Below are 81,733 nucleotides of genomic sequence, written 5' to 3'. Positions count from 1 at the left end.
AATCCTCTGTAGGCCACGCCACCAGCGGCCTGCGAGCGACAGGGATCTTTTAGGATCTGTTAGGAACTAATTAGGTTAATTATTAGGATCTAGCTTGTTGAAAAGTTGATAAGTGAAAACCAGCGCCCAACACAGGTACTGGTTTTTGTTTGGGTGGCTATTCTGCCCAATGGGCTTTGAGTTGTCTGTTAGCTTCATCTAACGCAGCTGAAGCTGAGGGCATGATGCGGTTATCGAAAACCCAGGGCGCATCTTTCCAGTTGCCTTGCTGCCGAATATAGCCCAGTCTTATCGCTTGCATGAATGTCATCGGCTTTGGGCTAATAGGATTCACCACCAGCCCCTTGGCGCGATTGACACGCACTTTCAGGTAAGCCAGCACACGCTCAGCCTGCGCTTCTTTTTGCCCTGACAAGTCCCAGATACTGCGTCTCAAATGCTTAATGGCTTCTTCACTGGTCACGCGTAATCCCTCGTAGAGTTCAGTACACTGATGCTTGGCAAATCGCACTGAAATTCAGTGTCATCGGCACGGTCTATCCAAGTTATACACGCTCCAGATCGCCATACCGCCAGAACGGGGTCGCTCATGCAGTTTTCAACACTCTCATCCGAGTCATCAAAGTCGTCGAACGTCGCTTCGCTATAGATGACAACATGGAGGAATTGCGGGTTTCTTTCCAATACAGCAAAAGCGTCGATCAGCGCGGATTTGTCAAATTTCAGCGTTACGTTCAAACAGCGAATATTATCTTGGAGTTTAAGTTCAGTCAGCATTGGTTACCCTTTCATGCCCTGAGGCTCTCTCATGGCGATCCTCAGCAGTTTTACGATGTTTTGTGCGAAATGATGCGATGAGTACCACATCGCATCGTAGAAAGCGTTACAGCGCTATTTCATTGCAGGCTCTTTTCGACCCAACGATATTCTTTGGATTGGAAATTATCCTGCAAGCAGATCGTGCATTTTCCGTTGCGGCACTCTGCGTAAACACTCCAGTGGAATGCGGGTGTATCACAGCTGCCGGAAACTGATTTAACAAAGCCACCGAGCTCATGCTTTTTTGCAATGGTAAGTTTGGACGTGGCGATAGCTGAGCGGAGCTCAAACGCATCAAACTCCACGGTAATTGACCCAGCTGGGAGCGTCACTTCGTTACAGACGGAGTACAGTTCGCGAGGTACGGTAAAGCAGGTATTAGCCAGCGCATATTGCTCAGCTGTTAGGTTTCGTGGCGACTCCACTGCACAGAGCAGCGTATCCCATGTAATGCCGATGTTTGCATCATGAGTTCGATCCACCAGCTGAAGCGCCTTGTGTGCCTCATATTCAGAAATGGGTTCCATCTCATTGTCAGACAAAACTTGGTGGATGTCTTCAGTATCCCACAGCTTGGAAAGCACAACATCGTATTGATTTTTTGTGGACAGGTGCGCGATTAACTCTTTGACTGTGCAGTACATAAGAAACCTCTTTTATTGATATTGTTTGTTTTGTTTACCTCTTTATTGAAGCATGACCTCAACCGCTGACGAAGAATAGATAGCAGAATAATTAATTTATTAGTTGCCATATTGGCAACCAATAGTTTAGATGCTACAATGTTGACAAATAGGAAACATGAGAGATGCAATGCACGTAATATCAAGAGAACCTTTTGACCAGGCATCCAAGCGATTTCCAAACAGTGCTCAGGCGCTATCTGACATATATCGAACACTCAAGCGCGACAGTTATCAAACGCCTGATGAGCTTAAAAAGGTTTTCCCCAGCCTTGATCGGATGAAGTATAGAGAGAAATGGTGGGTCATCGACATCAGTGGCAATTCATTAAGAATGATGTTTTTTGCCGACTTTGACCGGGGGAAAATATTCGTGAAACATATAACAACCCACGCTGAATACGATAGGTTGACTGATCACTACCGGAGAACAAAAGCATGATGTTTCAAGATGCAGTAAACGCAGCACAAAACCTGATAAGCATTGTGCCGTTATTGGGAAACAGCCATTCTCGCGAAGACTATGAAAAAGCCGTTCAACTGGTTGAGCACCTTGTCGAAAATGACCCAGACAACCCGCTTATCGACTTGATTTGCGCGAAGATTGATGCGTATGAAAAAACAGCGCCCGAATTTGCTGAATTTAACGAGCGCTTAGCAAAAAGCAATGGCGGTGTAGCAGCATTGAGAACGCTGATGGATCAATACCACCTTAATACGACAGACTTTCAAGATGAGCTCGGTTCGCGCTCATACGTTAGCCGCATCCTCAACGGTGAACGAGGATTAACACTGGAGCACATTAAAAAACTGTCTGCGCGTTTTAATATCCCTGCCTCCATTTTCATAGACTAAACGGTTACAATCGAGTTCCTACACTAACAAAAAACCCGCTTTTTATGCGGGTTTCTTTTTTGATTCAGTGGACAATCTTACCGAATTAGCTGCCGGTTGTGCAGAACAGTACAGGTCGCACCAAGACCCGCATGCAGCACGAAAGCTATCAACACAAATCCCCCTGAAGCTGGGATATGAAACGAGTCTAGGAAAGCCGTTGTCACCGTCAACATCAAACCAAAAAGGCCTATGTATTTAACCGCCAACGAGAGACACACAACCACTGGACTTCGCAGCCCTGGCAATTTGTGTGTTTCGTGATACTGGTACTTTGCATACAATCCACACAGCACCAGCAAGGACAATGTCATCAACGTTAAAGTGCCGATCAGTAGTGCCAGCATGACAACCCCCTTAACCCCAACTTGTCAGCCAATATGGCAAACGCTTTTCCACAGCTTTCGCGCTTCACCACTCACGTCGAATGAGTAGCTCTCACCCAACTCGTTATCATCGAACTTGCACACCAGGCCATACGGCGTAATGAGCATGTGCGCACCCGATACGCTGATCCCAAACAACCGGATGCTGATATGTACGGGAACAGACATCACCCCTTTACCCCTCTGGCGATATCGCTCTAACGCCGAACTGAACATGCCGCGATTAATCAGCACCTCCAGCAAGTGTTCGTTAACCCAACTACCCTGGCCGCCAAAGACGGTTGAATTCGGATTTACGCTGATAATGTTTCGTGGCTTCATCTATCCCCCCAGCGCTCTTTTCAGCGCCTCACTTTGGATGGCGTTCCCCCCCGGTATCGGGAAGTTCCAGTATCACTCAGCAGATATCGCTGACGAAAAAACCGCCCGAAGGCGGCTTTGACATTGGCTGTTAGAGGTCAATTTCCAGTAGAACAGTTTTGACCATCGTGCCGGACTCTTTGAAAGCTTTGTCTTCCAGTTCAGTGAATGAGCCCCCGAGCAGTTTCACACGCTCACGGAAGGCCTTGGTCAAGGCATCTTCACGGAACAGCACGCCCGCAGACAAAATGCCCCGCAGGCGACCACCTTGCGTATACACCCCACCTGAAAGCAGCAGATCCAACGCTCGGTTTGTATGCTTAATGTCGGCCTTATTTTTGAAAGGCGGGTTCATGATGATGACATCGAATTTCTCGTCCATTTCATGGCTGAGAAAATCAGCATTGACCAGTTCAAGGCTTGTGCCCGTAAATTCAGGGTTTACCAGCGACGTAATTTCAGGGTCGCTGTTCAGTTGCTGAACGCGCTTTTCATCCAGCTCAACAGCCACGATATTGAGGTTTTTTGCCGCTTTAGCCACAGCTTTGACAATACGCCCATCACCGCAGGACGGCTCCAGCACTCGATCCCCGTCCTGAATATTGGCACTGGTAACCATCGTATTGATGATTTTTTCCGGCGTTGGAAAAAAGTTGAAGTCGTCTTTTGGCACCACAACCGATCCAGACAGGATAATGTCGTCGATACGCCCTTCCGCACTGCCATCAAAAATATGGGCTTTCTCTTTGCGGTTCCACTTCCCACCAGCGGCTTCAAGCACCTTGTTGGTGTTGGTGTACAGGCGACGATCCAGCTGGCCTTCCAGGAAGAGTTTGTTGCCCTCCACACGCGCTTCAGACAGAACTGCGAGGACGTCATTTGATACTTGCATTTCTTACCCCAATTTATTGATATTGAATTAGCCACCAGCCCCACGCTGACGGCTTAAATTGCTTTACCCGATCACTACGACGGATTGATAGCTTTCAGCAGCCAGTACGTCGTCTTCATCGTTGTCCTGCCAGAACATGGCTGGTAGACGATCAACTTCAAGATGGCTTGGCATCCATCCCAGAGTGCGTGCAACCCAGAAACTTCGGGTATGCCCAGCATTATCGACAACGGATACCCGTTCGCCTTCATAGCCCACCAGCTGAGGACTCAGGTTCCCAGTGCATTGCAAACCGGTGCGCTTCGCGTACTGATGGCCTTTTTCCATCATTGCCATACACTCGGTGTAATGCTCGAAAGAGCCTGCTTTGCTCTTCGGTTCGACAACCCCCATCCACTGAGCCACGGCTTTTGCACGCTTCGCCAGCAGGGCTATCCCGACCTTGAAAACACCACGGTCTTGAGTGAAAACGTATTGCTGTTTTAGCTTGTCGATTTTCAGCTGGTTCATAACGGGTTTCCTCGTTGCGATAATGTTCGGCCTGCGATCAGACCGAACGATTAGGTGTCAGACTACGTACTGTACGTTTAACTCTTGATGAAGCTGCTTTAGGACTGTTTCCCCACTCAATTCCAGCGATTCCATTTTTCCACCGATATAGGCAGCGCCAGTCACTTCAGTGTGGAAAAACGCGCCACGATAAATGATGCTATTCATGACAATGGAGATAACCCCCACGCTGCGAAGCTCATACAACAGCTCTTCTGCCGTCCATTCCATCGCATTGATCCAACCACGCAAATCCTCCAATGCCCCTTCATCTGGCGTAGGAGCCGCAAGCAGTTCATCCAGCTGCTGCACAAACTCATGGTCTGGCTTAAACGCTCTAAGAAAGCTACCAATCGCTTCTTTTCCACTTAGTCGATTAAAACCGAATGAGACACTGCGATTAGATGAATGGAAAAACTCCAACCCTTCTTTGGGCAAGGATCCAATGGGCGCATCTGCACTAAACGTGACGATAAAACTTTGGATAAATTCTTGCTTATCTGACATGTGAATCCTCTTTTCTTATTGGTATCGTTGTTTTGTTTACTTAACCAGTAAAACATGACCTAAGCCGCTGACGAATAATAGAAAAGAGATTATTTTGAGAAACAATATCGAGTAGTGAAAATGTTATTTCCGGAAGGACTCCACAGCTATTTTCCCGTGGTAATGATGAAGCGCGCGAACGCTTTCCTTGTGGTCGTCATCACCCGCCTTGCCCGATTGGCTGTATCGCTTAGTTGTCTGGTATCGCTCAACCAAAGCCATATACTCCGGATCATTTGCCCGGTCATAACGGACAGCAAAGCGACGGCTGACCCCAAACTTGTTTCTACGGTTGGCACCCATGAATCTTCCTTTTAAACCCGAGTTGGTTCGATAGGAAGATCATCCCACAGGTTCAGCGCTGACAAAGAGGTTCAAAATAAAATACATTCCCCCTGTTTTTACTGGTTGAACAGCCTCCCAATTATCAAATCACTACCTTTGCTCGTGTAATGTATCCCGTCATGGGTTCGTACCTGCACATCGTTCACGGTAAGGTTAAACTGACGCCCAATAGCGACCTCGGGGTCGAAAAAAGCGATCTGTGTTTCATCCACCGCCTGACGGATTGCTTGTCTGGTATTTACCAAGGCGGCTTCGGTGGCAGGATTCTTCATTGCAGGTGGCAATATCCAGATAATCGATGCACCGGGGTTGCTCTGCTGGATTTGCTGGATAAACTGTGTTGCCTTCTGCTGGTAGTTCGTGACTTGGTTTGCACCGATGCCGTCATTAGCCCCCAGAGAGATAACCACGGTCTCATAGTCCTGAAAACTCATTGTCTGAACATAATCGTTCCACTTTACCGAACTGCGGTCGGTAAGCCCTGTGCTCTCCTTATAAAGGCCGTCTACTGGGATGTGCTTCTTTGCGCTCGTCGCGAGGGTATAGGTTAAGCTATCACCGATAAACAGTGGCTTAGCCAATGATATTGCAGGCAGGAACAGGGTAAGAAATAAGGCAGTTTTCATAACTATTTCCAGGTCGATACACTGCCGATGATTTTAAAAAAGATACTTTTTTAATCCACGTTAAAGGCCGACGCTTTGCGGACAAAAAAGCCCACACCATCTGGTGCAGGCTTGGAGTCGAACTTTTTAGCACGCCTCATCAGGCCATTGCGGTTTCGGCCAGAGACAAAGCTTGTTCTTGAGTTTTAGCGATCCCCAACCACAAGATCCTTGCTGAAGGAAAGTCGAAGCGCAGGATGTTCAAAGCGCGCTGTTCATCCTCAGCAAACACGGGCTTGTATGCCGCGACACAGCGCTCATACTCAGCACCTTTTCGTAGCTGAGGAATTGCATAAACGATGAAGCAACGGTCTTCTGGCTCACCATATTCCGGTCCTGCTATTGATACAGCGTAATCGAACGCAAATTTTTTCACGTCATAGAAACTACCACTTTCTTCATGTGACATCGTGTATTCAATTTTTGTCCCAGCATTAGCACGTTTTTTCATGTGCTCAGTTTGCTGAGCATTGTTCCAGCGGTGCAATTGCATACGGCTGGCTTCTTTGCCCTTCAGGACAGCCTTGGCGTTTGGCTTGTAGCCTTGCGCGATCAACGCGTCAATCCACTCGCGGACAGTCACTACTGAACCGTTGAAACGGATTGCTGAAGCTAAATGGTTTTCAGCACGTTTTTCGTTTGCATTGACTAATGGGGTCATCGTAACTTCCTCGGTTTATTCATTTTGTTGACCCAATCATTCAAGCATGAGATTGACCGCTGACGAAGTGATTACACGCTGATTTTTATCATAAAAAATGCCCATCGAGGGTGATGGGCATTAAGGGGTATCGTGGGTTTGGGAAGCCCACTTCATTGATCAGACGCTAAGCATGTGTGGCAGCGTCGAACTCGGGTGAAAACACTGGGTTAACGCGAATGACTGTAGCCATTTCGACTTTCAGATTTACCTCCACATATTCCCCGTGCTTTAGAAACTGAACTTTCTGGTCGATACGACGCATTCCAATGCCGTTAGATTGAGCCTGAACCCACCAATCAAAGTCGGGCGGGATTGTCAGAGTTAATCCGTGCCATTGGGTCATAAACACGTTACCCATTGGCTTATACGTTTTCTGAGGCTTGCACCAGAATGGAAACATCAGCTGAACTAATGCACCATTGCGTGGGTCTACAAACTCCAGGAAAACACCAAAAGGTGACTCTCCTAAGACCTTTTTAAAATCCATCCACGCAGCGTGACAGAAGGTATTATCTCTCAATACTTTAACCATTTTCACGTCGTTCATTTCATTCAGCCTTGTTGGTTTCTATGTAATTAGTAAACCATGACCTCAGCCGCTGACGAATAGCGTAAACTATATTATTTTGAATTATTTCTTTTGTGATTGGTTTTGCTTCAGGCAAAAAAATGCCCACCGAAGTGAGCGATTAAAACGGGGCAACTTAACCTTTCCCGTTGATGATCCGAATCAACCTTTCATTCTGCTCCTGTGCCAGTGCTTCCGCCATTTCCTGAACGGCCATCATACGTTTGGTTGGCATGGGCTCGCTGAACAACGACGCAGTAGCAATAGCTTCAAGATACTCAGACTTCAGCTGATTTGCCTCTGCATCAGCGATGGGGAAAGTAGGTAACGGTACGCGTTTCGCGATGGAGGTTGCGACAGATTTCTGCGTTTTCATCGCTGAATTAGTCACAACAAATAACAGGAAATATCCCGCTAAGATACCCAGGCCAATTTTAGCGATCTTTGCTTTGACTCCTTTCGCGGTCAACATGGCTATCGCTGAACAGGTAATGCCCAGGCAAATGAAAAAGAGCGCCCCACCAGAGGTAGAAGCCACTGCGGTGAATAAAGTGATCATATTTCCTCGCTTAAGTGTTGTGGTAGACCAGGATATTGTCCCCCGTAGACAACCGGTAATGAAATTTCTAATCCTCATTTTAAAAATCAAGCCCCCTCTAACTTGACAAGACCGCTAGCGAGGATATTGTTTTGATTAAAATTAATAACAAGGTGGTTAATATGGACAGTCGTCTTCGCGACCTAATCAATGATTATTTAAAACGCGTTTCTGAAGCCATTGAGTTAATGAAGCTCTCAGGGTTCGAATTGCCAATATCTAATAACGCGTGGGCAGGAAACAGCATTCCACAAAGCGGGGAGTTGCATAGTGGCATCAGGTATTTCAAACATGGTTACGGATGCGCCGTGCATTTACGAACGGGCACTATCGATTTTGATTTTGGAGAACACGGGGAATTCAATGGTTTCGATTTTTGGCGCTTATCCGGCTTTGCAAAGGACAATTTAAGCCAATATGGATTTCAAACACCTGATGAATTAAAGCAATGTTTCGACGCTGAAATAACGAAAAGCAATCTGCTTTATTCTGGTTACATTCTTTATTATCTAAATGAACAGCAATAGGCCGGAAACCGGCCTATAAAAACACATATCGCCTACTTATCCGTGAAAGAAAATAGGCATGTTTAATACTCCGTGAAAGAAAATAGGCATGTTTAATACGCCGCTGATAAAGTCCTTTTCAGCTTTCAAATCACGGTAAAACGGTGAGTGAGCCTCTGCCAGTGCCAACAACGCACCACGCTCCGGACCAAATTCATTCACCTGCTGGGTGATCTCCGCAAAAATTTTACGGACGGTTTCCAGGTGACTGGCTGGTAAGCCGTCTTCCTCCAGTAACTGAAGGAATTCCGTGAACATCACATTGCGCGGGATCGGGTTATATTCTTGAGACACATTCACCTCCTAAATGCCCTCAGGGGCGGTTGATAATGCTATTCATACACTGTATTAATTACGCGTTGTCCAGCGTGTCACGCCTTCAGGCAATGGCACTTCCACCTCGGAGAAGTAACCGGTCTGGTATTTTCTCGCTTCTGAGTTACGCGAAAAGATGTAATGCAACGCCAGTTCTTTGTTGGCAAAAGTCATCCTGGTAAAGGTTTTCACTGGTGCAATAATGCCCTCCAGACATTGATTTTCGTTGTACCCAACAGGGCAGATATCGAACCAATGAGCATGGTTGAATGGTGCTTTTGTCTTCGCAATCTTCGCTTTATTCGGATCGTCATAACGCTGAGGCAACGTCACTTCAATCACATCGACAGGGGCATCCTGGTGGAGGTGAGGACTACCAAGCAGTGTATCGATCATAGGCCTGCCGCTTTCATCGCGTAGGCTCTCTGCAAGCCACAGCGTGCTCTTAGAACGATGTGGATGTGACACGTATTCCTGTGCGTAGCGCCAGCGGACATCAAAGCTGTGTATTTCGGATACAGAGTTGCTATTCAGTGAATAGTCCAGCCCGCTGTATTCGAGATCCTTGTTCGTGCTGAACATGTTCACGTCGGGCATTTCCTTAGAGGAAAACATCCACATGTCAGCAGCCTTTGTGCTCAGTTCTTTGATGCGCCCTTCAGGGTGTTTGTAGAACGATGCATACATCTCCGCCAGACCGCTCTTGGCGCTCTCACTTTCCAGCAACTGATAGATGCAGTGTACCGATCGGCTTATAGAGCCCACGTACACAAAGTTCCATTCACTGCCTTCAATGCGGATGCCGATCGGGATCATCAAAGCTGGAACCTGGACTTGCCCACCCGTCTCATGAACGTAGTTCATCTCGTAGTAAGCTTCTTTCCAAAGATGAGACATTTCCGCCAGACGTCTTTGGTTGGCTGGGTTTAAACGATGTAGATCACCGGCTCTGCTTTCCACAAAGCTAAACGCTTCCTGTTTTTCTTCATAACTGCCAAAAGCAGCATTCAGATTCTTCCACGCCTCCGCCTCCGGCCATTCAAAAATTGTTGTTTCCGCCACATTCGAGGCGTTCAGTTTCACCCAGCTGCGTGAGCCTTCTTTGATTCCCGTTTTCGTCAGGTTGAAGTTAATGCGCTGCACCCAGATATGCGGCTCTATCCGATCATCACGCTCACCATCCGTTGGCGCAACGTACAACGATAATTTACCATTCGTGTTCACAATGAGGCGCAAAGGTGCGGCCTTAATTATGCGCGCAAAATCGACTATCTGAGGCAGCATATTCATGCCCCGGCAGGCGATCATGTCCATCACGCCCAGCAGGTTTTCCCACTGCGCTTTGTCGGCCATCGCCTCTGCCAAAGGTGCTCCACGGTTCGCTGCACGCCATGCCATGACTGTTTTGTCGATAACGGTATCTTGGTCGGCTTCATTCCCCACACGCCCTACCACCAGCGCTGCTTTCAGCAGGTCGCGAGACTTCTGCTCTGACTGACGCTCTTCTCGTAGGTACTTAGCCAACGATTTGAACAGCGCAATGTAGTAGGTGTGGTCCGAGCGCACAGCCCGAGAATAGATGTAGTGCTCCAGATGCTCAGCGGTGACCGCGTCCAGGCACAGGTAAGGCAAACGTGCGTCGTCTTCCTTCCACTGTTTGTTGTACTTTTCGATACAGACGTTGACGTTATAGTCACGCGTCACACTTCCTCTCTTGTTGCTATAACTGGTCTTGCTGACTGACGCTTTGACATTCAACAGGCCGTCTTTGATAAAGGCTACAGCTACGTTGCGGTCGTCTTTAAAGTCCACGGTAAAACTAAAGGAACCATAGGAACGATCGTCATTTTCTTTGGCTGCACCTGGCGCAGTCTCTGGGTTCGCCAGTGAATGCCATTGGCACATCACACGAGAGCCGCTACGTAGGTGACTGTTTGCCCATTCGATGAAACCAGCCAAGGATGGATACTTTTTATTTTCTGGGTTACTCAGCATGCCTGTACCGTCAGCATCATGAATGAAGCGGCAATGTTGCTCTTGGAATTTCATCGACACAAAATTCAGACCCAGACTCCGGTCGTAGAAATCACCAAATAGTTGTTCCCGATGGTCAAGCCCACAACACATAATCAGGAAACGTTTGTAGTGCAGTGCCATGCGCTCATGCGCCTTCAGCCGATCAGAATAAGCGACGTTTTGGAATTTAATTTGTTCCCCATCCATCCCCCGGAACAAGCGCTCTTGCTCATCCCGAGACGGGAACAGCATGTTCGCACCCAGGTGAGACTCCACAGGGGACACGATGCGATACAGGTTTTCGCCGTCGCGAACCATCAAGAATACCTTGGCATTCTCGCTGTTATTAATAAGGTTTTCCATACGGTCTTTGTAGTCGATATAGCGGCGAGTCGTTGCCATGACCAGTACGCAGCGCGGCGAAGGGAAAATTTGATCCACCAGCGCATGGGTATTGCACAGCGCTTGATAGAACTTGTCCAGGTCACCAAAGTCGAACCAGTCACTTAAGTCGTGGTAGATGGCCAACTCTTCATCGACCATCAATTTCTGCTGAACAAAGGTCAGAGGCTCATTGCTGGGAGCGGACTGCCCTTTACGGATCACCTTCACGTTGACGTCTTTGCCAATATAGAGATCTAAAGACTTGATACCGTCCATCAGTTTGTCAACCTGAGAACGCGCATCTTCTGTTGCAGCCAGCTGCGCCGCTGCCATTTCGGCAAAATAAGGCACCACAGCCTGAACTGCCGCTGTAATTTCGATATTACGCTCTTGGATCCACTCGGATTGGATTGTCGCTATTTGATGGTTTTGCTCGGCCGCATCACGCATGTTCTTGATATCGGCTTCAGTCACGCCCGCTGCAATAGCATTACCCACCGAGCCTGTAGCCAGGCGAATAGCGTTATTACTGATAGCAGGCATGGTGCTCGCACTTACACCTTTCTTTGCGGCTTTTTGCTCAATACGTTCTGTCACAATAGCTTTCATCGCCTCAGGGTTAGCGAGAGACTTCGACAGAGATTGAGTTAGATCGGTAACACGCTGCTGGCACAATGCGACTTCAGCATCACGGATCTGACGCGCATCATCAGCGAATACAAAAAGCTCAACAAAGTCATTAAACAAGAATCGGTGCTCTTTGACAGTTCGCTTAACACTGTGAGAAACGCCGTCTTTGTCTACTGTGACAAAGGTTGCGTATTGCTCGTAGTGCTTCGGATGTGCGCGGAGGATGACGGTATGAAGCTGATTTTCAACCCAACGTAGGGATTCGATGAGAAGTACCTCATCCATCAGGATAGCTTCTTCTGGGATATCCTGCATTGCGCGCCAATATTGCCCGCTTTGAAGTGAGTTGAAACGCTGGATACGTTCGACGTGTTCTTCACGAACTACAATGCCTGTCATGGCTCTGCCCTCAATTGTGATTCATTTTCTATTACTATCTTTACACGTAGTGAACAGCTGACGAATAGGTCACAGGCGCACAGAAAGACATATTTGAATAGGGATAGAGGGATCTGACCAGCGCATGTTTGCAGGGCGAAACCACCTTCATTCACCTGCATGTTTGCAGGAGGAAACTCCGCCCCATCGTTACGCGTCTGCGGAAAACAGCATACTTGCAAGGGGTAAAATCAGCTCCTACGCTGCATGTTTGCAGGGGAATAGCATATTTGCAGGGGATAAACTCAGCCCCTCCGCTGCATGTTTGCAGGGGAATAGCATATTTGCAGGGGGTAAACTCAGCCCCCTCCGCTGCATGTTTGCAGGGGAATAGCATATTTGTAGGGGAATAACACTGCCGTTCCGCTGCATCTTTGCACGGGAATAGCATATTTGCAGGGGAATAACACTGCCGTTCCGCTGCATATTTGCAGGGGAATAGCATATTTGCAGGGGAAATTCCCTGCCGTTCCGCTGCATGTTTGCAGGGGAATGCATATTTGCAGGGGGAAACTCCAGCCCCTCCCCTACATGTTTGCAGGGGAAAAGCATATTTGCAGGGGAAATTCACTGCCGTTCCGCTGCATGTTTGCAGGGGAATGCATATTTGCAGGGGGGAAACTCCAGCCCCTCCCCTACATATTTGCAGGGGAAAAGCATATTTGCAGGGGGGAAACTCCAGCCCCTCCCCTACATGTTTGCAGGGGAAATTCACTGCCGTTCCGCTGCATGTTTGCAGGGGAATGCATATTTGCAAGGGGATAAACTCAGCCTACTACTGCATGTTTGCAGGGAAAAGCATATTTGCAGGGGGGATATAACTGCCGTTCCGCTGCATGTTTGCAGGGGAACAGCATATTTGCAAGGGGATATAACTGCCCCTCCGCTGCATGTTTGCAGGGGAACAGCATATTTGCAAGGGGATATAACTGCCCCTTCGCTGCATGTTTGCAAGGGAATAGCATCTTTGCAAGGGGATATAACTGCCCTTCCACGACATGTTTGCAAGGGAACAGCATGTTTGCAGGAGGAAATCACGGTTCCTCAATAACATGTTTGCAGGGGGACGCATACGCCCTGGAATATACTTAATCCAGGTCGGTATTTTTCAACAAATCTGGGTCACGCGAATTGATTGAGAAAAAAACTTGTCGCTTTCCTTTCGACACCCTATAGCCTTCAGTGTACTTGAGGTATTTGACGTCTTCTAATAACTTCATTGCCCTTCTAACCATTTCAAGTTGCTTATAAGGGTCTGAGCGCATATTTAAACGCTTCATCAACCTTTCAAATGAGACTATCTGCACCCTATTCTCACTGTTTGGCAACCCTTCAAGAAAAGCATAGATAGCCTTTGCCACTTCATTTCTTTTGATCGCAGGGAATACCTTCAGCTTCAGAACGCGCTTGTAGTCCATTTTGTACAAGTCACTTAATTTTGGATTGAATTCCAAAATAACTTCGTTTGCAGCTGTATCCACCCTGGAGAAATTCAACAAGTGAGTTGTAGCACTAATCAAATCATCGCCAGTATCTTTGTACACAGATATTGAAGTGGATGTAATTTTTCGAAGTGATTTAGCGACCCTTTCTTTCAGGATTTTGTTAATTTGCCTTGTGTTGTAATCACACATCTTTGCAAAATCACTGAAGGGAAGCACAACTTTATTGTCTACCATTGGATATTCACTGAGTGACTGAATTATTGAAAGCCAGATACGAAAGTCTGTATCCATATCTAATTTAGGCCCAGATATGGTGACTCTGTCATAACCTTCGCTATTAACAATCTCAAGGTTTCTCAGCTCTTCCGAAGCATCCATCACCCTGCTACCAACATTTTTCTTTTCCCTGCTACTAACGGGACTAAAAACACTAAGCCTAAGCAGTGAGATAGGTTGAATCGATCGCGTATCTGTTGATGATATGTAATCAATTTCGCCCGTCGTCTTGTTTTTTACTTCCACAGACAGGCCTAAATCATTAATATCCTTAGCCATAGTTATTCCTAAAATATTATTATTTGTTAACAGGCATTTTGAGCCTTTGCATATTTGCAGGGGGATGTATAACATGTTTGCAGGAGGAAATCAGCATATTTGCAAGGGAAAAATGCATGTTTGTAAGCTGATCTTGCATGTTTGCAAGGGGAAATAACATGTTTGCAAGGGAATTTAACTCTGCAACTGGTTGAAAATAAAATAAAATATCAACCTTAGATCACTTAGTTGTTTTTAGTTATTTAAGATCACAATAGATCCAATTATTAGATCACTCCTGTTAATAACGGGGATAACTTCCTTACCACCCTTCAATTTACTTTAAAAACTCTAAATGTATTTCCATTGGGAAAAATAATTTCAAATCCTACTTTTTCACTCCGCATCTCTATTAAAAACCGATGCCTTTCCGTCCCTAGAAATCAGTGGATTATTCAGTAATAACTCCTTTCCTTCATTCTTGCATAAATCAAAAACCACCTTTAATTGATTGATTTTAAAGATTAACTATAAGGATTTGGTTTCCTTTATTTGTCCACAGCCGGAAGTAACATATACATGTTTGCAGGGGAATGATTTGCATGTTTGCAAGGGAAAATATGCATGTTTGCAGGATGATCTTACATACTTGCAAGGAGAACTTACATATTTGCAGGAGGAAACAGCATGTTTGCGGGGGAAAAATGTTCTATAATACTTTGATAGTATTAATCAATCTCGCCCTTAGATCCCTTAGGTCTTTTTAGATCAGTTATTAGATCAAAAGATCCAATTATTAGATCATCCCTGTGAATAATGGGTATAACTATTTGAAAAGCGGACATCTGGAATGCAATCCGCTTAAAGTTTAAGTAGCCACACGGGATCGAATTTATTTAAAAAGCAATATTTTTTGCCAGACCAAAAACAAAATCATTAGTGAATGTAAAATCACGCCACACCAGGCAACCATCCGCATCACGAATTTCTACCTGAGTTGATGTCTTACTATAACGAATGATCTCAATAGTCTTTCCAGACAAACCACCAGCTCTGATCAATGCTTCTGTAACCTTCAGACCTTCTTGTTGACGAAGGTCATATGCATTGTCATCCGATTCAGTGGAACCCTGTTCAGCACGGGCAATTTGAGCCTCAGCAGAGCGAAACAGGTCAGCCAATTCTTTCCCTTTATTTCGCTCTACACCTGCAAAAACTTCTTCTAAATACGTCATATTTTACCCTTGTGACCAATTTGAAATGATCGTGCTTGTGAAACCAACGATCTCTTTTGAGATCACTTCTTCGGCTTGGAATACTTCGATGCAAATTTCTTTAGAGCCAGAAGCGAGTTCTACCCGACACAATGGAAACGTACCCATAATGTCCCGCTTAAGCTTCGCCAAAAGCTCGCTAAGTGATTTTCCAGGGATCTTTGGAGCTAAGTGAGCAGGAACTGAAACTTGCAGGCAAATCGCCTCAGGGGCGTTACAAGCGCTATCACACATCAAACTCATCGTGCCATAACCGACCAGTGAACGATGATAGAACACCGCTTCACGGGTAGCAGACTCGTGATTGGAGATCAGCGCATAACCATTTTTTTCCAATTCTAGATAGTCGCTATTAGCAATACGCTGAGAGTAGTCCTCACCCCAGGATGCATTATTACGGCCTTCAAAACGGGCATGGTGATAGTGAGACTTTAAAAAAGCATAATGCTCTTCACGGGAAGGCATGGGAATGTGTGAGTAATTCATCAGTGTTTATTCCTTTGCGTATCAGACTTTCAGTATCAAGCCTCCCATGCAGCTGACAAAGGGGTAAACACAACGGAAATCGAAAAACAAATTTAGTTTGTGGAAATGGGTGGGTAATCCCACCCACTGAAATTACTGGCCGACGTTGGTTAACACTTCACGAATGCGATCAATGGTGGTTTGGGCTTTATCATCCCCCACTCCCGCCCCCCTCTTGTGAATTTCGGCCGCAATATGACACACTTGGTCAATGACCATTTCAGGAACTGCCTTCACCACACTTTCCGGACGTGCTAATACGAGATTCATTTCGCAAACAGTGACACCAGCACGACGTGCCATAGCTTCACGTTCACCTGCCGCTACACGCAGATCGTCAATCGATTGCAGCATCGCTTCATTATCTGGCTTACACCCCAGTTCATCGGCAATCTCTTTAATGCATTGCGGAAGCACATCGTCTGAGAAGTGCTGAAGCCGGAACTGGATCAGCGCCAGCTGTTCATCCGGTGTTAAGCTCACGCCTGCCCCCCAGAATGAAAGGCGATTTTTCATGTCCACGAGTCGGGCATGGTTGGTCAGAATATTGGCGTTGCGGGTACCATCAACATCAGGCCCAGCATTCGTTTTTTCAGGTGTCGGATTCATGAAAACCTCATTTTCGGAATGGGTGAATTTCTCAACTACAGTTGCACTTCAACATGAGTTGCTGAAATGTCATGTCGGACATTTTCACTACTTTCTCAGGCACTTCAGCACCGAGACTCTTCAAGTGTGCTCTCAGTTCGTCCCGCTCCTTCATCGTTTCAATCAAGAGCCGAGACACCTGTGCTGACCACTCTGGCCGCATGTGGACTGGCGACTCCGGATAATTGTTCCAGTGCGCCATCATGGTTAAAGCCACGCGCAATGTGTCGCGTTCGAAAACCGAGAGTGACTTAACGCAGATCCCCGGAGGGAATTTTTCCGCCTTAATTAATTTAAGATAGTTAATTTGAGGCCGATTGTTTGCCAGGCTCATGATGCCTCCGTAAAAAAGCAGGTTTTGTGATAATAACGTCCACATCCATGCAACGATTGTCCTGACACATTTGCGCCTGACTTTTGTCGTAGAGCATCAACGCGACACGCTCGCCGGGCAGAGGCAGATCTTTTTCTGCCGGGATCTCACCCACTACATCAATACGGACGGTACTTTTGTTACTGTACAGGCTTAACCCGTCACGTTTTTCAATATCGACTCGGTATTCAGCGATGACAGAATCGGTTTTCTCCTGGCTGGGCATCAATTCGAACCCAGCGATCAGAGCGCCCCCTAACACCATAATCAACGCACCATCTAACAACACATCGGTCATATTCGTTTTCATCATTCATATCCTGTATGAATAGTAAACTTCAATACTGACTCAACTTGTACTGCCGACGAAATTAAGCGTTTCACGCTGCCTCCTGAACGAAGCGCTCCATTGTTCTCACCACGAGACGGAAGTGTTTGCTTAGCGCAACAGGGTCCCGCCCAGCCATTTTGGTGATGGGATCGGAGTCATGCTTCAGCATCAAGCCATCATCCAGTCGCCACAGCATCCGCAGATACTCCAGTTTCAGTTGATTGACGATCACTTCTCTCAGATGCTGAGAGAGCCCCTGGCAGCTTGTAATTGCATTACGACGAGTATGTTGATGGTAACGACGAAAAGCGCGCTCAGTGGACGTGCCGGACTTACTCAGCTTCAACGAGCACCAAGCACTGGTATGTCCGATCACGAAAACCGAAAGTGTGTTTTTGGCCCTATTTTTCTCTTGCTGCATGGATAGTTCATCCTCGCGCGTCAAAGATGCACGGATCCATTGACCGGTTGAGGTCTGATTCGCCAAGTGCCACTGCATGGTGAATGCCAGATTAGCCCACCAGCGTAGACGGATGATACTGGCGTTCACTTTGTTGGCGATCAGAAACTGATAGCGTTCCGTCGTTAGTACACGCAGGTCTTTACGAGACGCAATCCCATCCATTGTCTGATGGCCGTTTAAGCCCAGGCTGCGATAAGTTTGGCCGCGCTGCATCATGCGGTTGTACAGTGCTGACTTTCCTTTGCACAGGGAAACTGCACCGAAGCGCAGATAAAATTGAGCAGCACTGCCGGAGGTGTATTGCCCAGCCAATACCGCTTCACGCAGTCGAGGATATTCCTCCCAAATGATGAACTCAGCAGCATCCGCGTCGATGGTCACTTCACTGTCCTCGCTGAAGCTAACCACGCGACGTTTTCCGTTCGGCGTATTGATAATGCGGCTGGCACGCTCATCGTCGGCACCGTTAAAATAGGCCATTTCAGCGATGGGATCAGCCAGGCCATCCATACCGGAATCATTACCAAACTGCCCGACCTTGACCCACAATGCTTTGGGCATAGGGGTCTTTGGGGTGACAGGCATTTCAGGCTCATCTTCCAGTAAGTCGAGCTCACCTTTTGCCCAGACGCGGCGATAGATTTCCAGAGCATGAAACGGTTTTTCGTTAAAATGGTGGAATGACCACATGAAGTCTATATGGATTAACGCAACCTCACTGACAATGCGAAATTGAGGTGACGCCATGCGGCGGTTGTGGGCGGTGTTTTCCAGTTCGCCCGATCGAAGTTTATCGGCTACATCCTCAGCACGCAGCTGCTCAACGTAGTCCATACTGCAACAAACATGCAGCAGGCGCTCCAGGAAGCGCGGTGAATAGACATCAGGCTGAACCTTGATGAAGCCTCCAGCATACAAGGTGCGACCCACAGGATGCCTATCTTCCCACGCATTGCGACGCTTGGACAAAAATCTCTGAATACGGTTGAGCCCAGCCATGTAACCGTGGCGATCGTCATCAGAACGCAGAAGGTTTTCCATTGATTTATCGAGACCGACCGCCTGGCAAGCCCAACATCCAAACCGGCTCCCACAGGCTTCACTGGATTTTTTCTCAGAACCCGACCAAACACATTCCCCTGTTGCGGCCTTGTAGAGCTCAGCGGTGTCGTTGTTGCTGTCCAGGTAGCTCGGCAGCAGATACTTAGAAGCGCTTCCGGCGCTTAGCAGAAACTCCCACACGTCGCCCTGTAACCAATGCCTGATGGGGTACAATTCGCCGCCTTCTTTTGTGATCTTAACCTGACTCGCATTCCCGCCTTTTAAGGCGATGTTTTTGGCTCGGATAACGCCCTCTGCATCGCGGCTTCCCAGCAGCAAACAGACGCGTTTACCCACGGATTTTGGCAGGCTTTTCACGTATGCCGTTTTGGCGCGTTTGGCCGCAAAAATCTTCAAGTCGTTGGAGCACTGACGCACTGAGCTGTTGGTGAACGTGGGCAAGCCACGCCCCGTCAGTATCCGCCCCGTCCAGCTGGAGGTGAGCCCCGGTTTTGCGAGAACAATAGACAGCGGCAGGTTTTCTTGATCGATGAACTTTTCAAGCGCAGCCAGTTTCTGATCGGCGAGCCAGCGTATCTCAGGGGTTTCAATGCCAGTATCGGTATGCAAAAGGTAATGGTGTTGGCTAATAGGAATTCCCGCGCGAACAGCGCGCACCAACGCCATGAGGAATAAGTGCAGGACAATTTCGGAGTCTTTACCGCTACTCCAGGCGAGGGAGATCGTCCAATTATCAGCAAGGGCTTGGTAGATAGAAGCTGTGCCATTATGGATGAGATCAGCCATGCTGACTCCACGACTGGCATCACGATAGTTCAGGTCGGCATCTTCCTTCAGTGTTTGCCATACGGCCTGCCACTTATCCGCTTTTAAGACTGATATGGAAGGTAGTTCCGGATTTTTAAAGTTGAAGGAATGCTGCATAAATCACCTGTTATTTGTTTTGTTTACAGGATATTTTCTCATGAGGCAGACAGCTGACGAAGTAATGAGCGCTAAAAACAATTCTTTAGCTAGATAATTAAATTTATAATATTCTGTGATAAATTAGACTAAAACCTAAAAGGTTATCTCATGTGGCAAATTGAACTGGAAAGTATAATTAAGAAATTGGATTCAGATTACGAAATTGCGAAGGAGGAAACATTATGCTGTTCAGGGGCAGCTTATTGTGCTTTTGAAGCAAATACAGAAACCTTCAAATATGCAATTGGTTTTATAGAAAGATTTTTTTCGAATAGCAAATTCTTCACCTACATCCTAACATCCTATGAAAATCAAGAAATAATTAATCAGTATATTTCTAATGATGAAAGTAAAGACATTTCATTCGTAATTAAAGGGGCTGACATTTATAATAATTGTAACTGCCTACGCAGCCACCGAAATATTATTAGCCTTAGCTTTATCAATGAGCATAAAGAAAAAACAAAATGGAAATGCCATCATGGCGGCTCTTATGCATCTTGGTTGAGTGGTGCGCACGAAAGAATTGATGTAGCAACATATAACTTGCAACAAATAAAGTTAATTAAAAACAAACTTGAGTTATTTGATTTTATAGAAAAACGATATTACTATCCGAATGAAACATCAAGTGTTAATGATAATAAAATAACACAACATAAAGACAATTATAAGTATTACCATATTTTAGATAGTATTATAAAACAATTCAATAGGGATAAACCGAACGATCTAACAGAAAGAAATGTCGATATCGAATCAATTTCTCAGGAATACAATGCCAATGGAGTGAAGCTAAAACTGGTTGACGCACAGTTTGCCCGGTATAGCTTGTTATCTATTAATGAGTTTACTAACATAGAAAACGACGGTCCGTTTGGTGCTGTGTTTGACAGTCGAATAAATAAGAAATTGCAAATTAATACTTCTCCAAAGTTATTAAATATATTTAAAGAGTTGATCTCCTGTAACTATTTAAAAAATCTAGCATTAAAGCCAATGGGTATCATTGACGTAGGTTTCGGATTGGAATCTATAGAACGAGGCGCCCCTCTTGGTGCATCAATAAAAATGCTACCTTCATTATCTTGTTTTTATGGTGTGATATATAATGATAAATTAATAGTTTCACACAACAAAGAAAAGCAAGAAATAACATTTGAAGAATTAAGGGATGATTACAATCTATTGGATGACGGCTGCGTTGTTACTCAAGTTATTCACATTAAATATTTTATAGTCAAGAATGTGGAGAATACTTCATTGAGCATCTAGATCATGAGTATATTTTATATGATTCATCTGAATATACATTAAAAGAGGAAAAACCTGAACAAAAAGGCAGTGTAGATAAAATAAAAACATTTAAAATTGACAACTCGAAAATTCCTTTTTTCTATAAGCATAAAGGTAATTACTTGCTACTCATAATTCTTGAGCTATATTTTATGAATAAAGAATTATTGCGAGAGTATTTTGAAGAAGTAAATAAGAACAAATAGATAAGTTTAAAAAAAGCCAGAATACCCTGGCTTTGGTAACATTCAATATTCTTCAAACTGTGGTCCGGTGTAGTTGTCAAATCGCGACCACTGGCCGTTGAAGGCCAAACGAACCGAGCCGATAGGCCCGTTACGCTGCTTACCCAGGATAATTTCGGCTACCCCTTTGTGCTCGCTATTCTCGTTGTAGACCTCGTCACGGTAGATGAACATGATGAGGTCCGCATCTTGCTCTATCGAACCCGACTCGCGCAGATCCGAGTTTACGGGTCGTTTATCTGCTCGTTGCTCCAGTGAGCGGTTAAGCTGCGATAAGGCCACCACGGGTACCTGTAGTTCCTTCGCAAGCGCCTTCAAAGAGCGGGATATTTCTGCTATTTCCTGTGTTCGGTTGTCTTTCAACGCCGGAACCCGCATCAACTGAAGGTAGTCCACCATGATCAGGCTCAAACCACCGTTTTCACGAAACACTCGCCGTGCCCGCGATCGCAATTCAGTCGGAGTTAGGCCGCTGCTGTCGTCGATATAGACGTTTCGTTTTTCCAGCAAAATGCCCATCGTGCTTGAAATACGAGCCCAATCTTCGTCATCCAGTTGGCCCGTCCTGATTTTGGTCTGGTCAACGCGGGACATGGAAGCCAGCATACGCATCATGATTTGTTCACCTGGCATCTCCAGGCTGAAAATCATCACAGGCTTGTCCTGTGTCATCGCTGCGTTCTCACAGATGTTCATCGCAAAGGTGGTTTTACCCATTGAAGGGCGCGCTGCGACGATGATCAGGTCGGACTTTTGGAGTCCGGCTGTCTTTTTGTTCAGATCGGTGTAACCCGTATCGACGCCTGTCACCCCGTCATGCGGTGTTTGGTACAGCTGCTCGATGCGCGTTACAGTTTTCTCCAGAATGGCATCAATGCCCATCGGCCCGCTGTCTTTATTAGTTCGAGCCTCTGCAATCTGGAACACACGGCTTTCGGCCAGGTCCAGTAATTCAGCACTATTCCGACCCTGGGGATCGTAACCCGCATCCGCAATATCATTGGCCGCAGTGATCATTTCCCTCACTACGGCACGCTCACGCACGATGTCGGCGTAGGCTGTGATGTTAGCGGCGCTTGGGGTATTTTTCGACAGTTCGGCCAGATAGGCAAAGCCACCGACCAAGTCAAGCTGGTTGTGTTGCTCCAGTGCTTCAGCAAGTGTGATCAGGTCAATCGGTCGGCTTGATTCCACCAGCCGTTGCATCATGGTAAAAATACTTTTGTGGGCACGGGTAAAGAAATCCCCTTCCACAACACGTTCGCTCACCAAATCCCAGCGTTCATTGTCCAGCATCAGACCGCCAAGAACGGATTGCTCCGCTTCAAGTGAATGGGGAGGCATTCGAAGACCAGCCAGACGCATATCTTGTTCAGTGGCGATCGTGGACGAACGTTGATTTTTCTCTTTCATCACCGGCCTCACAGCGTGTTTCGTTGCGCGATTTGGCGTTCACATTCAGCCGCCAAGGACGGGTAATGCTGTGCAATTGCAGAATACAGTTGCTGGCTCATGCAAGAGGCTTCACGTTCCTGCCCAGAGCTACGATACGCATTTTCTTTATCGTGATCGTAGTTGCTGAGCAGCTGTCGAACGTAATTCACTTTTATGCGAGCCAGAAACGCGTCGGTGTTTTTGCCTTTTCGGCGAATGGAATGGCCTTTCCCCAGCGCGCGCGGCTTACAGCCTCGGCTTTCATAGTGGGAGATAGCTAACGTTTCCAAGGAAGCGTCATCAATGACGCGGATGGTGATTTTAGGCAGGATAGGCAGTGCGTGATCCATAAAACCTCCGAGCTGCCGTGACGTTATTTTTTTATTGAACGGCACGGGCGGTGTAGTGAAGTGAGATAAAAAAGGCCGGAGAACCGGCCTAATCTTGCGAAGACAGCGCGTTGGTTTATGCCTCAGCGTCGCCCTCGCCTTCACCGTCATGAGCCTCAGTGGCTTCTTCATTGCCTTCGTTTTCAGCCTCAGCAGCTTCTTTCGCCGCCTGTTCGGCTTCCTCTTCCAGCTTGGCCGCTTCTACATCGCTCAGCGCTGCCATCAGCTGGCGGGCAACTTCAGGGGACAGACGCAGCACCACTTCTTCCGGCACGGTCTCAGCGATTTCAATCTGGTTTTCGTGCTCAGCCGTTGGTGCGGGAGGGATCTGCGAGCGCAGCTGATCCAACGTCGGCAACAGGCTTTCGAAGGTTTTGCGCACGACTTTTGGTTTCACCTTGGCTTTCTTCGGCGAAGACACATAGCGCGCGGTGACGCGGTTTTTACCTGCTTGCTCGGCTTTAGCCAGAGAAGCCATCAGGATGTCGAAAGCGTCACGGTCGGTGCCTTGGCAATCAGTGATCACGTCAATCGCAACATCACCGGACACTTTATCGTCTCGTACCAATTTTTTAATGCGCTCTTCGGCTTTAGCCAGGATCAGGCTGCGACGAACGGTTACGCCGGACAGACCCAGACGACGAGCGATAGAGTCGATTTCGTGGCCCCAATCAACCAGACGGCGGAAACCTTCAGCGCGCTCAATCATCTTCAGGTGCTTGGTGTTGGCGCTTTCGATCATGTTGAAGACTTCTTCGTCCTTACCGCCTTCGAACTCTTCAATGATCAGCTTTTCAAATACTGCACCTTCAGCGATAGCGGCCATCAGGCCGGTGAAGCGGTGGTGACCGTCGATGATTTTCAGGCGAGTCACACCGTTCACAACAACCACTTTAACGCGGATAGCCGGGACGCTGCTCGGGTGGTTCAGGTAGGCGTTCTTGAACATCTCTGCGCGCTCTACATCAACCTCACGCAGGTTCAGGCCTTCTTCAACGTACAACCATGAGACGCTGACCGCGTACACGTTGTTTCGACCAACGTTCAGCTCTTCAAACAGCGCGCTGTTTGCAGCTGTTTTGCGCTCTTTGGATACGAAGTCGCTCAGACCACGCAGCGTGGATGGGGCCTTGTCCATCTGACGCATGATAGCGCCCAGATTGCCCATCAGCTCGTTGTCACGGGAAGCTTGGAAGATTTGTTGTACGTTGATAGTCATGATAGTTACTCCGCAAATTGTTATTGGTTGTTTACGTGTTTGTGCTTACTTCTGAATCCAGTTAAACACGGCGTGTACCGGTGACGAATAGCAAATGCGGAAAAAAATAGTCTTTTTTCGATTGTTTTTTTATCGATGGGAAATGGGCGTAAAAAAAGCCAGTATTGCTGGCCTTTGGTTGGAGAGTTCCGTTACTGTGAGTTGGCTTTCGCTTCCGTCATGATTTTGTTCATTGCAGCGGCAAGCTGCTCGCTTTCACCTTCGGTGTAATCCGGCCAAGGAACGAAAGGACGATTTGTTTTGTTCAGCAAAGAGAAACCTGTAGGGCACCGCCATTGCATTGGAGTCGTTTGACCTTCAGTGAAGTTAACCAACATCAGTTCTTGCTCGCAAGTGACATCTTTCACACCACCGATCTCAATCAGGCGGGTGCTCATTATCCCAAAATGTTCATCTGCAAACTTCAAGTGGTCATAGGCCGCAAATGTGCTGTAAAGGCCGACCCACAGAAGGATCTGGATATTAAGGATAGTGCCTATCTGTCCGAGAGTTTTTTCTTTCATGGCTTTGCGTAATAAAAGCGCGGCACCAAACAGCAAGTACAGGCCACCAGCCAGGAAAAGCCATACAGGTAAATTGGAGCCTGATTGGTCCACCTGTTCAGAGCCTGCATCCATCAATGATTTGATGAATGGAGCAAGGAGCAAGAAGAAAGCCGGAACATAGAATAGCCAAGTCAATTTTACTTGTCCGATAGCTGCTATACGTTTTTCCTTGTCAAGGCTCGCTTCTTCTAGCACAACTTTCATTGTTTTTGCGAAGGAAAATATCGCTGCGATCATAAATAGGACCGTCATTATTAAATACATTTACTCTCCAAAACTCAGGAATACATACTTTGAAGCAATGGTACAATGTTAATAATTAAAATAGTAATTAATTCAGTCGCAAATTGAGGGGCATTTTCAGGTAACGGTAAATGAACTGCCACCCTTCCCCGTGTGGTGTACGGTAATCCAGGCGCGGTAGATGCTGCTTTGCATCGTGTTGATTATAGTTTTTCGATGCAGTATTGAATTGGAAAAAATGCGCGAGCTCATGCGCTACCAGCGCCCGAAGATGGTCTAGTCGGTTAATGGAATAAAATGAGCCAATTTCCTTATCCTTGCAAACATGCGCGTACTCGTGAAAGTAGCATGCAAACATGCGCAGGCCGTATATTTCGACCAAATCCGTCTCGAAGATGAGTAACCAGTACTGAAAGGTTAGGTGCTAATATAGTACCTAACCTTTATTTTCAATGTGTTATGTGAATATTCGCGTGCTGATGGTAATTCAAGGGGCACCAATGGCACATGTACATTTCATGTATATTTCATGTAATTCTCGTGGTTATTATATTTGGCAAAAGTCATATGTAGGAAAGCTAATTCGATTTGACTTGAGAACTAGAGATCTACAAATCGCTCATAAACGTTCAAAAATTCTACTTAGTACTTTTCATCGATTAAAAAAAGAATGCACTGATTTTGATGAGATCAGAGCACATTTAATTAATGAACGAGATATGTTCATCGAAGAAGGGATTCATTTAGAGGCAAACTACATTTATTGGATTAATAGCGGGAATTTACCTAGTAGACAGCAGAATGATAGCCGCTTTCAAGCTAAAGGGCATAAAATTAGCCAAGTTGCTGATGAGTGGTACAACGAAATGAAATCTGAATGGAGGCCATTAACATTTAAAGGTAACAAGGCTGCGATTGATTATTTAATTAGCCTATATGGTGATAAAGATATTCAATCATTTAACAAACCAAAGGTAGCTAGTTTTAAAAAGGCTTTAAAGAATAAGTATAAGTCTGAATTCTCTAGCCAATCCATGTTTAAGAAAGTATCAGCTCTTTTTAGCTTTGCCGCTGATAAAAGGGATTATATTACTAAAAATCCTTTTAGTAATATGGGATATAAGAAGATTAAAAAAATTAACCCTAGAATCTCAGTATCCACTGAATCACACAAAAAAGTACTTGAACTTATAGAGCACAAATCTCATCTGTGGTGGCTTATACAGGTACTATATTACACAGGTATGAGAGTGACCGAATGTATACAGCTAACAGAGCAGGATTATGTATACATTGCGGATAAAGGACAAAAGATAGCTTGTATAAGTGTTAATGATAGGGATGGTAAGAGGATTAAAAATTCAAGTAGTATAAGAACTATACCAATTCATAAAAATTTACTTCAAAGCGGAATTATGGATGAGAAGCCTGTATTTCCATGGGCTGTTCATAATCCAGTATCTAATGCTGTAGCAAACCTATTTAAAAAAATAGATGTGTAGTGGTCAACTAAAATTGGCCACGGTTTTAGAGTTTTTCCGGTATTGGTTTTCTGATTCGTTTGGTGGTAATCCACCGTTATATTCATGCGGCCTGACTTCGCTGTAATACCCGACGATATAATCCGTTATTGCATGGGCTGCTTCACTGAAGCTGATGTAGCCGGTCACCGGCACCCACTCATTTTTCAGACTTCTGAAGAAGCGCTCCATCGGGCTGTTATCCCAGCAGTTACCACGCCTACTCATACTTTGTTTTATCCGGTATCGCCACAGTAACTGTCGGAACTGCCTGCTTGTATAGTGGCTACCCTGATCACTGTGGAACATGAGCCCGGATGGCTTATTTCGTATTTCCCATGCCATTTTCAGCGCTTTGGTTGTCAGTTTGCTGTCCGGAGAAAATGACATTGCCCAGCCCACGGGTTTCCTTGCGAACAGGTCGAGTACAACGGCCAGGTATGCCCAGCGTTTACCGGTCCAGATATACGTTACGTCGCCGCACCATACCTGATTGGGCTCTGTCACTGCGAACTGTCGCTCAAGGTGGTTCGGGATAGCAATGTGTTCATGACCGCCACGTTTATACCGGTGAACAGGCTGCTGACAGCTCACCAGCCCCATCTCCTTCATTAGCCGTCCGGCAAGCCATCGTCCCATCCGGAAGCCCCTGTGTGTTGCCATTACAGCGATACTTCTTGCACCTGCTGAGCCATGACTGAGGCCGTGCAGCTCCTGAACCTGACTACGTAATACGGCTCTCCTGCCGTCCGGATTGTCAGGCCGGTTTTCCCGGTATCTATAGCTGCTGCGGTGAACTCCGAACACGCAGCAAAGAGTGGCCACAGGATAATGCGCTCTGAGTTTCCCGATCACCGAGACCTGTTCAGGGAGTCTGACATCAAGAGCGCGGTAGCCTTTTTTAATATTTCGTTTTCCATTTCAATACGTTGAATTTTTTTCTTCAGCTCACGTATCTCAATTTGTTCCGGCGTGATAGGGGATGCTTTCGGTGTTTTGCCTGCCCGTTCGTCCCGTAATTGCTTTACCCACCGCGTCAAGGTGGAAAGCCCGATATTCATGGCTTTCGCGGCATCTGCAACTGTATAGTTCTGATCCACAACCAGCTGGGCTGATTCACGTCTGAATTCTGCACTGAAATTTCGTTTTTTCATTAAGGCACCTGTGTTGTTCTGAGGTGAGCATATCACCTCTGTTCAGGTGGCCAAATTTATTAAACCACTACATAGGTAAATACCATCCATTTTTATAGGAGGCTTACCAAATGCTATATAGTGGCATGCAGCAGTAGCTAAATATACATCTCGAGTAAAATGTGTGCCGTCTGAATCTTCGTATAACTCTTCAGGTGTAGCAATCTGATTGTGCTGAAGAATTTTACGAATATTAGAGACTGTTTTATTTTGCGGATCTGGATACGTTGCGGTCAGGAAATTAGACAATACTACCTTACTAGGGAGGGACACCCAGATACTGTGATTACCAATATCACGGTGAGCCACATCTATATCATGAAGATTCGCAAGACGACTAACAAGAGCTTGAATTAAGTTAATTCTATTTTCTTCAGTAAGTTTTAAACTATTCTTTCTAATAAATGTATCAAGACGCTCTTTTTTGTTTGGCCACTCATACAATTCAACAAAGTCAGAAGATAACTCACTAGGTAAATATTCTAATCGCAAATATGTATCCCTAAGATCTTCATCCTGACTTGCTATATAACCGAGTACATCACTTTCTCTGTGGGCAATTAGCGACCTCTGTTCAGGTGTTCTGGCATGCTCAATGATACAAGGAGAAGTAAAGTCCCAGCGCCGCATTAGTGCTTTATAATTATGATTATCAGAACGTTGACTCAGGTACTCTGCATAAAGTCCATCACGATGCCGGAATTGAGGTTTACCTTGAAGAACATAATTATTGATAGAAAAGTCTTTGGCTTTAAAATCAGCACTATTATTAGAGAAAATCCTATCCCACTGTTTCAGGTTCTTATTAGGCGCATCTTCCTTACGCTTAATCATCCACGACTTATCTTTGAAGTATTGTTTATAAATCTTATCATCACCAATTTTTGAAAATTCTTCTAACGAGAAAACGTACTCTTGTTCGTCAGGAGGAAGATCATCTTTGGTTGCGGTTCCACATAGAACCACACAAAAATCAACCCAAGGTATAAACTTATTGCCCAACCTTTCTTTTAATTTGGTTGAGAGTATCTTTGCAGATCTACGAGACTGATTAACTCCATGTTTTCGATGTTCTTCATTACCATTAGGAAACTGAACTACCCATTGACCGTCCTTCGAAAAAACTCTTCCTGACCACTTTTTAAACTCAACATTTATTATTCTATCGTGAGTGATAATAATTAAGTCACCTTCAAATTCTCCACTTTGTCTACCTCGCATTTCCAAGGATGAATAACCTTTCCAGTTTTGAGGTAGACTAGCTTCAAGTTTTTCATTAGCTTCTCGTTCATAACTGTTAATTCCTAAAGGGTCCAAGCATTTTATTTTCATTATTTTTATTCCTAACTAACCTAAAACATATTGGTTATTGACGTACATAAATCCTGATTTATGATTTTAATTTCTTTGTAAATATGTTATTTCTATTTTCGACCTACGCGTTCTGACTTTCTACAGCCATTGCATTCTCTTTACAAATAATATCAAATAACTATATTGCTGTTTTAATGCTCGGTTGTGACCGATTTCCATCATTTCATCAGGTTTTTATCTTTAAAGTTGTTCCAACGCACATTGCTTTCATTTTATCTAAACATTGACTGGGCACTGGTTTGTCCCATAGTTCAGCGTGTTCAGTATTTTTTAGCTCATTTTAATGTCAGATGAGTAAAAAGTAAGAACTACAAAAATGGGATTGCAATACCACCTGTTCAAAATTTCCCTAAATTTCATCTAGTTGATTGAGTACTTCCCTGTTAACATGGAGTTTCCCATCAATATGATCAGCCAACTAATTTACTTATATTGGATTCATTTTACTGAATAAGCGCTACTTTAGCATTTTGTTTTCCTAGTTATAGGACCATTATCCCGGCTTTTGACTGCTGGCAAAGAAAAGCCCGGACATTGCCGGGCTCAGTTCGCACTCGCTGATCTTACTTCTTGAACAAACGTGAGATTAACTTAATCCCGAATTTATCCAGGCCGTCAAGTTGCTTATTGATGACTTGTGACAGCGTATGGATTGACAACAGACTCATGCCAATGAACACACAGATGAACAGCAATGTGATGCATCCCGCCCCACCAGCAACGAGGTATCCCCAAAACGTTGTTGGGGCATCAATGATGGTCAGACAACCGGGCTCAGGTTGCCATTGCCAAGAAAACCCTCGGAGCGCATAAGGGAAAGCATCAAGCCCGTTCATAACGGTGGTGATCAGCCATCCCGTCCCGAAGAGCAATGCCACTCCAGAAGAGAACAGCAAGAACATAAAGGTAATGCCCGCCCCTCTGGGCAATTCGCGGCTTTGTTTAAAAGTCATTACGGCCTCTCGATTTTGACAGCAACACTCTGCTATTGGTTTATGGCTTAGCCTTTGTGTTGACTGCTTCGGAGAATTGCAGCCCAGCTCTTCTCAGCCAGAAGGCCACCGCCTTTTCAACGGCATCTTTGGCTGCGGCCATATCAGGGAAATGTCCCAGATCGCCTTTGAGGCCTGGCAGGCTGCAACGGGTAGCATAAGCCTCCTGCCCACGCGTATGCGTCGCATCGTAGTAAGCTGAACCGATCTTAAATTGACCCAAATAAAGTTGCTCGCCTTGGTTCCAACGGCTTTCGCTCGGTTTCCAGTTAAGAGTTGTCATTGCGGTGTCTCGATCGTGAAAAAGGTGCTTTCATTATGCGAGCAGTAAGGCGGGTGACGAAAAAAAAGCCCTGCATTCCGGGCTTGATCAGTTTGGATGAATACCCATTGCGAGTTGCAGATCGGCGAGTGTTATCATTAGCATCATAGGGTCAAGTGGTGAAGGGACGAAACCAATGTGTTCATAGAAGCGTTTAGCATCATCAGTTAGAGCGTGGACCACTATTCCTCGTATGCCCACCAGCCCAGAGGCCTGAATAACACGATGACAGGCATCTTTGACCAATCCCCTTCCAACTCCAAGCCCTTTAGCTCTTGTATCCACTGCCAGTCTACCGAGAAGGATGACTGGTATGTCAGAAGGCATATTGCGGCGGAATCGGCCAACAGCTTGATTGGTGCTCACAATCCCGGAAGACAAGGCATAATACCCCATCACTTGGTTATCAGAAGTGGTTACAAATGTTCGTGAAGCTCCTGAGTTTTGATTACTCATGGCCCGATTTTTTAGCCAGAGATCTAAAGCCTCTTCACCAGATGAAAAGCCTTCCAGCAAATGGCCTGTTTTGAGGGGTTCGGGTGCTGTCAGCTTCAATGTCATTTCTCCCAAGGGGATTTAGACATCAATGTTTTTCGTAATGCCTCATTGTTCCTTGGTGCGGCATCAAGCTGATTAATAAACTCCTGGTATACCTCGGGGCTGACGTTAATAACCCGCAGGTCCGCCAGTGTCTCTTCAGCAGCTCGTCGAGCGGCTTCCAGAACGAACTCAGTTCGATTTTTGCCTACCGCATTTGCGGCGCGGTCGATCAGGATTTTGTCTTCCGGTTTAATTCTCAGGTTCAGAGATGAGCGTGTTACCGCTACATCATTTTGAGTTGCCATATATGCCTCCCAATTAATTGCTTATTCTGCTAAGTATATAAGAGTGTAATGTCGTTGTCATTACAATTATAAATAGGCTACTGCACAAGAAACCTAGCAAAAACTAACAATTTACAGCGCTAGGTATCTAAGAGAGATGGAAGAGTTAATCTAAGTGTTTGTTAAAGATATGATTGAATAGATTTTTAACTAGATTGCACCTTAACTTGATTATATCGCTAAAGTCCTCCGTTTTTCTAAGAGGTATGGTGACATGATCAAAAATGTCACTAAAAAGCGATGCGTTAGGGGTCAGCTCCTCCCCTCCATTTCGATAGAACTCACTGTTGGGTGATATTTCATGGACATATTGCTGCGCTAATTCATTACCTATAGATGCACAATCGAGCTCATATCTTATCCAGCTAACAATATCACCTTCGCTTAAGCTATTAATTAAGAAGAAATAAAAGAAGTATAAAACAGTTCCGTCATGTAAGTGACTTGCTTCATTTAATACCAGAGGGTAGTTGGATAGGTCGGCAGACAGTTCCTTAGCTTTTACCAGTTCTTTTATGTGCCTCAGAGCCCCTTGATGTCCTTCATCTTGTGATTTTATGAACAATTGCATGGAATCTTCATAGCTATAATCACATCCATTTCCATTTTTATACATTAGTGCCAAATTGAATGTAGCTGAAGTATGTCCATATTTAGATGCAATCTTAAAATTATTAAAGGCCATTTTAAAATCAGCTATTTTTAGATATTCAACACCTTGTTCATATATTTTATTTGCTGATTCGTTATCGCTTTTAATGCAACTTGAAGACACAGAGTATTCAGTATTGGTTTTAGGGTAACAGTACACCTGTGCTTCAGGTTCACTATGTGTAGTTTGTTTGGTATGCCAAAATTTTTCCTTCAGCAAATCCCCTTCCCCTTGCTCGAAAGTATCTTCACTAATTAAATAACCAAAGGTTTGGTTGGCGTTAATCAGAAAATTTGTACTGTTTTTATTATATAATTTATATGTGTACTCATACTGAACTGAATATCCTTCCCACGAAAACACACCATTAATACGATTGCTGGAAAAGAATCGCATCAAAGATTGCCCAACAAATTCAAATCTATCTTGTAAGTTAGCTTGTAGAGTGAACATTATATAGGCGTCATTTTCATCAAAGCCAATAAAGACTTGCACTTCATCCTTTGTTGTTTCACCTAAGTATTTGTAGTTCACTACGCGACCTTTGAAAAGGCGGTCACCACCACGATCGACCTCAAAGAGGTTTTCTATTTCATGGTTTACATACAAAACATCGCCATTCTTAATTATAAAGAGGATATCCACTTCGGCATCGTTTAATCGCGCTCCGTTACTCAAAATTTTCTTATCTACCAGAGGTTTACGGTTTGGTCTGGAAAATATCTTATTGAAGAATCCCATTTTAAATTCCCTATTACTAGTGAGATGTTATAAACCTAATTAAACCTGTTAAATCATGCGCTTAAATACTCTTTTTTAATGGGGTAACTATATTGTTATTCCTCTAATCTATCGCAGGCCTTGTTACTTCCAAGCGAACATGACTTCTTAAATAGTTTGTTAGCTTTTGATTTATCCTTTTCAACTCCGTTACCTGTTAAATACAGCAAGCCGAGAAAGTAATTTGCATCTGCATTTCCTTGCGCTGCTGATTTCTCAAACCAGTATTTTGATTTTTTATAATCTTCTTTGACATACCCATTTGAGTCACCATACATAAATCCCAATTGCAATTGAGCATAGGCATTCCCTTGCTTGGCCGATAATTCAAACCATTTAAAAGCTTCCTCATAATTATGGCTGTTATAATAGTGTGAGCCAAGGCCATATTGAGCTTGGTCATTTCCTTGTTCAGCCTCCCTTTTAAGTATTTTTAATGGTTTATCATCCATTATTCCAACTGTACTTTTACCATTTTCAGTTTGATTATTTAACCTTGCCAGTACATCAGCAGCCTCTTTAACTCCTCTGCTCGAGGCTGACTGAAGGTATTTAATACCTAAGACTTCATTTTGCTTCACCCCCTCACCGACCATGTACATAGAGCCCAAAACTACGTCAGCTTGGCCAGAACCGTTCTCAGACGCTCTCTTTAGCCAATACAAAGCTTTTGAGTAGTCTCGTTTCCCGTCATAGCCCATATAGTAAAAAAATCCAGCCTGAGCTTGAGCTTCAGGGTTATTTTGTTCTGCTGATTTCATATACCATTTAATCGCCTCTTCGGGGTTTCTTTCGACTAGCCGCCCCTCTAGGTATACATTGCCTAAAGCTTGTTGAGAAAGAGCATCGCCATTGTTTGCCAGGGTTGTTAGTTTAGATATCAAGGATTGCTCACTTTTGACAGGCAAATTATTAGCAGTAGCACTGAGGCTTAATATCAATGTTAGCGATATAAAAAAAATCCGTTTCATATGTAAACCCTTTAATTGCTTATAAATACTTGGTGATTTTTGATAATTATACGTATCAACCTAAGATTGGCTGATCAAGCTGAAAAGTCTAAGAAATAGTATTTTTAATACCTTTAATTAAAGACAATAAAATAACGTATTTTTTCAGTATACATAAGGGGAATTTTGATATCCTCACGTACAGGTCATCAGCTGTTAATGATTAAAAAAAGCCCGACATAATGGGGTCACTTCATAAGCAGGACTTTCTGGGGGAAGTAGGAAAAAGAAGGAGAGGTGTTATTTTTGTACTTTGACCGCTTCAGCCTTCATGGCTGCATCAATTTGTTCTCGCAGCTTAGTGGCGTGATGATCATCCTCTTCATCGGTTATGGTTTGGGCTGTGAACATAGCCTCACTTCCATAGCGAAGCGGTTTTCTAACCGCAACATGATGCGCCACCAGCCAATTCATGCGCCGGGCATCGTCTGCTAACGTGTAACAGCTACTTACAGGCTGAGCAAGCAATGCGGTGCGGTAGGCGTTCCAGCCTTTGCACTCAGCAATAGCTTCGATAACCTCTCTATCTTGGCTGGTAGTGTCGAGATCTGAATAATCGACAGCATCTGGCACTGCTGGCGCTGGTGGAACGGCGACATTGCATAGAGCAGCACGTAGACCGACCTTGATTTCTTCTAGTTCGTCGTTGCCGATACTGCCATCAGTCAGGGCGTGATGAAAGTCGAGCGCCATCCGTTCTGTTACTTGAACTGCCTGAGCCTCTCGGCTCGCCCGCCCTTTCCACCCTTCCCACATGGCCGCAGCCATCATAAACCAGACGTTGCCACAGCTGTCTTTTTTGTTGTCGAAGAACCAATTCACAAAGTCCATCGACATGGCGTTATCTTTGGCAAACTGCTCACGTTCGGTCATGCTATCGTTTCCTCTGACTGCCCGGCCAAAGCCAGGTGCTGTTGCAGTGCAGCCCGAACGATGTCAAACATGCTATTCAGGCGGATAAAGACTGGGTTCGGCACCGTCGGCCACGGCAGGTACCACGGTTCAGTGCTGAAGTATGGCACCTCACTGATCACTGAAGAATAGGCACAGACTGTGCTTTTGATATCGTCAGATCCGTCGATTTCCTCCCAGCACACACGGGCTTGGTCTTTGGATAACTCCCCTTCCCGGCGCAGGCGCAGCACTTCACTGAACATGAAACGCATATTCGCCTCATTGTCATTGTCGATTTCGCTGCTCACGTTACCGGCCATGCAATTGACCAGGTAATCATTGCCGCAGTCACAGAAAAACTGCTCAACGGAGCGGTCGCTCATTGCGAACCAGGAGCCTGTCCACGCCTTGCCCTCACACGTTATCGTGATTCGGCCACGCCCAGGCCCGTAGTTTTCAGTCACCACGCGGATCGGGTCAAAGTCCCGAAGCTCGCTGATCTCAAGGCTCATCACCTTGGTTTCAGTTACTTTCATCGTCATTACCTTTTGTATAAGTTGACTTTCATCAGCGCGCGGGTGGCTTAAGCCAACATCTACTGATCGGTTAGTTTTACCAGCAAATTCCACATCACAACTTCTTCATCAGTGGCCGGACAGCACCCACCGCCAGACTTCCATTGTTTGACCCAAATACCCGAACGGTCTTCAATGAAAAAATCCAGATCCTGGAGAATTGGATTTTCCGCTGGCTTCTCTTTTGCAATTGGCATGATTAACAACCCCAATAATTTTCAGAAAGATAGAACACGGTACTTTAACGCTTGAATTTTTGAGTCTAACACCGGGTTCACCTTCCGGGAATTACTGACATTGCTTTTAACTCTGCTTGATTTCAGTAGGCAGATCCGCCTCAGGTGAAGCACACATCGCCGCAGCATACTGACGGGTAGCGACATCAATGTCGTCTTCAGTCTTTTTCGCTGACTTCGGCCCGTTGTCTGGGTGGCGAAGGTGTTCACGGTAGATCGCAGGCCACTGCACTGCGAGCATCGCCCGCAGCTGTTCGTCGGTCGGTTTTTTCGGTACCAGCATAAACCCGACAGGAATATGCAGCGCTGGTGGAGCGGCAAACACCGGCACCGGGTTTGTAATGCGATCGGCACGGTCAACCGGATAAATGAAGCCTTTGCCGTTTTCGGCATAACCCAATGGAGGCGCTTCCTTCAGTTCGGCCAGCTCTTCCAAAGCATCAGCATTATCCCGCAGCCGTTTCGTTTGCTCGGAATAGCCCATGTCTTCCCAGCGCAACGCCTCCAGACGAAATGCCGCAGCGCGCGTTTTTAACTGCTCTACTGTCATTGCCATTACGATTTCCTGTTTTGCTACGTCAATTAGAGGGTATGTGGCTTTTCAAACAGCTCACGGAACTGGTATGAACCATCGGTATGAATAGCCCGCATACGTTGGTACAGCGATTCGTTAGGGATGGAGTGCCGGCGCTCCACATACTGCGATCGGAAGAACTATACCGGTATTGATACTCCGCCACCGGCATAGGCGCTGTTGCCCTGTATAGTTCCGCCTCCACAGAGGCCTTTTCACGGCGCGCAGTGTCCAGGTCTGTCTGAAGCTGAATAACCCAGCGCGCGAGCTCACCGGTTTCATTCCGGAGGCGGCTCAGGTCTTGAATCTGGTATTTGTCAATTTTGCCCATTAGCAGGGAATCCCTTTTCAGTGAAGAAAGCCAGCCCTTCGGAGTACATCTGCTTCAGTTCAGCAGAACCCGGCTCAGCAGCGCACTCCGGCGACCATTTCGCCATGTCGGCCAGACCGACAACCAGCTTTTTAACGATCACACGCTGAATGTATTCCCGTCGCTCTTCCAACAACCAGGCAGAAGCTTCAGTCATGTAGAAATGCAGGGTCTTGGCGAAGCCCACTCGCTCTGTCGTTTCAGCCCGGCCAGCCAGATAGTCGCAGCGTGCGATCGCAATGCTCAGACCATCTTCAGTGAGTGCATAAGCACTATCCCCCTCGGAGTGGGTTACACCGGACTTCATCACGCAGTAAGCATCTTTATCGCGCAACACCCAAAATTTTCCATTCTCGTGAACGATGTCTTTTTCCTGCATGGGGTATTACTCCTGCTTTACAGCCGAATCGAAGTCAGTTGCCCGGAACGAACGGCAGGTATTGAAGATTGCCCAGCAATTGGGACAGTTAACTTTTGCGCCACGAGGTGCGGGTTTGGTTTCCATCGCCGTGTCGCTCAGGCCACCATCAAGGCCGCACAGAGTCGTATAGCCGCCACCCGTGCCCAAATCCCCCACGGGCAAGTGAACATGCTCTTCCCCGCCGTCTTCCAGCAAAGTCACAACAACCAGGCGGCTCATCGGGCATCTTCCACGACTTTGAAGTCGATCACCCAAACCATCGGATTGGCCTCCCAGCAGTCAACGCCGTGGATAACCGACCACTTACGGGCGAACACATCGGCCAGGCAGTCACCGCTGCGGGTATCCCTGATAGAACAGCCTTCCCTCAGCGCATCGGCATCACTGATGTCGCGAAGGGGCTCAATACGAACCGCCGTAATCTCCAGCGTAATTCGCGACTCAAACTGCGTCATTTGCTGCGCCGGAAACCAGCGTTTAACTTTATTGGCTGAGCCATCTTCAAGGTCTGCACGATAGACCAGTCGCACACCGCAATCGCCATAGGTTTCACGGACCCACAACCGATCGCCTACATGCCCGAAACGACAGAAAAACGTCGGCCCAAACTTGGGGGGCAAAACCTTATCCACCAGCGCGCGCTGGCGTTTGGTCAGGGATTCCGGGAAGGTATCGAGGCAGATTTCTTTGATCAGTTGGCGGGTTTGCACCTTCTGGCCGCTGTGGATTGCCCGTACCTGTTCGTCGGTGAAATTGATAGGAAACAGTTTCATGCCCTTTCCCCCTGCAAACATGCTGCTTTGGTTTCGGTATCATCCGTATGCTCATTAGGTACGAGCAAGCTGAATACCGCATGTGGACGAAGGCCAGTCTCGAAAAAGCTCAGTCGGCCGCGAATAGACACTGGCTTCAGCGTCTTGGCATCCGCCAGCGTGAAGCCTTTCGGCCCGAAGAACCACGGAGATTCGCTCTCTTCGACACAGCCTGTGATTGTGGCTACGCCGACAATCGCGCCGTAAGATAAATACTTTCTTTCAGGCAGCATCAGGGAATCGCCATATTTGGCGCGCAGGATCTCCCGCGCCTTTTCCATGTCGGCTTTGGATGCCAGTTGCGCACTGGCGTGAATGAGCACCGGTCCGCGCTGGTGGGTGTTCCAGCTGCGGTTTTCGATGTCCTTGTGGCCGTGAGTGATAAGCCATGCCCACGGCTGTCGGATAGATAATGCTTTCATGCTTTGGCATCCTTCGCTTCGGAGCGCTTAGCTGCACTCAAAATGGCTTCCACCACGGATTGTGCGATAACGGAGCTACCCAGACCGCCGACATATTTCACGATCTGTTCACGGAACGCCACAGCACCCGGAGCGCTGATCGTTTGGCTTATTTCAGCGCGCTGCGCCGCATCAATCACTTCATTAGCCCAATCGCGGTCGAACCCTGGCATTGCAGGCAAACGTGACACAACATCAGACGGCAGCGCGTCGATGTAATCGCGCATTGCAATGACAACTTCCAGCAGTTCGTTTTTCATGTCAGATCCTTATCGCGCTGATGGCGCATAAATTATTTATGGATTGTGTGGCGGTGTTGCTTGCCGTGAAACCAGTATTACCCCACCCGTTCAGCTGACGAAGTTATTGAAGGCGCCTATTTTATTGCTTACCGATCTGATTTTTGGCATGAGGCATGAGTGATGTATAGAATGGATATTTTGTGTTGGAAGGTTTGGCACTCACAACCTTCCATACACTTTAATTTGATAGTTGTCATTCGCTACAGTTGCGTTAATGAATTATAGTGAACGTCGTAACGGAATCTGTTATTACTCAGCTCAATTCATTTTTGCTAGAGGGGCTTATGGAATTAAATAAAAATGGCTATCCAACTGGCTTGCTAGTGCGGGCGGTTTGGGACTGTTGTGATGATCTTTATGAAAAACTTGGCCGCGCTCCTAGCCGTCAGGAATTTAACAATGAAATACGAAAACGTGAGCCCCATCGAACTGGTATTAGCACTCATTCTCGGCAATGGGGAGAATGGATTCGTTTTCATAACTTTTCAACTTATGTAGCAGACATTCCGGGGATTATTCCTGAAGAAATGCTTCATCCTCAATATCTTCGTGTTTGGTATGCTGTCACTCAGCTTAGTTCTGCTTCAGCAGTGGATATTGTCAAATGGATTCTTAATAGCAATGCTCCGTTAAAGGAATCTGAAGTTCGTATTCAATTAGATGCATTAACAGTTAACAGCAAGGCCAGATATAGATATCTTGGTAGCCGCAAAAATGCACGTTCTGATCAGGGCAGCCCATATGACTTATTATTCCGTACAGGAAAATTGAGAAATACAAGATATGAGCTATATGTTCAGGAGCTTCATGGAGTTTGGGATATTAGTGATGATGGCAAAACGCCAAAGCGCATTATTTCCCCTAGGCAATGTGATCGCTTAGTTGTGGAAGCTAGGGATGAATTATTTGCTGATTTATCTGAAGAAGAAGTTGATTCCCGATTAAAAGCTTTACGTGAAGTTGTTATTCGACAAGGCCAGCCAGCGTTCAGAAGAAAGCTGATTGAAGCTTATGAGGGTAAGTGCGCTGTGACAGGGTGTTCTATCCAAGTGTTATTAGAGGCTGCTCATATAATTCCCTATGAAGGCCTCTGGCACACCCAAGTCCAGCATGGATTGTTACTTAAAACAGACATTCATACTCTTTTTGACCGAGGCTTGCTTTGGATTGATTCCAAAATGTTAATTAGGTTATCTGATTTGTTAGCTGGAACAGAATATGCAGAACTTGATGGGCAAAAACTAAGATTACCAAGTGATAAACGACATTGGCCATTAGAAATTCACTTGGAAGAACATCGTCAATATTGTAATGAAGAATTAAATGAAAATTAATATCTTTTTTATTCCTTATTTACTGGAACTCCAATCAACCCCCGATGTTCTGTTATGAGGAAAGCAGAGCTATCGTACTATCTTTGGCAGCCTTATCGTGCCAAGTATGGCATATTCAAGAGGGGGAAACCTCTGAAAGGAGATATAACCAATGTTTCGTGTTGATGTAGAAAATAAGTCATTAATCAAACTAAAACCAACAAGCTTTTCGGAGCTTGGGCTAAAGGAACGCTTTGATATTCAGGAGTGGATCGAAAAAAGTCCAACTATTTTAGGCCAGGAACTCCTTGTTATTGGAAAAGAGGTCACCCTTACTTCCAACAAGCGTCTTGATTTGCTTTGCGTGAATAAATCGGCAGCACTTGTTATTGTAGAACTAAAAAGGGATGATTCAGGCTCGTCCGTTGAATGGCAGGCAATAAAATATGCATCGTATTGCTCAAGCCTTTTACCCAGTGAGATTTTTAAGCAATACGCGTCGTATTTAGGTAAATCAGAATTTGATGCAACAAAAGAAATTGAGCAATTTATCGATGCTGATATCACGTCACTTAACACTAAACAGCATATTATCTTGGCCTCAAAGGAGTTCAATTCGGAAGTCATCTCAGCAGTATTATGGTTGCGAGAATATGGTGTAGACATTCAATGCACTCGCTTGGCTCCATATGTTGATTCCAATGGGGAGCTATTTATTAAGCCTGAAACGATTATTCCGTTACCGGAGGCTAAAGATTATATTGAACGAAAAGAAGTTAAGCAAAGAGTCATTGCTTCAAGTCAAGATGATTGGACTGGTAGTTGGTTCGTGAATGTAGGTGAATGCGAATATAGAACTTGGGATGATAATAGAAAATTTGGATTCATTGGCGCAGGTCAAGGGAAAGTGTATTCATCTGCGCTTAAGCGACTTGCAGTTGGTGACAAAATTTATGCTTACATGAAGGGATGTGGTTATGTCGGTTTTGGAGAAGTAACCAAATCAGCAGTTATGATTCGCGATTTCATTACTGATTCAAATGTTCCTCTTCTCTCTGCCGGATTAAAAGCGCAATACCCAGACGAAAACGCTGACAATGAAGAGCTTTCAGAATGGGTTGTTGGTGTTCGCTGGATCAAACAACTTCCGAAAGAGCAGGCGAAAACGTTTTCAGGCGTCTTCGCGAACCAAAATGTCGTTTGTAAATTACGGCATGAGCAGACATTAAAATTTGTACAATCCCAACTTGGTCAGTAAGAACTGCTAAGTTGGGACTATAACTGCCTACTTTCACCTTTCAGTTCGCTGATCATCTGCTCAGCCAATACCGCCGCAGAGCGCGCCTGGTTAATCAGCGCCGTGCTCATGCTGTCGTCCACTAGCTGATTAGCGCGCTGGTACATGCGAGCAACAAAGCGCTCCAACCCAGCGATTTCAGCCCCAGCCAGCAAAGGTGCAACGCCTTCAGTCAGCTGGTTAAGCGCTTCGTGCATACCGTCCACAAAGCCTTCGCAGTAGTCGCCGCTTTTACCTGTGCGATCGCTCACGCAGTCCATATCATCGCCATCCAACATCCGGCGCATCGTTGCCTTCAGGTTGTTCATTGGCCGTTCCCTACATGTTCCGCCAGCACAAGGAGGCGACGACCGACGGCCTTGACAACTTCCTGGCTAGTTTCACGCGTCATTTCCTGCGCAATGTTACCGGCATGGTTTGCCGCTGCGATGGTGGCATCCTTCTTGATTTTCCGCAGGCCGCGTTCAATCGCCGGGTAGTCCGTGTTGTGGAGAGCGTCGTTTGCGATCATAGCCGCAGTACCGGCCGCGCCTTTGTCCGTCACGTCGATGTGCTCAAGAATGGCCGCATGAGCATCTTTCAGCATTTTACCTTCAGCCATCAGCTGTTCCACTTCAGACGTCGGGATGTAACCTTTCGTCGGGCTGTTTTCCAGTGCAGGCATCAGTGCATAGCCACAAACCTGAGTGATGTGACGGCCCACGCTGTCTTCCGGCCCCACTTCGCGCAGGTCGGTCTGACTGGCGCGTTGCACGACGATACCCCAAACAACCTGGTCTGTTTCTTCAGGCCAGCCGTCACAGGCCTCTCCCCGGTAGTAGTCGATATGCTCTTCAGCGGCTTTTCGGGCTTTGTCGGCGCTGTCGTGCTCATCGTAACCGCCGTCGGTACTGTAGGAGAAAAACTCCAAACCGTCGGTCACGCGCTTGAGCTCTTCCACCAGATGGATGTTCTCAGCGCGCATCTGCTCGCCTTCAGTCAATTTGCGCGCCAGATAATTCACCAGCGGCTCGTTGACCTTCATGTCGCGAGGAATGCATTTGCCGTCCAGCAGACCTTGGATCTCAATTGGTGTCATCTTTCTTCTCCTGATATACCAGTTTGCCAGTCAAAATGGCGTCGCGGATGGTGTTGAACTCCTTCGCCCAATACTGCGAATCGACGAAAATTTCCAACTTGTTGTAGTCGTGCTTTTTGCGTTGAATGAAGGCCTGCGCGGCTTCGCGCGTGAAGTGTGCGTTGACGTATTCCCACTCCCAGACGTAGCCGGTTACGGTATGCTCTGGTAACTCGCCGAGCACATCCCATTGCTGATCGACGCGAATAGCCAGAAAATCAGCTTGGTATTCGGCCTGGCATTTTTGGTTGAGCTCGTTTCGCTCGTCCGTATCCAGGTCATCCCAGTATTCTTGGGGGCTAAACCAGCGAGCATCATCTACGGCCACCAGCCGGTCTTCGATGTAGTCCATATCCAGCCCCGTGATCAGGCGTTTCTTTTGAACGACGAACAACGGGTCTGCGGTACAGTGCTCATCAACGCCTTTGCCGACGCAGTGATATTTCAGGCGGGAGACAAAATCAGCCCAGGTTTCCGCGTTTAATGGCGCACCGGTCGCGAGCGAGGGTTTCTGTTCAGTAGTCATTGTTTCGTTTTTCCATCCAAAGGGCGCTTATATTCCACAACCAGTATCGCCCCGCCCTCTCAGCCAACGAAGCTATTGCAGGTACAAAAAAAGGGGCTTTCGCCCCTGTCATTTGCAACATGACCAGAAATGTTTGGCGTGCTCTCCTGGCAATGTATATTGCTTCAGCGGCGAGACGAACTCAGTCAGCAGCGGATCCCTCATCCAGACGTTGAACAGCGTCGTTAACGTGAGCACTTCATTTTTAAAGCACTCACCTTCAGCCAGATCGCGCGCGCGGATGCGGGCTTCAGGCGACAGTGTTTGCCCCGCAATCTTCTCCAGAAAATTCACCAGTTCTAAAGGGATCCGGCCTAGCGATGATGGTGCAGGTGGCTCATTTAACAGGTGAGTGATGATTTTGAGCCAATCATCATTGTTAACGACCACCAGGGGGATATTGCCAGGACGGAAATACTCAACCGATACAGCCCCGCCGTCATAGGCCTTAACCGTTGCACAATCGGATAAGACAGCCCTGTTTTTGCCTATCACATAATACCCCTGGTGATCGCTGTGCGTGCAGGTGTGAATTATCCGCAGCCCCGCTTCCAGTATCTGTTCGCTGGTGGTTTTAGCTGGTGAGTGGCTCATTACTGCATATCCTTTTTTTCCTGCCGACGGTATAGCGCTGTAACGATGAACACAATCAGCGCGGCCATAATGAGTGGGTTTTTAAACGGTGGTTCAAAGGGACCGAAACCGATCACGATCGGCCCGCCAAGGGCACACGCCCACAGCGATAACCAATAGATGGTTTCAGGGAAGTTCTCTCGGACAGAAGGCCTGGAAAAAATGAGAACATGAGAAACCAGCGCAATCGCGACTCCCATCCACAGTGAGTTGATATCCAACGCTCCCAGAATTCCCGCGACGCCTGCACCAAACAGTGCGTATGCCAAAGCGGCATACTGAACCAGCATGGCAAGTTCCCGACGGTCGGCTTTTTGCTCTTCCGTTAATTTCATCTTTTTCTCCAGGGTTAATGAATGAGGGAAAACTTATCGCTAACCTGCGCCATGTAGCGGATCATCTCAATCCCTACCCACTCGCCGACGTAGGTGCTGACACCGTTACCGATCTGCTTATACGCGGAGGTATCGCATACCGGGAATTCAAACCAGTCTGGAACCCCTTGCAAACGTGCATATTCACGCACTGAATACGGACGCGCTCCCAGAGGGAAACGTTTATCAACGACTAATCGTGTCGATTTATCCTTTGCATAGTGAGCTACACACGTCGGCGCGATATCGTCTTTGGCCGGGTCGCTAATGATGGGTAAATCGCGATATCCGCCCTGTAGGCGTGTTTCTACCGACTTAGGGATACGAACATCCGGGTTATCCTCTAAAATCGCGCTGAGGGGGATTGGGCGCGTATTTTCCGGCGGGCGGATATCGAACGGGCGTCGTGTGCCAATGATGATCAGGCGGTGCCGACGCTGCGGTACCCACAGCTCAGATTTCACGGGGCAGAATACCTGAATGAAATAGCCCGCCAGCTTGGTCATGGCTTCCATAACGACCGGGAAAGCCTGCATGCCCGGCACGTTTTCAATGACATAGAACTCAGGCCGGGCGACAGCCAGGTGGCGCAGTGCGTGAAGGAATAGCTCATCACCCGTTCGCGTGCCGTGGATGTCGCCGATCGTCGAATACTTCGTACAGGGATAGGTAAACGACATGCCGTGGCAGCTATCCTGCTCCAGCACCATTTCCTGTGTGATATCGCAGTGTTTGATATGGTCGCCCAGGTTGTGGCGATAGGTCTTAACGGCATCTTCGTCCAGTTCGAAAGACTGGGCGATCTGAATACCGGCATTCTTCAGGCCGATATCCATCAGCCCGGCACCGCAAAAATAACTGTTCATCAGAACTGGTGACATTCGACTTTCCTCAGAGATGGTCGATGATTTCTATGGCTATGCTCAGCCATATTGCACAGAGAGAAAGTGACAACATCACGCGGTAACGTTTAGGAATGTCATTCTCGCTGTTGAATTGAAAAAGGGCCCAACCGAATATCACACTCATCAGCCCAAGAAGAAAATAACCCAGGGTAGCGTGCCCTTCTGGTGTTTTACCGATAGCCGATAAAATCTGGTTTAAATGGCCCATTAATGACAAATCGCCTTAAGGTCTAAGCAAAGTTAATCCAAAGAATTGTGGCAATTGCACCCAGCCCAGCAATTCCGCCCGCCACCATCAGACCCAATGATGGGCGAGGGATACAGCACGCTACGACGAAAAAGAGGATGAAAAAGGCCAACATAACAATGGCAAAGGGTGAAATGCCACTCGCTCCTGATACAAAGTCGTGTACAGTCATTATCGATACTCTTAGTGATTGGTTTGACGTTCAGCGGCATACAGGCGAGCCAGAATGCCATCCAGCGCGCCATCCAGCGCTTTGTAAAACGAATCTGTGCCAGCCATTTCGTCACGCATATCCAGCAGCGCTTCCAGCTCGGCATCGTCGATCGGCTGCACGGCATTGCTGGTGGCCGACACTACTTCGCCCGGATCAACAGGAACCCCGGCTTTAAACAGTACGTCGATAGCGTCCTGTCGGTACATCACCGGACGGCCGGAAGGCGGCGTCCAGTTGATAGGCTCCAGCATCACTTTCATTTCGACTTTTGCATCCACCAGCGCTTGTGTCAGCTCGGCGAGCAAGACAACGTCAGCCCCGCTTGGTGGTTGAAGCCCTAAGGCTGGAGGGATTGCGACGGTTTGATAGCTCACGGCATTCACCTTCTTACTTGGCTTCGCCAGGAGCCGAAAACAGTTCAGGCTCGCGCATCTCGATCATGACACACATCCGGGTATAACCAGAGATAGCATCGCCTTCTGGCTTTCCGTCAATCAGCGCCTTGATACAATCGGGGCGATAACCCGACCAGGACACCGCTTCGCCTGCATCAGGCTCCACCAGCACAACCGGCGCAGACTTGAAGCCCATATTGCGGAACAGCTCGCGATGAATTTCGATGCTGCCTTCTACGAACTCAACACCGTTTGCGGCCAGGCGCTCTTTGGTCATACGGCAAGGCTGGCAATTTGGGAGGCTGAAGATAATGACTTTCATGGTGACCCCTGTTATCGGTTAGTTTGTTTACCTGCAACCAGTATCCCCTCCCCCCAACGGCTGACGAAGCATTTGACATAAAAAAAGCACCTCGAAAGATGCTTTTATTTTGGTATTTTAAAACGCCAGGCCCGCATGATGTTTGGTGGAAAAATGGGGGGCGCTGCAACCGTGCTTTTACTGATAATTGGAAAGTGGTTGACCGATCATCCCAGTGACCTTCAACAGTTCTCCAGCGGTGACTGTGCGCAGCATTTCGGAGCGCCCGAACTTAACGTAATCCTCACGGGACATGGTTTTGTAATCCGGATGTGGCCTGTCGTTACAAAGCTGCCAATTCTGGTCAGCGCTATCGCGGCGAAGCACGAAGACATCGACCGACATGTGCAGGCCAGCGCCAAACATTGCCGTAGCAACAATTTTTGCCTGCGAACCATCATTGCGCTGAATAAGCTGTTCCGCTTTGGTGACCAGTTCTTGTTCTTTCATTTTTCGTTCCTCAGCTGGTGGTTGTCATAAACAGGGGGAACCCCCCTGCCCTATTGGTTATGGACGGTCTTCCAGTGCCAGGATCTGTTTATCAATCGCCTGAAGCTGTGCAGCGAAACGCTTTTCGATTTCGTTACGCAGTGCCTGATAGGCAAGTAGCTTGGTCGAATACAGCGGCAAGCCACCGTAGAATTCAGTTGGGTTACCGGCCGCGCCGTGTGAGTTAGGTTTTGACCAGGCCGGATAAATAGCAATGGTTTCACCTTTGAACGAACCGATCTTGGCAGCGTCGTAGGTAAAGCCAGTAGTTTTACCTGAAGCCGGGATAGCAATATCAGGCTGAACCTGATCAGTAACACGCAGAGCAGCAAGAAGAGTTTTCATGATGATTCCCTTATGTTGTTTGTTTTGTTTACCTGCAATCAGTATCATCCCACTCCACCCGCTGACGAATAGCTAAAACAAAAAAAGCACCAAAAAAGGTGCTTTCTATGCATAGTGGGATTTGCCTTACAACGACAGTTCGTTAATCCTGCCCTCCGGCCGTTTACCCAAGGTCGTCATCTCGCCGAATTCAAAGAGGCCGCAAATCTCTTCCCCGATCGGAGCCACCAGCACGCGCCAGCGACCTGTACCATTCTCACCCCAAAGCTTAACACCAGCAGCGTCCAGCTCTTCTTCTGTGGCGAAGAACTTTGCTCCTTCCAGTTTATCGACAGCGATCAGTAACTGGCTATCTACCGTAAAGCATATCCCGTGCTGGTTCATGAAGAACAAACGACGTTGTGCATCACGGGTAGAGATAATAGTTTCCCCGTTTGGTAGCGGGGTGGCTGAAGTGGTTTTCACACTAATCAACCGCCCTGCTTTCTCCAGTCCACCGATCAGGATACCTACGGCATTGGTCAAATCGCTGTAAGGCGGTAAACCCACCAGCTTTTGGAAAGCCATACGTTCATCGTGTGTTTTCAGCTCCGTAGTGCGAGTATGAATTTTACCATCGTCGTGATCGGCTGCGCCCTGCTCTGCCAGAATTTTTTGCAGCATCAGGTTGCCTGCTGTCCCAGGGTCATTCCACAGTTTCTCGCCCTTCAGTAGGTTTTCGGCAAACAGGCTGCTTGTGGAAAAAGGTGCGGGCACTTTGCCTACAAACTGAAATACCACAGTGATGACACTTTCATACTTTTCCATTACACACCTATTCATTCGTTTTGTTTACCGAATGATACCACTATCTGATCACACGGCGAAACGGCGGAAGCGAGTCGAGAATGTTCTGGCCGTACCGTGTGTTCTTGATGCGAGAGTCCAGTATCGTCACTGCACCTGTATCGGTCTCGGTTCGGATGAGTCGCCCCACAGCCTGGATAAGTTTGATACACGCCTGAGGAACGGTTATTTCTTCAAAGGTGTTACGCCCCGCCTTCTCCATCCACTCAGTCATCGTCTGACTAACCGGATCGCTCGGTACGCTAAATGGCAGCTTGGCAATAATCACGTTATCGCAGTAATCCCCAGGCAGGTCCACGCCTTCACTGAAAGAGGCCATGCCGAAGATAATGCTTGGCTCGCCACGATCAATACGCAGCTTATGACGGGAAACGATTTCCGTTTTCGGCATCGTGGTCTGCATGAGGATGTGCTCTTTGATGTCCTCCGGCATACCCTCACACACCTCTGTCATTTGCTTGCGGGATGAAAACAGCACCAGACATCCTTTACGCCGTAACATCAGCTTAGGCATCAACTCGATCAGCTCATCGGTATGCGCCTCGGCATTCTTTGGGGTACTGCGCATCCTGGGTACGAACAGAACACCGTTGTTCTCGTAGTCGAACGGGCTTCTCGCCAGCAACGTTGGCGTGTCCATTTTCAAACCCGCTTCATTCAGGTAGGCATTGAAGTTGCCCATTGTCCGCAAAGTCGCTGAAGTAATGATCACCCCATAGGCTTCGTTCCACAGCTCTCTATCCAATTGCTCACCAGCATGCACTGGGCTGCTATGAATAATGACCTCGGATTTATTGTCACGCTTGATGTTTACCCAGCGCGCTACCGGTACTGCAAACTCACCTTTCTTCGCCGGGGCAGCAAAACGACTCATCGCTTCAAGCAAGTTTTCTACACGGTTCTTTAAATCACCGATAGCCATTTTGTGGCGGGCATTATCCTCAGCGACAATTTTATCGCCTGCCTCATCAATGATGATTATCATTTTCTCAACCAAACTCTGCATTTGGTTTGCCAGGTACAGCCCGTTTTTAAACAGTGCGCGCACATCATTGGGTACGTCACCTTCAGGGAACCGATAGACGTCAATGTTACCGTGGTCGTTCCGGAAGTTGAGTGAAGATAAAAGAGTTCCGCGAACTGTCATCATCTCGGCAGCCGTGTCCGATGCCAGCGCCACCAGCTTGTAAACGTGGTCATTCATCTTCTCACCGTAAGGGGTCTGCATGTCCATCACCATGTCACTGACGTCACCCAACCAGCGCGCCGTGTTATCCAACGAGGCATTTGCGGCAAAGTGCTCAATGGCCTTACTTGTAAGGTGATGGCCTTCGTCGAAAACGTAGATGGTTTCTTTCGGCGGTGGCAGGATGACACCACCACCCAAAGACAGATCGCTCAAAACGATATCGTGGTTAGCTATCACCACATCGACTTCTTCCAGTCGGCTACGCGCGGCAAAGAAGGGGCAGTTTTTGTAATGCGGGCATTTAATCTTAGGGCACTGGCTGGCGACCGCATTAACTTTGTTCCAGGATTTGTCGGCAAGCTCCAGCGGATATGTATCACGCTCACCATTCCAGTCACCACTTGCGAATTCGTTACCCAGACTCGTCATGTCGTCGCGAACGTAACCATACGCATTATGCTCGGCATCGACGTGCGCATCGTAGCGCAGTCGGCAGAAGTAACGGCCACGACCTTTCGCCATAGCGTATGAAAATTTAAGACCGCCCTGGCTTTGGATTTCCGGCAGGTCTTTAACGACAACTTGCTCCTGAAGCGCCACGGTTGCTGTAGACAGAACGAGAGTCTTTCCCTTTTCCATCGCCAACGGGATCAGCGGCAGGCAGTACCCCAGCGTTTTACCGGTGCCGGTACCGGCTTCAACTACACCGACAATAGGCTTGTCGTTATCTTCGGGAATGTTGGTAATGATGGATGAGCAAAAGCGGATCATGTCTTGTTGACCAGCACGCGGCTTCAGTCCCTTGGATTCCAGGAAGTTGCTGTATGCTTTTGCCGTTTGTTCTTCGGCGGTCAATTTGGTTTTGCTGCTCATCGTTCTATCCCATAGATTTATTATTTACTGATTTAATTTTATCGCACCACCAGCGCTGACAAAGTGACATCCAAAATTAAACCGCCACAAAGGCGGTTTAGTTCACTTACTCCACAAACCAGAGCGAGGCAAGATAGGCGCACCCGGCAATCTTTTGTTCGTGCTTCGGGTCGAAGCTTTTCAGGATAACCACGATATGCGCCAGCGCCCATTTCAGTTCGACACCTTCCTTGGCTGCTGGTGGGCATTCAAGCCCGTGGTAAAACCAACGCTCAATGAATACAATCCAGGGGTTCTTTCCCTGTTTGAATTCGTCAGGGATGAGATCCCATTTTGGCAGAAACTTTTCAATGTCCGGAGGCCCAAATGCCAGAATGACCTGTGTGATGTTCTCGTTCGGCGTCCACGTCTTCATGATTTTCCTTTCCAGCGTCAGGATTTGGTTTTCAGTGATTCGGCAATTTTGGTGAGCACCGCACGCAGCTGAGTTTCATCGGCGATGATAGCCGGGATGGCGTTCAGGCATTCCTGGGGCAGGTAGATATTACCGAAGAATACCAGCTGATCTTGAGTTGGTTGGAAGCTGCAAATCCACTCCCAATCGTTATTGGTTTCCCAAATACACAGCAACTCGGTACCGTCGTTGTTTTCGGTCGTCAGTTCCAAACCGCGACGCTCGGCAAAGCTATGGGTTGTCTTTGAGATCTGCATTTTTAATCCACGAGTAAGGGCGGTATTGAGTTCTATTATCCAGCAGTTCTACAGTTGACGAAGGGGGATGGAGGTGTTTTTTGTTTTGGCGAACAAGGGGGTGGTTTTTATTGGTTTTTCTTCTGCTTTAGTTGATATTCTATCGTAACACGCTGTTTATTAAGCGATTTTAAACTTTGGTTTTTTTGGCGAAAAAAATGGTTTTTGCTACAGGAAATGAGGGGAGGGGAGGGCTGTAAAGAAAAAGCCACCGGGGTAGGTGGCTTAGAAAAGAACTTACTCACTGTCTTCCTGAAGACTTTTTGTTAGCTTCAGACGTATCAGACGCTCTATGTCTTCGACGACTTTTTGATTGAGCCTGTTAAACTCAAAGCGGACTTTCCGGCCGTTACCACTGTAACTGATTCGTGCATACTGATCCTTGTTCTCGAATGCGACAATATCAGATGTTTTCCATGCAGCGGCGGGCTTCGCTTTATCAGCCATGATTTCCAACATAGTGGCTACTTCTTCCAGGATATCTTTCTGCGTCTCCTGAATATTCTCAACAGGCTTGTCCTTACGGTTGTCTTGGACTTCCTGGCACAGCTCACCAATGTCGATCATTTCCTTCTTCGCCGAACCCTGCACCTTCGCTAAACGGCTATAGAAAGTATTCGGGATACCTTCGCAATCTGGGAACAGAGCGATCAGGCGAGGGTCGATTTGGGCAGCTTGAATCCGCTTACGGACAGACTCGGTACTAATGCCGATATGCTGCGCAAGTTCCTCATTGGTCGTGAAACCATTCTCTTCCATCAGTTTCAAATACTGCATACCAACTTCGCGATACGAGAATTTGCGAGAGCTTTGTGCGGCGCTGATGATAGAGAAGATATCTTCGTTTGAGATATCGTTTGGTAATACCCACAGCGGTAAATCAGCTGATAGCTTTTCACAGCAGTAGCGGCGTCGGCTACCTTCAATGAGTTGATAGATTCCATCTACGCGGACAGCGATACCTTCGGTATCCACCCCTCTTTCCCTGATCTGCTCAAGGATGTCACGCATGGAGTTCTCGTCGAGCGCTTCCTGGTTGCGTGGGTTGAGGGCGTGAACCACTGTTTGCTCAGATACTTTACTGCCAGGAACGACAACATGCTCGGCATCGACTTTACGGCCATCTTTTAAGGTGAATGTTCTCTTAGGTGCGCCTGCACCCCGCAGTGGTGGTAATCCGCTTTTTTGCTCAAAGCCGGTTCGCTTGCCTGCACCCAGATACATATCCTTGCTTGTGCCTCTTTCTACGTCGGTCATTTTTATTTCTCACTTTTCGCCGAAAAACTTTTGATTTCATTAATAAATTGCTGATACACAGAAGTGACTGACATTTCTGCCATGTCAAATTGTTTTGCAGGGCACAGGTCTTCTGACTTCTTGATATCCAAGACGGTGCGGCCTCGTTCGGCCGCAGCAACAAACGCTTCAGAGTGTTTGATGTTCGTAGTCATAAACTTGTCCTGCACAGTTCGCACCAGCTTATTCAGAGTGCGAACTTCGTGCTGGCTTTTATCATCGACATTAACAGCCAGCACCTTCATCCATTTGATGTTTTCACCCCTGGATGGAAGTTGTTGCAGACGAGCGCCGATCGTCAACATGTAGTTCGTCGTGGATGCAAAGTCATATTCACGCGGAGTGATAGGAACGAGAAGGGCGTCGGCGGCTTCGTTCGTAGACCAGATAATTGGTGAGTCCTGCGGTGGGGTGTCGATGAAGATTAGGTCGTAATGCTGTTTCAGCACAGGGATAACAACATCTCTAAAGCGCGTTAAAAGCGTATTGCGCTCTTCCTTGTTCAACCGCCAATAGGTATCAGTAAAACGGTCATCAGTAGGGAAGGCCGTGATGACGTCCATATTTGGCAGGTGAGTGCTAAACGGAATGTTGGCAATGATGTCCGCTTCTGAGTAACCGGCGTTGATGTACTGTGAGAAATCACCCTCAGGCTCGTATTCGGCTAACAGCACATCAGTGATAGTCAGATAGATATCATCTTCGCTGGTGGAGCGGATCAGGTTGTTACCGATAGACCCTTGGGGGTCAAGGTCAATGATGCAGCAACGCGCGTTCAGATTTAAATCCAAAGCTGACGCCAAGGCGATCGTCGCGGTCGTGGTACTTTTGCCTGTACCACCTTTGTGGTTTTCAACGACGATAACCCGAGACTCATACATGTCGGAGTAACGGGGCGCGCCCAACTCATTCATGATGGCCTGCACGTCAAATCGTGTGTAAAGGTGGTTTTTGTTTTGGAAGATAGGCTCACCAATAATTTTCTGATCTTGTAACTCGGTCAGAATTTTAGTGAACGTATTACGTGACTTGCCGAAGAAATCAGCGAGCATCGTTTTGTTCAGGCAATGGTTATAAATGAGTCTATCTAAGCCATCTACCTGCTCATCAGTGACCTTGATGGTATTGGCTTCGGTGATGGATTCTTTCAGAGAAATTTGCTCGGCTTTCATTCGCTGGCCGATGACCAGGATTTGATCAAGAATTGACATAAATAGCCCTCTAATTGTTTTTCATTATTATTAATGCAAATTGAGCGCAAGACAAGGTAAAAGTGCATTGTAATGCATAATTATTAAATATTCGCATCGTGAATGTCAGGGTGGGGGTTGGCGAACAAGGGGGTTGTTTTCACATTTAAAAGATAGGTCACCCCCTCCAATGCACTGGCATTACTGTGTTTGAGAGGGAATGTACGTTTGACGAATTATTGAGTCTGTAACGCAGCGACTTCCGCTCTTGTGGCAAGGCGCTGACTACCAAACAACCCCTTGATCAGAACAGGTTTCTCTTTTTTCCATCCCTTGATGGAGTTCAAGCCAAACGGCTTCGGCTTGTTGTGATTCCAGCTTGCGATAACACTGGTCTCATTGACCTCGACGATCAGGACAGGGTGTACAGACACGGTGGGAATATTCGTGCTCCCCAGTTTGTGGCGAGTGATAGACCATACGGTATCGCCCACCTTCAGTTTGCTAATGACCATAGCAGAGTTCCCGGCCCTTCTTTCCCGGTGAAGGTCTCATCGCACTCTTCAACGATGTCGATAGCCAGTTCACGGATCCAATCGGCACATTCGATTTCACCACCACCAGCAACGTTGAAGTCGATACGTTCCTGCGCGGTGTCATCATTCACGATGAGTGGGACGCGGGTTTCGTTGAAGCTGCTGAAGATGAACATCGCGACCAGAGTTGGGTTCAGAGACATGGTGTATCCTCGTTTGTGTTATCAGTTGTTGGACTTCCAGTATCCACCAGCACCAACCGGTGACGAAGGCAAAAGGATGAAAAAAACATATTTATTACCGCTGCATCACTTGAGGGTTACCGCAGTTCCGATATACAGCATGCCGCCGTTCAGGAGTGGTGTTGCTTTAACACCGTACACGGCATTCGCCTCGCCATTTGACGCCTCGGATGCAGCCGCACTTAATTCCTCCAATGCGACGCGAGCTTGCCTTGACGGTATCACTCCCCGCCTATTGGCTTCAAAATTAGCGATGACTTGAACCATCCCATGAATTTTTTGTATGGCATAAATATCAGGAATGAGATCGGTTGTAAGTATCAGCATTGTTCTACCTCACGCGACTTGATTCACTCGCTACGCAGCGGGTGGAACTTCTTTAACGACCAAGATCTCAACTTCAGCGCCCTGTTCCTTTTGCGTTAACTCGACACAGCGCAACGCCGCAGATTTTGCAGAGCACCACGAGTGCGCATACCAGTCACGCTCTCCAGTTCGGCAGGCAACAGCATGGGTAGCTTTCCACGTCAGTTCCGCTTCTTGCACTTTGCCATTTGGCAGTGTGCAGTAAAATTTGCGCAGCCCCTTTTTCATTTGTCACCGTCCTGTTGGGCAATACCCAGAGCTGCGATCTCTTTGCGAATATGGTCAAAGCCAGCCCCAGTATTCACATCATAATCACTGACTACCGCATTCAGCACCTGTACCTGTTCGGCTGGAGTAAGGGCGCGTTCCAGGGAAAGGTCAGAAGCAACATCCGCGACGTTTTCGAGCGTCAGTGTATCGATGGCAATCATCTGGCCTTCTTTGAAATTGCTCATCAGATAATTGATCAGGTACTCACGAGTGCCGAAATTCATACAAATTCCTCAGATTGGGAAATTAGCCCCCGTAACCGGAGGCGATACAATTACGCTCGACGGCAATATGCCTGTCTGAGTTTAAAGGCTTCTTCAGCAAGATTGAATGCCACGTTAGCCGCTTCGCTATCCCTCGGCCCCGATGGACGGTTATTGTCCCAAAGGGTAGATGCCACACCCGTAAGCGCGCTTGCCAAGAGTGAATCGAAAACAGCTTGTACCTCGTCAGAGGTGATGATTATCTCATATCCCATTATTGCCTCGTTATTGGTATAGGGAAGGGGGAGTGACCGCCGGAGCGGTCAGTCGTCAGTCAATTAAGCTGCGAGGAACGTGATCTCATACGAACTCAGTTTATCGTCACGTTCCATGCCTTCAGTCAGCGCGATGATTTCTTGCCAGAGGGCTTTGGTCTTCTCACCGCCACCTTCAACCATGCCATCGACCTTCAGGTAGCGTTCTGGGTGGGTGACGGTCAATCTGCGCTTCACGGGATCCCAGCCACTGTAATGACTGATTTGAATATCGATATCCGCCAGCTTTTCCGGCGCGGTACGTTTGAGGTTAAGCACAGCATCGAAGGTAAAGACAATACGGTCGTTATTGTCTTCGGTGTCGTACCAGACCGTGTAACGAGGCTTCTGACGCACACCGCGACCGGAGCGACCCCAATTGGTCGTGTGCTGACGGATGGATAGCAGGGTACGTTTATGGGAAGTGATACCTGCGTAACGTAACAACTCAGCTAAAGTATGCATCGGTTTTCCTCGTGTTATTTGTTTTGTTTACTCATTAAATTCTCACACGACCCGAACTGCTGACGAAGTGAATCACGATAAAAAATACGCGCCCTTTCATCCCATTCCCCAGGAAAACCAGAGCCAAACTCTTGGCCGCAAAATTGGCAAGCAGACATACCCCGCTCGACGCGCGTTCGGGCAGGGTATCGAGTTTTGAAATGGCTAATCAGTGTAGGGATTTCACCAATAGGCCGTTATCGCGGGCATGTATTAGCAAAGCATTGTGCCGTGACTGTACATCTGCCAAGTCACTTACGCTGCCGTTAGTGATCAGCCAACCATTGGTGCCTGGGGTGCTGTATTGCACCATGCGCTTGCCACCCGCCTGAGTGTAACGGTGTGCGCGCACCTCTATACCCTGAGGAAACATACCTACCCCCTAACTTCGCTCAATGAGGAATTGCATAGCATCATCGTTGCTACGCAGAACAACGTCTTTGTGCTCCACCCACTTGAAAGCACCGTTACTGCATTGGACAGGATCCCTGACAATCAGCGAACCATCAGCGCCAATGACATACTCATACCCAGCTTCTGCAATTGCTAAGCGATAATTGGAAGCCACCAGCATTAACAGTGTGTCGAATACTCCAGAGGCCAAGGCTTTTTTAGCGGCTTGAATGCGTGCCGATGTTCCGGCGTTTGGTTCCAACTGCTGAATACGCGTTGCATCTTCCAGGAGCATTACGATCAGGCCCTTCAGTTCGTCAATCATGGAGGTAACTCTCAATGCAGGGTGCCCCGAAGAGCACCGAGGGTTTTATTCAGGCTTGAAGTCCGAAGGGACGACAACGCGGAAAAAATCGAAGTCCTGCACGGTGGCCTTACGCATGTCATCCGATGGGGTGATCAGCTGCGGCTCCATAGACAGGCACGCACCTAACTGCGGCTTGCTTGCCAGAACGCCTAAGATGTTCGGTTGCTCAGGAAAGGTATAACCAAATGTGTGGCCGTTCTTGACCCAGTATGTACCGTTGATTGCGCTCATCGCTTTTGTCCTTACGCTGGTGGATCAGTGGGTCAGATAATGGTTGATGGCACGCTCAACGAACGAGACCGGCAGACCACTGCCATGCGCCAGGCGCTGAGTGTTAGAACGAACCAGCTCACGCTCATAACCAAAGCTGCTGCTGTAGTGGTACCACAACGTGCGACCTTTCTTGAACAGGTCGGACTCGTTTGCTATGCGCATGAACTGAGCCGGAGTCTGGCTCGGGCGTTTTGGTTTTTGGTTGATAGCGTTCATAGTAATGACCTCGATAACTGTTATTCGTTTTGTTTACTGCCTCTAAAAACAGTATCACCCACGGGTAACCGCTGACGAAGCAAATCGAAGGAAAAAAAGATATTTTTTTGAGAGGGGAGGGCAAAACAGAATGGGGGAGATCCCCCCATAGTTTAGATGGCGTATTACCGTTCGGTAATGCTGGTGGCATTTTGCATTCCGGAAAGTTTCACCCAGGCCATAACTTGTTCTTTGTCCAACTGGCCGCTCAGGGTGATGTAAGCCGGAGCGGCAACCAGGAGCGAATTACCGATAGAGAAATGGACGTTCACATCAACGCGGGACGCCCAAGGTATAGCAAACCAGAACACGGCATCGAATGGGGAGTGGATATTGATGCCATGTATCAGCTTCACTTCCCAGCGAACACCATATTCACCTCTGATGCCACGATAGAGGTGACCACGATCGCAGGCCCAGTCATCACCATCTACGTCACGCCAGATAAGCAGTTTATCATCTACAGCCTTAACGCTAGCCCCATAACGGGATAACAGATTCAGGATGGCCGCTGGTTCCTTAGCGAGGATGCTTTCAAGAACCACTCGCGAATCACCACGAACCTGTGTCACCGTCACAGTATCGTTTTCACCGAACCAAACTTGATGACCACTTTCTGCCAGGTGAGCAATCAGATTTAACATTGTAACTCCATGTGTTAATTATTTTTGTGTTAATAGTTAACCATGACCTTTACCGCTGACGAAGTTAAAAGGACGACAAATTTGGAAGGTGTTAAAACGGGGATTAATTGCAAAGAGATTGGCAAACCACATCATGCTTAGGTCTGCCGATATGAATGGCGCAGCAGATCTCAGTTTTTGCAGTCGAGCTTTTTGACGAGCCAGCGCTGAACCGGGAGGGTCTCTAACTCCATTTCAATGGAACATCTCTGGTCTGCAATGATGGCTTCATAGGTTAACGTGTCTTTAGAAACCGTACCCTGGGAAATGAAAATCTTTGCATTTGCTAAATAATCAAATGCAACCTTGCGAGCGATGTGCTCGTTCTCTTCGTTCAGATGCAGTTTTGGCAACTCACCCTCAGCCGTAGTAGCTTGAGCCAATGTAGGTAACGCAAGGGTCAGCGACAATAAAATAAGCAATCTTTTCATTGGATATTAACCTGTTGGGATTATAATCTGCCGAAGCATATCATTTCTGATATACCTCGGTTCTGTTTTTTTGGGTTATCCGCCAGGGTAAAGCAACTCGAAACGTTGAAGGAAAGCAACGCGGGCTTCCTCCGCCGGGAGAAGTCGTAACCCCATCAAATCCGCTGGTGGATATTTAGCGGGATCCGGAAACGCCTGGGCACCATGTCGGCCGAACATACTCATTTCAGTTGCGAGCATACGCAAATCAGCCACTTTCACCTCCGGCGACTCCACCAGCGGCAAACCATACTTTGCTCGAATAGCGCGATCGACACGACCTTCGATTTCACGGTAGTCCGGCAAGCGCGCTTTAAGAGGGCTGCTCACATCACCGCAGTATGCTTCACTGGCATCATGCATCAAGGCTTCGAACGCAAGATGCGGTTCAACCAAATGGCTGACCAGCACGCAATGCTGAGCCACGCTGTAATGCTGATCCAGGTGACCGGTAAAACGACAGATATTGGACAGAGCCGTCGCGATATCCTCAATATTAATCGCATCAGGGTTGATATCTTGGAACGAAAAACGTTTCCCGCTGTGGGTCAGTATCCAATCCGGGGCGGAGCCTTGTTTTACTTGTACGTGCATAGCTGCCAACAACTGCGCCACCAGCGACCGCTCCAACACAGTCAAATTACCAGACGTATCTGCCTGAAGGAATTCAAGCTGCTGTTTAGTGTACTTCGGCAAAGTCATCTTCTCTCCGATTTCATAAACGCTTTAACGCGCAGATTTTAAAGCCAACTTGTAACGGGTCTTTACTGCTTACTGACTGATTTTGCTCTTCTGAATTTGTTGCCAGGCCTCAATCTCTCTTTGAGAATCAGCATCCATGTCACCGGCCTGCAATGTGATTTGTTCCTCCAGAATGGAATCGAGATAGAGGTGATAGCGAGCACGCCGCTGTATACGCATAACAAAGAGAGCAAATACCAATACCCCACTACCGATCAGCGAGAAGGAAATGGCTGGGAGTGATGTCATCGGCATAGAGGAACTGCCGTCGTTAATCCACATAGACAGCTTTACCACCAGCACCGCAATGACCAATAGAACTACTGGGCGCATGATTGGGCGAATGGTACTGAAGCGGTCATCCCGGATGGAAAGGAGAACACCTTGAGAGGGGTCGTAGAGTGCCATCGTAAATACTCCGGTTGTTAATCTTAAAACAAAGCTAGCACGGTGCATTTGGCTGACGAATAGCGAGCGGCCACAGTAGAACGTCTTTTTTGGGTAAGTGAGAGCGCTTGATTACGTATGAGAGATACCAGAAAAAAACGCCACTGTTGCTGGTGGCGCTTAATCATATCGTGTATGAATTATCGAACGGAACAGACGGAAGCGATTAGATATCCAGCTCAACGTCAGTTCGGGGACGACAACAACAAGGCAACACTTCGCCTGGATTCACAAAGGCCAGGGGCTTAGTCACATACTCCACCGTACCGGCCAGTAAAGACACTCGGCACGAACCGCAGTAACCTTCCCGGCACTGATACTCAACCACAATGCCTACTGACTCCAGTCGTTCGAGGATGGTACTCACGTCGCTGGTGGCTTCAATCCGCTTTTTGCTATGTACTGCATGGATACACCCAGACATAATTCCACCCTATGTAGTGATACTGAACCAAGGGATCTTAAAATGTGCTAAAAACGCCTCAGCGGCTCCCAGAGGCGTTTCTTTGTTTCCAGTGCAATCGTATGTGGATTTAAATCAAAAAGTCGCCCTGAGACGTTTTCATGGCGAATGAGAAGGGATCCCGATCCTTCTCCGATCTACTTTACGACGCCGTGGAGCGACTCACGGCGTCGATAAAACGTTTTTCCCCAACACCAAACAAGAACGAGTCCAGCGCTTTACGGCCCGCTAACTCAGCCCCTTCCAATGCCGTTGCCAGGAAGTCGATCGGGCACACCATGCGGCCAGACAGCTTATGGGTGACCACCAGGTGATGGTCATTCATGGAGCGGGTAACCAGAAACTCTACTTGTTCACCATGTACCGATCGGCTGAAGCTCGCTTCCACTGAAACATGCGCATAACCATTTGCCGTTTTTACCTTGCCTGCCAACTCCATACGCTTCTCCTGTGTCGTTTTCTTGTCTGTGGTCAATCCTACCACCAAGCACCCTCCGACAAAGCGGGATTAACACAACTTGCCAGCGATTCTCTCGGCCAACCCCTCACAGGAGAACAACAAGTTATTTTCCTGTTCACGGTTCCCAAAATGAAAAAACCGCCCAAGTGAAGGCGGTTTCAAATCCAGCATATTGCTCGCGTTATTCCTCGGTCAGAGGCTTCAACGAGAAACGCCCAATCCGGGTATAGCGACCCAGATAGAACCCGACGAACGAGCTCAACACCACACACATGGTTCCAGTAAACCCAATTGGTTCATGCAGTACATGCTGCTGAATGTTCATGATCGCCCACATGCAACCGGCGTAACACAGAAAACCAGGAACGGATACCAAACGTTGCTCTCCGTTTGTCAATGGCCTTAGCCACCCATACACCGCGCAACCAAATAAAGCGAAACAGATAAACAGGCTCGGAAACGCTCCATCAGCCAGGGCATTCATCCCCGCCACAACCAGAAACAGTAACGATACGTTAAACCAGTACAGAGATCCCGGTGCCGGTATTTTAGTGCCAAACAATCCAGACTCACTCGGTGCCTTTGCCGCTTCGATGCTCATGCTTACCCCTCGTTGATTGTTAGTTCGTGATCGGCCAATCCAATCACTTGAGCCCTCGACATCCCCCACGGATAACGAGAGCAAAACTCAGAACTTTAAAACCCTGCCCAGCCTCATCACCAAATCGCGATAAAGCCACTTTCTTCGCCCCCGACAGAGTGACCCACCTTGTGACACAACATCACCAGATGAATATTAAGACCCATACGCTCCGTGACGAAATTGCTTAACGAAGCCAATGATGAGTATCCAATTTCGTCACTGAATGCCTTGCCCGCGAAATCACAAAGTAACTTCACCAAACCTATCTCATCCACCAGCGCCAGGCTCAACGTCAACGCAACTACCTCTGTGCGCTCTCCCACCCCAGATGCTCGTTGCGCCGATCGCTCTGTGGCAATTCCGCCGCATCCGACAAGCTCGGCTCCACACTTTTCAACAGCGTGAACTATGGGGACCCCCAAAACTCTCCCTCAGGGCTTCCTTCTCAAATAACCGGGTGGAAAGCTGAACCCTCTTTCACACCCGAGAAACGACTCAAAGAGTACGGGAGCCAAAAAAATCAGGCAAAGGTTATCGGCCTCGTTTTGCGCCCGTTTTGGGACGGACTCAAAACCAAATCCGTTAACACCCCCAGTGGAATAAACCGTAAAAAACCCCAAAACCCCCGGAGGAAACTCACTCCAAAAATCCAAAATGCATTCACACCCCTCAACAACCCCCGGAGGAAAATCATTCGAGGCATCCTGCTCATCTAAACCTCATACTGAACCCGCCATCCGCGACCCGCGAAGTGCTCTAACTCAACACCCTAAACAATCCCACCCATATCATTGCCCGCAATCCCTGAGAAAAAACAAAGCGCCATTTCCGTACCTCATTCTCACTTTGTTTACCCGAATTACATTCACATCGAGAACAAAACAAAAACAAAATCGCTCCTTCTTGTTTCGTTTACCTTCCCACCTTTCCCGATCGCAAATAGTCACCGCAAAAAAAACAAACCCGGCCATCCCGAATTCATTCTTGATACCCCAGCGCCCGTTGAAAGCCCGAGAGTCGCCTAAAGGCTCACTAACTGATCGCCTGAAGGCTCACTTTACAGAGGGAGACGTGTTTAAAATTAGGCGTAAAAAACCGGGACGGTGCCCGGCTTCAGATGTGCTATGGCGATGCGTTAAGTTAGCTCATAGAGGCAAGCTCATGGATTGGCGCGCTCATATTGAGAGACCAGCGGGAGACCTTGTTCTCAGCATCAACTTGATAGCTGACCAGGAACATGTAAATCCCGAAGCACAAGCGTGAAGGCTCAGTGAAGCCCAGCATGCATTTCGATTCCCTCGCCCCGAACAATGCCATCACCTTCAAGAGAACGTCCTGATCCCATTCATCAGCATGATGGATATACACCAGAGTGTTGCGTTGCAGACCCTTCGCAAATACTTCAAGTGCAGCCAGATCACTATTGGTATCAGCCAACACCTTAACGGCCGCGATCTTTTTGTGATTCGCCATTGTCATTACCGTTTCGACAGTACCGTCCAAAACTTCATGGGTCGCCTTTAGTCCCCAAAGTAACTCTTCGTGTTTTGTACCCAGGTTGCGGGTGAAATTTGCGCACACTTCACTGATTGCAATTGTTGCGTGTCTGTTAACGTTTTCGTGAGACATTCTCAACATTCCTCTTGAGTTGATTTTAACCATACCGGTCGTTTTGTTTACGCAGCTATAACCCCACGCTAAAGCTGCTTCCTACTCTCTGTTATCCGCCGGGATAACAGCTGGCGAATTGCCCGGTTCTTTTTCATCTCAGAACGGATCAAACTCAGCTGCGGTTCGTAAGTAACAATGAGCGTCAATTCACGGGGTGTAGCATCCGTGAAAACTTTCGCTGGATAGCTTTCCCCTTTGTTCACTTTCAAATACTTCGGAACCACCCTTGCAATTTCCCCTCCCGCCTTTCGCAATGGAGTCATCCTCGCCCAGCGGATCCGAACGGATGGACCCTGCTTAACAACGTTGAATGAGTAATGCGCTTTTTCACCACCGGCCGTTGCCAGCTTCCAAAAATCTTCTCTCAGCGTCGTTGCTTCGGCAGTCAAAACATCAGCCGATCTGTCCAAGGCTTTGACGCTTTCCTCCAGATGCTTGATGTAGCTTTCCACATCCATAGAGTTACCCTCACTTTAAAAATTCAAAAAGACCAAAAAAACGGAACCCCTATTATTACCCCACATGAGATCTCTTCCGGCTAAAGCAAAAACACCCTAAATAGGTTCAAAAACTCAGCCCCCCCAAAAAAAGCGGTAATATTATTACGCCGCCTTAGTGATCTCATGGACTGTTTCTCTTCTTTTGCACTCTCATGGCGAAAAGAAAGGCATCAGAGTTGTTGGGTGAACACATGAAAATACCTTTTTGAGCAAGACTGCGATTTTGGGGGGCAAAGAGGCTAAATCACTGCCTTTTAACTAACCCCGTATATAATATGGCAGCAGAGTGATCTTGTGGCATTTCCCTTGATTAACACTCTTATGGCGAAAAGAAAGGCATAAGAGTTCAATAGTCGTTACGTAATCCAGTCACCAGGCACACTAAGCACTAAAACAGCACATCAACTCAAGGTTTTTCGTCCCCGAAACGAGGCGCTTTTCCGGCTTGCGATCGAAATCGTCCCATCAAAATCTATCCTGGTAACAGCCGAAACATCGTGGAAAAGAGATGAAGATTAGCAGGTGTTGCCACTCAAAATAATTTGGTTCAATCGGTGAGTTTCTGACCTGTATTTGGGTTAGTTAATTTCGTCAGCGGTTATCCCCATGATAAAACGAGAGGGGTAATCCGTACCAAAAACAAGAATTATTTTTAAGTCGATAGCCCTGATTTACGGCCATATCTAGCCGTAAATCAGGGATAAAAAAGGCCATGAATGAAGGCTAAATCTGGCCTTAAAAATTGGCTAAATATAGCCGTAAATCATGTCCTTTTTCGTCCTCGTTTTGTCGATGAAAAAGGATGTTTTGTGATTTTCGAATGGCTATGATGTGCTCCGATTGTCTCGGGGCGAACGAATTTTTCGGGGTGATATCTCGACTGTCTCACTTTGTTAGCAGCATGAAGTGGCAAGGATGGGGGGGACGGAAGGGTATCACAAGCTGTAATTGTGTTAATAAAAGGTTAACAAATGAGTAAGAAAAACGCGATCGTATGTGGTGTGGACATTGGTTATAGCAACGTCAAAATTGCGACTGGCGATGCTTTTGCTTCTGTACCAGACGTCTCAATCTTCCCAGCGTATGCCACCACGGAAGAAGAAGAGGATGTAAATCTGGTGAAGCGCAATCGTGACCACGAAGTCACCGTCTACCCGAACGGAAACATGTGGCGAGCATTTACTGATCGTCCAGATGGGCGTGAACTACATGACAGTTATCACACCACGGAAATGTACTTGGCGCTGTACTTTGGCTCGTTGGCAAAAATTGCCGAGAAGGTCGGTAGCACCATTGACCTGTTGGTAACTGGTTTGCCTGTAAGGCTCGCCAGTGATGATAACGAGCGCTCCAAGTTGGTCGCCAGGTTGACAGGTACATTCACGATTAATCCGTCCACAAAAGTGACGGTCAAGCAAGTGATGGTAATCCCGCAAGGTGTTGGTGTTATCAACGATGTCGCGAACCGCGAAGGCTTTATCAGTGAAGATGAACTGTCAGAATCTAATATTCTGGTCATCGACCCTGGTTTTTTCTCGATGGACTATGTGGCCTTCAGTAATGGTAGCCGCGTGATGGGCTCCAGCGGCTCTTCACTGAAAGCCACCAGCACGATCATTGAAGGAATTGTTCGCACTCTCAATGAAGAAAACCCGCATGAGCGGCGTGATGATCTTCCTGAAATGGTCGAAATTGCGTTACGCAAAGATGCGGCTTCGTTCTTCAATGGTGCCCGCCACATTGAAGTAAAACCGCTGCTAAGCAAAGTTATTCCGCAAATCGCTGGTGGCGTAGTAAAAGAATTGCGCAAAAATGTCCGTGCGTTAGGGGCTATTCACATCATTGTGACCGCTGGTGGTGGAGCTCCTTATTATGAGCAGGCCGTGCGCGAAGCGTTCCAGAATGCCCGTATTGTAACGAGCCCAAATCCGGTCGCAAGCAACGCAATTGGCTTCTGGAACTACGGCGTTGACACCGTCATCTACGGTGACGAATAACGGATAAGGATACGTAATGCAGTTACGGGTGACGATTAATGACATTCTTTGTCCCGAGCTCGCTGCGTACCTTGAGTCCTGTCCACCAGGCAAAAGAAGTAGCGCACTGGTTGCCCTGGCGAACAGGGCTTATCTTGAAGGGTTAGGGCGTGAGGCAACGCCCAACATCTACAAGAAAGGAAAGGTAAGCGAGAAGCCGCGCTCACAAAAATTGGCAAAAGGAGGAAAAACAGGGCAGAATATTTCGTCGCCGGTGGGGACCGGTCTACAATCGTCTTATTCTGAAAACCAACCTGAGTTAGCAAAGCAGCAAGTAGCTCAGCCGTTGGCATCAAAAGCAGTAGAAGCAGTATCCGTTATACCAGGAAGCAATATTGAGTCTTCGGAGCCGCGTGGGGCGGTGTTGATGAAGAGCGAGGCAGGAAGCGAAAATACATTGTCGGTATCAGTAGATACTCAATCTACTGAGAGGGATACCGATGTTAACGCTGAAAAATCGATCCATACAGAGACCGCGTTGCCGCGTAAGCGGTTCCGCTTAGGCTAAGCCACTCTGTTGGGTTAGGGGTAAACAAAATGGGTAAATTACTGTTAAGCGCCAGTGTGGCAGCAGTAATCCTCTCATCTCAAATACTCCCGGCACAAGCTGGGGTGGTTGATTTGAAAGGAACGGCATGGGAAAAACATGCCAAGAATGAATGCGGTCTGGACCCGCATCTCTTATACGCCGTTGCTTTGTGGGAAAGCAAACAGCGTGCCGGTGGCGGCGGTTATGTCGCCCCAAGCCCTTGGGCACTGAATAATGCAGTTTACGGTGCCTACTATCCAAAAAACTACGAAGATGCGAAGCGCGCGCTTAAGCGCTACATAGCCGCATCTAAAGTAACCGATATCGGTATCGCCCAGGTCAACTATCGCTGGAACGGGAAGTATGTCAGCAAGCCAGAGGATCTTCTGGATGTAGACACTAACATTCGGGTTGGCGCGAAAGTGTTATGTAACGCTATCAAAAACTCCCCAGATGACATCGTTTTAGCAATAGGTAGTTATCACACTCCGAACCCGGAACTGCGTGACAAAGCGCGTTGGTACGGTACGAATGTGCTCAGAATCTGGAAGAGGCTGATTGAAAATGGTTAATGAAAACATATCGCTATTGAGCTGCGCTGCTTCACTGGAAACACGCGCGCAATCTTTTTTCCGCAGTCCGTTTGTTCTGTCTGAAGATGATCGCTTAGTGTTAAAAGACAAAGACCTTCTAGCGCAGCTGACAAAATCTGTTAAATCATACAACGTACCTGTTTTTATAGTTGACTACATGCCTGGACGCAAACTTACAGAAGTGGATAACTTCGTCCGGCATGACTCCTATATTCTTCGGCTTGCACTTCTCGTGTACAGCATCAGGGTGAAAATTCTCAACGGCACGCTGGCCGAGTCATTTTACTGGTTGGGCTCCGATGAAGCGTTGAATTTCATTGAGCGGCTTGACGATAGTCAAACCATTGACGCCATCATCAAGGGCGAACTGTATATCAAACCGGTTCGTTCGCTGCGGGAGCTCGCTTCTGGGGAGTGGAGCTCTGTTTTTGGCAGTGATAACCCGCACATGACTTTGCCAGCTTATTTGCAATTACGTTTTGAACATTGGAGCACAGATCTATGAAAGCCGCACTCGTAAAAGATGAAGACATTTTTGCTTTGGCACAGCGGATGGTCAAACTGGGCTTCCGTCGTCGTATCATTACCACGTCGCTTAATGCAAGTGACCGACTCATTGACCATTTGAAAAAACAGTTCGGTCAGGAAGAAGTGGCAATCGGACGCTTGAAACTGTCGGAAACCTTCTTGGCTTCGCAGCCAAAAAAGATGGAGGCAACCAACTTTATGAGCATCTATCTACGTCGCGCGAAGGACCCTAGCAATCAGGATGACATCAGTGAAGTGGTCGATTCGTTTGAAGTGTATCGCGAGTTAAATATGCGATTCAGACCGACTATTGCGGCGGATGTTATGCTTCATCCGAACGAAGCCTGGACACTGGCGCGTGACTTCCGTTCTGATGAGATCCGAATGGTGAAATGCGTACATTGTAAAATGTCCTTTATCACTCCCTTTGATGGTGATCGTTCGAATAAAAAGCATAAGTGCCCGTTCTGCGAAGATAAGGCTCATTAATGCAAACGCGAACTTTGATTGGAATATTCACAGCGTTAGCTTTGCAGGGATGCACTTTTCATACGTTGCCTGGCAGCCAGTTGGTTGCTCCCGGTTATATGCGCGTGAATCTGTGCCAAAAGCTGGACTCGCCCGAGCTTTGCAAGTCGAAGTTTGGCGAGTTCAAGAAACGGCTGATCGTGAAAGACATTTCCTCCACGGCGGGGTATATCATTCCAGATTCTGTTGGTTGGGGATGGGTGGTAAACAAAGTGAATGCACCTTTTGTTTTCTACGACCCGGAACTGAAGACAGAAATCCCCCCTCTGGAAGGGGAATTTATTCCGGGAAATTTCGAACCAGCCCTTAAAGTACCTTGCACGAAAGATGCGACATGCAGCCACCAGCAAGTGCTAACCGCTTGGAAAGATTCAATTTAAATCAAATTCACAGTGTTAGATCCCTTATTTAAACAATAGGGGATTTTTTTTAGCCAGATTTCTTCGTCAGCTGTCATGGCGGGGTTACTATGCTCTCAACACGAAAAACTACTTACCTGCAACTCTACGAATAAGGTACCGAACATGAAAAAGATTCTGACCGCTTCTTTGATTACTCTGGCAATGGCAATGACGGGCTGTGCTTCTAAACCTGTTCCGATGCCGGTGGATACCAATCCGTCGGAGGCTTTACAGTTTGCCCGTGCAATGGAGATGCGCCAAATTACAGATGCAGGTGATAATTATGTCATCTATAACAAGCTGGTTGACGGCGGGCGTATTCTCCCACTTGAGAATCCAGTAAGAGCAGGAGAGGTTGCCAAAACTCAACGGTCAGGTGCCGGTACGGCAGATGTTGTTGGTGGGTTGGCTATTAAAGATCCATTCATTGCTTTAACAGGTTTTTTAACCGCGAAAAGACCTCAGCCTTATACTGATGGGGTTGTTTTATTCGGTTCCTGGGCAGGGGGAGACCGGGAAGTAGATCAGTCTCAAATGTTTGAAGCCTTTAAAACCTTCGCCCCTAAAATGGCAGGTTTTAATGAATATGAACTATGCGGGCAGGACAAGAGCTGGAGTTGGTTCTCGTTAAGTAAAGCTAAAGAAACCGGGCACCTACCAAAACCGCCTGTTTTAGTCAGCCCTGAAGAGTATCGCTCTGGGTACGCATCGGCCTGTTTCTTCTATCTTGCGGCGAAAAAAGAAAACATGCCATTGATGAAGGAACTATCTGTGGCCCTTGGTGCAAAACGAGCTCTGTTTGTGCCAGCCTCCCAAGAGCATGCTCCGTACTGATGAATCCCCTAATGATTTTTATCAAAATCATTAAGTTAAGGTAGATACACATCTTGTCATATGATCAAATGGTTTCGCCAAAAATCAATAATCAGACAACAAAATGTGCGAACTCGATATTTTACACGACTCTCTTTACCAATTCTGCCCCGAATTACACTTAAAACGACTCAACAGCTTAACGTTGGCTTGCCACGCCTTACTTGACTGTAAAACTCTCACTCTTACCGAACTTGGCCGTAACCTGCCAACCAAAGCGAGAACAAAACATAACATCAAACGAATCGACCGATTGTTAGGTAATCGTCACCTCCACAAAGAGCGACTCGCTGTATACCGTTGGCATGCTAGCTTTATCTGTTCGGGCAATACGATGCCCATTGTACTTGTTGACTGGTCTGATATCCGTGAGCAAAAACGGCTTATGGTATTGCGAGCTTCAGTCGCACTACACGGTCGTTCTGTTACTCTTTATGAGAAAGCGTTCCCGCTTTCAGAGCAATGTTCAAAGAAAGCTCATGACCAATTTCTAGCCGACCTTGCGAGCATTCTACCGAGTAACACCACACCGCTCATTGTCAGTGATGCTGGCTTTAAAGTGCCATGGTATAAATCCGTTGAGAAGCTGGGTTGGTACTGGTTAAGTCGAGTAAGAGGAAAAGTACAATATGCAGACCTAGGAGCGGAAAACTGGAAACCTATCAGCAACTTACATGATATGTCATCTAGTCACTCAAAGACTTTAGGCTATAAGAGGCTGACTAAAAGCAATCCAATCTCATGCCAAATTCTATTGTATAAATCTCGCTCTAAAGGCCGAAAAAATCAGCGCTCGACACGGACTCATTGTCACCACCCGTCACCTAAAATCTACTCAGCGTCGGCAAAGGAGCCATGGATTCTAGCAACTAACTTACCTGTTGAAATTCGAACACCCAAACAACTTGTTAATATCTATTCGAAGCGAATGCAGATTGAAGAAACCTTCCGAGACTTGAAAAGTCCTGCCTACGGACTAGGCCTACGCCATAGCCGAACGAGCAGCTCAGAGCGTTTTGATATCATGCTGCTAATCGCCCTGATGCTTCAACTAACATGTTGGCTTGCGGGCGTTCATGCTCAGAAACAAGGTTGGGACAAGCACTTCCAGGCTAACACAGTCAGAAATCGAAACGTACTCTCAACAGTTCGCTTAGGCATGGAAGTTTTGCGGCATTCTGGCTACACAATAACAAGGGAAGACTCACTCGTGGCTGCAACCCTGCTTACTCAAAATCTATTCACACATGGTTACGTTTTGGGGAAATTATGAGGGGATCTCTCAGTGCTCCGTATGTGTTTTACAACGGTAAGGTTCTTGAATTCAAAAACTAATATTACAGACGAAAGTAGAAACCCCGCCAAAACTGAGCGGGGTTTTTTATGATTAACGCACTTGTATTGAAGCGCCTGCTTTATCCTTCAGGTCATTTATATCAACGCTATCAACGCCATCCTTGAAACGGTCGAGGCTGTTTTTACGTTTACCGTCAACGTTGAGAATGCTGCCTGAACCGGTAATGCTGTCGAGATTGACTGATTCGGGCGTTGGCAGTAAATCGGCTGAGTAAAGTGAACCAATCCATTCCGACAGATCGACTTTTTGGAAGTCAATTCGACCAAACTCTTCCAACGTTAAGCCACGGCAATCCGGATTCTTGTTATCACCCCAACCAATGCCCAACTGGGCGCGCCCTTGTTCTTGGAAAATTCGCCCAATCTGTGAGTTGAACGTGCAGTAACTTGACCGTTTTTCAATGCACTGCCCTAACACTTTGGATTGGCACCAGCTATCGATGAAGGTCGCAAGTTTGGTTTCTTTTTTCACAGCAAGCTTAAATTCATCTGCTGTACAAGCCCAGATGATGTTTACCAAGATGTTTGCAACCTGATATGCCATGTAGGCATAACCGACAACGGAAATAGCGGAAGTAAGGGTGGAAGACAGCTCTACAGAACTGGCTAATGCGCCGTCGGACCCGACCGCAGCAACCGATTCTGACCCAGCAGCTGTGCCCCCGGCCTGGAATAACGCATTTGTTACGCTCGAACCAAAGGTGTCCAAAGTCCATTGAGCAACTTGTTTAGTTAAAGTGCCCACCGCCTGATCCATCATTTCTCCGATACCGAGATCTGCAATTTTATCTGCAACCGCTGACCCTGCATTACCAGTTAAGCTATCCAGTGCAGACATTGCAGGTTTAGTGATTGCATCAATAGCACTGTTAGCCAATTCAGAACCCATGTCGAACATGCCTTTACCTTGCTCGAACATGCCCGCTTTAACGGCCAGCGCATCTGAAACTTTCAGGGTGTAGTAGGTTAGCTGAAGATACTCAATCCAGCTGACATCAACAGGCTGGTTGCAGCAATCGACCCAGCCACCCAGTGCTGATTTACAAGTAGCAGCTTCACCTTTGAATAAGGTGCAAGTGCGATTGACGTTGATAGTTTCATCACCGCAGGTCATTTCGTTAACCGCGTAAGTCGCCGCTTGAAGCATTGCGACTGCCGTTTGGAAGTCTCCACTAGGTTCCGATTCTGGCGTTAAACAGGTACCGTTGATGCACTGCACCGCTCCAGCACACTGGTAAGTCTCGGTTTGTGTAGTGCTTGGCACTGTAACATCTTGACCGCAGTCCCAGGTCTCAGAAGCTTGCCAACAACCGCTTTGCCCACCAGCTGCGCCTGTGATGCAGGAAGACTTAATAAATTTGCAGGCATTGTTATTATCAAAGTCTTTGCATGAGTTATTCACTCCGGCATCAGTACCACAGTTAGATACAACGGTTGCACTACGGCAGAATGGGGAAAGCCCGCCGATCGGTGGTGTTTTAAGATCCTTTTCGCACACAGTAACCCCATTGATATAAGCGCAGCCATTCGCGTCAGGTGTGACTGTTTCATTGCAGGTGACCGAATAGTTTTGGCAATAACCCTGATTGACTGCATCCAGAAAAGTATTGAACCCTTCTTGGTTGTCGGCAATCCATTCATCTTTGCTAACGGCCTTAGATGGGTCGTAGCGAACTTCCAATTTCGCATAGCCTTCACCATTGCCATAAACTGAAACGCGTGTTTTGAAAATCAGTTCATCGCCGTCTTGTACTTCCTGGAAGTTCTGAGTCACGTCAGCCTGTGGATCAACACGCCAACTGGTATCCAACTCGCAAGGCCCTTCGGTTTCTGGTGGGAATAACTCACCTTTGCTGTAGTTCCAAGGTCGGTATTTCCCATCAGTACCTGCATCCTTCATTCCTGCAACAGGGCCCGCAAATACTTTTTTCTCACCAAGGTAGATCTGCATATAATCATCCCAGGTTGCGTAAGTCAGTTTTGCACTGGAAATGGCTTGCGGGTTGTAAACGCGAACACCTGTATATTCTTCATATATTTTACAACGACCATCCCAGTAGTTATCGCCGACTCTACCCACCCAAAGAGTTACGCAGGCTTCACCGCAACCTTCAATGTTGGCAGAACCGGAGCTATGGCTCAGGAAGCCTGCCACGTAAGGGTGGGTTAAACGATAGGTGCCACTGACGCTGGTGGTGCGAGTGCACTCTTTATAATCAGGAATGTGTTGCTTAACACCGTCCGTATTCAGTTCGGAGGTCATTGAGCAGTCATCCAGATCCTGCATGTATTTATCCTGGTTCGCCAAGAAATCTTTGTGTTTGTCAAAGATAGAATCCGTGGCTTTCAGTTTTGCAGTCGTTTTCGTTGAGCCTGAAACGGCGCGATAGGCTTCGCCTCGCAATGACGATTCAGAGGCAAGTGCAGAACCAGTATCAAAGCCTAACTTTTGGGTTTCACCATCATTACCATACACGGATTTCAGCTGATCCAGGGAGGTGGATGACGCCTCGCCAGGATACACGTTATTTAAGTTAACGGCCTCACCATCCCCATACTGAACAGTGCCGTTACTATTTGCAGAAAGACCGGGTAGAGACTTATAGAATTCAACCGCTGACTGAGCATTTGCTGCCGAGTTTGCCGAGTAAGCGTAGGGGGCATACATCGCTACAACCAAGTGGCTCATCGTGAACAACGTGCAGACCGTTTTTGAAAACCAATTTTTCCTAAAAAGGGTTATCATTCGTAATCACCTTGTAGATTGCAGGCATTGATGGCTAGGCGTATCACAGAAAATTTCGTCACCTGAAAGAACTGTGAGAGAATCAATGCATAGAGACGCCATTGAGCAAGCATAAATCAATGACGTATACGGGCAACAAAGAAGGGCAGCAAAACGAGGTGCTTTTCTTTTACTGATATTTGGGAGTAAAACATGAGTACATTTGGCGCACACGGCGTAGCCTATCTACCCCCCATTGTGGTTCACAGAGTTCCAATAAGCACGAAAAAGTCACCACCCAAACCACCGGGGATCCAAAGAGACATTGCGCTTTGCATGTTTTGGCTGGTACTCAGCGTTCCCGCTGCTTATATGCTCTATATCGGTTGAGTTTTTTAGGCCAAAAAAAAGCCTCCGACTGGAGGCTTTTGTATGTTAAGGGTTATTTCTTCTCGTTATCAGACATCAGCGCCTCGACAGATTCTTTTACGACATGAGCATCAGTACGATGCATGTTGCTCTTCGTGGATTCTACCTTGCCAATAATCGCCATTGCTAGCTGCTGATCGCCGCCTTCAAGCCTACCGTTCACATATTCACCGCCGGTTGCGAGGGTGACAGCGTGGAAGGCCTGAATACGAGCGTGTTCCATTTGCTCTGGCGTATTGTCTTTGTCTTTGACGGTACCGTACAAGTGTGAGATGGCATTTTTAGCGTATTCGCCTCTTTCACCTCCAACACCAGTTACTTGAGAAGCCATTTCCTGTCCCTGACCGTAACCTTCCTGATAAGAGAACCCCCCCGGCTTAATGCCGTTTGAAACCTTGTCTAAGGCGCTTTGAACCTTAGGCATCGCATCCCCCGTCATTCCATAATTTGATTTGTTCACCAGTTCATATCGTGCAGCATTGCCTCTCATAGTGTTGAGTTCTTGGGTTGAACGGGATTCATGATTCTCAACCTGTCCTTTATTATCGAAATGCTGATCAATAACGTGCCCCTGGGCTGTGCCTGGTGCTGATTGGGCATAATTACCAGCTATGCCTGCTGCTGCCTGACCCTGGGTAGAACTTGAACCATTATTAACACCACCAGCAATACTATCGATATGCGCTTCGGCTTGCTCTGCGTTAGCTGCGATCCCTTGGTTTGCCCTGGCAGCATCAGCGCTGACCTCTGGTTGTTGCGAACCTCCACTAACGAAACCTGACAGTTTAGCTACTTCGCCAGCTTGACCTATTGAAGCCGCTGCGCTGAACTGAGCGAATGTATGCGCATCTTCCTGTGTCATCCCTAGTGAAGAGAGGCGTGCTGTATCTTCGTTGATCCGCTGAGATAAGTCTTCGCGACCAGCCAATACCTGAGTTAGTGCGGCTTGAGCTTCGTTGCTACCTCCAATGGATTGCGCAATCTGTGCTGAGTTCATGTTTTGGCCCAGAGAGCTACTCATCGAATACTGTTGTGCTTCAGAATAGGATTTTTGAGCCGACTCCTGTTTTTTATAAGCTTCACCGTATTGTTGGGTTGCCGCAGTGCTTTGTCCTGCTGCCTGCATGCTGCTGTAATAAGCCATTGAAGACTGTGACCTGATTTGACTGAGTTGCGAGCTTAGCGCGTCACTGTTTGAAGCGTTATCACTGCTTGAGTAGCTCGCGTCCGCCGTGTGAGTTTTACCTTTTGAAGCTGACTCATTACGCTGTAAGGATGCCGACCCAGAAACTGAGGCACCAGACCCTCCAATTTTCAAACCAGCAGATGCCTCAGCGCTACCTTGAACAGAGCCCATATTCAAAGCTGTCAATGCTTCAGCTTCGGAAGTCCCGTTACGCGAAGCGACATCTTGAACAAACGAACGCTGGGAAGAGGTTAGAGAACCCAAAGCAGCTTGCATGGCATCCTGGCTTTGTTGAGACTGGGTTCCATTTCGCATGTTGGAAGCAACCTCTTGGAACATTTTCCCTTCTGATGCAGAGCGTTCAACCGAGGCTGACTCGACGTTCTGTTTAGCGCTGGCGAGGTTAGTAGAAGCAGATTGCTTCATATCAAATTTAGGCAATGCGGAAGATGCACCACCCATGACAGACCCACTGGAGCGATCGAAGTTCACATCAGCGCTTCGGTTGTTCATGGCTGGCGCGTTCGATACATCAGGAGCCATCTGCTTGGTATCAGCTGCGTGAGGCGCAGCGGCGGAGTTTGCCAGTGAGTTAAAGGCGACCGAACTACCCCATACGATAAAGCCACCCAATGCAGGGATCATCGCATATAAATTCCCAGCAAGGCCGATGCTTTTTTGAGTTTCAAATAGCATCAGATATAGCTTATCGAATGAAATCGGATCTATACCATTGAAAATGGCAGACAAGTTAGTTTGAGTGTGAACAAGCACGTACATGTTTACAACTGCTGCCAGTGGCATCCAAGTCTGAGTCCAGATAATGACCAGAAAATATTTCATAACCAAGCGAACACCCATAATGCCCAGACCGAATAAAAAGGCCATGAATGGCGTAAGAGCATAGATTAGCCCTTGGAAAATTGGCATAAACGCCGCCATCCAAGACAGGAAAGACGCGCCGGAGGATGCCCACTGGAAGGCTTGTTGGGTTTGCGTTTGAGTTCGGGTGATAGCAGCGGCACCTCGGAAGGAGGCTTCATATCCATACTTAGGCACATCACGAAGGTAGGGGTACATGATCATCGTCATTTGGAAATCACGCATCGTTGTACCGCTTAGGTTGTAAAAATTCATGATCTCCTGAACTTTTCTGCTCGTATTACAGACGTCACCATCGCCCTGACAAGTCCGGCCCAAAGCGGCATAAGAACGCTGGTAGGCTTTACGGAACATGTCAGAAGAGGATGCATGTTGCATGATCAATTTATCAAAAGCATCTGCACAAGAATATTGTGAAGATACACCTTTCATATCTTCCATTCCTGGAGCCCAGCCCACCATATTGCCATCATAAAGCACGACGTGCTGGAAGCGGTCATCAGATCTCAGCCCTTGCACGCCTTGAGTGCCTCTATAAAGAGTTGAGTAGGTTTTCGCCCCCCGAATAACATCTTTAGTCACGCAGGTTTTCATATAACTTTCCACGCTTCTGGCGAAATCTACACGCGGTTTTTCGTTGGCTAAAAACCAGCGCATTGGGTTTTTTAATGTGTCATAAAGAGACGTCATTGCCACCAATGGATCCAATGCACCATACTCAGTCATTGAAGGAGTGGAGAATGCTTGCTCCATTTTTTCTGTAATTGAATACCCGACAGTGGATATGATGGAGGCCGATGCTGCAAGGCCTGCCGGAACGTTATCAACTGCACGGAAACGTCCGCTAGTAACATCTTCGATGTTGACACGAGCCGAAACCTGGAAGAACACCATATACATGACAATACAGACGGCCATGTTTTGGAAGGAGACGGTTTTACCTGCTGAAATAGCCGATGAAATAACAATCCCGATCACCCCTAACAATGCAGCAATGCGAAATAGATCTGAGAACATCCCACTATTCATTAGCATTGCAACTGCGTTGAAAACATTATGCATAAATTCAATGTCACCAACGGTATATACGTTCCACTGAGTCATTTACTCATATCCTCTTAGAGTGCGCCGTCTACCGACCCTTCACCTTGATATTCAGTTAAAGGCAGGGATTGCATGTAGGACTGGAAGGTTTCCTGGATCTTCTCTTCACCGCCGTATCTGGCCGCTAATGTGCTATAGGAAATTGCCAAATTACGTCGCGCATCTTCTATCAACTTATACATCTCTTCGTAGTAAGCTGAAGCAGAATCATCGTTAGACTGCGCCATACGGGCCCCTGTTGCTGCGGCCGTTAGTAGATCACTGAGGTATTGATTCGCAGCCGAGTAGGATAGGACAGGTGAGATGGCTCGAATATACGAATGACTGGCGTTCAGGTCATGCCTTGCCAAAATGATAGCTTTATTACCAGCGCCACCAACGTTGTAATACCCAGCCTGTTCATGCCGCTCTCTAGATACTTCACCACCCGATTTTGCCGAAACCAGATACCCATCATCAATGAAGAATTTATTAATGGTGTTAGCAACGCCATTCAAGCCAATTTGCTGTTGCACTGGGTTTTCGCACGTTTCGGTTTGGTTTACGCAACTCCACATATGGAAGGCGGGGTCACCATGAATAATAGAATCCAACACGGAGCTAGTTGCCAGAGGGCCAAGTCGAACAACGCTTTTTTTAATGGATCCGTCTTTGTCTGTACTGATATCTTTTCCAACAATAATCGTACCAGTGAGAGACATAACCAATTCTTTCTGTTGTTGCTCAGAGCCTTCGAATTGAGATGAGAACTGTCCATTTTGCAGCAAGCACCACATGAGGTTGCCATAGTCGCCACAAGGCTTACGTTTCCCTGTATCACCTTTGACTTTCTCTGGGGCTTCACCACCACCTGAGTTACCCCACATTGCCTTGAACTGGTCAACAACACCATCAGACGAGAGTTGGGATGACACGGACATTTTGGCATTTTCACCAAATGCGGAAGCTGTATCTACCAGTAATCCTTTTGCTAATTGGCAGGAGTTAACGGTCAGATCGTTCATTTGCTGAACAACAGCCTGCATTTTTGAAATGGCATTATCCAGAACTGCATCCATTGCGTTAAGTGCCAGCTGAAAAGCCAGACCAGCCGCGTTAGCGGCGATGTTACGTAGCATCTGAACAAACTGCTCGGCATTGATAAATGAGAAAGACCCACCAAAAAGGTCGATCCCTCCACAGCCGCCCGACGCGGCAGGAAGATCGATTGTGACTGGCGTAAGAGTTCTTAGTTTATTTCGGAGAACAAAGCCCCCACCAGTGTACCCATCACGAGTAATGCTGTGATAATCTCCCGCGCCAGTTACATTGGACATTGAACCGAACATACTATCGAGCTGGGTACTGATATCCGCAGCATTGGAAGAAGACGTGAACACACCCGACAGAGCAATCGATATTGCTAAGATAGTGCGTTTGAGCCCTTTAGATTTTTGATGTTGTAAAACCATTTTTTGTTACTCCCGCTACTGTTATTTCGCCTTTGTAGATGCTGCGTAACCAGATTTCTTCTGAATGTATTTGATAAAGTCGTCCGAGTTCTCCAGGTACTCTTCCGGCATATCTTTCAGGATGCTCGAATCGATATACCCATTGTCGTTATATGGAAGCGTGCTTTTGTACTGCTCGTTGGTGATGAGCCCCGAGTCATGTGCAATCATGATTGTGCGGGATATCAACTGATCGGCACTGAGAGGCCCGAATGAAAGAATCCGCGTTGCCTCTGGAGGAATAGCCAGTGCGAGCGCAGGAGTGTTGGTGATCTGCAATTTTGCTGCTTGACCAGTATCTGCACGCCAGTTCTCCATGATGTTTCCAGGCATTGGTTTACCATCAATCGAAATTGGAATAACTTTCATACCGGTCATGTAAGTGAACGTATTCATGATCGCCGCTTGTTTCACACAGATTGAGCAATCTTCGCCACGGAAGAAAAAGAAAACCCCAGCGCGTGTGGCAATGTCTTTTATAACAAGCCGTGAGTTTTTTTCAGCCTCCGCAGACTGGTCCATAGCGCCGAAGGTAGACGTAGAGCGACGACTGCTTTCATCAATCAATGGATCTGTAGATGTCACTAAGCGCGCCATATCAGTAAACCGGCTCGCCTTGTCCAACATAATGCGCTGCGCAAGGTAATAGGCCCGGACGTTTTCCTGGGTTGGCTCGTCAATTGCGCGGTCACGTAATTTCTGTACGTTTTCACGGTACCAGGCCACGGTAAAGGCTTCAGGCCCCTCTTCAGGAGTAACCGCAACGGAAGGTTCAGGGACAGGCATTTGCTTGTCCTGCTCTTCGGTTTTGTCCGCTTTAGCAACAGTAGTCTCAGGTTCGATTTCTTTCGGCGGTTCAGGAGGCATTTTTTTCCAGAACCAGCCTTCTTCTTTTCCATCCAGAAACGAGGTACCTCCAGCGGTAACCTGCCCGTTGGAAGCCTTTGGTTTATTATCTTTGCCACCCTCTGCTACCGCATGAGCAGAGAGCACCCCAAATACCAGGGTAGCGATGACTGTTTTATTGAAACTTTGGAATTTCATCTTCATTACCTTTGGTAAGAATTGCCGCTATCCTGTCAGTCCAAAAAAAGGAGTTTTTCCCCTTAAAAACCCTGGCTTTTTCAAGCTGTTGGCACAGTTGATAGTGTCTATATCTTTGTTGCCCGATCTTCTTAATGATGCTTTCGGGTTTTATACCAATTTCCTTACAGGCCTCATCGAGGGTCATGCGTCCGCCGTACTTACGTTCAAGTTCACGCTGCAAGCTGAGACGGTTAGAGTCAGTGCAGAGTATGGCTGGCAGCTTAAAAACAGGCATGAGCATCGAACGGCTGTGAGCACATACGAGAAGTTTCATCAAATCCCTCATCTGATGAATCAATGAGCGGTCATTTTGTCATACACAGGCAAGGAAAACGGCAAAAAAGGCCAGCAAAATGAGGCCAAAAACCGGTGTTCTCAAAGGGTTGAAGGAATCGCATGTGCTTGCGTTTTGTTTACCATCCTTCCGTTGTCTGTGAATGCAGCTCCGGTTATGGCTGGTAAAAAAAAGCAAAAAAAAACCCTGTCCGAAGACAGGGTTTTGGGTGGTTACCCTAGGCTGGAATTACGATTTGCTCTTGTTGCGAGTAAACGCGATCGGCATCGAGACAATCAAAAGAACTTTGATGACAAAGTCCTCTGTCACCTTGATGCCAAAGTGACTACCGAAAACAATCACCATGACAGCAATTGCAACAGTAAAAACAAGAGAGAAGAAGCGAAGGGTATTAAGTTTCATTTTAGGGCTCACTGAGGGAAGTTAAGCACAACGAGGATGTTGTGCGGAGGGGAAGTTAAATCGAAGTTATAGAGAGTGACGCAGTTTCATAATTTTACCGTAGACATCCTGAAGGATGAGCACGATGAAATAAGCGGCCAATGCAACACAACCGGCAGCAATGACAGACATGACAACAATAACAACTACCATAGTCATGACATCAAAGCTGAAAAATACCGTTGCAGCTACAATGATTACCGCAGGAATCAGCGGCAGGAATTTAAATATGTTTTTCATACATCACCAGTGAAAGAGAGTTTGTGGACAGCAAAAAAGCAATTAGTGAAACAGGTGTGCTTTTAAACCGATGGTGTAACGAGAGTAGATACCACCAAAGAGAGAATCTTTGAAAACATCCGGTTCTTCATTATCAGACAAAACAGCCTCAGCCATCTCCACGATACTCACCAACATCTGCGCGCAGAATGAGTTTTTCTTAAACAAATCCCGGTACAAACTGGTATGAATCACCCCATTCAAGTCCATCGCCAAGTTAATCAATAATGCTTGATTAACAGACAGCGAAGGGCAGTCAGGGTCATTGAACGATTCCGTACCAACACCAATTCGGTTCATTGCAAGCAATGTCCGAACCTCGCCTTCCAAATCAGCAAAGCGATGATTGATGTCAATATAGGTTTCTTCATTAATCACCACACCGAGATCATCGCGTAAATCAGAACCGCGCGAGTAATCTTCTTCATCAACGGGCACAATTTCCAAAAGGATGTTGCGAACAGCGATAGGGAAAGTTGTGGTGTAGCTATTGTCAGAGGTAACGTAACGCATGAGAAATACTCCTGTAGATAAAAATGAAGGGTAAGGATTACCAAACACATTGTTCTTTCATGAACTCGGGCTCATGTGCCACGAAACGAACAGCCTCAGCCATCGTTGAGTCGAAGAACCTGGAACACAAACTCCGGCCAAGCATGACTATCTCTTTTTTGAGAAGGTCAAGGCTAGGGTCGGAGAAACGGCCACATGCACAACAATACGCAAAACGAGTCGCCAGCTTTAATACCTGGGATTCGTTCTGATTAATACCAAACGCAGTATTGGCAATGCCAAGTCCACGATCGTTAAGCAATTTCACAGTTAACATATCGGAATGAATTAACGCCAAGTCAGCTTGCTCCTGAACATCAGAAGTGGGCCAAAGGCGCATCTTTTCAGATACGAATCCGTAAATGCTCAATTCGACAGAATGAGACATACGTACCTCTTTAATAGATTTATGAATTTAGAAAATTAAAAGATACCGGGCTTGCAACGAGCCAATGCGGCCAGAATGCGTTCGCGAGCAGGGGAGGGGCTAACAGTTGCCTGAATGCCTTCCATCCAATCCTCAACCGGTATGCGGGTGAATTTGTCGTCTGTATTGCGGATACGAAATGCAATCACTGCCCAACGTGATAAAGCATATTTAATACAAGCTTCATCACCCGGAACGACAACGCCACGCAGTTTCGCGGAAGCGTTATTGTATTCAATCAATGCACAAGCACTCATACAGTTCACCAAAACGAAAGGCCCGCTACGGGGCCTTTGCTTTTCAGAAGTTAATATTATCGTTTACTGTGACAGGAATAGGATCCTGATGTGCAGCAATATCGATGAAGTTAAAACGTTTAATGTTGGTGGCGCGAAGCACTTTGCCAGTAGAGAGCACAAAGGTCTCAACATCAGCATGGCGACTATCAGGCCAGGACTGAGAAATTGAGGTTTCGCGGATTAAATATGACCGTTTATTTGATGTGAAAGACACATAAGGTATCAGCATTGCTTAACCCTCTGAGCCCATCAGACCGTAGCCGTATGTCGTTAACGTATGCACTAAACACAGTGCATCAACGGTCATGTACGGCCACCAATTACCTGTCTCATCACGGAAGAAGTGTATTTCTAGTGAATCCGGGGCCATTGGGTGGTACGTATTGATCACGAAAGACTCTTCAAAAACGGGTAGGTTTTCAAACAAACTAACACTACGCTTTGGTGAATTGCCATGCACGTAACCAATGAGGTCATCAATCATTTCAACGGTAAAGCCGCTTTGTGGTTCAACGACAGAAGTATCAAAATTAATATATTTAGCCATGATGAATATCTCCAAGAGAAAGTAAAACGCTGACAAATGCCAGCGTTATTCTTTAAGCGGTTATGCACACTTCCGAGCAGCTTCGTTCGGGTAGTAGTGATAGAACGCCTTCTTGTATTTTTCGAAACCGCGACGCTGTGATTCAACGAAGTCCATATTTGATGGC

The 81,733-nt window shown here is 47.0% G+C and carries 111 protein-coding genes (1 of these 111 only partly in view); 17 read left to right on the top strand and 94 right to left on the bottom strand.

Translation table 11 applies throughout. The features are described 5' to 3' along the window. Positions 1-157: 157 nt before the first annotated feature. From M1E86_RS21625 to M1E86_RS21615, 3 genes are all read right to left on the bottom strand, one after another. Complete coding sequence (locus tag M1E86_RS21625; protein ID WP_162762192.1) at positions 158-436, bottom strand: hypothetical protein; 279 nt, start codon at positions 434-436, stop codon at positions 158-160. A 23-nt stretch (positions 437-459) separates the two neighbouring features. Next, the gene (locus M1E86_RS21620; RefSeq protein ID WP_042847040.1) at positions 460-777 is read right to left on the bottom strand and encodes a hypothetical protein; all 318 of its coding nucleotides are present in this window, start codon (positions 775-777) and stop codon (positions 460-462) included. A 119-nt stretch (positions 778-896) separates the two neighbouring features. Next, the gene (locus tag M1E86_RS21615) at positions 897-1,463 is read right to left on the bottom strand and encodes a hypothetical protein (RefSeq protein WP_042847041.1); all 567 of its coding nucleotides are present in this window, start codon (positions 1,461-1,463) and stop codon (positions 897-899) included. A 169-nt stretch (positions 1,464-1,632) separates the two neighbouring features. Between M1E86_RS21615 and M1E86_RS21610 the strand changes: the two genes are divergently transcribed. Then, positions 1,633-1,944 (top strand): type II toxin-antitoxin system HigB family toxin, encoded by a 312-nt coding sequence (locus M1E86_RS21610; protein ID WP_042847414.1) that lies wholly within the window; start codon positions 1,633-1,635, stop codon positions 1,942-1,944. Then, positions 1,941-2,357, top strand: coding sequence for a helix-turn-helix domain-containing protein (locus M1E86_RS21605; RefSeq protein WP_042847042.1), 417 nt, complete (start codon positions 1,941-1,943; stop codon positions 2,355-2,357). The genes M1E86_RS21610 and M1E86_RS21605 overlap by 4 nt, the downstream gene beginning before the upstream one ends. Positions 2,358-2,434: 77 nt before the next feature. On the opposite strand, the gene M1E86_RS21600 is transcribed toward M1E86_RS21605, so the two are convergent. The 10 genes from M1E86_RS21600 to M1E86_RS21555 form a co-directional block, all read right to left on the bottom strand. Next, entirely contained in the window at positions 2,435-2,743 is a 309-nt protein-coding gene (locus M1E86_RS21600) for a hypothetical protein (protein WP_166268285.1), read from the bottom strand. A 24-nt stretch (positions 2,744-2,767) separates the two neighbouring features. After that, a complete protein-coding gene (locus tag M1E86_RS21595) occupies positions 2,768-3,103 on the bottom strand; it encodes a hypothetical protein (RefSeq protein ID WP_166268283.1) in 336 nt (111 codons plus the stop codon). Positions 3,104-3,233: 130 nt separating this feature from the next. Beyond that, complete coding sequence (locus tag M1E86_RS21590) at positions 3,234-4,034, bottom strand: methyltransferase (RefSeq protein ID WP_042847045.1); 801 nt, start codon at positions 4,032-4,034, stop codon at positions 3,234-3,236. A 63-nt stretch (positions 4,035-4,097) separates the two neighbouring features. Beyond that, positions 4,098-4,544, bottom strand: a complete 447-nt coding sequence (locus tag M1E86_RS21585; protein WP_052219361.1) for a hypothetical protein — start codon at positions 4,542-4,544, stop codon at positions 4,098-4,100. A 57-nt stretch (positions 4,545-4,601) separates the two neighbouring features. Continuing rightward, positions 4,602-5,090: a hypothetical protein gene (locus M1E86_RS21580; RefSeq protein ID WP_042847046.1), complete on the bottom strand. Its 489-nt coding sequence runs from the start codon at positions 5,088-5,090 to the stop codon at positions 4,602-4,604. Between the two features lie 123 nt (positions 5,091-5,213). Then, positions 5,214-5,432 carry a hypothetical protein gene (locus tag M1E86_RS21575; RefSeq protein ID WP_042847047.1) on the bottom strand — a complete coding sequence of 73 codons (219 nt, stop codon included), beginning with the start codon at positions 5,430-5,432 and terminating at the stop codon, positions 5,214-5,216. A gap of 98 nt (positions 5,433-5,530) precedes the next feature. After that, positions 5,531-6,100, bottom strand: coding sequence for a GDSL-type esterase/lipase family protein (locus M1E86_RS21570; RefSeq protein WP_072035184.1), 570 nt, complete (start codon positions 6,098-6,100; stop codon positions 5,531-5,533). A 139-nt stretch (positions 6,101-6,239) separates the two neighbouring features. Beyond that, complete coding sequence (locus M1E86_RS21565; protein WP_042847048.1) at positions 6,240-6,800, bottom strand: hypothetical protein; 561 nt, start codon at positions 6,798-6,800, stop codon at positions 6,240-6,242. Between the two features lie 166 nt (positions 6,801-6,966). Further along, positions 6,967-7,362, bottom strand: coding sequence for a hypothetical protein (locus tag M1E86_RS21560; protein WP_349479451.1), 396 nt, complete (start codon positions 7,360-7,362; stop codon positions 6,967-6,969). A gap of 184 nt (positions 7,363-7,546) precedes the next feature. Continuing rightward, positions 7,547-8,047, bottom strand: coding sequence for a hypothetical protein (locus M1E86_RS21555; protein ID WP_166268279.1), 501 nt, complete (start codon positions 8,045-8,047; stop codon positions 7,547-7,549). An 83-nt stretch (positions 8,048-8,130) separates the two neighbouring features. Between M1E86_RS21555 and M1E86_RS21550 the strand changes: the two genes are divergently transcribed. Continuing rightward, on the top strand, positions 8,131-8,535 hold the full coding sequence (locus M1E86_RS21550; protein WP_042847052.1) for a DUF6896 domain-containing protein: 405 nt from the start codon (positions 8,131-8,133) through the stop codon (positions 8,533-8,535). A 36-nt stretch (positions 8,536-8,571) separates the two neighbouring features. Here the strand turns inward: M1E86_RS21550 and M1E86_RS21545 are convergent, their stop codons facing one another. From M1E86_RS21545 to M1E86_RS21505, 9 genes are all read right to left on the bottom strand, one after another. Further along, positions 8,572-8,868, bottom strand: a complete 297-nt coding sequence (locus M1E86_RS21545) for a hypothetical protein (protein WP_042847053.1) — start codon at positions 8,866-8,868, stop codon at positions 8,572-8,574. 54 nt (positions 8,869-8,922) lie between these two features. After that, the gene (locus tag M1E86_RS21540) at positions 8,923-12,318 is read right to left on the bottom strand and encodes a hypothetical protein (protein WP_426099577.1); all 3,396 of its coding nucleotides are present in this window, start codon (positions 12,316-12,318) and stop codon (positions 8,923-8,925) included. Between the two features lie 1,127 nt (positions 12,319-13,445). After that, a complete protein-coding gene (locus M1E86_RS21535) occupies positions 13,446-14,357 on the bottom strand; it encodes a RepB family plasmid replication initiator protein (RefSeq protein ID WP_042847057.1) in 912 nt (303 codons plus the stop codon). A gap of 875 nt (positions 14,358-15,232) precedes the next feature. Beyond that, positions 15,233-15,571, bottom strand: coding sequence for a hypothetical protein (locus M1E86_RS21530; protein WP_191901268.1), 339 nt, complete (start codon positions 15,569-15,571; stop codon positions 15,233-15,235). Between the two features lie 3 nt (positions 15,572-15,574). Then, complete coding sequence (locus M1E86_RS21525) at positions 15,575-16,096, bottom strand: hypothetical protein (protein WP_191901267.1); 522 nt, start codon at positions 16,094-16,096, stop codon at positions 15,575-15,577. 132 nt (positions 16,097-16,228) lie between these two features. Beyond that, positions 16,229-16,744 (bottom strand): hypothetical protein, encoded by a 516-nt coding sequence (locus M1E86_RS21520; RefSeq protein WP_191901266.1) that lies wholly within the window; start codon positions 16,742-16,744, stop codon positions 16,229-16,231. A 31-nt stretch (positions 16,745-16,775) separates the two neighbouring features. Next, entirely contained in the window at positions 16,776-17,117 is a 342-nt protein-coding gene (locus M1E86_RS21515) for a hypothetical protein (protein ID WP_042847060.1), read from the bottom strand. Then, a complete protein-coding gene (locus M1E86_RS21510; protein ID WP_166268273.1) occupies positions 17,086-17,469 on the bottom strand; it encodes a hypothetical protein in 384 nt (127 codons plus the stop codon). Before M1E86_RS21510 ends, M1E86_RS21515 begins: the two co-directional genes overlap by 32 nt. 67 nt (positions 17,470-17,536) lie before the next feature. Then, complete coding sequence (locus M1E86_RS21505; protein WP_166268271.1) at positions 17,537-19,936, bottom strand: phosphoadenosine phosphosulfate reductase family protein; 2,400 nt, start codon at positions 19,934-19,936, stop codon at positions 17,537-17,539. A gap of 150 nt (positions 19,937-20,086) precedes the next feature. Here M1E86_RS21505 and M1E86_RS21500 point away from each other — a divergent pair, with 150 nt between their 5' ends. Next, positions 20,087-21,253 carry a hypothetical protein gene (locus M1E86_RS21500; RefSeq protein WP_166268269.1) on the top strand — a complete coding sequence of 389 codons (1,167 nt, stop codon included), beginning with the start codon at positions 20,087-20,089 and terminating at the stop codon, positions 21,251-21,253. Positions 21,254-21,522: 269 nt separating this feature from the next. Here the strand turns inward: M1E86_RS21500 and dnaB are convergent, their stop codons facing one another. The 4 genes from dnaB to M1E86_RS21480 form a co-directional block, all read right to left on the bottom strand. Continuing rightward, a complete protein-coding gene (gene dnaB / locus M1E86_RS21495; protein ID WP_042847063.1) occupies positions 21,523-22,932 on the bottom strand; it encodes a replicative DNA helicase in 1,410 nt (469 codons plus the stop codon). 8 nt (positions 22,933-22,940) lie between these two features. Then, positions 22,941-23,303 (bottom strand): hypothetical protein, encoded by a 363-nt coding sequence (locus M1E86_RS21490; protein ID WP_042847064.1) that lies wholly within the window; start codon positions 23,301-23,303, stop codon positions 22,941-22,943. Positions 23,304-23,418: 115 nt separating this feature from the next. Further along, positions 23,419-24,561 carry a ParB/RepB/Spo0J family partition protein gene (locus tag M1E86_RS21485; protein WP_042847065.1) on the bottom strand — a complete coding sequence of 381 codons (1,143 nt, stop codon included), beginning with the start codon at positions 24,559-24,561 and terminating at the stop codon, positions 23,419-23,421. 191 nt (positions 24,562-24,752) lie between these two features. Next, on the bottom strand, positions 24,753-25,418 hold the full coding sequence (locus tag M1E86_RS21480) for a hypothetical protein (RefSeq protein WP_239979450.1): 666 nt from the start codon (positions 25,416-25,418) through the stop codon (positions 24,753-24,755). A 491-nt stretch (positions 25,419-25,909) separates the two neighbouring features. On the opposite strand from M1E86_RS21480, the gene M1E86_RS21475 reads away from it, so the two are divergent. Then, complete coding sequence (locus M1E86_RS21475) at positions 25,910-26,911, top strand: tyrosine-type recombinase/integrase (RefSeq protein ID WP_196053769.1); 1,002 nt, start codon at positions 25,910-25,912, stop codon at positions 26,909-26,911. A gap of 3 nt (positions 26,912-26,914) precedes the next feature. Here M1E86_RS21475 and M1E86_RS21470 read toward each other — a convergent pair. The 17 genes from M1E86_RS21470 to M1E86_RS21390 form a co-directional block, all read right to left on the bottom strand. Beyond that, positions 26,915-28,083 (bottom strand): IS3 family transposase gene (locus tag M1E86_RS21470; protein ID WP_094963266.1). Its coding sequence is split into 2 segments (ribosomal slippage): positions 26,915-27,834 and positions 27,834-28,083, totalling 1,170 coding nucleotides; the frame shifts between segments, so codons are not numbered across the junction. Positions 28,084-28,125: 42 nt separating this feature from the next. Further along, complete coding sequence (locus M1E86_RS21465) at positions 28,126-29,454, bottom strand: NERD domain-containing protein kinase family protein (RefSeq protein WP_204162592.1); 1,329 nt, start codon at positions 29,452-29,454, stop codon at positions 28,126-28,128. 605 nt (positions 29,455-30,059) lie between these two features. Continuing rightward, the gene (locus tag M1E86_RS21460) at positions 30,060-30,449 is read right to left on the bottom strand and encodes a hypothetical protein (RefSeq protein WP_042847106.1); all 390 of its coding nucleotides are present in this window, start codon (positions 30,447-30,449) and stop codon (positions 30,060-30,062) included. Positions 30,450-30,489: 40 nt separating this feature from the next. Continuing rightward, a complete protein-coding gene (locus tag M1E86_RS21455; RefSeq protein WP_042847108.1) occupies positions 30,490-30,771 on the bottom strand; it encodes a hypothetical protein in 282 nt (93 codons plus the stop codon). A gap of 87 nt (positions 30,772-30,858) precedes the next feature. Beyond that, positions 30,859-31,371: a GNAT family N-acetyltransferase gene (locus M1E86_RS21450; protein WP_042847109.1), complete on the bottom strand. Its 513-nt coding sequence runs from the start codon at positions 31,369-31,371 to the stop codon at positions 30,859-30,861. Further along, entirely contained in the window at positions 31,368-31,655 is a 288-nt protein-coding gene (locus M1E86_RS21445) for a DUF1778 domain-containing protein (protein ID WP_042847112.1), read from the bottom strand. Before M1E86_RS21445 ends, M1E86_RS21450 begins: the two co-directional genes overlap by 4 nt. A 145-nt stretch (positions 31,656-31,800) precedes the next feature. Beyond that, the gene (locus M1E86_RS21440; RefSeq protein WP_042847114.1) at positions 31,801-33,087 is read right to left on the bottom strand and encodes a sel1 repeat family protein; all 1,287 of its coding nucleotides are present in this window, start codon (positions 33,085-33,087) and stop codon (positions 31,801-31,803) included. Between the two features lie 95 nt (positions 33,088-33,182). Next, positions 33,183-34,097: a tetratricopeptide repeat protein gene (locus M1E86_RS21435; RefSeq protein ID WP_042847118.1), complete on the bottom strand. Its 915-nt coding sequence runs from the start codon at positions 34,095-34,097 to the stop codon at positions 33,183-33,185. 279 nt (positions 34,098-34,376) lie between these two features. Continuing rightward, positions 34,377-35,009 (bottom strand): hypothetical protein, encoded by a 633-nt coding sequence (locus tag M1E86_RS21430; protein WP_052219367.1) that lies wholly within the window; start codon positions 35,007-35,009, stop codon positions 34,377-34,379. Beyond that, the gene (locus M1E86_RS21425; protein WP_052219368.1) at positions 35,006-35,566 is read right to left on the bottom strand and encodes a hypothetical protein; all 561 of its coding nucleotides are present in this window, start codon (positions 35,564-35,566) and stop codon (positions 35,006-35,008) included. Before M1E86_RS21425 ends, M1E86_RS21430 begins: the two co-directional genes overlap by 4 nt. Positions 35,567-35,625: 59 nt before the next feature. Next, positions 35,626-35,802, bottom strand: coding sequence for a hypothetical protein (locus M1E86_RS21420; RefSeq protein WP_162762197.1), 177 nt, complete (start codon positions 35,800-35,802; stop codon positions 35,626-35,628). A gap of 106 nt (positions 35,803-35,908) precedes the next feature. Next, on the bottom strand, positions 35,909-36,397 hold the full coding sequence (locus tag M1E86_RS21415) for a hypothetical protein (RefSeq protein ID WP_166268109.1): 489 nt from the start codon (positions 36,395-36,397) through the stop codon (positions 35,909-35,911). A 335-nt stretch (positions 36,398-36,732) separates the two neighbouring features. Then, the gene (locus tag M1E86_RS21410) at positions 36,733-37,164 is read right to left on the bottom strand and encodes a hypothetical protein (protein ID WP_042847127.1); all 432 of its coding nucleotides are present in this window, start codon (positions 37,162-37,164) and stop codon (positions 36,733-36,735) included. A gap of 6 nt (positions 37,165-37,170) precedes the next feature. Beyond that, on the bottom strand, positions 37,171-37,425 hold the full coding sequence (locus M1E86_RS21405) for a hypothetical protein (protein WP_042847130.1): 255 nt from the start codon (positions 37,423-37,425) through the stop codon (positions 37,171-37,173). Then, on the bottom strand, positions 37,422-37,979 hold the full coding sequence (locus M1E86_RS21400; protein ID WP_042847132.1) for a hypothetical protein: 558 nt from the start codon (positions 37,977-37,979) through the stop codon (positions 37,422-37,424). The genes M1E86_RS21405 and M1E86_RS21400 overlap by 4 nt, the downstream gene beginning before the upstream one ends. Next, on the bottom strand, positions 37,976-38,440 hold the full coding sequence (locus tag M1E86_RS21395; protein WP_052219369.1) for an ASCH domain-containing protein: 465 nt from the start codon (positions 38,438-38,440) through the stop codon (positions 37,976-37,978). Before M1E86_RS21395 ends, M1E86_RS21400 begins: the two co-directional genes overlap by 4 nt. Beyond that, positions 38,437-38,739 carry a hypothetical protein gene (locus M1E86_RS21390; protein WP_042847133.1) on the bottom strand — a complete coding sequence of 101 codons (303 nt, stop codon included), beginning with the start codon at positions 38,737-38,739 and terminating at the stop codon, positions 38,437-38,439. The genes M1E86_RS21395 and M1E86_RS21390 overlap by 4 nt, the downstream gene beginning before the upstream one ends. A 326-nt stretch (positions 38,740-39,065) precedes the next feature. Here M1E86_RS21390 and M1E86_RS21385 point away from each other — a divergent pair, with 326 nt between their 5' ends. Both M1E86_RS21385 and M1E86_RS21380 read left to right on the top strand, forming a co-directional pair. Further along, on the top strand, positions 39,066-40,115 hold the full coding sequence (locus M1E86_RS21385) for an HNH endonuclease (RefSeq protein WP_052219370.1): 1,050 nt from the start codon (positions 39,066-39,068) through the stop codon (positions 40,113-40,115). 151 nt (positions 40,116-40,266) lie between these two features. Beyond that, entirely contained in the window at positions 40,267-41,352 is a 1,086-nt protein-coding gene (locus M1E86_RS21380) for a hypothetical protein (RefSeq protein WP_042847135.1), read from the top strand. A gap of 17 nt (positions 41,353-41,369) precedes the next feature. Here M1E86_RS21380 and M1E86_RS21375 read toward each other — a convergent pair whose 3' ends face one another. The 39 genes from M1E86_RS21375 to mobI all read right to left on the bottom strand — a co-directional run bounded on the left by M1E86_RS21375 (position 41,370) and on the right by mobI (position 62,939). After that, on the bottom strand, positions 41,370-41,699 hold the full coding sequence (locus M1E86_RS21375) for a hypothetical protein (protein WP_042847137.1): 330 nt from the start codon (positions 41,697-41,699) through the stop codon (positions 41,370-41,372). After that, positions 41,696-42,469 (bottom strand): hypothetical protein, encoded by a 774-nt coding sequence (locus M1E86_RS21370; protein WP_166268107.1) that lies wholly within the window; start codon positions 42,467-42,469, stop codon positions 41,696-41,698. Before M1E86_RS21370 ends, M1E86_RS21375 begins: the two co-directional genes overlap by 4 nt. Continuing rightward, a complete protein-coding gene (locus M1E86_RS21365) occupies positions 42,456-43,034 on the bottom strand; it encodes a hypothetical protein (RefSeq protein ID WP_042847139.1) in 579 nt (192 codons plus the stop codon). The genes M1E86_RS21370 and M1E86_RS21365 overlap by 14 nt, the downstream gene beginning before the upstream one ends. 108 nt (positions 43,035-43,142) lie before the next feature. Then, positions 43,143-43,667, bottom strand: a complete 525-nt coding sequence (locus M1E86_RS21360; protein WP_042847142.1) for a hypothetical protein — start codon at positions 43,665-43,667, stop codon at positions 43,143-43,145. Beyond that, the gene (locus M1E86_RS21355; RefSeq protein WP_042847144.1) at positions 43,667-44,041 is read right to left on the bottom strand and encodes a hypothetical protein; all 375 of its coding nucleotides are present in this window, start codon (positions 44,039-44,041) and stop codon (positions 43,667-43,669) included. The genes M1E86_RS21360 and M1E86_RS21355 overlap by 1 nt, the downstream gene beginning before the upstream one ends. Before the next feature lie 14 nt (positions 44,042-44,055). Further along, the gene (locus M1E86_RS21350) at positions 44,056-44,961 is read right to left on the bottom strand and encodes a DNA cytosine methyltransferase (RefSeq protein WP_080750912.1); all 906 of its coding nucleotides are present in this window, start codon (positions 44,959-44,961) and stop codon (positions 44,056-44,058) included. Between the two features lie 10 nt (positions 44,962-44,971). After that, the gene (locus M1E86_RS21345; protein ID WP_042847145.1) at positions 44,972-45,193 is read right to left on the bottom strand and encodes a hypothetical protein; all 222 of its coding nucleotides are present in this window, start codon (positions 45,191-45,193) and stop codon (positions 44,972-44,974) included. A 22-nt stretch (positions 45,194-45,215) separates the two neighbouring features. Then, positions 45,216-45,404 (bottom strand): hypothetical protein, encoded by a 189-nt coding sequence (locus M1E86_RS21340; protein WP_042847147.1) that lies wholly within the window; start codon positions 45,402-45,404, stop codon positions 45,216-45,218. A gap of 11 nt (positions 45,405-45,415) precedes the next feature. Further along, positions 45,416-45,820, bottom strand: a complete 405-nt coding sequence (locus M1E86_RS21335) for a hypothetical protein (protein ID WP_166268103.1) — start codon at positions 45,818-45,820, stop codon at positions 45,416-45,418. Positions 45,821-45,833: 13 nt separating this feature from the next. After that, complete coding sequence (locus M1E86_RS21330; RefSeq protein ID WP_052219372.1) at positions 45,834-46,163, bottom strand: glutaredoxin domain-containing protein; 330 nt, start codon at positions 46,161-46,163, stop codon at positions 45,834-45,836. Between the two features lie 177 nt (positions 46,164-46,340). Then, a complete protein-coding gene (locus M1E86_RS21325) occupies positions 46,341-46,652 on the bottom strand; it encodes a hypothetical protein (RefSeq protein WP_042847150.1) in 312 nt (103 codons plus the stop codon). A gap of 57 nt (positions 46,653-46,709) precedes the next feature. Continuing rightward, on the bottom strand, positions 46,710-47,084 hold the full coding sequence (locus M1E86_RS21320) for a hypothetical protein (RefSeq protein WP_042847151.1): 375 nt from the start codon (positions 47,082-47,084) through the stop codon (positions 46,710-46,712). Between the two features lie 78 nt (positions 47,085-47,162). Beyond that, on the bottom strand, positions 47,163-47,843 hold the full coding sequence (locus M1E86_RS21315) for a hypothetical protein (RefSeq protein ID WP_052219373.1): 681 nt from the start codon (positions 47,841-47,843) through the stop codon (positions 47,163-47,165). Between the two features lie 40 nt (positions 47,844-47,883). Further along, positions 47,884-49,944 (bottom strand): ATP-dependent DNA helicase DinG, encoded by a 2,061-nt coding sequence (dinG, locus tag M1E86_RS21310; RefSeq protein WP_072035186.1) that lies wholly within the window; start codon positions 49,942-49,944, stop codon positions 47,884-47,886. Between the two features lie 106 nt (positions 49,945-50,050). Further along, positions 50,051-50,359 carry a hypothetical protein gene (locus M1E86_RS21305; RefSeq protein ID WP_206086754.1) on the bottom strand — a complete coding sequence of 103 codons (309 nt, stop codon included), beginning with the start codon at positions 50,357-50,359 and terminating at the stop codon, positions 50,051-50,053. 17 nt (positions 50,360-50,376) lie between these two features. Then, positions 50,377-50,655 carry a hypothetical protein gene (locus M1E86_RS21300; protein ID WP_166268101.1) on the bottom strand — a complete coding sequence of 93 codons (279 nt, stop codon included), beginning with the start codon at positions 50,653-50,655 and terminating at the stop codon, positions 50,377-50,379. A 276-nt stretch (positions 50,656-50,931) separates the two neighbouring features. Next, positions 50,932-51,951, bottom strand: a complete 1,020-nt coding sequence (locus M1E86_RS21295) for a ParB family protein (RefSeq protein ID WP_042847158.1) — start codon at positions 51,949-51,951, stop codon at positions 50,932-50,934. A 2-nt stretch (positions 51,952-51,953) separates the two neighbouring features. After that, positions 51,954-53,201 (bottom strand): ParA family protein, encoded by a 1,248-nt coding sequence (locus M1E86_RS21290; RefSeq protein WP_042847160.1) that lies wholly within the window; start codon positions 53,199-53,201, stop codon positions 51,954-51,956. Positions 53,202-53,416: 215 nt separating this feature from the next. After that, entirely contained in the window at positions 53,417-53,695 is a 279-nt protein-coding gene (locus M1E86_RS21285; protein WP_042847162.1) for a hypothetical protein, read from the bottom strand. Continuing rightward, entirely contained in the window at positions 53,677-53,919 is a 243-nt protein-coding gene (locus tag M1E86_RS21280) for a hypothetical protein (protein ID WP_206086755.1), read from the bottom strand. Before M1E86_RS21280 ends, M1E86_RS21285 begins: the two co-directional genes overlap by 19 nt. Before the next feature lie 105 nt (positions 53,920-54,024). After that, on the bottom strand, positions 54,025-54,285 hold the full coding sequence (locus M1E86_RS21275) for a hypothetical protein (protein WP_042847166.1): 261 nt from the start codon (positions 54,283-54,285) through the stop codon (positions 54,025-54,027). A gap of 30 nt (positions 54,286-54,315) precedes the next feature. Continuing rightward, positions 54,316-54,552 carry a hypothetical protein gene (locus M1E86_RS21270; protein WP_042847168.1) on the bottom strand — a complete coding sequence of 79 codons (237 nt, stop codon included), beginning with the start codon at positions 54,550-54,552 and terminating at the stop codon, positions 54,316-54,318. After that, the gene (locus tag M1E86_RS21265; RefSeq protein ID WP_042847169.1) at positions 54,549-54,818 is read right to left on the bottom strand and encodes a hypothetical protein; all 270 of its coding nucleotides are present in this window, start codon (positions 54,816-54,818) and stop codon (positions 54,549-54,551) included. Before M1E86_RS21265 ends, M1E86_RS21270 begins: the two co-directional genes overlap by 4 nt. A 50-nt stretch (positions 54,819-54,868) precedes the next feature. Further along, complete coding sequence (locus M1E86_RS21260) at positions 54,869-55,072, bottom strand: hypothetical protein (protein WP_166268099.1); 204 nt, start codon at positions 55,070-55,072, stop codon at positions 54,869-54,871. 63 nt (positions 55,073-55,135) lie between these two features. Continuing rightward, positions 55,136-55,576 (bottom strand): hypothetical protein, encoded by a 441-nt coding sequence (locus M1E86_RS21255; protein ID WP_042847174.1) that lies wholly within the window; start codon positions 55,574-55,576, stop codon positions 55,136-55,138. A 208-nt stretch (positions 55,577-55,784) separates the two neighbouring features. Then, entirely contained in the window at positions 55,785-55,967 is a 183-nt protein-coding gene (locus tag M1E86_RS21250) for a hypothetical protein (protein WP_162762199.1), read from the bottom strand. 30 nt (positions 55,968-55,997) lie between these two features. Continuing rightward, entirely contained in the window at positions 55,998-56,303 is a 306-nt protein-coding gene (locus M1E86_RS21245) for a hypothetical protein (RefSeq protein ID WP_162762190.1), read from the bottom strand. A 75-nt stretch (positions 56,304-56,378) separates the two neighbouring features. Further along, positions 56,379-56,606 (bottom strand): hypothetical protein, encoded by a 228-nt coding sequence (locus M1E86_RS21240; protein ID WP_042847181.1) that lies wholly within the window; start codon positions 56,604-56,606, stop codon positions 56,379-56,381. 24 nt (positions 56,607-56,630) lie between these two features. Then, a complete protein-coding gene (locus M1E86_RS21235) occupies positions 56,631-56,864 on the bottom strand; it encodes a hypothetical protein (protein WP_162762200.1) in 234 nt (77 codons plus the stop codon). A 164-nt stretch (positions 56,865-57,028) separates the two neighbouring features. Then, positions 57,029-57,547, bottom strand: coding sequence for a hypothetical protein (locus tag M1E86_RS21230; protein WP_042847185.1), 519 nt, complete (start codon positions 57,545-57,547; stop codon positions 57,029-57,031). A gap of 170 nt (positions 57,548-57,717) precedes the next feature. Next, on the bottom strand, positions 57,718-58,017 hold the full coding sequence (locus M1E86_RS21225; RefSeq protein ID WP_250264767.1) for a hypothetical protein: 300 nt from the start codon (positions 58,015-58,017) through the stop codon (positions 57,718-57,720). Positions 58,018-58,092: 75 nt separating this feature from the next. Next, positions 58,093-58,650, bottom strand: coding sequence for a hypothetical protein (locus M1E86_RS21220; protein ID WP_052219409.1), 558 nt, complete (start codon positions 58,648-58,650; stop codon positions 58,093-58,095). Positions 58,651-58,827: 177 nt separating this feature from the next. Next, positions 58,828-59,205 carry a hypothetical protein gene (locus M1E86_RS21215; RefSeq protein ID WP_042847192.1) on the bottom strand — a complete coding sequence of 126 codons (378 nt, stop codon included), beginning with the start codon at positions 59,203-59,205 and terminating at the stop codon, positions 58,828-58,830. Positions 59,206-59,410: 205 nt separating this feature from the next. Next, the gene (yfaE, locus tag M1E86_RS21210) at positions 59,411-59,668 is read right to left on the bottom strand and encodes a class I ribonucleotide reductase maintenance protein YfaE (RefSeq protein WP_080750913.1); all 258 of its coding nucleotides are present in this window, start codon (positions 59,666-59,668) and stop codon (positions 59,411-59,413) included. Between the two features lie 181 nt (positions 59,669-59,849). Next, positions 59,850-60,146 (bottom strand): hypothetical protein, encoded by a 297-nt coding sequence (locus M1E86_RS21205; RefSeq protein WP_042847195.1) that lies wholly within the window; start codon positions 60,144-60,146, stop codon positions 59,850-59,852. Positions 60,147-60,348: 202 nt separating this feature from the next. Beyond that, positions 60,349-60,768, bottom strand: coding sequence for a hypothetical protein (locus M1E86_RS21200; protein ID WP_144139060.1), 420 nt, complete (start codon positions 60,766-60,768; stop codon positions 60,349-60,351). A gap of 116 nt (positions 60,769-60,884) precedes the next feature. Beyond that, the gene (locus M1E86_RS21195; protein WP_162762201.1) at positions 60,885-61,067 is read right to left on the bottom strand and encodes a hypothetical protein; all 183 of its coding nucleotides are present in this window, start codon (positions 61,065-61,067) and stop codon (positions 60,885-60,887) included. A gap of 883 nt (positions 61,068-61,950) precedes the next feature. Further along, complete coding sequence (locus tag M1E86_RS21190) at positions 61,951-62,439, bottom strand: hypothetical protein (RefSeq protein WP_042847204.1); 489 nt, start codon at positions 62,437-62,439, stop codon at positions 61,951-61,953. A gap of 68 nt (positions 62,440-62,507) precedes the next feature. After that, complete coding sequence (gene mobI / locus M1E86_RS21185) at positions 62,508-62,939, bottom strand: conjugative transfer protein MobI(A/C) (RefSeq protein WP_042847206.1); 432 nt, start codon at positions 62,937-62,939, stop codon at positions 62,508-62,510. 1,013 nt (positions 62,940-63,952) lie between these two features. Between mobI and M1E86_RS21180 the strand changes: the two genes are divergently transcribed. The 8 genes from M1E86_RS21180 to M1E86_RS21145 all read left to right on the top strand — a co-directional run bounded on the left by M1E86_RS21180 (position 63,953) and on the right by M1E86_RS21145 (position 69,742). After that, positions 63,953-64,978 carry a ParM/StbA family protein gene (locus M1E86_RS21180; RefSeq protein WP_042847207.1) on the top strand — a complete coding sequence of 342 codons (1,026 nt, stop codon included), beginning with the start codon at positions 63,953-63,955 and terminating at the stop codon, positions 64,976-64,978. A gap of 16 nt (positions 64,979-64,994) precedes the next feature. After that, positions 64,995-65,525 (top strand): hypothetical protein, encoded by a 531-nt coding sequence (locus tag M1E86_RS21175; protein ID WP_042847210.1) that lies wholly within the window; start codon positions 64,995-64,997, stop codon positions 65,523-65,525. Positions 65,526-65,554: 29 nt separating this feature from the next. Further along, positions 65,555-66,118, top strand: a complete 564-nt coding sequence (locus M1E86_RS21170) for a transglycosylase SLT domain-containing protein (protein ID WP_042847212.1) — start codon at positions 65,555-65,557, stop codon at positions 66,116-66,118. Continuing rightward, the gene (locus M1E86_RS21165; protein WP_042847215.1) at positions 66,111-66,644 is read left to right on the top strand and encodes a hypothetical protein; all 534 of its coding nucleotides are present in this window, start codon (positions 66,111-66,113) and stop codon (positions 66,642-66,644) included. Before M1E86_RS21170 ends, M1E86_RS21165 begins: the two co-directional genes overlap by 8 nt. Next, positions 66,641-67,156 (top strand): FlhC family transcriptional regulator, encoded by a 516-nt coding sequence (locus M1E86_RS21160; RefSeq protein WP_042847218.1) that lies wholly within the window; start codon positions 66,641-66,643, stop codon positions 67,154-67,156. The genes M1E86_RS21165 and M1E86_RS21160 overlap by 4 nt, the downstream gene beginning before the upstream one ends. Further along, complete coding sequence (locus M1E86_RS21155; protein ID WP_042847219.1) at positions 67,156-67,575, top strand: hypothetical protein; 420 nt, start codon at positions 67,156-67,158, stop codon at positions 67,573-67,575. The genes M1E86_RS21160 and M1E86_RS21155 overlap by 1 nt, the downstream gene beginning before the upstream one ends. Positions 67,576-67,719: 144 nt before the next feature. Then, positions 67,720-68,430, top strand: a complete 711-nt coding sequence (locus M1E86_RS21150) for a hypothetical protein (protein ID WP_191901262.1) — start codon at positions 67,720-67,722, stop codon at positions 68,428-68,430. Between the two features lie 103 nt (positions 68,431-68,533). Further along, the gene (locus tag M1E86_RS21145) at positions 68,534-69,742 is read left to right on the top strand and encodes an IS4-like element ISVsa5 family transposase (RefSeq protein ID WP_001352368.1); all 1,209 of its coding nucleotides are present in this window, start codon (positions 68,534-68,536) and stop codon (positions 69,740-69,742) included. A 114-nt stretch (positions 69,743-69,856) separates the two neighbouring features. On the opposite strand, the gene traN is transcribed toward M1E86_RS21145, so the two are convergent. Then, complete coding sequence (gene traN, locus M1E86_RS21140; protein WP_191901261.1) at positions 69,857-72,571, bottom strand: conjugal transfer mating pair stabilization protein TraN; 2,715 nt, start codon at positions 72,569-72,571, stop codon at positions 69,857-69,859. Between the two features lie 192 nt (positions 72,572-72,763). Here traN and M1E86_RS21135 point away from each other — a divergent pair, with 192 nt between their 5' ends. Continuing rightward, positions 72,764-72,940: a hypothetical protein gene (locus tag M1E86_RS21135; RefSeq protein ID WP_200129300.1), complete on the top strand. Its 177-nt coding sequence runs from the start codon at positions 72,764-72,766 to the stop codon at positions 72,938-72,940. 52 nt (positions 72,941-72,992) lie between these two features. On the opposite strand, the gene M1E86_RS21130 is transcribed toward M1E86_RS21135, so the two are convergent. Genes M1E86_RS21130 through M1E86_RS21115 form a run of 4 tightly spaced genes read right to left on the bottom strand, consistent with a single transcriptional unit; the run spans position 72,993 to position 79,001 of the window. Beyond that, complete coding sequence (locus tag M1E86_RS21130) at positions 72,993-76,151, bottom strand: conjugal transfer protein TraG N-terminal domain-containing protein (RefSeq protein ID WP_052219375.1); 3,159 nt, start codon at positions 76,149-76,151, stop codon at positions 72,993-72,995. Between the two features lie 14 nt (positions 76,152-76,165). Further along, positions 76,166-77,602, bottom strand: coding sequence for a conjugal transfer protein TraH (locus M1E86_RS21125; RefSeq protein WP_042847221.1), 1,437 nt, complete (start codon positions 77,600-77,602; stop codon positions 76,166-76,168). A 21-nt stretch (positions 77,603-77,623) separates the two neighbouring features. Then, entirely contained in the window at positions 77,624-78,685 is a 1,062-nt protein-coding gene (traF, locus tag M1E86_RS21120; protein ID WP_042847222.1) for a conjugal transfer protein TraF, read from the bottom strand. Further along, a complete protein-coding gene (locus M1E86_RS21115; protein WP_166268095.1) occupies positions 78,663-79,001 on the bottom strand; it encodes a hypothetical protein in 339 nt (112 codons plus the stop codon). The genes traF and M1E86_RS21115 overlap by 23 nt, the downstream gene beginning before the upstream one ends. A 36-nt stretch (positions 79,002-79,037) precedes the next feature. On the opposite strand from M1E86_RS21115, the gene M1E86_RS21110 reads away from it, so the two are divergent. After that, positions 79,038-79,439 (top strand): hypothetical protein, encoded by a 402-nt coding sequence (locus tag M1E86_RS21110; RefSeq protein WP_042847223.1) that lies wholly within the window; start codon positions 79,038-79,040, stop codon positions 79,437-79,439. A gap of 51 nt (positions 79,440-79,490) precedes the next feature. Here M1E86_RS21110 and M1E86_RS21105 read toward each other — a convergent pair whose 3' ends face one another. The 7 genes in view from M1E86_RS21105 to M1E86_RS21075 are tightly spaced (at most 60 nt apart) and all read right to left on the bottom strand, a layout consistent with a single transcriptional unit that may run on beyond the window. Continuing rightward, positions 79,491-79,703, bottom strand: coding sequence for a hypothetical protein (locus M1E86_RS21105; protein WP_042847224.1), 213 nt, complete (start codon positions 79,701-79,703; stop codon positions 79,491-79,493). 42 nt (positions 79,704-79,745) lie between these two features. Further along, entirely contained in the window at positions 79,746-80,255 is a 510-nt protein-coding gene (locus M1E86_RS21100) for a hypothetical protein (protein ID WP_042847225.1), read from the bottom strand. A gap of 37 nt (positions 80,256-80,292) precedes the next feature. Next, on the bottom strand, positions 80,293-80,682 hold the full coding sequence (locus M1E86_RS21095) for a hypothetical protein (RefSeq protein ID WP_042847226.1): 390 nt from the start codon (positions 80,680-80,682) through the stop codon (positions 80,293-80,295). Between the two features lie 35 nt (positions 80,683-80,717). Continuing rightward, positions 80,718-80,978, bottom strand: a complete 261-nt coding sequence (locus M1E86_RS21090) for a hypothetical protein (protein ID WP_042847227.1) — start codon at positions 80,976-80,978, stop codon at positions 80,718-80,720. 43 nt (positions 80,979-81,021) lie between these two features. Continuing rightward, on the bottom strand, positions 81,022-81,249 hold the full coding sequence (locus tag M1E86_RS21085) for a hypothetical protein (protein ID WP_042847228.1): 228 nt from the start codon (positions 81,247-81,249) through the stop codon (positions 81,022-81,024). 3 nt (positions 81,250-81,252) lie between these two features. Beyond that, a complete protein-coding gene (locus M1E86_RS21080) occupies positions 81,253-81,567 on the bottom strand; it encodes a hypothetical protein (protein ID WP_042847229.1) in 315 nt (104 codons plus the stop codon). Positions 81,568-81,627: 60 nt separating this feature from the next. Further along, a protein-coding gene (locus M1E86_RS21075) for a hypothetical protein (protein WP_042847230.1) crosses the window boundary here: on the bottom strand, positions 81,628-81,733 show its 3' portion. The gene runs 380 nt beyond the window's last position; only the last 106 of its 486 coding nucleotides appear in the window; its start codon lies beyond the right edge, outside the window; it ends in the stop codon at positions 81,628-81,630.

Origin of the sequence: Providencia sp. PROV200 (assembly GCF_049901995.1) — a bacterium.
Classification (GTDB): domain Bacteria; phylum Pseudomonadota; class Gammaproteobacteria; order Enterobacterales; family Enterobacteriaceae; genus Providencia; species Providencia rettgeri_E.
Note: the sequence above shows the minus strand (reverse complement) of the source record. Positions and strands in the feature narration are given on the sequence as shown.

Coding starts and splice junctions, on each gene's coding strand:
- M1E86_RS21620 (WP_042847040.1), bottom strand. CDS start 777: ATGCTGACTGAACTTAAACTCCAAGATAATATTCGCTGTTTGAACGTA.
- M1E86_RS21615 (WP_042847041.1), bottom strand. CDS start 1,463: ATGTACTGCACAGTCAAAGAGTTAATCGCGCACCTGTCCACAAAAAAT.
- M1E86_RS21610 (WP_042847414.1), top strand. CDS start 1,633: ATGCACGTAATATCAAGAGAACCTTTTGACCAGGCATCCAAGCGATTT.
- M1E86_RS21605 (WP_042847042.1), top strand. CDS start 1,941: ATGATGTTTCAAGATGCAGTAAACGCAGCACAAAACCTGATAAGCATT.
- M1E86_RS21600 (WP_166268285.1), bottom strand. CDS start 2,743: ATGCTGGCACTACTGATCGGCACTTTAACGTTGATGACATTGTCCTTG.
- M1E86_RS21595 (WP_166268283.1), bottom strand. CDS start 3,103: ATGAAGCCACGAAACATTATCAGCGTAAATCCGAATTCAACCGTCTTT.
- M1E86_RS21590 (WP_042847045.1), bottom strand. CDS start 4,034: ATGCAAGTATCAAATGACGTCCTCGCAGTTCTGTCTGAAGCGCGTGTG.
- M1E86_RS21585 (WP_052219361.1), bottom strand. CDS start 4,544: ATGAACCAGCTGAAAATCGACAAGCTAAAACAGCAATACGTTTTCACT.
- M1E86_RS21580 (WP_042847046.1), bottom strand. CDS start 5,090: ATGTCAGATAAGCAAGAATTTATCCAAAGTTTTATCGTCACGTTTAGT.
- M1E86_RS21575 (WP_042847047.1), bottom strand. CDS start 5,432: ATGGGTGCCAACCGTAGAAACAAGTTTGGGGTCAGCCGTCGCTTTGCT.
- M1E86_RS21570 (WP_072035184.1), bottom strand. CDS start 6,100: ATGAAAACTGCCTTATTTCTTACCCTGTTCCTGCCTGCAATATCATTG.
- M1E86_RS21565 (WP_042847048.1), bottom strand. CDS start 6,800: ATGACCCCATTAGTCAATGCAAACGAAAAACGTGCTGAAAACCATTTA.
- M1E86_RS21555 (WP_166268279.1), bottom strand. CDS start 8,047: ATGAGGATTAGAAATTTCATTACCGGTTGTCTACGGGGGACAATATCC.
- M1E86_RS21550 (WP_042847052.1), top strand. CDS start 8,131: ATGGACAGTCGTCTTCGCGACCTAATCAATGATTATTTAAAACGCGTT.
- M1E86_RS21540 (WP_426099577.1), bottom strand. CDS start 12,318: ATGACAGGCATTGTAGTTCGTGAAGAACACGTCGAACGTATCCAGCGT.
- M1E86_RS21535 (WP_042847057.1), bottom strand. CDS start 14,357: ATGGCTAAGGATATTAATGATTTAGGCCTGTCTGTGGAAGTAAAAAAC.
- M1E86_RS21530 (WP_191901268.1), bottom strand. CDS start 15,571: ATGACGTATTTAGAAGAAGTTTTTGCAGGTGTAGAGCGAAATAAAGGG.
- M1E86_RS21525 (WP_191901267.1), bottom strand. CDS start 16,096: ATGAATTACTCACACATTCCCATGCCTTCCCGTGAAGAGCATTATGCT.
- M1E86_RS21520 (WP_191901266.1), bottom strand. CDS start 16,744: ATGAATCCGACACCTGAAAAAACGAATGCTGGGCCTGATGTTGATGGT.
- M1E86_RS21515 (WP_042847060.1), bottom strand. CDS start 17,117: ATGAGCCTGGCAAACAATCGGCCTCAAATTAACTATCTTAAATTAATT.
- M1E86_RS21510 (WP_166268273.1), bottom strand. CDS start 17,469: ATGATGAAAACGAATATGACCGATGTGTTGTTAGATGGTGCGTTGATT.
- M1E86_RS21505 (WP_166268271.1), bottom strand. CDS start 19,936: ATGCAGCATTCCTTCAACTTTAAAAATCCGGAACTACCTTCCATATCA.
- M1E86_RS21500 (WP_166268269.1), top strand. CDS start 20,087: ATGTGGCAAATTGAACTGGAAAGTATAATTAAGAAATTGGATTCAGAT.
- dnaB (WP_042847063.1), bottom strand. CDS start 22,932: ATGAAAGAGAAAAATCAACGTTCGTCCACGATCGCCACTGAACAAGAT.
- M1E86_RS21490 (WP_042847064.1), bottom strand. CDS start 23,303: ATGGATCACGCACTGCCTATCCTGCCTAAAATCACCATCCGCGTCATT.
- M1E86_RS21485 (WP_042847065.1), bottom strand. CDS start 24,561: ATGACTATCAACGTACAACAAATCTTCCAAGCTTCCCGTGACAACGAG.
- M1E86_RS21480 (WP_239979450.1), bottom strand. CDS start 25,418: ATGACGGTCCTATTTATGATCGCAGCGATATTTTCCTTCGCAAAAACA.
- M1E86_RS21475 (WP_196053769.1), top strand. CDS start 25,910: ATGGCACATGTACATTTCATGTATATTTCATGTAATTCTCGTGGTTAT.
- M1E86_RS21465 (WP_204162592.1), bottom strand. CDS start 29,454: ATGAAAATAAAATGCTTGGACCCTTTAGGAATTAACAGTTATGAACGA.
- M1E86_RS21460 (WP_042847106.1), bottom strand. CDS start 30,449: ATGACTTTTAAACAAAGCCGCGAATTGCCCAGAGGGGCGGGCATTACC.
- M1E86_RS21455 (WP_042847108.1), bottom strand. CDS start 30,771: ATGACAACTCTTAACTGGAAACCGAGCGAAAGCCGTTGGAACCAAGGC.
- M1E86_RS21450 (WP_042847109.1), bottom strand. CDS start 31,371: ATGACATTGAAGCTGACAGCACCCGAACCCCTCAAAACAGGCCATTTG.
- M1E86_RS21445 (WP_042847112.1), bottom strand. CDS start 31,655: ATGGCAACTCAAAATGATGTAGCGGTAACACGCTCATCTCTGAACCTG.
- M1E86_RS21440 (WP_042847114.1), bottom strand. CDS start 33,087: ATGGGATTCTTCAATAAGATATTTTCCAGACCAAACCGTAAACCTCTG.
- M1E86_RS21435 (WP_042847118.1), bottom strand. CDS start 34,097: ATGAAACGGATTTTTTTTATATCGCTAACATTGATATTAAGCCTCAGT.
- M1E86_RS21430 (WP_052219367.1), bottom strand. CDS start 35,009: ATGACCGAACGTGAGCAGTTTGCCAAAGATAACGCCATGTCGATGGAC.
- M1E86_RS21425 (WP_052219368.1), bottom strand. CDS start 35,566: ATGAAAGTAACTGAAACCAAGGTGATGAGCCTTGAGATCAGCGAGCTT.
- M1E86_RS21420 (WP_162762197.1), bottom strand. CDS start 35,802: ATGCCAATTGCAAAAGAGAAGCCAGCGGAAAATCCAATTCTCCAGGAT.
- M1E86_RS21415 (WP_166268109.1), bottom strand. CDS start 36,397: ATGGCAATGACAGTAGAGCAGTTAAAAACGCGCGCTGCGGCATTTCGT.
- M1E86_RS21410 (WP_042847127.1), bottom strand. CDS start 37,164: ATGCAGGAAAAAGACATCGTTCACGAGAATGGAAAATTTTGGGTGTTG.
- M1E86_RS21405 (WP_042847130.1), bottom strand. CDS start 37,425: ATGAGCCGCCTGGTTGTTGTGACTTTGCTGGAAGACGGCGGGGAAGAG.
- M1E86_RS21400 (WP_042847132.1), bottom strand. CDS start 37,979: ATGAAACTGTTTCCTATCAATTTCACCGACGAACAGGTACGGGCAATC.
- M1E86_RS21395 (WP_052219369.1), bottom strand. CDS start 38,440: ATGAAAGCATTATCTATCCGACAGCCGTGGGCATGGCTTATCACTCAC.
- M1E86_RS21390 (WP_042847133.1), bottom strand. CDS start 38,739: ATGAAAAACGAACTGCTGGAAGTTGTCATTGCAATGCGCGATTACATC.
- M1E86_RS21385 (WP_052219370.1), top strand. CDS start 39,066: ATGGAATTAAATAAAAATGGCTATCCAACTGGCTTGCTAGTGCGGGCG.
- M1E86_RS21380 (WP_042847135.1), top strand. CDS start 40,267: ATGTTTCGTGTTGATGTAGAAAATAAGTCATTAATCAAACTAAAACCA.
- M1E86_RS21375 (WP_042847137.1), bottom strand. CDS start 41,699: ATGAACAACCTGAAGGCAACGATGCGCCGGATGTTGGATGGCGATGAT.
- M1E86_RS21370 (WP_166268107.1), bottom strand. CDS start 42,469: ATGACACCAATTGAGATCCAAGGTCTGCTGGACGGCAAATGCATTCCT.
- M1E86_RS21365 (WP_042847139.1), bottom strand. CDS start 43,034: ATGACTACTGAACAGAAACCCTCGCTCGCGACCGGTGCGCCATTAAAC.
- M1E86_RS21360 (WP_042847142.1), bottom strand. CDS start 43,667: ATGAGCCACTCACCAGCTAAAACCACCAGCGAACAGATACTGGAAGCG.
- M1E86_RS21355 (WP_042847144.1), bottom strand. CDS start 44,041: ATGAAATTAACGGAAGAGCAAAAAGCCGACCGTCGGGAACTTGCCATG.
- M1E86_RS21350 (WP_080750912.1), bottom strand. CDS start 44,961: ATGTCACCAGTTCTGATGAACAGTTATTTTTGCGGTGCCGGGCTGATG.
- M1E86_RS21345 (WP_042847145.1), bottom strand. CDS start 45,193: ATGGGCCATTTAAACCAGATTTTATCGGCTATCGGTAAAACACCAGAA.
- M1E86_RS21340 (WP_042847147.1), bottom strand. CDS start 45,404: ATGACTGTACACGACTTTGTATCAGGAGCGAGTGGCATTTCACCCTTT.
- M1E86_RS21330 (WP_052219372.1), bottom strand. CDS start 46,163: ATGAAAGTCATTATCTTCAGCCTCCCAAATTGCCAGCCTTGCCGTATG.
- M1E86_RS21325 (WP_042847150.1), bottom strand. CDS start 46,652: ATGAAAGAACAAGAACTGGTCACCAAAGCGGAACAGCTTATTCAGCGC.
- M1E86_RS21320 (WP_042847151.1), bottom strand. CDS start 47,084: ATGATACTGATTGCAGGTAAACAAAACAAACAACATAAGGGAATCATC.
- M1E86_RS21315 (WP_052219373.1), bottom strand. CDS start 47,843: ATGGAAAAGTATGAAAGTGTCATCACTGTGGTATTTCAGTTTGTAGGC.
- dinG (WP_072035186.1), bottom strand. CDS start 49,944: ATGAGCAGCAAAACCAAATTGACCGCCGAAGAACAAACGGCAAAAGCA.
- M1E86_RS21305 (WP_206086754.1), bottom strand. CDS start 50,359: ATGAAGACGTGGACGCCGAACGAGAACATCACACAGGTCATTCTGGCA.
- M1E86_RS21300 (WP_166268101.1), bottom strand. CDS start 50,655: ATGCAGATCTCAAAGACAACCCATAGCTTTGCCGAGCGTCGCGGTTTG.
- M1E86_RS21295 (WP_042847158.1), bottom strand. CDS start 51,951: ATGACCGACGTAGAAAGAGGCACAAGCAAGGATATGTATCTGGGTGCA.
- M1E86_RS21290 (WP_042847160.1), bottom strand. CDS start 53,201: ATGTCAATTCTTGATCAAATCCTGGTCATCGGCCAGCGAATGAAAGCC.
- M1E86_RS21285 (WP_042847162.1), bottom strand. CDS start 53,695: ATGGTCATTAGCAAACTGAAGGTGGGCGATACCGTATGGTCTATCACT.
- M1E86_RS21280 (WP_206086755.1), bottom strand. CDS start 53,919: ATGTCTCTGAACCCAACTCTGGTCGCGATGTTCATCTTCAGCAGCTTC.
- M1E86_RS21275 (WP_042847166.1), bottom strand. CDS start 54,285: ATGCTGATACTTACAACCGATCTCATTCCTGATATTTATGCCATACAA.
- M1E86_RS21270 (WP_042847168.1), bottom strand. CDS start 54,552: ATGAAAAAGGGGCTGCGCAAATTTTACTGCACACTGCCAAATGGCAAA.
- M1E86_RS21265 (WP_042847169.1), bottom strand. CDS start 54,818: ATGAATTTCGGCACTCGTGAGTACCTGATCAATTATCTGATGAGCAAT.
- M1E86_RS21260 (WP_166268099.1), bottom strand. CDS start 55,072: ATGGGATATGAGATAATCATCACCTCTGACGAGGTACAAGCTGTTTTC.
- M1E86_RS21255 (WP_042847174.1), bottom strand. CDS start 55,576: ATGCATACTTTAGCTGAGTTGTTACGTTACGCAGGTATCACTTCCCAT.
- M1E86_RS21245 (WP_162762190.1), bottom strand. CDS start 56,303: ATGCTCCTGGAAGATGCAACGCGTATTCAGCAGTTGGAACCAAACGCC.
- M1E86_RS21240 (WP_042847181.1), bottom strand. CDS start 56,606: ATGAGCGCAATCAACGGTACATACTGGGTCAAGAACGGCCACACATTT.
- M1E86_RS21235 (WP_162762200.1), bottom strand. CDS start 56,864: ATGAACGCTATCAACCAAAAACCAAAACGCCCGAGCCAGACTCCGGCT.
- M1E86_RS21230 (WP_042847185.1), bottom strand. CDS start 57,547: ATGTTAAATCTGATTGCTCACCTGGCAGAAAGTGGTCATCAAGTTTGG.
- M1E86_RS21225 (WP_250264767.1), bottom strand. CDS start 58,017: ATGAAAAGATTGCTTATTTTATTGTCGCTGACCCTTGCGTTACCTACA.
- M1E86_RS21220 (WP_052219409.1), bottom strand. CDS start 58,650: ATGCACGTACAAGTAAAACAAGGCTCCGCCCCGGATTGGATACTGACC.
- M1E86_RS21215 (WP_042847192.1), bottom strand. CDS start 59,205: ATGGCACTCTACGACCCCTCTCAAGGTGTTCTCCTTTCCATCCGGGAT.
- yfaE (WP_080750913.1), bottom strand. CDS start 59,668: ATGTCTGGGTGTATCCATGCAGTACATAGCAAAAAGCGGATTGAAGCC.
- M1E86_RS21205 (WP_042847195.1), bottom strand. CDS start 60,146: ATGGAGTTGGCAGGCAAGGTAAAAACGGCAAATGGTTATGCGCATGTT.
- M1E86_RS21200 (WP_144139060.1), bottom strand. CDS start 60,768: ATGAGCATCGAAGCGGCAAAGGCACCGAGTGAGTCTGGATTGTTTGGC.
- M1E86_RS21190 (WP_042847204.1), bottom strand. CDS start 62,439: ATGTCTCACGAAAACGTTAACAGACACGCAACAATTGCAATCAGTGAA.
- mobI (WP_042847206.1), bottom strand. CDS start 62,939: ATGGATGTGGAAAGCTACATCAAGCATCTGGAGGAAAGCGTCAAAGCC.
- M1E86_RS21180 (WP_042847207.1), top strand. CDS start 63,953: ATGAGTAAGAAAAACGCGATCGTATGTGGTGTGGACATTGGTTATAGC.
- M1E86_RS21175 (WP_042847210.1), top strand. CDS start 64,995: ATGCAGTTACGGGTGACGATTAATGACATTCTTTGTCCCGAGCTCGCT.
- M1E86_RS21170 (WP_042847212.1), top strand. CDS start 65,555: ATGGGTAAATTACTGTTAAGCGCCAGTGTGGCAGCAGTAATCCTCTCA.
- M1E86_RS21165 (WP_042847215.1), top strand. CDS start 66,111: ATGGTTAATGAAAACATATCGCTATTGAGCTGCGCTGCTTCACTGGAA.
- M1E86_RS21160 (WP_042847218.1), top strand. CDS start 66,641: ATGAAAGCCGCACTCGTAAAAGATGAAGACATTTTTGCTTTGGCACAG.
- M1E86_RS21155 (WP_042847219.1), top strand. CDS start 67,156: ATGCAAACGCGAACTTTGATTGGAATATTCACAGCGTTAGCTTTGCAG.
- M1E86_RS21150 (WP_191901262.1), top strand. CDS start 67,720: ATGAAAAAGATTCTGACCGCTTCTTTGATTACTCTGGCAATGGCAATG.
- M1E86_RS21145 (WP_001352368.1), top strand. CDS start 68,534: ATGTGCGAACTCGATATTTTACACGACTCTCTTTACCAATTCTGCCCC.
- traN (WP_191901261.1), bottom strand. CDS start 72,571: ATGATAACCCTTTTTAGGAAAAATTGGTTTTCAAAAACGGTCTGCACG.
- M1E86_RS21135 (WP_200129300.1), top strand. CDS start 72,764: ATGAGTACATTTGGCGCACACGGCGTAGCCTATCTACCCCCCATTGTG.
- M1E86_RS21130 (WP_052219375.1), bottom strand. CDS start 76,151: ATGACTCAGTGGAACGTATATACCGTTGGTGACATTGAATTTATGCAT.
- M1E86_RS21125 (WP_042847221.1), bottom strand. CDS start 77,602: ATGGTTTTACAACATCAAAAATCTAAAGGGCTCAAACGCACTATCTTA.
- traF (WP_042847222.1), bottom strand. CDS start 78,685: ATGAAATTCCAAAGTTTCAATAAAACAGTCATCGCTACCCTGGTATTT.
- M1E86_RS21115 (WP_166268095.1), bottom strand. CDS start 79,001: ATGAAACTTCTCGTATGTGCTCACAGCCGTTCGATGCTCATGCCTGTT.
- M1E86_RS21105 (WP_042847224.1), bottom strand. CDS start 79,703: ATGAAAAACATATTTAAATTCCTGCCGCTGATTCCTGCGGTAATCATT.
- M1E86_RS21100 (WP_042847225.1), bottom strand. CDS start 80,255: ATGCGTTACGTTACCTCTGACAATAGCTACACCACAACTTTCCCTATC.
- M1E86_RS21095 (WP_042847226.1), bottom strand. CDS start 80,682: ATGTCTCATTCTGTCGAATTGAGCATTTACGGATTCGTATCTGAAAAG.
- M1E86_RS21090 (WP_042847227.1), bottom strand. CDS start 80,978: ATGAGTGCTTGTGCATTGATTGAATACAATAACGCTTCCGCGAAACTG.
- M1E86_RS21085 (WP_042847228.1), bottom strand. CDS start 81,249: ATGCTGATACCTTATGTGTCTTTCACATCAAATAAACGGTCATATTTA.
- M1E86_RS21080 (WP_042847229.1), bottom strand. CDS start 81,567: ATGGCTAAATATATTAATTTTGATACTTCTGTCGTTGAACCACAAAGC.